Genomic DNA, 83,544 nt, shown 5'->3' on the forward strand with positions numbered 1-83,544 from the left:
GAGATTCCAGGCAAGCCCCGTGATCGTCGGCGCAGATGGCGACGAGCTTGCGCAGCTCCTACACGCGCTGGAATGCGGAGCTCGCGGCTATATCCCGACCAGTGTCGGGATACGCGTTGCCGCGGAGGCCGTTGCTCTTGCTCGCGCAGGCGGCGTCTTCGTACCGGCGAGCAGCCTTCTTGCCGCCAAAGAAGCGATTACGCCTGTGGCCAGCCGAAATGACTGCCTCGACAGCCTCTTCACGCCACGTGAAGTTGTCGTCGCTGAAGCGCTGAGGCGAGGAAAGGCGAACAAGATCATCGCCTACGAGATGGATCTTTGCGAGAGCACAGTCAAAGTTCACATTCGCAACATCATGAAGAAGCTAAACGCGACGAACCGAACGGAAGTCGCCTATAAGATCCGCGAACTCGTCCGCTAACGTCTGCGCTGTCGGTCACCGATTGCGGGAACGATGTTAATGAGCCCGCATGAGATTTCGCGGCTACCCGTCCCGACATCGGGGCAGGGCAGGGTTCGGGACTATCGGTGGGGCGAGCATCCGCTGGCCGATTGCTGGAGAGCGACGGCGCCCCGGTGGGGCGCCAAAAGTTTATGCCGCAAATCCCTAAATATTCGCCAGACTAAAACCATTCCGTCAGTATCCCGCGATCCGGCCAGCCGGCGTGCAAACTGGCCGTCTCGCGGTTAGTCCTAATTAGTCGTTGGCGAAAATGTGCGCCTATATCTTCTAAAGCGCCGGTACGTCTCAGGACCGCAAAGGTTCGGGGAAGGACATAGCCCGATGAATCCTGGCGTCGGTTGACGAGTGACCCTGAACTTTGAGAGCTCGATCAGCGCTGGGCTACGCGCAGGGAGGCGATTTCCGCCGGCTTGTCGTCGATTATCGCGCTTACCGTCAGCAGTCCCGGGCGGCGCAGTCTCAATGGTGAAAAGACAAGGCTGGCGCCGACCACGACGTGCATGGGGCCGTCGCTTGTTTCGAACCCATCCGTCAGGTCGCGCTGCTCGTCGAGCTGTGCTGACTCCAAGCGTTCCTCGAGAAGAGGCTGCTGGTCTCCTGGGGCAACGCAACGCAGCACGATCGAGCGGTAAGGTTCCGCCGCCAAGGTGACCAAATTCACATGCACGCAAAACTTGGCCAGCGAAATGGGAAATTCCGGCAGCATCAGCACGCCGCTATAGACGCCGATGAAACTCAGCTTCTCGCCAACTTCGGTGCGAATGTCATCGCAAAAGATGCAATATCCGTAGCGCATGTGTTTCAATCGTCCCTATCAGCAGTGGCGCGGGCAATAATGGTGCGGATTGCTCGCGAAGAGCTCCAGGAGAAGGCCTCGCCGAAGCTAATGAAATGAACGGCTGCCCGCGTCTCGATCCGCATATCGGCCGGTATCTCGGCGCGTGTTTCGGGTTGAGCAAGGCAACCGTTTTGCGTCAAACCCGCCGGATCGCGCAGTTCAACGTGAATCTCCTTGTCGAGCGCCCAGGCCAGGTCCGCGATCGAACGAAGCGGAAGCTCTCTCTGCCCGCAAAAGTAGCGGTTCAACTCCTGTCGGCTGACACCCACCTGCTCTGCGAGCTGCTGCTGCGTAAAGCCCGTTTGGGATCGCCTTTCGACGGCGGCGGCAATGAGATCGCTGCGAACGTTTGCGATGAAGCGGCTGGCCGCACGCGCACGCGCGCCTATCTCAAACCGAAATGACATCTTCCGGGTTTACTCCCTCAACGCACAACGCATCACCCACACCAAGCTCGCGGCGCAGTCGGCGCACCTCCAGCCGATAGCCACGGTAAAGATCATGATCTTTCACATGGTCGGCCCAGTCCCCGAAAACCGCCACAAAGCAATCACGCATGGCAAACCAGCCGAATATGCGCAGATCGACGGTCTTCAACTCCCAAACTGCATTTCGTTCGATCCGGATTGCCCGGAATTGTCTGCAATGAATAAGAGGCTTCCCGGAGACGAACGTATAAAAGAGAAAATCCAGCTGTTCGATCGGGGTGAGGACAGCGCCTAGCGACGATGGTTCGTTCTTGGCGACGCGCTCACTCAACCACTCCGCAAAGCTTGGGGTCGCGAAAAGCAGCCGCTTAGGCAGCTGCCCTCCACCAAGCTGAATCTCAACTTTAACGATTGCTTCGGATGCTACGAGACTGTCAAACGTAGTCATGCCTGTCAACTAATCCATTATAATGTGGCAAGCCTTTCGCCGGGCCTCCTTGAGGGTATCATGAATTGCCGCACATTTGGATTGTATTTATTTGCCTTTCCGATGGCGTAGTTCGTTATAGTCAAAGAAGAGTATAGCGGATACGTCATGTCGATACATGTTTCATCCGTTACTCATTTTGAGGTATGGCATTTATATTTGATGCGATCCGATGTTGTCGTCCTAATACGAACGGTTCTCTTGTTCGGCTCTCCGCTGGCGGCTTATTAACAAGCTTGAGGGCGGCGAATGACCGCTTGCCCCGTCTTGGATAACAGGGAGGATCATATGAGGACGATTGCAGCTCTCTCTATTTTGCTGGCAAGTACGTCTTTGACTCTTGCCGGCCCCGCTGGCCCGCATGGCGGAAGCCCACCGACACCGGCGGAAAATGAATCATTTATCGGCCAGGTGGGCGCCTTCAACGGCGCTTTCGTCAGCCAGAATAGCGGCAACAACCAAGCGCTGACATTGCAGAACGGCTTCGGCAATTTCGCGGTCACCAACCAGGATACGGCCAAGTCCAATACGTCCGCTATCCTGCAGTTTGGTTCCGGCAATTTCGCGGTTGCCGACCAGAAGGGCAAGACCAACGACCAGAGCACCCTCCAGGTCGGCACCCTGAATTTTGCCTCCACCCTGCAGCGTGATGGGGCGGAAAACAACTCGACGATCAGCCAGTTCGGCTTCGGCAATTCCGCCTTCGCGGATCAGTCCAAGGGGGACAACTCCCAGGATACGCTGCAGGTCGGCGGCCTGAATTTCGCCTCGACGACCCAGACCGACGGCAAGCCCGGCTCCAATAAGTCCGATATCATGCAGTTCGGCTGGGGCAACGGCGCGATCGTCGGGCAGGACGGCGGCAACAACGATCAGACAACGTTGCAGGTCGGTACGGGGAACTTCGCCGCAACTTCCCAGTGGGGCGTTATCGGAAGCAACGGCAACTCCTCTTCGACAACGCAGTTCGGTTGGGGCAACATATCCTTTGCCGATCAAGCGGGGGGCAATAACTCACAGGACACGTTCCAGGCCGGCGGGCGTAACTTCGCCGTCACGGGTCAGTCCTCGTTCTTCGGCGTGAACAAGTCGGCGACAGCGCAGTTCGGTGTCGGCAACACTGCCTTGACCTCTCAGATCGCCAACCCGCTGGGCTCCAACGATTCGCTGATCGTGCAGGCCGGCTATCGCAATACGGCGATGGCATCTCAGACCGGCGTGCAGACCGTGTTCCCCTACGGCGGTTCCAACCTTCAGGGAACTGTTCAGATCGGCACGGGTAACTATGCCGTTACCTCTCAGGCCAGCGCGAGTGCACTGACGAACACGTCGGTCACGGCGCAGTTCGGCTATCGAAACATGGCCGTTACGGTCCAGCACTGAGTGAGCCCACGGAGGAGGCGAGAGCAAATGTCCGCCTCCTCCTTCAAATCGCCTGAGCCAGTCCTATGCGCGGGGATAGATTGCGGGCGATCAGCGTTCAACTTGCCGCTGAAGCTTTTCTTCCTTTCGATCCTGCTGTTCTCATGCGCCGTCCCGGCCTCATCGCAGGCTGGTGTCAAGTGCTTGATAAAAACGGACAGGAAGGAGCAGTTTCTTGTGGTGCAGGCCATCGTTCGATCCGAGGAAGCGGTGTCCGGGGGGTACAGGCTGGTGCTCGTCAAGCATAGCGCCGCTGGCACGAGCCAGAGCATTCAAAAGGGCAGTTTTGCTTTGCGGCCCGGTTCGGATGGCCTTCTTGCCACGACGATGGTCGACGCGGCGGACCAGACGGAACTGACTGCAAGGCTATTGATCGAAACCGATCGAGGTACATCACAATGCGGATTACCAGAATGAAATGCCTGAACGGTTCAAAACTCGCGCTCGGCGCTGCGGTCGCGTTGACTGCTTTGACGGCCGCGGAATGCCGGGCCGAAACCGCATATGTGGTCCAGATTCCGACCAATGTGACGACGACCGTGCCGTTTAGCGGCGTGACGCCCCAGCAGCCGCCGCAGCAATATCATCACGCATCGAATTATGCTTCGGCCGGCGTCGTGGGTTTGCCCGAGGCTCCGGTTGCGGCGCACGGCAACAATCTGGCGCAGACGCTGGAAATGGGCACGCGCAACAGCGTGTATCATTTTCAGTCCGGAGCGAACAATACTTCGACTGCGGGAATTATCGGGAACTACGGCAATATAAATGTGCTCCAGGCCGGGAATAACCTCAAATCAAACGTCGTATTGCTGAATGGAGCAGGTTTGAGCGTCAGCGTTCTTCAGCCTGCCGGTTCTACGCCGGTCAATGTCCTGATCGCGCGTTTGCCGGGTGGTGGTTTGCTTATCAAGCGTTGAGCGGGCGCGGCGCCGTTCGGAAACAAGGGAGGGGAATGGTAATGATGGTACGTGTGATAATAGCCGCGGTCGGTTTGACTGCCCTTATGGCAGTGCCGGCTCTGGCGGGACAATTGGTCTACCAGCCGACCAACCCGACATTTGGCGGCAACCCGTTGAATGGCTCATTCCTGCTGTCGACGGCGCAGACACAAGGCGCCGGCGTCAAGTCCGGTCAGCAACAGACGCCGGATCTCTCTGGTCTCAACGATGCGCTGGGCAACCTCGGAAACGTAAATCAGGGTACGGGCTCGACCGGAACGTCTCCTATCATCGTGATTGGAAACGGCCAGGTGCCGGCCAATCCTTGAGCCAAATTGATTGCGTAAAAATTCCATTCTGTTGGGAGCGATTTATTCGAGCGGCGATGTCACGTATCGGTTTTCCGGTTGCAGCCATTTTGTGCGGATTAGGTTTGGGCGGTTGCGCTGCTGCAGGCAGCAGTCTTGATCCGATGAGTACTCCGGCGACCCTGATGCCCTCGACGAAGACGGGTGTGGCGCTGGAAAGCCTGCCGCGGCCCAGGCAAAAACTTGATGTAGCCGTTTACTCGTTTCCCGATCTTACCGGGCAAAACAAACCCAACGAGAACTTCGCCGAGTATTCCCGTGCTCTGACGCAGGGCGGCGCGCAATTGTTGACCGACGTTCTGACCAGGGCGGGCAACGGCAATTGGTTCAGCGTCGTCGAGCGCACCGACCTTCAGTCGCTTCTGCAGGAGAGGCAGATCATCCAGAATACGCGGGCCGCCGTCTATGGCGCAAAGGCCGGCGGCATACCGCCGCTCCGCTTTGCCGGCGTCCTGCTCGACGGCGGCGTCATAGGCTATGATTCCAATGAAACCACCGGCGGCGTGGGCGCCAACTACCTTGGGATCGGCGGCAACACGCAATATCGCAAGGATATCGTGACGGTATCGCTGCGGGCGGTGAGTGTCAGCACGGGTCGCGTTCTTGCATCCGTGAGCACGACCAAGACCATCTATTCGGTTCAGGTGCAGGGCTCGGCGTTCCGCTTTGTCGGCGTCGATCAGCTGCTCCAGATCGAAGGCGGCGTTACGCGAAATGCGCCGACGACCTTGGGGGTCCAGGAAGGGATACAGCTCGCAGTCTATTCGCTGATCTTCGAAGGCGTGAAGAACGGCCTTTGGGAATTCGAGGATGCCGCCGCTGGAGCCGCATTCATGCGGTATCTGGAGCAGCATCAAAGAGCCATGATATACAAGCTCGACGCGAACGGTCGCCCGATCGCGCCGGCTATCGGTCCTCCAGTGGTCGGCGCTGCACAACCGGCTGTCGAGGCGGAATCAAGACCGGTCATGATCAAGGACAAGCCGACGAATTCGTGATTGCCGCCGGCGCCGCGTCATTTTTTCCGGCAGAATTCGGATTGTGCGTTGTCGGGTCCGCAGGTGGCGGTTCCGCTTTGGCCTGGCTTGGCTGCGGCCTTGGCGGCGGTTCCTTTCTCAAGATTGCCGCTCTTCCTAATGGGAACACGCCCGTTGACCTGCGGAATACGGGTCTCTGAAAATCCGGGGCGCCGAATGATGGACTGGTCCTTGGCAAAGGCATGCGTCGGACCCAGCGCGCCCGCAACCAGCATGATAGTTGTGGCCGCAATGACTTTATTGGAGTTTATCATTTCGATGCTGCTCCTGGATCATGGCTGTGAACAGAGATCGAGCTGTCGGTCTCTGACACGCCGCACACGAAATTTCAACGGGATGCGCGCTTTTCGGTTCCGCGCTCACCGAGAGTTCCCTGGCCGGCATCGCTCTGGCCGCAGCCTTAGGGCTTCCGCCTGGCGCCTTTACGCCTGGCAGCCATCGCAATGCCGTCAATGCCCCACGGTGCCCGATCCCACCGTCGGCAGACGATTGTCTGCAGGCCCGGGCGCGGTGCGCTCCGTAACGCCGCTGCCGACGCTGGGAAAGATGCTGTTTGCCAAAAGAGCTGACGGCCGTGCGCGCGTTTGCTGTCTTGGCCTATGCGAAAGCTTACCGCTGTCGGCTGGCGTTCGAGGCGCGGGCACGACGGAAGTCTCCGGCAGCTGCTCAACGAAAGCAGGGTTCGTTTCCAGAGGAGGTGCCTGCTGCAGATAGCTCTCACCAAACACAGCGCTTTCACTCAGTGCCAGCAACACGACCAGAGCGTGGTTTGCAATGATCATTTGTGCCATCTGAATTAATCCCTTGGAGGTATATTGAAATACAAAAATTCAAATTTCCCGCACTTCGGCGGGGAAATTGAATTTATATAACAATTTTACTTTATTGAACTGCGATCTGCCCGCGATGTATTCGACATTATTGTTCATTTATTGTAGGATTGCAAATTAAATTATGGAGGAGTGCATGCGTCCATCTTGGCAGTCAGCTATGTGCTGTATCGCTTTTTTGCTTTTACAGGCCGTAGCGCCTTCGGCGTTCGGCGGCGACACCGCGACGACACCGCAATCCGATCCTCCCAAGGGGACGGCCGAACCCGACAAGAGCAGTCCGGCGCCTGTCATGCCAGCCCCGTCGACAGGCTCGCCGGCGGCCGCGCCCGCGGGCTCACAGGTCACCGAACAGAAGTTCGACGCATGGACGTTGCAATGCAGCACCGACAAAACGATGAAACCTCCTTGCCAAATCATGTACCGGTTGACATCGCCGGATCAAAAGCAAGTCTTCCTGGTGATCAGCATGGCGCGCTCCGCTGAAAACAAGGTCGGCATGCAGATGGCTCTTCCACTCGGTTTCTCCATCCAGGCCGGCGTCAAGATCGGCTTTGGCGGCAAATATTCGACGATGGCAAAGGTATCTCGCTGCACCAACCAGGGCTGCCTCGTGGAGGGCCTGTGCCCGCCTGGAATGCTCGATGCTCTGTTGAAGGAAAAATCGGGAAAAGTTTCAATCCGCATGATACAGGGAAATATGGCGGAGCTTCCCATATCTCTTAGCGGCTTCAGCGCGGCGTACCGGGCGATGGAAGCCAATAACGGGGGATGAGCGGGCATGGCTTCGTCCAATCCGTCTAACTGGTCTCTTCGACGGTGATGCGCTGCCCGGCCTCGTCAAACAGATGGACGGCGTCGTGGACCGGCGCAATCCGCAGCACGTCGCCGGGCGCGGCCCTGGTCCGCTCGCGGAAAACGCAAGTGATCGTTTGCGCGCCCAGCCGCGCAATGACCATGGTCTCGGATCCTGTCGGTTCGACGACGACGGTCTCTACCTCGATGCCATTGGGGTCGAGCCTGATGTCTTCCGGGCGAAGGCCGTAGGTGACGGCGCCGGATGGGCGCCGCTCGCTCGGCAGGACAAGCCCATCCGCAGTGCGGAAACCTTCGCCCGTCATGCCGCCCCTGATGAAATTCATCGAGGGAGAGCCGATGAAGCCCGCGACGAAGAGGTTGTTCGGCCGGTCATAGAGATCGAGCGGTGATCCCGACTGCTCGATCAGGCCATCCTTCATGACGACGATCTTGTCGGCCATCGTCATCGCTTCGATCTGATCGTGGGTGACATAGATGGTGGTGGTTTGCAGCCGCTGATGCATCTCCTTGATTTCGGATCGCATCTGGACGCGGAGCTTGGCATCGAGATTGGAGAGAGGTTCGTCGAAGAGGAAGACGGCCGGATCGCGAACGATCGCCCGGCCCATCGCAACGCGCTGCCTCTGCCCGCCCGAGAGCTGTTTCGGATACCGCTCGAGAAGATTTTCAAGCCCGAGGATCTTCGCGGCGTTGCCGACACGCTGGTCGATTTCCGCCTTCGGCATCCGCTTCAGCCGCAAGGAAAAGCCCATATTCCTCGCGACCGTCATATGGGGATAGAGGGCATAGTTCTGGAACACCATCGCAATGTCGCGATCCTTCGGCGCGAGATCGTTGACGATATGCTTGCCGATCTGGATATCGCCTGAGGTGATGCCTTCCAGGCCGGCGATCATTCTGAGCAGCGTGGATTTACCGCAGCCGGAGGGGCCGACGAGCACGACGAACTCACCGTCGCGAATATCGACCGACACACCCTTTATGGCTTTGAACGCGCCATAGTCCTTGCGCGCATTGTTCACTCTCACATGGGCCATTTCGTCCTCCCCGGCTGCTGTCAAAGCGTGTCCAAGACATTTTTGAGGTAGGCAAGGCCGAGGCGTTCGCCCTCCTTCCTTTGGGCGAGATCCTTGCCCGGCCATCCGTAGGCAGCATCCTCATGCTCGATCGAGAGAGTGCCGTCAAAACCGTTGGCACGGACCTGGCGCAGGAACCGGGGCCAATCAAGAAGGCCATGCCCCGGAAGCTTATACTGCCACCAGCCCTTGCCGTGATAGCCAATGGCCTGCTGAACAGCCGCATCGATTGCGGTATCCTTGGCATGAAGGATGGCGATACGATCCTTCACCGCGTCCATCGCGGCGTAGGGATCGACGCCGATGCGGAGGAGGTGGGAGGGATCGAATTCGAGACCGAACCGCCGGTCCGGGATTCGCCTGAAGAGCTCCTGCCAGCCATTCGGCGTCGTCCCGATGAAATTATCCTTAGGTCCCGGCCAGTTCTCGATTGCGAAAATGAGCCCGCTTGACGTCGTCTTGGCGATCAGCCGATTGGCGAAGTCGGCGAAATCATCATAGTTGGCCGTTTCGTCCGCCTCGTCATTGCGGCCGGGAAAAATCACGAAGATCGGTACGCCAGCGTCTCCGATCGCCTCGGCAAATTCCTCGGTGATAGCCCTGAGTTCGCCGCGTTTATCGCGATCGGCATCGAGCTGATTGCCGAAATAGGCAATGGAGGAAACGAAGAGATCGTGGCTGCGGGCAAGCGCGACGGCGGCCTGCACCTTGTCCGGGGTTTTGATATGGCCGCGGACATCGATCTCGATCGCATCGAAGCCGGCGGAAGCCGCAAACTCGACGACCTCCTCGAAAGGCCTGTCGTTGAACGTCGAGGTATAAAAGCCGATCCTCATCAAAACCTCCCTGTGGCCTTGGCGGCCGCGTCAGTTGTTCAGGCGATCCATGAATTTGAGCGGTGAACGCGTACGTTGAACCTGGTCGGCCGATGCGAGCATGAGGGCCGCCGACATGGGCATCGCCGCCGCGCCGATCGCGCAGGCGTCCTCGCCGAGCGAAGCGCGATGGAGCGTGGGAAGAGCAGTGTCCCCGGTATCGAGATGCTCGTGGACATAACGCAGCAGCTCATCGACCATGCGAATGGGCAAGCGGCCACCGAGGATGATGGCGTCGGGATCGACGATCATGCCGATGTGCTTCACCGCGACGGCGAGATGCGCGCTCATGGTCTTCAGCCATTGGGATACCAGCTTCCTGCCGCGGGTGTCTAACGTAAGGAGGTCCTGGGGCACGCTCGCCTCGATGCCGTGCTCTCCCAGAAACTTGTAAAGGAAGAAGAGCGAGAATATCTCGCCGAGGAGTTCGACCTTCTGCGCCTTCTTGTGCCTTGGGTCGGCGATCGGAAGCCAGCCGATTTCGCCGCTGAGACCCATGGCGCCGCGGTGTCCGTTGCCGTCGAGCACAAGCCCGCCGCCGGGGCAGGCATTGACCGCAATGTAGAAGAAGCTGCGGCTTTCGGCGCCGAGCCCATAATCGAGCTCGGCAAGCGCGGCGGCATTGGTTTCGTTTTCGATGAAGACCGGATGCGGCGTGAGGTTTTCCAGTGCTGTCCGCACGTCGAATTCCATCCACTCCCCGTAGTCGTCGGGCTTGCCCATGAAGGCGATCTCGCCGAGCCAGTCCGGCATGGCAAGGCCGATACCGGCCAGATGCGCGTCGTCGATCAGACGGCTTCGCTGGAAGTGCGATATCGCGTCGGCCGTCAGCTGCATGAATTCGGCTGGCAGGATGTAGCGTTTCTCATGATGCACGCGGGCGCGAACGTTGCCGACTGCATCGACGGCAAGGATTGTCAGATGGTCGCGATCGATGTTGATGCCGATGGCGAAGAATGCATCCGGATTGATCTCAAGCTCGATCGCCGGCTGTCCTCTGAGGCCGTGGCGCCGGCGAGCCTCGATGATCAGGCCCTCATCGAGCAGGCGGTCGACGATCCGGGCGATCGCCGGCTTGGTAAAGCCGGTCTGCCGAGCGATCTCGGCGCGCGAGATCGGCGCTTGCCGATGAATGCAGCGCAGAACGACGGCTCTGTTGTACTCGCCTGCGTCCTCGACATTGGCGCCCGTCAGGTCGGGAGAGAGTTTGACGCCGGTCGTTGGGTTCATGGTCGGGATCCTCTGTCAGCCATGGGCATGCAACCGCCTTAGCCCTTCACCGAGCCGCTGGTCATGGAACCAAGGATCAACCGCTGGAGAGACAGGAACGCCACGATCGCCGGTACGACGGAGATGAGGCAGGCGGCCGCCAGCAGCTGGATGGACGAGTCGGTTTGCATCCCCCGGAAGTTAAAGATTCCGACGCCGATCGGCATCAAATTGTTTTGCGTCAACAGCAGAAATGGCACGAGGAACTGCGACCAGCCGGCTATCACGGTGATGATGAAGACGGAAGCTATGCCGGGCGCCGATAAGGGAAGGACGATCCGCCAGAAGACGGAAAACCGGTTGCATCCGTCGATCATTGCCGCTTCGTCGAGGCTGCGCGGAATGCCGTCTACCGTGCTCTTTAAGAGCCATGTCGCAAGCGGCACGCCAAGAGCAATATAGACCATCGTCACGGCGAAATGCGTATCGAGCAGGCCAAGACGGTTCATGTAGCGATAGAGCGGCACCATGATCACCAGCGGTGAAATCATCTGGAACAGCAAAAGGCCCATCATGGACAGGCCCTTGCCCCTGAACTGAAAGCGCGAGAAGGCGTAGGCAGCCGGCAGTGCGACAATCAGAACGCCGAAGCCGCTCAGCGTTGCGAGCTTCAGGCCATTCCAGAGATAGAGCGGGAAGTAGCTGTTGTTGAGGACGGTAACGAAATTGTCGACTGTCGGATTGTGCGGGATATAGCGTGCCACGCCGCGATAGATCTCCCGCCGGTCACGCAGTGCCAGCGACAGGAGGTAGGTGAGGGGACCGGCGAAGAATGCGAACATCGCCAGCATGAAGAGGTAGCTCAGGAAATCGCCGAAACGTGTGCCGGTACGCCTGCTCATCTCTCTTCCTCCTTCGGCAGGAACGATGCATAAACAAGCGCCAGTCCGAGGCTTATGATCAGCATCAGCACGGACAGCACGCTTCCGCCTGACAAATCGTAGTTGCGGAAGACGATGTTGAAGACATAGAGCGATATGACTTCGGTCGCGCGCCCGGGTCCGCCGCCCGTCAGCGTTATGATCGCGTCGAAAGTATTCAAAGTCATGATCGTGATCAGGATCATGTTGACGAGCATAGCTGCGCGCAACTGCGGAATGGTGATGAAGAAGAATTGCTGCGAACCCGTCGCGCCATCGACTTCGGCCGCTTCGTAGAGCGAGGGGTCGATCGCCTTGAGAGCGGCGTACATGACGACCATGGAGAAGGCCGTCCCGCGCCAGATGTTCGAAATCAGGGCCGACCAGGGGGCGATCGCCGGATCCGAAAGCCAGGCGACGACGGGCAGGTGCATGAGCCGCAAAATACTGTTGAGCGCACCATAGGGGGCTTCCGAAAACAGCATCTGCCAGATGATGCCGCCGGCAATCCCGGGGACGACCCAGGCAACGAGCGCCGTGGTTCGCAAAATCGTCGTGCCGAACAGGCCGCGCTTTTCTCCGCGGACAACGACGACGGCAACAGCAAGGCCGAGAATCTGCTGGCCGATGACGCTGCCGCCGACGAAGACGAGGGTCGCCCACAGGATATCGGGAAGCTGCGGCGAGCTCAGCATGTTGGCAATCGAGCCGAGCGTATAGTCCTGAGTGTTGCCGATGAGCGTGGCATTGGTAAACGACAGGCGGAACACGTCGATCATCGGATAGAGATAGAAGATGCCGATGACGATGATCACGGGCAACATCCAGGGCAAGGGTGCCCCGGCGAAACGGCGCATGAACGATCTGCTTTGCGGCCGGTCGGCAGCCTCGATGGCGATAGGGGTCATTGAGCTTCTCTGTCCGGGTTGACGCTACCGGTGGCGCCCTTTGCAGGCGTCGCCGCGATCCCAATCGTTAGAGACGCTTGTAAGCCTCCATCGTCGCGCTGAACGCGGCGTCGAGAGCTTGTTCGGGCTGCTTGGTACCCGACAGGACGTCACCCATCATGATCTGGATTTGGTTGGAGATTTCCGGATAGATCGGGGCGCCCGGACGGGCCTGGCCGTTGGCAAGCGCCTCGGCAAAGGTCTTGTTGGCGTCGGTCGAGAAGACCTGATACTTGTCGAACAGCGATTTGCGCGTCGGCAATTGCTGCTGCAGCGCGTTGGCCGGCCCCATATAGACATCGCGGGCAAGGTTGGCGCACATCTCGATCTTGTCCTTGTCCTTGCTGAACGAAGCGACCGTCCAGCCGCCGGTGCCGGTGGAGCGCTGATCGGCCGTGGGGCCGGGAATCGGCGAGAAAGTCCAGTTGGCGAATTCATCCTCGTCCAGCGTGGCTTTCAGCTGAGCGAGCTGCCAGTTGCCGCCAATGAAGAGCGCCGTGGTTCCGGCGGCCGCGGCCGCGTTCAGGTCGTCATAGTTGGCAATCGTGGTAACCCGCTTGGGCGCCGCACCGGAATCGACGAGATCCCTGTAATAGGTCAGGGCCTTGAGGAACTTCTGCTTGTTTTCGCCCTCGCCGAAGACCGGCTTGCCGCTATCGTCGACGAGCTTGCCGCCGAGCGCCCAATAATTCGCGAGCCAGTCGAACGTTGAGCCCTCATAGCGGCCGGCATTGAAGAGGATGCCTTCCATACCCTCCTTGACGGATGCGATGCCGGCCTTCTTCAGGTCGTCCCAAGTCTGCGGCGCATCCGGGACGATGGACTTGTTGCGATAGAGCACGCGAAGATCCGTATCCCACCACCAGGCGCGGATCGTCTGGTCCTTGTCGCTGATGCCGCTGCGGATGAAGGGGAACAGGTCGGCGATCTCGTCCTTCGAGAAATAGGGGGTGAAGTCGGCCAGCACATGGTTGACCATGAACTGAGAGAGAACGAAAGAGTCGACCGCGGCGCAGTCCGGAGCGTTGCCGGCCTTTGCCTGCTCGAGCATCTTTGCCTGTTCGGTACCGATATCGGTCGACATGAACTGCATCTGCAGCTTCCAGTCGGGATGTTTCTTGATGAAATCGATGAAGAGCGCCTGATAGCCCTTGGCGATCGCCGGATCGGCATTGTTGGGACTATCGTTCGTAAGCCTGACGGTGAGGGTTTTCGGCGCATCGGCGAGGCCGATCCGATCCTTTGTCGCGATTTCCTGGGCAAATGCGGCAGGCATTGAAAACAACATTGTACTCAGCGCTAGCGCGCTGACGAACGCTCTCTTCATGATGGGTCTCCTCCCCATTTTGAACGGATACAGCCTGGTGGCCGGTTGACCTCTCCTCATTTCCATGCTGCATTAATTAGATTAAGTTACTTTGATTTGATGTCAAGCCGCAGCTTTGGAGGATCAAGATGCCGGCGACATTCAACAGCAGCTAGCGGCGTGCGGCCGCGTTTCCTGATGACGGAATGATCGAGCCACCGCGGGCATCCGTGGTGGGCGGTTTACTTTTGGCTGGCGAGAGCCGGCTGACCCTGACATCTATGGAGGATCGGATGCGCCTACTCATTCTCGGCACGGGCGGAATGGCCAATAAGCATGCTGCAAGTTTCAAGGCGATCGAGGGCGTCAGCGTCGTGGGCGGCGTCGACGTCGTTGCCGAGCGGCTTACCGCCTTTTGTTCGGAACATGGCATTCCCAATCATTTCAGCTCGCTTGAGGAAGCCCTTGCCTGGGGCGAGTTCGATGCCGTCGCCAATGTGACGCCTGACAGCGTCCACCACTCGACGACGCTTCAGGCGATCACGGCCGGCAAGCACGTCTTCTGTGAAAAGCCGCTTGCGACCGATGCGATCAAGGCGATGGAAATGACCGACGCGATCGAGAAAGCGGGCAAGGTCGGCATGGTGAATTTCACCTATCGCAACTCGCCTGCCCTGCAGAAAGGCCGGCAGATGGTGCTCGCCGGCGAGATAGGCGAGGTGAGGCATATTGAAGCGTCTCACCTGCAGAGCTGGCTCGTCGGACGGCATTGGGGAGACTGGAAGACCGAAAGCAAATGGCTGTGGCGCCTGAGCAAGAAACATGGTTCGAACGGCGCACTCGGCGACATCGGCATCCATATCGTCGATTTCGCCTCCTATGGTTCTGGCCTCGACGTTGCCCATGTCTTTGCGCGGCTGAAGACTTTCGACAAGGCGCCGGGTCATAGGATCGGCGACTATGACCTCGACGCGAATGACAGCTTTACCATGAACGTCGATTTCACGACGGGAGCAATCGGCACCATCCAGGCGACGCGCACCGCTGCCGGCCAGATGGATCAACTTCGTCTCAGGGTCTATGGCGAGACAGGTTCGATCGAGATGATCTATGATACCGGACCGTCGACGTTGCGCGCCTGCCTTGGCGAAGACGTTCATACCGCGACATGGCGCGACGTTCCGTTCAACGAAGTGGAGACGAACTATCAGCGCTTCGTCCAGGCGGTCAGGATGGGCAAGACGCAGGAACCTTCATTTCGTCGTGCCGCGAATATTCAGAAGGTTCTGGACAAGGCGATCGCCTCGGACATCAGCCATGCCGATGAGGCTCTTGCCTGAGCCGGCATCATTGAGTCAGGCGGAAACCGGCGGCAACAGGGTGTTGAGGAAAGGCAGAAGTGCTGCCCCCAGCGCCACGCCGCCGCCGCTGAAGCTTGCGGGCTTCATCGGCGAAATCCATGGCGTCAGGAAGGGCCGCTTCGACGTGTCGCGCCGCTCGACTGAAAGCTGATGGATCAGCGCCTCGATGACGCCTCTCGGCAGGTCGCCGCCGATCATGATGACGCTCGGCGCGATGAAGCCGGCAATTGCGATGATCGGATCGAGCAGGTGGCTTGCCGCCTCGCGGATCCATTGCGCCAGCAGCGGAGAAGACAGCTCCTGGCCCTCCAAAAGGCGGGCGAATTCGTCATCGCCGATGAGGGTGCGCAGGGCGCCGAAGCCGACAACGGTGCTCAACGGGACATTGTCGGGACCAGTGTGCATGTCGCCGATATTGCCGGCGCGTCCGTGGACGCCTGAATAGGGAATGCCGCGAACAAGGAAGCCGGCCTGGACATCCTCGTCGATGATGATCATGGCCAGCCCGCCTCCGGGCGCAGGTGTGCCGATCGTGCGCTCGGCAAGCAGGCCTGTCGTGCACTCGTTCTCGACACGGCTAGACGGAAGTTTTGACGCCGCATCAAGCTCGCCCGCCTCTTCCGCGGTCCAGTCATTCGAGCCGATTCCTACGCCGATGATCGGCAGGCCGGGATGGCGGCCGAGCATGGCTTCGATGGCCGAAAGGATGGAGTCCACCCTTCTTGTTCGAACGAGGGTGAAATAAACGCGGTCGTGAACCTGGCCGCTGAGATCGACGAGGACGGCTTCGCCCCGGCTTTGACGAACCCGGACGCCGATCGAGAAGGCTCCCTCGGGCCGCAGGGCAAATTCGGTCGCGGTCGCGCCACTGCCCACACCGTTGCGGCGGTGCGAGGTCACCAATCCTTCCTCGCCAAGGCGGCGGAGAATGTTGGTGATCCCCGGCCCGGTCAGCCCGGAGTGTCGGCCGAGTTCCATGCGGGTCAAAGGGCCATGACGGCGGATTGCCTCTAAAATGACGCGGATATTTCTGTCGGCGATTTCTCCTGACCGCAGACCAAGCGTTTTACCCCGCGTAACGTCCGCTTCTTCCGGCTGACGCCGCCGCGGCCCGGATCGAAGATACCGCATAACCGACTTCCCTGAGCACCCTCATGCGTGTGTATCACGGCAAATGTCGATGCCCCTAACTATTTTCCAACTGGCTCTTGCAAGTCATTGATTTCATTTCGGTCGCAATCGTACTGCGTCGGGTGCAAATGTAATGGCGGGAGCCATTTTCGGACGACTTATTGGCGATTGACATATTGGTTCTCCCCATTGTGGCTGTGGCATCGTCAAGTTGGCTTAGCCGCATACTGCTTATATGGGAATTTACTCAGTTTGAGGCTGGCGCCATTCTTCCTGCCGATAGCGACTTGAAGGAGGATGTCACTATGGCTGTTGATAGTGAGCTTTTCGAAACGTCGGCGGGAAAACATATGGTTTCCCCAGGCGTGATGCCTTTAAACCATCCGTCTGCCGCCACCACGAGACGCAAATCCGAAAACGTGCTGCGTTTAAAGGCTGATGGCAGATCAACCGATGATATCGCAAGAGAGGCCGGTGTCAGCCGGGCGACGGTAACCAGAATCTTGCGCTATGTTGAAAGAGCGGCCGCTAGCTAGCTGAGGTCTGACCCAGCGAAAGGTGGCTGAAGGTCTACAGGACGCCTGCAACCGTCGGCGCAGGGCTCGCCGGGTCTTTGCACAAAGGGATGTGGATACGCGTTAAGATCGAGGGAAGCGAACGGCATCGATATGACCAAGACTCGGTCCGCGGCTATAAAGCGCGCTCCATCATCTCCGGCCCGGCTCGTTTCGGGAAAAGAAAAGTTGCCGTCCGATGGAGATCATGAGCTCGACTTATTGCGATTGCCGCGTTCACGTGCCTCATTCAATTTTCTGGTTCGGCGGAGCCGCGCGATGCGCGTCTACTTTGCCAAAAGGCAGCCTCTTCCTCATCGGTCATGTAATCCTCCGTCTCTGGCGATGGAGGATCTTGTTCTTCGGGGTAGCCCGCTTCCAGAAATTCCTCCGCTTCTAGGTAGGCCAGGGCTTCCGGTCGAACCTGAACCTCCAGCACATGCACCGCGACCTTGCCGGAATATTCATTGATTGGTTCGGCGTAAGAATAGCTTGCCCAAGGGAAGAGTTGGACCATCAATTCGTGAAGATCATGTGCGCGAATGCGATAATCGACCTGTATCTCTGGCTCGTCTTTGTCCAGAAAGACGCGCAAATTGCGGAACATGGGGGAAGAATCGCCCCATTCGTCCCAAATGAATAGCGCGCCATGATCGCTAATCCTTTCCATCAAGGCACGATCGACCGCCAACGCGGAGCGCAGCAACATCTGCGGGTTCGCCTGGATGGCCTCCTCGAAACTCAATCTGGCGGACGCGTCCATGACGTTGGATGCTGGAACGGTCAGCAACCATCGCTCTTCATTTCTGTCGTTGCCGGATACAGCCGAAGCCCACTGCCACGCGATATCGCCGTTATCCGGATTGAAAAGGATCACGCAAATCGACAGGGAATGCGACGTCCAGTAATCCAAATCGCGCTTCTGAATTTGATGCATGTAATCGCCGCGATCGTCCCTTGCCGGCGGAGCCGGCCTGATCTGCATTGCTAGAAAACGACCGGTTGACCATCCGTTGTCGAGGATCTCGGCGCGAGCATCAATGCCGCTCTCTTGCGGGTATGATAGCCGGCGGAAAGGCCAGTTAAAGTCTCGGACAAACACCTTCTCGACAGCGTCGATAGCGGCGCAAACGGCAGGGTCTGCATGAGAAGCGCTGAGGCCTATGATATGCCGGCGGCTTCGCGACAGCTTTCCGCGACCGGCTGCTGCGAAGAAGCGGCACACCGCCATCACCGCAGCAACGATTATAAGAATTACTGCCTGCAGACGTCCAGTCATCGAACCTTGCCGTCATACTAGAGTATTTTCGTCTGTCTTCGGATCGCGAAAGCCCTCAATCGTCTTGTCTTTACACATTCCGGACGGAAAACCGCCGCGCACTTTTCCTGGAATATCTCTAGCCGGTGTCCTCGCTTACGTGATCAAGCAGTGCGAGCAATCCTTTGAGGATGTCCGTTGGCGAGGGAGGGCAACCGGAAATGTGCAAGTCGACGGGCACGATCTTCGAAACCCCGCCGGCCACGGCATAGCTTCCGGCAAAGCAACCGCCATCGCGCGCGCAGTCGCCCAGCGCAACGACCCATTTCGGTTCCGGCGTGGCATTATATGTCCGTTCGAGGGCTTCAGCCATGTTCTTTGTCACAGGACCGGTGACCATGAGCACATCAGCATGACGAGGCGAGGCCACGAAACGAATGCCAAACCGTTCGATATCATAGAAGGCATTGCTCAGAGCGTTCATTTCGAGTTCGCAACCATTGCAGGAGCCGGCGTCGACGGCGCGGATCGCCAGACTGCGACCGAGCCTGTGGCGCGCTTTCCTGTCGAGCGCGGCCGCGAGTTCTTGAGCCGCTGCATCGGCACGGACCGGTGCAGGTTCCGTCAAAGGCGGCCGGATCAGGCTTTCGAACAGGAGCTTGCGCATGGTCTCTTAGCCTTTACAGATCGTGCCCCGAGTATGAGCAGTTGAATGACTTGTTGCAGAGCGGAAAGTCAGCGACGATATTATCCTTGATCGCGGCCTCCAGCAGTGGCCATTGAAACCAGGAGGGATCGCGCAGATGGCAGCGTTCGATCCTGCCTTCCGGTGTAAGGCGTAGCCATGCCAGGATGTCACCGCGGAACCCTTCGACAAGAGCCACGCCCTCCCGAAAATCATTGGCAGGCGTCACATCCGAAAGAACCGGCCCGCCCGGGAGTTGATCGAGAATCTGTTCGATGAGCGACAGGCTCTGTTCGACTTCGCGAATGCGGATCCATATCCGGGCGTTTACGTCACCATCGCTAAGTGATGGTATATCGAAAGTCAGTTCGTCATAGGGCGGATAGGCAAGGTTGCGTCTGGTGTCGAACCTACGGCCGGCTGCTCGCCCGATATATCCGCCCGCGCCATATTGGCGTGCAAGCCCATCGTGCAATGTGCCCGCACCGACTGTCCGGTCTTGAAGCGAGGCTGTATTGTCGTAGAGTTCCACCAGAGCTGGGAATTTCCGGCTGAGTTCGGCATGCAGGGCCTGCAAACCAGCCTTTCCGTTGCCGTCCAGGTCGGCGGCAACGCCGCCTGGCAGGATGCGGTCGCGCATCAGCCGGTGACTGAAGGCAGCGTCGGCGGCACGCAGCACCTGCTCGCGCAACATGCCGCAATGAGCAAGCATCAGTGCAAAGGCGGCGTCATTGCAGATCGCGCCTATATCTCCGAGGTGGTTGGCGATCCGCTCAAGTTCGGCCATCAGCGCTCGTAGCCAAACGGCACGCAGCGGCACCTCGAGCCCGAGAGCTGCTTCGGCTGCTCGCGAAAAGGCATAGGCATAGGCGACGCTGCTGTCGCCGGATGTCCGCCCGGCAAGCTGTATCCCACGAGGCAGATCGGCCCCGGCCATCAGCGACTCGATCCCCTTGTGGGTATAGCCGAGCCGTTCCTCGAGGCGCACGACGGTTTCACCATTGGCCATGAAGCGGAAATGCCCGGGCTCGATGATGCCGGCATGCACCGGCCCCACCGGAATTTGGTGCAAGTTCTCTCCATCGGCATGCAGAAAGGCGTATGAGAATGCCGGGGCGGGCACGCCGCGTTTTCCCAATGGGAACTGCAGATCCCAGCGGCCATGGTCGATCCATGGCCTATTATCCGGAAGTCCTTCCGGTTCCAATCCCGTAAGGTCGCGGAGCGTTCGTTCCAGACGTAGTGCCGGTGGATGGTATTGCGCGATGGACGGATAGCCATTGCGCAGTTCCTGCAGGCTGAGGATAGCGCTCTTGCCGGCCTGCTCGTCGAGCAGCGACATATGCACGGCGTTGCGCTCGCCCCAAAGGCCAAGCATCGTCAACTGTCCTTCCGATAACCTCGATGCAGCCGATATCCACGTGGAAGAATCGGTAACGGTGCGCGGCCATGGCCCATGATGCGAAACCGGGCGGCCATTTCCTATGAGATCATCCAGCATCGACATATTCCTGCCCCCCGCATCATCGAAGAAGATTGGCGATATGCTGAAACCAAGCAACCATCGGCGATGGCAGGTAGATTCCGGCCCCAAGAACCAGCGCCAGGTGCAGAAACATCGGCAAGTAGGATGTCTCGGCAGGAGCAATGCTGCCGCGCGGTTGGCCGAAGATAGCTCCCGTCAAGCGCAGCAATAGTGCCCCGAAAGCGACCAACAGCCCAAAGACAAGCGGAATGGCGAGCAGCGGCTGCCTCGCGAAAGTCGAGCTGATGATGAGGAACTCGCTCATGAAGATACCGGCCGGTGGCAGACCGGCAATGGCGATGACCCCGGTCAACAAGCCCCAGCCGAGTCCCGGATGCGTCTCGGTAAGGCCCCGAATGGCCGAAAGCCTCTGTGTCCCCTTGATCTGGGCGATGTGGCCGACGGCAAAGAAAATCGCCGACTTGGTCAGCGAATGCATGACCATATGCAACAGGCCGGCGAAATTGGCGAGCGAGCCGCCGAGACCGAAGGCAAATACGATGATGCCCATATGTTCGATCGAGGAATAGGCGAACAGACGTTTGATGTCGCGACGGCGATAGAGCATGAAAGCGGCGAAGATCAGCGAGACGAGCCCCATCGTCATCATCAGCGGCCCAGGGCTAATTGCTTCCGGGCTGGCTGCGAGCAATATCTTGAAACGCAAAACGGCATAGAGCGCAACGTTAAGCAGAAGGCCCGAAAGCACCGCCGAGATCGGTGTCGGCCCCTCGGCATGCGCGTCCGGCAGCCAGGCATGGAGTGGCGCAAGTCCGACCTTCGTGCCGTAGCCGAGCAACAGGAAGATGAAGGCGAGGTTGAGAAGAGCCGGATCAAAGCCGGCGGCATGTTCTACCAGCGTCGTCCAGACCATCGCGTCGTAGCCGGTGCCAACAACGGCCTGAGCGGCCAGGTAAACGAGGATGGTACCGAACAGCGCGAAGGCGATGCCGACGCTTCCGAGGATGAAATACTTCCAGGCCGCTTCCAGTGCCTCATGGGTGCGGTAGATGCCGACCATCAGCACCGTGGTCAGCGTCGCAAGTTCCACCGCCACCCACATCAAACCGATATTGTTCGACACGAAGGCGAGATTCATGCCAAACATCATGATCTGATACATCGCGTGGTAGAATCGCAAGTTTGCGGGGGTCAGACGGCCGATCTCAAGCTCATGGGCGATGTAGCCGGCACTGAAGACGCTGGTGGTGAAGCCGACGAAGGCATTCAGGACGATAAAGATGATATTGAGATCGTCTACGAGCAGATAGCGGCCAGGTGGTGGTCGAGTGCTGAAAAAGAGCAAAAGCGCCGCAAGCAATGTCAAAAGGCTCGCGAAAATGTTTAGCCGCGCCGTCGTGCGGTAGCCGGGCAGCAGTGCCAGAAGGGCTGCAGCGGAGATTGGAACGACGAGGACGGCCGTTACCGCGTCGAAGCCGAGGAGGGTGGAAGGGGCGTTCATTTCCGCCGTCTCCCCTTGAAGTCGTCGAGCGCCCGGACGTCGACCGTGTCGAAGCGCTCGCGGATGCGGAACAGGAAGACGCCGATGACGATGAAGGCGATCAAGATCGAGAAGGCGACGCTGATCTCCACTACCAGCGGCATGCCCTTGGCGCCGGTCGCCGCCAGCACCAATCCGTTTTCGAGGGACATGAAGCCGACGACCTGGCTGACGGCATTGCGGCGCGTGACCATGATCAGCAGCCCCAGCAGCAGAACAGACAGGGCGAAGGCAAGATCTTCGCGTGCGATCGGATCGGCCGATGGCGTCACCCGCAGCATGACGACGGTGGCCAGAGCCACCAGTCCCAGGCCAACGAGCATGGTGGGGCCGACCCCGACGACAGTCTCTATCTCGCGATGGATGCCGAGCTGGCGGATCATGCGATGCAGCACCACAGGAATGATGATCGCCTTGAAAATGAGAGCGATCGCCGCCGTCACAAAGAGATGCGGCGCATCCTGGATGAGGGCTTGCCAAGCAACCGACAGCGTCAGCACCAGCGAATGCAGCGCAAAGACGTTCAGCAGAGCATAAAGACGGTCCTGATAGAGCATCATCATGCTGATGAGCACCAGGCCGCCGGCAAGCATGTGGGCGATGTCGAAGATCGACCCGCTCATCAGAGCCCCCTCGACACGAAACGCAACAGTGCGGCGAGCAGACCGAGCATCAGCGCTGCACCGAGGAATTCCGGCACGCGGAATACGCGCATCTTGGCGGTTGCGGTTTCAAACAGCGCAAGCAGGGCGCCACCCGCCGCCAGCTTGGCGAGATATGCAAACAGTCCGATCAGGTAGGCAAGCGGGCCGACCCCGAAGGCGACGAGCTTCCAAGGAGCGAAAAGGCACGCGATCAACGAAATATAGAGCAACAGCTTGAGCGATGCCGCGAGCTCGATCATGGCCAGGTGCCGCCCGGAATATTCGAGCACCATGGCTTCGTGCACCATGGTCAATTCCAGATGGGTCGCCGGGTTGTCGACGGGGATACGGGCGTTTTCGGCAATCGCGACCATGACGAGGGCAATGAGGGCAATCGCCAGCGAGACGCGCAATCCCACTTGCGGCGACGTCATGAAGGCAGCGATGGCGGAAAGTTGGGTCGAGCCGGCCACCAGGGCAAGCGTGAAGATGATGAGCAGCATAGACGGCTCGGCCAGCGTCGCAATCATCATCTCGCGACTCGAGCCGATGCCGCCGAAGCTCGTGCCCACATCCATGCCGGCAAGGGCCAGGAAGAAGCGTGCACTGCCAAGCAACGCTATGATGGCGATCAGGTCCGCGGTCCAGCTAAAGAGGAGGCCGGTGGCGAAGGTCGGAATGATGGCGGCAGCCACCCATGTCGCAGCGAAGATCAGGTAAGGTGCTGCTCTGAATAGCCAGGATGCGTTTTCCGCAACCACTGCCTCCTTGCGCAGAAGCCGGATAAGGTCGCGATAGGGCTGGATCAGGGAAGGCCCGCGACGGCGCAACAGCCGTGCCTTGAACATGCGCACAACACCCGTCAGCAGTGGCGCCAGCAGCACGACGAGGGACATCTGGAAGGCTTGGGCGAAAAGGGCTGAGACTATGACCATAGCGCCAGTACCAGAAGCAGCAGGACGAGCGTAAGGAAAACCAGGCTCAGATAGCGCCGAATTGTCAGAAACTGCAGATAGTTGAATTTTTCCGCGGCAAAGCCAATGGCGCCGACGATTGGTAGATACAGTCCTTCCCAGATATGATCATGCATTTCCAGGGAGAACCGCGCCGGCCGGAGATCGCCGGGCGGTGGTATGATGACCCGGTCGCGCGCGCTAAAGATCAGCGCGCCGAAGACGCGCCTGATGGGCTGGGCGAAACTGCTGGCGGTATATTGCGTGGCCGGGCTGCTCAGCGGAAAGCCGCAATCCCAGGCCGGCGCGCGGCGGATGCGTCGAGAGCCGAGGCGGTGGACGAGATAGACCGTGAACGACGCCGAAAAGAGGATGAAGAGGAAAACGAGCAAGCCGTTATAAGAGCTGCGGGCTTCGGCGATCGGCACGATCGACAGCCATGGAATATCCGTTTGCACCGGCATCCGCTCGTGGATCAAAGAGAGCGACAGCGGTGCGAGTGCATCGATGACGACTCCCGGCAGGACACCGGCAGCAAGGCAGAGGAAAGCCAGAACCGACATAGCGGCAAGCGAGGCACGATCGACCTCCGTTGCCCGTTCGACCAGCCCGCTACGCGGACGGCCAAGAAACGTCACACCGAAAACCTTGACGAAACAAGCCGCGGCAAGGGCGGCGGCAAATGCGAGCAGGCCGCCTACGGCCGGCACGAGGAGCTTCAATCCCCATTGCGGCAGGGCTGGGCTCTGCAAGACGGCCTGAAAAGTCAGCCATTCGGAAACGAAACCATTGAAGGGAGGAAGGGCCGAGATCGCAATACAGCCTACGAGAAAGAACGCGGCCGTTACCGGCATACGATGGATGAGCCCACCGAGTTTTTCCATGTCCCGTTCCCCGGTTGCCGTCAGTACTGCGCCGGCGCCAAAGAAAAGCAGGCTCTTGAAGAAAGAATGGTTCAGGACATGGAACAGGGCGGCGGTCAGCGCCAAGGCGGCCGGCAAACCCATGCCATTCGCCTTGAACGCAAGCGCCAGACCGAGGCTGACGAAGATGACGCCAATATTTTCAATGGTGCTATACGCGAGCAGGCGCTTGAGATCACTCTCCATCAGCGCGTGCAGGATGCCCAGAACCGCGGTGATGCCGCCGATCGCCAGGACGACCATGCCGAACCACCAGGCCGGCGCGCCGAGCAGATCGAAGATCACGCGGATGAAGCCGTACACCGCGACTTTGGTCATGACACCGCTCATCAGGGCCGACACATGACTGGGAGCGGCTGGATGCGCTCGCGGCAGCCAGACATGTAGAGGCACCAATCCGGCTTTGGATCCAGCACCGAGCAGCAGCAAAATGAGCACCAAGCCTGATGTCAGCGGCGCATGTTCGGCCGCCCTCATCGTGGCGAAACTGTAATTGCCATCCGGTCCTGCAAGCAAGCCGAAAGCGAGCAGAAGAGTGAGCGTGCCGAAGCTAGCCATGACGATATAAAGATAGCTGGCTTTCCGGTTGCTGATATCGCGGTGATGGGCGATCACAAGCGCCCAGGAGGCGAGCGACATGAACTCCCAGGACATTAGGAAGGTGAAGGCGTCGTCCGCGAGGATCACGAGGTTCATGCCTGCGACGAAAGCGGGGAAGAACGGCAGTACTCGCTGCGGCGCATGTTCGTGACGGCCGTAGCCGAGGGCATAGAGGCTCGAAACCATGCCGCCGAAATTAATGACTGTCAGAAAGAAGGCGGACAGTGCGTCCAGACGAAAGTGACTGCCGAGCCACGGCAGGCCGATGGGAAGCACGAGCGTGGATAGGGCGTCGGGAGAAGCCATCGTGGCGAGCGCGTCGATCGCTACGCCAAAGGCGATTGCCGATAGACCGAAGCTTAGACCATAGGTGACCTTCGTTGCTTGTTTCGACCGGACGATGAGGACCGCAAAGGGGGCGGTTGTAAGCAGAAACACCGAGCATAAAAGGAGCGTGGGCAGAGAGGTCATGAGCGAGGTCCCGCTCCTCGCCCGGGCAATCCAGGGGAACCGCTCTCCGACCGCTTGGCCTTCAGCCTGACGCCGCGCCCTCCATCCTGGCTGACGGCCCCTTCGTTGATCACCTCTATGCCGGCCTCGTTCAAGGCCGCCAGCAGTCGCATCAGGGAATCGACATTGCCGCGCACGACGTCGGAGCTTGCTTCCATTCGTTGGATTGTCGGAACGGATACCCCTGCCAATTCCGCGAGTTGGCGCTGGTCTATACCAAGAAGGGCTCTGGCGGCACGCATCTGTGCGGCGGTGATCATGGCGGAACCATCACTTTTGCTCTACAAGCTCCGATGTTAGCAGTTTAGCGCATGCTTACTGATGTATCAAATCACGTTTGTGATGCGGCATCGCCACACAAAGCCATAAGGTCACTTGTGACAGCCCATAAGAAAACCGTCCTCAATGAGAAGAAAAGCTCTAAGGCGAGGCTCGGTCGGGACGTCGCAGCCAAAAACTCTCGTAACTTATTTCTTGGCCGCTTGACGGAAAAACAAAGTTACTTAATCTAAAATTCGGCTATGCAATCCGCTTGGAGGAGACGGGGGCGTGGTGCTGCGACCTCTTCGCGCTGATATGTTCTCCCCCGCCGTCAATCGCCGATTTTCCGATAGGACCCGCCATGTCTCTCACCATTGCCCAACGTCTCGATCGTCTCAAAGTCCGGATAACCGAGCTCGCCCATTGGCGCGACAAACAGAGCCGCGACATCGATGGCTGGACTTTTGATGGCGAGCCGATCGCGCATGGCCAGGACTGGCCGCACCGCAAGGGAACCGTCCATTTCGCCGCGGCGGCAACGACCCCGCATGACTGGCCGCTTGAGCAGACCCGTCTGCAGCTCGATCTTGGCGGCGAGAGTCTGCTGACCTTGCGCTACGCCGACGGCCGGACCGAGATCTTCGGACTGGATCCCTATCACCAGGAGTTTCCGATCAAGGGTCGGGACTTCTCGATCGCGACCGAGAGCGTCGCGCGCTTTCCTTTCGGAGAGCCGAACCGGGCTCCGAAGTTGAATAAGGCGCGCCTGATCTGGTTGGACGAGCCGGTCCATCGGCTGCATATTCTGATGCGGCAGATCGGCGAAGCTGTCGATGTGCTTGACGGTCATGACGTCGTGCCGCATCTCATCGATGCGGCGGAACGAGCGCTGCGCAGCCTCGATTGGCCTTCGGACACGGCCACCTATGTCGCGCGCATATCAGGCGCGGAAATGCAGCAGAAGATCTGGCAACTGCCGGAACTTCAGGACAATCCCGCCGGTCTCAGCGAGACGCAGAGCGCTTCGGCCCTGGCCGCGCATGACCGCCTGCTTGAACGACTGAAGGAACTTCAGAAGCGCTTTCCGCAAAACGGCGAATTGCTGCTGAGCGGTCATGCCCATATCGATCTCGCCTGGCTTTGGCCCTATGGCGAGACGCGACGGAAGATGCGCCGCACCTTCAATACAGCGCTTTCGCTGATGGAGCGCTCCGACGACTTCCGCTTCAATCAATCGACCGCCCATTATTACGCGCAGATGGAAGAGGATGATCCGGAGCTTCTCGAACGGATCAAGAAGAAGGTGGCCGAGGGCAAGTGGGAAACCGTCGGCGGCATGTGGGTCGAGCCTGACACCAATATGCCGACGGGTGAAAGCCTCGCCCGTCAGGTACTCTATGGGCAGCGCTATTTCGAAAAGCATTTCGGTCTGCGCCATACCGTCTGCTGGCTGCCGGATTGCTTCGGCTTTTCGGGTGCCCTGCCGCAGATCCTGCGGCTCGGGGGCATGAGCAGCTTTTTTACGATCAAGGTGAACTGGAGCGAGACCAATCACATCCCGTCCGACCTCTTCTGGTGGAAGGGGCTCGACGGCAGCAAGGTGCTGACCCATACGTTCGACAATCCCATGCAAGGCTATAATGGTTTCGTGCAGCCGGATTGCTTCGTGCCGACATGGAAGAATTTCCGCGGCAAGACTGAGCACGACACGTCGCTGCTGGCCGTCGGCTATGGCGACGGCGGCGGCGGTGTCACGCCGGAAATGGTCGAGCGCGAAGTGCAGCTGCGCGACTTCCCGGCAATCCCTAGGGCACGTTGGGGCACTGTAAAAGGCTACTATGAGAAAGCCCATCGCACGGCGGCGGAAAAGGACCTGCCGGTCTGGGAGGGAGAAATCTATCTCGAACTGCACCGCGCGACCCTGACGACGCAAAGCGGCGTCAAGCGCAAGCATCGCCAGGCCGAACGCGCGCTGATCACGGCCGAAACACTGGCGTCACTCGCCCACGTGCTCGGCGCTGCAAAACCGCAAAGCCTCGAGGCGGATTGGCGCACCGTCCTGAAGAACGAATTTCATGACATCCTGCCGGGATCAAGCATTCGCGAGGTCTACGTCGATGCCGAAGGGGAACTTGACGGCGTGATCGGTAATGCGAAGGCGGAGCAGGCCAAGGCGCTCAAGGAACTATCGGCCCATCTTCCGACAGGCGGCGTTAGCGACGCACTGATTGTCGTCAATCCGTCTCTTTCACCGCGGCCGCTCACCGCCGCGCTGTCCGACGGAACGGTCCTGTCATCTGCCGATCTTGTCGCGCCCCTTTCCGTCGCGGTCTTCGATCGTAAGGGTGTTAGGCCCGCCGGCATGCTGAAGGCCGATGCCCATCATATCGAGAACGAGCATCTATCGGTCCTCATCGGCAAGGATGGTGCCGTGTCGAGCCTTGTCCACAAGGCGACGGGACGGGAGGCGATCGAAGAGGCTGCCAACCAGCTCTGGGTGTATCCCGCCGACAAGCCGCGCAACTGGGACGCCTGGGACGTCGACGCGGACTATGCCGAAAAAGGCATCCGCCTCGATCAGCCCGAAAGCGTCGCTCTGGTCGAGGAAGGGCCGCATCGCGCCACCATCCGTGTCGTCTATCGATATCGCAACTCGACCGTCACCCAGCTTTATGTTTTGACGGCCAATGCCCGCCGGCTCGATATCGAGACGACGATCGATTGGCATGACCGGCGCACCCTGCTCAGGACACTGAATCCGGTTGCCGTGCATTCGCGCACAGCGACGTTCGAATGTGCCTTCGGCATCGTCGAGCGGCAGACGCATACGAACACCCCCTGGGAGCAGGCGATGTTCGAGGCAGCGGCCCATCGCTTCGTCGATCTCAGCGAACCCGGCTTTGGCGTCGCCTTGCTCAACAACGCCAAATACGGACACAGCGCCCGCGGCAATGTCATCGGCATGAGCCTGGTGCGGTCACCGATCTATCCCGATCCGCTTGCCGACGAAGGCCAGCAGAGCTTCACCTATGCGCTGATGCCGCATGAAGGCGCCTGGCATGAAGGCGGCGTTCTATCGGAGGCGATCGATCTCAACCAGCCGCTCGTCACCATGGAGGCAAGCGGGCTTTCGCAGGGCACGCTCTCGCCTCTCGGTGTCGAGGGCATACCGGTCGCCTTCTCCGGATTGAAATCGGCCGAGGAGGGCGAGGGCCTTATCCTGCGGCTTTACGAGCCTGCCGGCCGTCGTGGCCGCCTGTCGCTGAACCTGGCGTCGGGATGGAAAGCGTCGGGGCCGCTGAATATCCTCGAGGAGCCGATCGAACGCGAGGGACCCGCCGACATCATGCCGTTCGAGATTCGGACGTGGAGGCTGCAGAGAAGCTGATAGCGGAAATCGGCCCCGATGGACGAGCCGACGTGAAAGCCGTTCTCCATTTTACTTTTACGTAAGTGTCGCTAAAGTCCCGGCAAATAGCTATTCGCTGGGAGGTCGAATGGGCAGTTACGCGGATGTCGTCGTCGTTGGGGGAGGCCTGTCGGGTCTTGTCGCCGCCTTGGAGCTGATTGAGCGCGGAAAGCGGGTGATCCTCGTCGACCAAGAGCCGCGGGCAAGCCTCGGCGGCCAAGCCTTCTGGTCTCTCGGCGGGCTATTCATGATCGATACGCCGGAACAACGGCGCATGCGAATTCGCGATAGTATCGACCTTGCCCGTCAGGATTGGCTGGGCTCAGCCGCCTTCGACCGTGCTGAGGATTTTTGGCCGCGCGCCTGGGCGGATGCCTATCTCGATTTTGCCGCCGGCGAGATGCGTGGCTGGCTATATGGGCTCGGCATGCGCTGGTTCCCCGTCGTCGGCTGGGCCGAGCGCGGCGGAAGCCTTGCTCACGGCCACGGCAACTCCGTGCCGCGCTTTCACGTCACCTGGGGCACGGGTCCGGGCGTGATCGATCCATTCTTGAAGCGGGTGCTAGCCGCCGAGAAGCAGGGGAGGATCGAGCTGATGTTCCGCCGACGCGTGACGCGGTTGATCGCCGACGGCAACGGCATCACCGGCGTGGAAGGCGAGATCCTGGCGGAGGACAATATTCCGCGCGGTCAGCAATCGAACCGCGATGTCGTCGGGGATTTTCGCATTCAGGGCGCCGTGATCGTGGCGAGCGGCGGCATTGGCGGCAATCCGGAACTGGTTCGCCGCGCCTGGCCCGCCGATCGCCTCGGTCCACCCCCTGAACGGATGCTGAGCGGGGTGCCTCACCATGTCGACGGCTTGATGATCGGCCATGCCGAAGCGGCAGGCGCACGGCTCATCAACGGCGATAGGATGTGGCATTACACCGAGGGTATCCGCAACTGGGACCCCATCTGGCCGAACCATGGCATTCGCATCCTGCCCGGGCCGTCCTCGCTTTGGTTCGACGCCAACGGCAACCGCATGCCTGCCCCCTGTCTGCCGGGTTTCGATAGCCTCGCGACGCTAGAGCATATCTGCAAACTCGGGCATAGTTACAGCTGGTTCGTAACCACGCAGAAGATCATCAAGAAAGAGTTCGCGCTCTCGGGGTCCGAACAGAATCCCGACCTCACGGGCCGCGACGTCGGCCTGCTCCTGCGCAGCCGGCTTGGCCGTTCGGCTCCTCCGCCGGTGGAAGCCTTCAAGGAGAAGGGTGAGGATTTCATCGTCGCCGAAACGCTGGAAGAGCTGGTCGCCGGCATGAACCGTATCGGGGATTATCCGGTCGATCTTGTCCATCTGCGCAGCCAGATCGAAGCCCGGGACCGCGAATTGGACAATCCCTTCGCCAAGGACGCGCAGATCGTCGCGCTGAGGCAGGCGCGTGGTTATCTCGGCGATCGGTTCATGCGCACGGCACCACCTCATCGGATACTGGATCCCAAGGCGGGTCCCCTGATCGCCGTGCGCCTCAACATCCTGACCCGCAAATCTCTGGGCGGGCTTGAAACCGATCTGAACAGTCAGGCGCTTGGGCTGAGCGGCGAGCTCATACCGGGATTGTTCGCCTGCGGCGAGGCGGCAGGCTTCGGCGGCGGCGGATATCACGGTTACAATGCGCTGGAGGGCACGTTCCTGGGAGGCTGCATTTTTTCCGGGCGCAATGCCGGGAGGGCAGCATGAGAACTGGTGTATTTGACGCCGTTGTTTCCGGTAAAGGCTGAGCCTGCCCGAGGCCATCGACATCGGCGGCAGCCTTTGTCACCGGCACGCATGTCGACGGGGTGTCCGACGACACTGCGAGGGCATGCAGTCTCGTCGGACGCTGTAGTGATCGGTTCGGGGGTGGCGTCCGAGCCGACAATGGAAACAATAGCGGCCACGACGATTTAGTGTACCTACCCGAATGGACGGCTGGCCAGCGCCTCAGCGAGACAGGTCTACACCGGGCGGTCTCCCGAATAGCTTCCGATATTCCCGATTGAACTGCGACTGATTTTCGTAGCCGACCGCAAATGCGATGGATCCGATCTTGTCGACGCCCAGCTGCAACCGTCGTCGTGCTTCGTGCAGCCGTAGCCGTGTCCGGAATTGCAAGGGGCTCATCGTAGTGGCGGCTTTGAAGGCACGATAATAGGAGGTCTGGCTCATGCCGGCGATATCCGCCAAAGTCGCGATATCGACCGGCTGATCGAAGTTGGCTTTAATCCAGGCGGTCGTACGGGCGATGCGCGACAGGCGAGAGCCGCCTATTCCGCTTTCGACGACCATGTCGCCGAGACTGCCCTGGACAAGCTTGTAGAAAAGCTCGCGTCGAACAAGTGGCGCAAGCGTCTCGATGTCCGTGGGCCGATCCAGCAGCCGCACCAGTCGCTCGAGGGGTTCCAGAATGTCCAGGGTAAGCCCGGCAATCGCAGCGCCCTTCGTTTTTGCGACCGATCTCAGTTCCTTTTTATCTGCAACCAGCTCGGCAATGATTGCCGGATCGAGATCAAGCGTTATCGCATAATGCGGCTGACCAGGGCTTGCCTCGACAATGCGCGCTGTCACCGGAAGATCGAGGACGACGACCAGGTAGTCGCTTAGGCCGATTTCGATGCGCTGCCGATCCAGGATGAGCTCCTTTCGACCCTGCAGGACGACGCAAAGGCGCGGATCGTAAAGGCTGCGGACCGGTTCGGTCGGTGCATCGCTGCGAAAGAGCGTCAAACCGGGAACGAGCGTTTTTTGCTTGGGCGCCGTGCAGTGAAAGTGCATCAGCTCGATCAAGCTTCGTCGTGTGGTTTTCATCGCCTTCCCCATCTTCTCGCTTTGTCGCGGTCAAGATAGGCCAGGATGGTAGGATTGTGCAAAACTTCGAAAGGATCGGCCTAAGCTGACGCCATTGGCGAGCGTATCTCTTCCGCATGCGAGATCATCATGATCGCAGCATTTGGAAGGATAAGAGAATGACGGATCATCGATCGATATGGCTCATCACTGGAGCCTCATCAGGACTTGGACGCGCGATTGCCGAGGTGGCGCTGGAGGCAGGCGATATCGCGATTGCCACGGCACGCGACCCGGAGACGATCCGCGAACTCGTTGAAAGATTTCCGGATCGCGTCGTCGCCGCGAGGCTTGACGTAACCGATCGTGCAACCATCGAGCAGGTGATCGGCGAGGCCGAGCGGCGTTTCGGCCGGATCGATGTGCTCGTCAACGCCGCCGGCTACGGCTATCTCGCGGCGATTGAGGAGGGAGAAGATGTCGCGATACGCGCCCAATTCGAAACCAACGTCTTCGGTCTGCTTGATGTCACCAAGGCCGTGCTTCCGGGCATGCGTGCAAGACGGCGCGGCTGCATCGTCAATCTTTCCTCGCTCGGAGGATTGGTCGCATTCGCGGCAACCGGATATTATCACGCAACGAAATTTGCCGTCGAAGCGCTTTCGGAATCGCTATCTTATGAAGTCGGGCCGCTCGGCATCAAGGTTTTGATCGTCGAACCGGGGGCCTTTCGTACCGATTGGGCTGGACGGTCCATGATCGAATCCCCCGTCATCATTGATGGCTATGCCGAGACGGCGGGGAAGAGGCGGAGCGCTACGCGTGCGGTTTCCGGTTTACAGCCGGGAGATCCGAGGAAGGCAGCACAAGCGATCCTGAACGCCGTCAAAACCGAGCAAACGCCGCTTCGGCTTCTGCTTGGGACATCCGCGCTGAAGGTCGCCAAGGCACGGTTAGAGACGTTGAAGGCTGAATTCGAAGCCTTGGCCGAGGTGACGACGAGCGTTGATTTCGAGAGCTGATAGTTTGCGCAACCGGCTATTTAAGGTAGTGGCGTGTTAACGCTCTATTCACCCTGCGATTACTAAGGTCCCCTGACGAATGAGAAGGAAGCCCAATGAAAAAGATCTTTATTATCGCCATGGCCACGGTAACGCTTGCAGCGCCTTTCGCCAACGCACAGGAATGGCCCCGTCATCATCGGGATCGTCCCGGCGAGGTTCATCGCAACATGCCGCCGCGCGGTCCGGGACGTCCCGGATGGGGACCATATCGCGGCAGGGACCGCGCAGGCTATTATCATGGCTATAGAGGCTACCGCGATCGCCGACCCGGCTATCGTCGTCACAATGATGGCCTCTGGTATCCGGCAGCAGCCTTTGCGCTCGGCGCCATTATCGGCGGCGCTCTGAACAACTAAGCCCACGCTCCCAATGAGAGCACTTTAAGGAACGAGCTTCGTCGTTCACGAATAGAGCCGGGCGGCAGACGTTCATGCTTGCAAGTCGGCCGCCCGCCAATCGGGACAGTGCTACGCTGGAAACGGCGTGAGCTTCGCCCGATGCAATCCTGCCACCACCTTTTGTGAGAAGGTTGGGATGGCAGGTTTATCATTTCCGTGACCAGGGCGCTCATTGATCGGCGTAGCGCGCTATGAGAGCAAAAGGCCGCGGGGACATACCCTGTCGCGGTCGAGCGCGCGCATCTCCAGCAAATTGTCAGATTTGACATGTCGTTTACGTATAGCCCGACTTCCTCTACGGGCGGGCGCGCGCCGGATTGCGATATGCGCTCAGCAATTATCATGGTCGGTATAGACCGCCGAATGCGTTGCGGGAGTTGCCGTTCGAAAGAGATTTGCCATTGCCTTCGAAAAGAACACGTATAATTGTAATGAAACAATATACAGATTGACATGATCCATTACCTCTTTCACGCTGATGTCATGAACATCCAGCGCGAGAGGAATGAAAATCGTAATGGTATCGGTCACATCGATAGCAAGGTGCGAGTGTGCGCCATGACGATGATGGTCACGCTGCGAGATATCGAGGCAGGGCAGCGCCGCATTGCCGGATATGTGCAGCGCACGGCGCTGCGGCCCTCACATGCGCTGTCTCAGCGTATGGGCGTGCCCGTCTATCTCAAGCTGGAAAACCATCAGCAGACCGGCAGTTTCAAGCTGCGTGGGGCCACGAACGCGCTTCTCTGCCTTGACGAGGAGGCCCGTTCGCGCGGACTGGTGACGGCGTCGACCGGTAATCACGGCCGAGCAGTCGCTCATGCCGCCAAAACGATGGGCGCACGCGCGACCATCTGCCTGTCTGCGCTTGTTCCCGTCAATAAGGTCGGCGCGATCCGAAGCCTCGGGGCAGATGTTCGCATCGTCGGGCATTCGCAGGATGATGCCATGCGGGAGGTCGAGCGCCTGGTCCGTGAAGAAGGCATGTGTTTCGTGCCTCCCTTCGATGACGCCGCCGTCATTGCCGGCCAGGGCACGCTCGGGCTGGAAGTCGCCGACGATCTGCCGGAGGCGACACTTGTTCTCGTGCCACTATCGGGTGGTGGTCTGGCTTCGGGCACTGCCGCGGCAATCAAGGGTCGTCTGCCGGCCGCCAAAGTCGTCGGCGTGTCGATGGAGCGCGGCGCGGCAATGGCGGCAAGTCTCACAGCCGGTCGGCCGATCGATGTGCGGGAGGTCGAGACCCTGGCGGATTCGCTTGGCGGCGGCATCGGCCTCGACAACCGCCTGACCTTCGCGATGTGCCGCGCGCTTCTGGATGATGTGATCCTGCTCAGCGAAGACGAAATTGCCGAGGGCATTCGCCATGCGGCCAGGATCGAAGGCGAGACCGTCGAGGGTGCCGGTGCAGTCGGGATAGCGGCCTTGCTTGCCGGCAAGATCAGGCCCGATGGCCCGACCGCGATTGTCGTTTCCGGGGGCAATATCGATCCGGTGGTCCATCGGGCGATCGTCGATGATCTCAAGGTGGAGGTGGCGCCATGACGCGTGTGCTGATCCTGACGGAAACCGACCTTCGCAAGATCGTCCAGCTCGACGGAGATGTCGTCGATTGCGTCGAGCAGGCCTTTGCCGCACTGGCGACAAGGGCCGTGGAAATGCCGCCCATCATGCGGCTGGATATCCCCGCCCATCGTGGCGAGGTCGATGTGAAGACCGCTTATGTTCCCGATCTCGACAGTTTCGCAATCAAGGTCAGTCCCGGTTTCTTCAACAATCCGTCGCTTGGACTGCCGAGTACCAATGGGTTGATGATGCTCTTGTCGGCGCGCACCGGCCTGGTCGAGGCGCTTCTGCTCGATAACGGTTATCTGACCGATGTGCGCACGGCCGCTGCGGGCGCCGTGGCCGCGCGGCATCTTTCCCGTCCGGATGCCCGGATAGCCGCAATTCTCGGCGCGGGCATGCAGGCTCGCCTGCAATTGCGCGCGCTTACACTCGTCCGGCCGATCGAGGCGGCCCGAATTTGGGCGCGCGATCCGGTAAAGGCCGAGAAGCTCGCAAGGGAGCTGACGGTGGAGCTCGGTTTCTCCGTTTCGGCGGAAGCGGATGCCGAAGAAGCCTGCCGTGGCGCCGACATCATCGTTACCACCACACCCTCGGATAAGCCGATCCTTGATGCCGCCTGGCTGCAGCCCGGCCAGCATATCACCGCCATGGGCTCGGATGCCGAACATAAGAACGAGATCGATCCGGCAGCTATTGCAAAGGCCATGCCCTACGTCGCCGACAGCTTAAAGCAGACGCGGCGGCTGGGCGAGCTCCATCATGCGATCGCCGCAGGGCTTGCAAGTGAGATGGCTGATTTTCCCGAACTTGGCGCCATCGTCTCAGGCCAGGTGGCCGGTCGACGGTCGCGCGAGGCGATCACCCTTTGCGATCTGACCGGGACGGGCGTGCAGGATACCGCCATTGCCACGCTTGCCCATCGCCGTGCTGTCTCAGCCGGTACGGGGCAGGCGATCGAAACGACAAAAGCATCAGGAGACCCCGCGTGAGCGAACCGACCCTCAATTTCACCCGCGCCGAATATGCCGAGCGGCTCGCCAAGACGCGCCGCGCCATGGAAAAGGCCGGTGTCGACCTCGTCATCGTGACGGATCCGTCCAACATGCACTGGCTCACCGGCTATGACGGCTGGTCCTTTTACGTCCATCAATGCGTGCTGGTACCCGGTTCCGGCGACCCGATCTGGTACGGGCGCGGCCAGGATGCCAATGGCGCCAAGCGCACGACCTATCTCGCCCACGACAATATCATCGGCTATCCCGATCACTATGTACAATCCAACGAGCGCCATCCGATGGATTTGCTCTCGAAGATTATTGAGGAGCGCGGCTGGGCCAATGCCTCGATCGCCGTCGAGATGGACAATTACTGGTTCACCGCCGCAGCCTACGCCTCGCTCGTCAAGCATCTGCCGAATGCCCGCTTCAAGGATGCCCAGGGGCTCGTGAATTGGCAGCGCGCCGTCAAAAGCCCGACCGAGCTTGATTATATGCGCAAGGCCGGCCGTATCGTCGAAGCCATGCACCAGCGGATCGTCGAGAAAGTCGAGCCGGGAATCCGCAAGTCCGATCTCGTTGCCGAAATCTACGATGCCGGCATTCGCGGCGTCGACGGCTTCGGTGGGGATTATGCGGCAATCGTGCCGCTGCTGCCGTCGGGAGCCGATGCCTCCGCCCCGCATCTGACCTGGGACGACAAGCCGATGAAAAGCGGCGAGGGCACCTTCTTCGAGATCGCCGGCTGCTATCGCCGCTATCATTGCCCGCTGTCGCGCACCGTGTTCCTCGGCAAGCCGACCCAGGCGTTTCTGGATGCGGAGAAGGCGACGCTCGAAGGCATGGAGGCCGGCCTTGCCGCCGCCAAGCCGGGTAACGCCTGCGAGGACATTGCCAACGCCTTTTTTGCCGTCCTGAAGAAATACGGGATCGTTAAGGACAACCGCACGGGCTATCCGATCGGCCTGTCCTATCCGCCGGATTGGGGTGAGCGCACCATGAGCCTGCGCCCTGGCGATCGCACCGAACTCCTGCCCGGCATGACCTTTCACTTCATGACCGGCCTCTGGCTCGAAGACATGGGTATGGAGATCACGGAAAGCATCGTCATCACCGAGAGCGGCGTCGAATGCCTCTCTAACGTGCCACGCCGGCTTGTCGTGAAGTGATTGCCTGAGATGAACAGCATGAGCATTTCCAAACGACCATCGCCGATCACCCCGACCGTCGACTTCGGCCGCGACGGTATCCAGCACGGCCACCTGCGTCTTCCCTGGTCGCGCGACGATTCCGCATGGGGTTCGATCATGATCCCGATCTGCGTCATCAGGAACGGTGAGGGGCCGACGGCGCTTTTGACCGGCGCCAATCATGGCGATGAATATGAGGGGCCTGTCGCGCTTTTCGATCTGGCTCGGACGCTGAAGGCCGAGGAGATCGAGGGGAGGATCATCATCGTTCCGGCGATGAATTATCCTGCCTTCCAGGCAGCCACCCGCACCTCTCCGATCGACAAGGGTAATCTCAATCGGAGTTTTCCCGGTCGGCCTGATGGCAGCGTGACGGAGAAGATCGCCGATTACTTTACCCGCCATCTACTGCCGCTGGCCGACATCGTGCTCGATTTCCATTCGGGCGGCCGTACCCTCGATTTCCTGCCCTATGCCGCAGCGCATGCTCTGCCCGATAAGGGCCAGGAGAAAGCCTGCTTCGATGACGTCGCCGCGTTTTCCGCACCCTATTCCATGCGGATGATCGAGATCGATGCCGTCGGCATGTACGACACCACGGCCGAGGAGATGGGCAAGGTCTTCGTGACCACCGAGCTTTCGGGCGGTGGAACCATATCGGCGCGTACGGCTTCCATTGCCAAGCGCGGTGTCCTGAATGTCCTGAAGCACGCGGGAATCGTTGCAGGCAAGCCGGAGATCGAAGCGACGCAATGGCTCGACATGCCGTCCTCCGACTGTTTCGTCTTCGCCGAGGCCGACGGGCTTTTCGAGCCGCTCAAGGATTTGGGCGACACGGTTTTGCGGGGAGAGATCATCGCCCGCATCCATCCAATCGGCCGTACTGGATCCGTACCATTAGACTATCGGGCGGCGCTGGACGGTGTTCTTGCCGCACGTCATTTCCCCGGCCTCATCAAGACCGGGGATTGCCTCGCCGTCGTTGCAACCTTGACGGAAGGCCCCTGAATTACCGTGCCGCGACAGCGCGGCGCGGATCACCACCCCGTTAACGGCAAAGATCCGGAAAACCGGACAGCCGATGACGGACTTCAACCACAGAGGAGTGAACGATGAGATCGAATTTTTACCGCAGCCTCGCCGCCATGGGCCTGACCATCGGCCTGGCCGCATCCGCCCATGCCGCCAGCCTCGAGCAGATCAAGAAGGATGGCTATATCCGCGGCGCCAGCGCCAATGAGGTTCCCTACAGCTATATGGACGAGAGCGGCGCCGCCAGGGGCATCGGTCCCGATGTCGCCGCCGCGGTCCTGAAGTCGATGGGTGTCAAGGAAGTCGACTGGACCGTGACGCCGTTCGGATCGCTGATCCCCGGCCTGAAAGCCAAGCGCTTCGACTTCGTTGCCGCCGAGCAGAACATTTTGCCGGAACGCTGCAAGCAGGTGCAGTTCACCACGCCGAACTCCAGCTATGGCGAGGGGCTGTTGGTGCCGAAGGGCAATCCGAAGAAGCTGCATTCCTATGAGGACATCAAGAAGGATCCGTCTCTGAAGGTCGCGATCGTATCGGGTGCCGATCAGCTCGATTTCTTCCATGGGCTGGGCATTCCGGAATCCCAGATCGTCATGATCCAGGCGAATGCGGATGCGCTTTCCACGATCCAGACCGGCCGTGCCGACGCCTATGCGGCAACCGAGCTGACCGTCGCCAAGCTCGTTCAGGGTGGCACGAATGTCGAGCATGCGGAGCCGTTCACCGATCCGGTCATCAGCGGAAAATCCGTCAGAAGCTATGGCGGCTTCGATTTCCGGCCCGAGGACAAGGATCTTTACAAGGCCTTCAATACCGCCCTCGAAGCCTTCAAGAAGACCGACGACTACAAGAAGATCTTGATGTCTTATGGTCTTAGCGCCGAAAGTGTCGAGGCCGCACGCACGAAGAGCACCGAAGATCTGTGCGCGGGCAAGTGAGCCTATTGATAATCGTGAGCGATCTGGCGGCGGTCTGCGGACAATCGCCAGGTCGCTCGGCCCCTCCCATCCTGAAACGGAGGTGACCCGGACATGAGTTGGACACATTATCTGCCCGCATTACTGAAGGGCGCCGAGGTGACGGCGCTCATCGCCATCGCCTCCATGTTTCTCGGCGCGATCTTCGCCTTTGCGGCCGGCCTTGCACGCTTTGCCGGAGGGCGGTTGCTCTCCGGAATCGCGATCGTTTATATCGAGATATTTCGCGGCACGTCGCTTCTGGTGCAGCTTTTCTGGCTCTATTATGCGCTGCCGCTGATCGGGATCTCCTTCGATCCCATCACCACGGGCATTGCCGGTCTGGCACTCAATATCGGCGCCTATGGCGCGGAAGTGGTGCGTGGCGCGCTGCAAGCGGTTCCCGATACGCAGCACGAGGCGGCGCGGGCGTTGAATTTCAAGCAGGGTCAGACGCTCTTCCATATCGTCCTGCCGCAGGCCGTGGTCGAAATGATGCCGGCTTTCGGCAATCTTGCCGTGCAGAACCTGAAGGATACGGCATTGGTGTCGCTGATCTCGATCAGCGATCTGACGTTCCAGGCACAGCAATTGCGCAACATCACGCTCGACAGCGTGACGATCTATTCGCTGACGCTGATTGGATATTTCATCATGGCGCTCATTCTGGTTGCCTTCATGCGCTGGCTGGAAACGATCCTTCGCCGCGGCGTCGCTTTCCCGGGGAGGGCGCCGGCATGATGTATGGTTTTACCTGGGACACGTCGACCACGCTGTCCTTCGCATTGTCGATCCTGCCGATCCTCGGCATCGGCTTGATCGTCACGCTGGAGGCGGCAGCCGCGGGTTTTGCGATCGCCCTTGTTCTCGGCCTGGTCTTCGCTTTGCTGCGGCGCAGCCGCTTCGCGGCGATCTCCTGGCCGACGGCTTTCGTCATCGAGTTCCTGCGCGATACGCCGCTGCTCGTCCAGCTCTTCTTCCTCTACTACGTCCTGCCGATCTACGGCATCGTACTGCCGGCCTTCCTGACCGGCGCGCTGGCGCTCGGGCTGCAATATTCGGCCTATACGTCGGAGGTCTATCGCGGCGGTCTGGATGCGGTGCCGCTTGGGCAATGGGAGGCTGCGACGGCACTCAATCTCGCGCGCGGCCGCACCTATTGGGATATCATCATCCCACAGGCCATTCCCCGTATCATTCCGGCCATGGGCAACTATCTCGTCTCCATGCTCAAGGAGACGCCGGTCCTGTCCGTCGTCACGGTGGTCGACATGCTCAACCTCGCCAATCTCATCGGAGATCGGACGTTCGAGTATCTGGTGCCGCTTTCCCTCGTCGGTCTGATCTTCCTCATCCTCACGCTCGTCTGCTCGGCAGCCATCCATTGGCTCGAAAAGGCGTTGCCGAAAAACGGAATTGCTCTGAGATGACGCAACCACTGATCCGCTTTCAAGATGTGACCAAACGCTACGGCCACCTGACCGTGCTCGACAATTTCTGCTTCGATGTCGCGCCCGGCGAGAAGGTGACATTGATCGGCCCTTCCGGTTCCGGAAAATCAACCGTCCTGCGCATCCTGATGACGCTTGAACCTTTCCAGGACGGAACCCTGCACCTGGCCGGCATGTCCTATCATCAGGAAAACGGCCGCGGGCGCTTCCTCGCCAGCGAGGCTCATCTGCGCCAGATCCGCACCCATGTCGGCATGGTCTTCCAGAGCTTCAATCTGTTTCCGCATATGACCGTGCTGCGCAATGTCGTCGAGGCGCCGATGCGCGTGCTCGGGCTTGGGCGGGCGGAAGCCGAGTGCCGCGCTGTCGACCTTTTGCGCATGGTCGGCCTTTCGGAGAAGAAGGATCAGTATCCGAGCCAGCTTTCCGGCGGCCAGCAGCAGCGCGTAGCAATCGCCCGCGCGCTCGCCATGCGTCCAAGGGTGTTGTTGTTCGATGAGCCGACATCGGCACTCGATCCGCAGCTCGTCGGCGAAGTCCTCGGCGTCATTCGCGATCTCGCCCATGAACACGATCTGACCATGCTGCTGGTCACGCATGAAATGCGCTTTGCCCGCGAAGTGTCCGACCGCGTCTGTTTCTTCGACAAGGGCCGCATCTGCGAACAGGGCAAGCCGGAAGAGATCTTCAGCGCGCCGAAGGAAGAGCGCACGAAGGAGTTTCTGCGCTCGATCCTTTGACGGGATTGAGCTGCGGCAAGGCTAAACGATCGAGCCGACGTCGAAGACAGGCGGCAACTGTTCGAAGGTGCCGCGAACGGTTTCGAGTGCCGAGCGAAGGGCGGAATGCGACAGGCGGCCGCCCAGGCAGATGCGAATGCCGCCAACCGGCCGCTCTCCACCGGCGACAAACGGATCGGACGGCGTGACCGCGACACCCTTGCGGGCAAGTGCGCGCACAAGGCCTTCCTCCGTCCAGCGCTCGGGAACCGACAGCCATGCACAAAGCGACAGGGGATGACTGCCGGCAACGAACGAGGCCATCACGTCGGAGACGATCGCCTGCCGGGCCTCCGCTTCGCTTCGCTGGACGGCAAGCAGGGCTTGCGCCGTCCCATCCAGAACCCAGCGCGACGCCATTTCGGCAACGACATTGGTGGCGCTCCAGCCGGTAACGCGCAGGATCGAGGCGGCGCGGATCGAATAGTGGGCCGGCACCACCAGATAGCCGATACGCAATCCCGTCATCACGGACTTCGTGAAGCTGGTCACGAAGAAGCCGAGTTCCGGGATGAGATCCGGCATGGAGGGAAGGGGTTCCCGCAGCATCGGTTTGTAAACCTCGTCCTCGATGACGAAGATGCCATGCCGGCGGGCTATATCGGCGATTGCGCGCCGGCGCTCGGCCCCCATGACGTGGCTGGTGGGATTGCCGAGCGAGGAAACGATGACAAGCGCCGTCACGTCGCCGATGGCGCAGGCCGCCTCGAAAGCGTCGGGCAGGATACCCTCGCGATCGGTCGGAAGACCACGCAGCGTGAAACCCAGAACATTGGCAAGGCCGATGATGCCGTGATCGGTCAGGCTTTCCGTCAGGACCACTTCGCCGGGCCGAACGACCGAGGCGACGGCAAGGAACAGTCCGTGCGCCGCGCCGTTCGTGATCAGGATCCGGTCCGGATCGGTCTTGACCGACAGGCCTGAGAGCCAGACCTGCGCTGCTGCGCGATGGGCATCGAGGCCAGCGATCGGCCTGCAGGGCCGCATGAAGCTGCTATTGTCGCTTTCGGCCAGCGCCTGCATGAGTTCACGAGCCGATCGTTCATGCGCCTCCGTATAGACGGCCCGGATGATGGAGAGATCGGCGCTGCCGCTCGGATCGCGATCGAGCATGAAGCTGTCGGCGCGTTCGGTGACGCGGCTGCGCACGAAGGTACCGCGTCCGACTTCCCCGCGCAGATAGCCGCGACGCTCCGCTTCCTTGTAGCTCAGGCTCACAGTCTGGACCGAAATGCCAAGCGCATGGGCGAGATCGCGATGCGTCGGCATCTGCGCGTGCACCGGCAGGATGCCGTCATCGATGTCGGCGATGATCTTGTCGGTAAGCAGCTTGTGCTTGGTCACGCCCTTGCGATGCTGGAGGACGGGTTTCCAGGCGCCATTGTCCTGGTCTTTTGAATCATGACGATACATGGATTGATCCGGTGCAATTCTCAGGATCCATGTATACCATCCATTGCCGGATGGCGATGACCGAATGAGATCTGGCGGCCCATTGTCAACAACGGGCCGCCAAATCGTCTCGCAAAACAGAGCCATTCTTCCGGCCGGCCGGATCAGCGGTTCGAAAGCACGCTTTCGATGGCGCCGGCGGCCGCCTTGACGACGGTATCGGCTTCCTCACGGGTCAGGCACAGCGGCGGGGCAAAGCCGAGGATGTCTCCCTGCGGCATGGCACGACCTATGACACCGCGCTCAAGCAGCGCTGCCGCCACCTGCGGGCCGATCTTCTTCGCCGGGTCAAAGAACTTGCGATCATCCTTGTCCTCGACGAATTCGACGGCCGCCATCAGCCCGTCGCCACGGACCTCGCCGACATGCCTGTGATCGCCGACTGCCTTCGTGAGCTCCGAGCGGAAGTAGGCACCGGTGGAGCCAGAATTTTCGACGATGCCGAGTTCATCGACCAGTTCGAGATTGGCGATGCCGGCAGCCGCGCAGATCGGGTGGGCAGAATAGGTCCAGCCGTGGCCGATGGCGCCAAGCTGGTCGGATCCCTGAACGAGAACCTGCCACATCTTGTCGGAAACGATGCTGCCGGAAAGCGGCGCGTAGGCAGACGTCAGACCCTTGGCGATGGTGATCAGGTCCGGCTTCATGCCGTAATGATCGGAGCCGAACATCGTGCCGAGACGGCCGAAGCCGGTGACGACTTCGTCAGCCACGAGCAGCACATCGTATTTGTCGAGAACGGCCTGGATCTTCTGCCAGTAGGTCTTCGGCGGCGGAACGATGCCGCCGGTGCCGAGGATCGGTTCGCCGATGAAGGCTGCGACCGTTTCCGGACCTTCGGCGAGGATCATGTCCTCCAGTCTGTCGGCACAATGCTGCGCGAACTGCTCCTCATTCATCGACCGGTCGGCGCGGCGGAAGAAATAAGGTGCTTCGGTATGAAGAATGGGCGCGCGCGGCAGGTCGAAGGCGTTGTGGAAGAGCTCCAGGCCGGTGAGGCTCCCCGTCATGACGCCGGAGCCATGATAGCCGCGCCAGCGGGAGATGATCTTCTTCTTTTCCGGGCGGCCAAGGATGTTGTTGTAGTACCAGATGAGCTTGATGTTGGTCTCGTTGGCGTCGGAGCCGGAAAGGCCGAAATAGACGCGGCTCATGCCGTCCGGCGCGCGGTCGATGATCATCTTGGATAGCGTGATCGAGGCTTCCGTGCCATGGCCGACATAGGCGTGGTAATAGGCGAGGTTGTTTGCCTGTTCGGCGATCGCATCGGCGATTTTCTGCCGGCCATAACCGACATTGACGCAGTAAAGACCGGCAAAGGCGTCGAGGCTTGTCTTGCCGTTGGTGTCGGTGATGTAAACGCCTTCGGCGCCGGCGATGACGCGGGTCGGAGTTTCGCCGCGCGCATGCATTCCCATATGGGTCGACGGATGGAAGAAATGGTCCCTGTCCCAGGCGTTCAGTTCGTTGCGCTTGTCCAGCATAGTGTGGTTCCTTCTTTTTCTATTCGGGGCGTCAGGCTGTCGTGTCGACGCAGAGATATTTGAGCTCGGTAAAGGCCTCGATGCCGTGGCGGGAGCCTTCGCGGCCGAGGCCCGACTGCTTCCAGCCGCCAAAGGGGATCGAGCTGCCGGTGATCTTCACGCGGTTGACGGCGATCATGCCGTATTCGAGAGCTCGACCAAGCCGCATATGCCGGGCGCCGCTCGTCGTCACGACATAGGCGACAAGGCCATACTCGGTATCGTTGGCGCGGGCGACGACCTCGTCTTCGGTATCGAAGGGCGTCACCGCCGCGACTGGTCCGAATGTTTCCTCATGCATGATCAGGGCATCCGGCGCGGGATCGACAAGCAAGGTCGGCTGGAAGAACAGCGGGCCGGCGGAGTGGCGTTTCCCGCCGGTGGCAAGTCTCGCGCCGCCATTCAGGGCATCGGCGACGTGTTCCTCGACTTTCGCAATGGCGCGCTCGTGCATGAGAGGTCCGATGTCGACGCCATCGGCCAATCCGTTCCCAACCTTCAGGGCAGCGATGCGCTTGCTGAAAGCCGCGACAAAAGCGTCCATGATCGGGCGTTGAACGAAGATGCGGTTGGCGGCGAGGCAATCCTGGCCGGAAGTTGCGAACTTCGCATTGATGGCGATATCGACGGCACGATTAAGATCGGCATCGTCGAAGATGATCAGGGGCGCATGACCGCCAAGCTCCATGACAAGCCGCTTCATGCTTGCGGCGCATTGACCGGCGATCAGCTTGCCGATGCCGGTCGACCCGGTGAAGCTCAACGCCCTGACCCGCGGATCGTCGCAGAAGGCGCCGACGACGGTTGCGGCATCGCCGGTCAGCACGTTGAAGACGCCGGCGGGAAGACCGGCGCGTTCGCCGAGTTCCGCGAGCGCAAGCGCCGACAATGGCGTTTCCGATGATGGGTGGGCAACGACGGTGCAGCCGGCCGAGAGCGCTGCGGCTGCTTTGCGCGTGATCATCGCGGCGGGGAAATTCCAGGGCGTGACGATGCCGACGACACCCAGGGCTTCCCTGCGGACAAACATTTCGGTGTCGGGCAGATGGCTGGTCACGCTTTCGACGTTGATGCGCTTTGCTTCCTCGGCATACCACTCGATAAAGCCTGCGGCATAATCGATCTCGCCGTGGGATTCGGCCAAGGGCTTGCCCTGTTCCAGCGTCATGATCAGCGCCAGATCCTCGCGCGCCTCGATCATCAATTCGTACCACCTGCGCAGGATCGATGATCGTTGCTGCGGCAGGAGTGAACGCCAGGCCGCAAAGGCATCCGTTGCCGCGTCGATGGCCTCGAAGGCTTCTCTCTGGTCGAGGCTGGTGACCCAGGCAAGTGTTGCGGCGGATGCGGGATCGGTGACCTGGAAGCTGCGACCGGCCTTGCCGGCGACCCAACGGCCCGCCACATAGGAGAGGTCTCGCAGCAGATGGCGGTCGTTCAGCCGCGAAAGGGCTTCATGATAGGTGGTGCGGGCGTGGAGCGCAGGCATGGTCGGGTCTCTCGTTCCAGATGCCATAATGCTCTCACGGAACGCCGCGAGAGATTGTCCATTGGTAGCGGGCGGAAGAGAGAAAGCAGCTAAAGAGGATGGCGTCGGTAGAGAGTCTCTCTATTCGTCGCCAGACGCATCCGGAGAGAGCAGGTCGGTGACGGGCAGTGCCGTCTCCTCCTTCACGGTCTTGGTCACGATGTAGGTGAAATAGCGCTCGATGCCGAGATCGCGATCGAGGAGATCGTCGATCAGACGCTGGTAGGCGTCGATATTGGCGGCCATGATTTTCAGAATGTAGTCGACGCCGCCGCCGACGGCCCAGCAGGCTACGATTTCCGGGATGGCTGCGATTGCTCGCTCGAAGCGCTCGAAGTCGGCCTGTCGATGGTTGGCAAGTGTCAGCTCAACCATGACATTGGCGATCGGCGCGAGCCGGCGCAGCGAAAGGCGTGCATGATAGCCTGTGATGATGCCTGCCTTTTCCAGCTTGCGAAGGCGCAGCCAGCATGGCGTCGGCGACAAGCCGACCTTCTCGGCGAGCGAAAGTTTGGTGATGCGGCCATCGCGTTGAATGGCGTCCAGTATCCGCAGGTCGATTGTGTCCAGTTTCATCTAAAGCTGCTTGTCTGTCATCCGAGGTTCCAAGAGCAATGGCATTCGAAACCGGGACTGACAAGCGCGCCCAGAGCCGGATGATTTTAGGTCTGTTCGACTTAAAATCTGAATCCGCTCTAAAATCAAAGAAGTAGAGCGTGATGTCGTCCGAAAACCGCCTACACTTTTCGGCATCGCGCTCTAAGCGGAATTGAGTGATCAGTCACGCCGGCGGCAGATCCGGCATGGGAGTATTTCTGGCGTGAAGCCGCTGTTGCTGGCGCCACAGCAGCGGCAGCTTCATCGCGGCATCATTCGGGCGCCACGATCAGCGTGTCGTCGATTTCGACAGCTTCTTTTGGAAGGGCGCGCTGACGAGCCAGGCGTAGAAGCGTGGCTAGCAGCAGAATGGCCATCAGCCCGAGCTCGACGGCGATGGCCGTCACCCCCGCAGCGAGATAGAAGCTCTTATATTGCAGGACCTGTGCGAAGACGGCACCCAGGATCGCCGGCCCGAGGCCCAGCGAAACCTGCTGCATGGTGGCGAGCATGGCGCTGCCTGCGCCGGCATGTTCATGTGGCACATCGGCGAGCCCGAGGCGGTAGAAGCAGTTGACGATCAGCGCCTGACCGAACCCGATCAGGATGGTCGACGGGATGAGGTTGATGACGCCTGGTCGCGGCCAGACCATTTCCAGCGTCACGATGAGCAGGACGAGCCCGGTCATCTGGATGAGGCAGCCCGTCACCAGCATGGCTTCGCGGCGCATGCCGGCAAGCCGGGGCGTGACGAAAGCGGCCGAGACGAAATAGGAGCCGCCGAGCGCGATCAGCGCATTGCCCGATTGCAGCGGCGTCAGACCGGCGCCCGCCTGCAGCGTCAGGGCGAAGACGAACATGAAGCCGCTCCAGCAGGTGAAGAAGATGATGGCGATCAGCCCGCCGAAGCGCATGCTGGAGATGCGGGTCAGCGATGGTGGCAGGATCGGGAAGGCGCCGCGTGCCTCCTTGGCCCGCTCGATGCGCCAGAGAAGCGCCGTCAGCGGCAGGATCGGCACGAAGCCCAGCAGGCAGAGCCAGTTCCAATGCAGGGACGGGCCAAGCGCCGTCGGCAGCAGCACGGATAGCGTCAGCAATGCCAGCGTGACCATGCCGGACCAGTCCACCGGGACTCTGTCTTGGCCGCGTGTCTCGGGAACATGGCGCCAGATGCTGCAAAGGATCAGGACGCAGATCGGCAGATTGATGAGGAAGATGCTGCGCCAGCCGGAGCCGGCGATATTGGCGGAGATGAGAAAGCCGCCGAGGACTTGGCCGACAATGAAGGCAATTCCGCCGATTGCGCTGTAGAGGGAAACCGCGCGGGCATGGTCGCGTCCGGTGAGCGTGACATGGATCGTCGCCAGCACCTGCGGCACCATCAGCGCTGCCGCAATTCCCTGCAGCGCACGGGCGACGATGAGGAAGGCGACGGATGTCGCGACGCCGCAGAGCAGCGAGGCAAGGCAGAACATCAGCACGGCCAGGCCGAACATGCGTCGGCGGCCGAAATTGTCGCCGAGGCGCGCGCCCATGGCCAGGCAGACGGCGAACGCCACGCCATAGGCGGCAACGAAGAGTTCAAGTTCGGTCTCGCCGGCGTGCAGCGAGGCAGAGATGGCGGCAAGGCCGACGTTGATGATGGAAAAATCGAGCTGCAGCAGCAATTGGCCGGCGAGCAGGATCATCAGGCCGACTTGGCCGAGCCGGATTGGTGCGGATGACATGAAGACCTCAAAGGATTTGGAAAACTGAGTCCACAGTCTTCTATACCTATGTTAAACCGGTACAAGACATCTGTTTAGACTGGTATAAAAAGTATCAGGCTGGAGAATGGACATGCACGGTACGCTCGACATAACCTCCAATCACATGCTGTCGCGTGCGCAGGAACTGGGCGAGATGCTGCGACGCCGGCGCGAAACGCTCGATCCCAAGCGATTGGGCATTGGCCGCGCAGGACGGGTTCGTACACCTGGATTGCGGCGCGAGGAAGTGGCGGCACGGGCCGATATCGGCATTACCTGGTACACGAAGCTTGAGCAGGGCCGGCCGATCCGCGTGTCGCCGCGCGTGCTCCTCTCTGTCGCACAGGCACTGGAATTCAATGAGATCGAGACGGAGCATCTGTTCAGGTTGGCGAACCTGCCCGTACCGCCCCGGCTCGAACCTCCCCGGGTCTGCGAGCCGCTGACCGCGGCAAGCCAGCACATTCTCGATCAACTCTGTCCTTATCCCGCGCTCATCCAGACGAAGCGCTACAATATCCGCGGCTTCAACGAAGCCTATCGCCGTCTCGTCGGGGTGGACCTGAATGCGCTCCCACCCGAAGATCGAAACTGCATCTACCTATCCCTCGTCAATCCTGCCTGGCGTGCAAGCCAGGCCGACCCCGACGAGATGCTGGCCAACATGGCCGCCCTGTTTCGTGCCTCTATGGCGGAACATCTCGACGATCCTGTCTGGGAGCGGCAGCTGGAGCGCTATATGAGCGCCTCGGATCAGTTCCGCATCGTCTGGGACCGCTACCAGCTCAAAGGCATCGAGAACGTTGTCAAGCGCTTCCGTCTTGCCGACGGTACGATCCTTGCGCTGCAATCCAACAATTGGTGGGCAAGCCCCAGCAATGACGACCGCATGATCGTCTACACGCCCGTCGATGAGATCGGAGCCGAAAGGCTGAAAACCATGATGAAACGCAAGCGTACCTGCTGAGGGATTTGGCGTTAATGCCCTACCGTCGAACGGGCCGCGATTGCCAGAACCTCGCGTCGTTCATGGTCCGATCACCATATAATCATTGGCCCTATAGCCGGATGATTTTAGGTCGAATCGACCTGAAATCTGAATCCGCTCTAGAATCAAAGAAGTAGAGCGTGATGCCGTCCAAAAACCGCCTACACTTTTCGGCATCACGCTCTAACTCGATGGCATTTCCGCCATAGCAACACCAGGCGTAACTGTGACGCGTCGACGTACGAAGACATGGCGCTCCGCTCGCTGGGAACCTTTTGCGGCCGGGTGCTGTTCATCTGACGATTTCAGGAACGATATGGTTATCCTTTGCCGCGCTCATCGCCTTTTGACCAGCAAGCTCGCGCACTCATCTCGCTCGCGCTCCTCAACTTCTTCATGGCCGATGTTCAGGCAGGCATCGGCCCCTTTCTTGGTGTCTTCCTGATCGCGCATGGCTGGCAAAGCGGATCGATCGGTTCGGTCATGACGATCGGCGGCTTTGCCGGCATGCTGATGATGGCGCCGGCCGGGGCCTTCATCGATGAGACGACGCACAAGCGCGCGTGCGTTATCGTGCTTGGCATCTGCACCGTGCTGGCCTCCATGATCATATTGTTGTCACAGGTCTTCTGGGTTGTGGCGCTGTCCCAGATTGCGACTGCCGTTGCGGGCGCCGCGATCGGCCCGGCTCTCAGCGGGATTACCCTCGGTATCGCGCGGCAAGCCGGCTTCAATCGGCAGACTGGTTACAATCAAGCTTTCAACCATGCCGGCAATTTGGTCGGCGCCGCTTTGTCAGGATGGCTCGGCTGGATGTTCGGACTAACGGCGGTATTCTGGCTTTCCGCCGTATTCGGCGTGCTCACCATCGGTTCCGTTCTGATGATTCCGCCCGCCGCGATCGACGATAACGAGGCGCGGGGCGCCGTTCTTCGCGTGATCGACCTGCAAGGGGAAACGGGAACTGTAGCGCAGCGCAAACCGAGCGGTTTCGAGGTGCTTGCGGGGTCAAAGCCGCTGCTGATTCTGGCCGGTGCTCTCGCATTATTCCATCTCGGTAACGGGGCGATGCTGCCGCTCTACGGGCTTGCCGTGGTCTCCGCCAAGCGGGGCGATCCGGCGGCTTTTGTTGCCCTGACCGTCGTAGTGGCACAGGGCACCATGATCATCACCTCGTTGATCGCGATGCATATGGCGGAAAAGAGGGGGCAGTGGCTCGTGCTGCTGGTCTCCTTCATGTCTTTGCCGGTCCGCGGTTTTGTCGCGGCCCACCTGATTACCGCCTGGGGCGTATATCCGGTCCAAATCCTCGATGGCGTCGGCGCGGGCCTGCAGAGTGTCGCCGTGCCGGCGCTGGTCGCACGCGTCCTGAACGGAACCGGCCGCATTAATGCCGGCCAGGGGATTGTGATGACCGTACAAGGTGTCGGCGCTTCCTTGAGTCCAGCCATAGGCGGTTGGCTCGCGCAGGAAATTGGTTATAGCGCGATGTTCGTGATTTTGGGAAGCTTCGCGCTGGGGTCGATTGCGCTCTGGGCCGGTTTTCATGGAATCCTGCGCGCCGCTGCCGCGGCGCCTAAACCCATCCAGGTCGCATCATCCAGATTACAAGAGGGAATGTCCTGAACCTATTACGGTTGCCTGCCAGTCAAGGGAGAGATCGCGGTTTACCGCGATCTCTCCCTTATACAAACCCTTTGTTTCCGCGCTACTGAGCCGCCGTCTTCGGCGCTCCCGCCTGCAGGATCGCCTCATCGGCGAGGATTGCGGCAGCCTCGTTCTGCAGCACGTCCTTTGCATTCTTGCGGGCTTTCTCGATGGCGATATCGGCGCTCAGGCTGCGTTCGTTGGCCTGCAGGCCGTCGTCCTCGCCGGTATCCACGCCATCGTTGATCTGGTCGCGCGACTTGAGGCGATTTGCCTGAGCGGCCATTTCGTTGCGACGTTCGGTTTCGTTGAGGGAAATGACCTGTTTGTCGCGCTGTGCTTTCAGCACGGCGATGTCTTCGACAAAGCGCTGGAAATCCTTATCGTTCTGCACGCGCGCTTCATGGCGGCTTTGCAGTTGCGGCAGCAATACCTTTACGTTGCCGGCCGGCGCATATTTGGCCGGCTTGACCTGCGTCCACGGCAGGGCATTGTCATAGCTCGATTCACCAAAGCTCTTTGGATCCGAAAGACCCGGCAGGCTGATGTCGGGCGTCACGCCGCGCAGCTGCGTCGTGCCGCCATCGACCCGGAAAAACTGGGCCACAGTCAATTTCAGTTCGCCGAATTTCGGCTTGGCGTTATGGGCAACCTGGTCGAGATTAACAACGGTCTGCACCGTGCCCTTGCCAAAGCTCGGTTCGCCGACGATCACGCCTCGGCCATAATCCTGTATCGCCGCGGCAAAAATCTCGGAAGCCGACGCCGAGCCGCGATTGATCAGCACACCGACCGGACCAGTCCAGGCGGGGGTGGAAAGATCGTCGTTTTCCACTTCCACCTGGCCGTCCGCATTGCGCTGCTGAACCACCGGACCTTTGCCGACAAACAGACCCGTCAAATCGATCGCTTCGGCGAGCGAGCCGCCGCCATTGTTTCTAAGGTCAATGAGAACGCCTTCGACCTTGTCCTGCTTCAGCTCATCGAGAAGCTTGGCGACGTCGCGGCTCGCGCTTCGGTAATCCTTGTCGCCCTTTCGCCGCGCTTCGAAGTCTTCATAGAATGCCGGCAGGGTGATGACACCGATCTTGCGGCTGGCATCGCCATCCTTGACCGACAGGATGGTCTTCTTGGCAGCCTGCTTGTCGAGGCTGATCTTGTCACGCAGCAGGCTGATGACGTGATGCTTGCCATCAGGGCCGGCATCCGCCGGCAGGATATCTAGGCGCACGACGGAACCCTTCGCGCCGCGTATCATCTGCACGATTTCGTCGAGGCGGGTCCCCACCACTTCCTTGATCGCGCCGTTCTCGCCTTGGCCGACACCGATAATACGATCGCCGACGGCGAGCTTGCCGGACAACTGCGCCGGGCCGCCCGCCACGAGCTCGCGGATCGTCGTGTAATCATCTCTTTCCTGTAGCACCGCGCCTATCCCGACCAGCGAGAGCTTCATGGAAATATCGAATTCAGCCGAAGCGGTCGCGCCGAAATAGTCGGTGTGCGGATCGACCGACGTCGTATAGGCATCCATGAACGACTGGAACACGTCGTCGCTCTTGTACTTGTAGGCACGCTCGAGCGAATTTTCGTAGCGTTTGTCGAGCGTGTCGCGAATGGCGGCATCATCCTTGCCGGCCAATTTCAGGCGCAGCCAGTCGTTCTTGACACGTTTGCGCCACAGGTCGTTGCTTTCCGCTTCGGATTGCGGCCAAGGCTGTTTGTCGCGCACCAGGGGATAATCTTCCTGCACGCTGAAATCAAACTTCTGCTTGAGCAGGCTGCGCGCATAGCTCATGCGGTCGACCACCCGCTGCTCATACACGTTGAAAATGGAAAACGGGATATTCAGGTCTTCCTGGTTGATGGCGTCGTCGATCTTGGTGCTGCCGGCCATGAACTTGTCGATATCTGCCTGCGAGAAGATGATCCGGTCCGGGTCCAAGGATTTGATGAACCGGTTCATGACCTTAGCCGACAGAGCATCATCCAGCGGAACCGGCCTGTAATGGAAACGGGTGAGGAATTCCGCGCTCAAATGAGCGGCCTGCGCCTGTTGCGGCAGTGGCGTCAAAATTGGCGGCGAACCTGCTTCCAGAGCATATGCCGACGGAGCAATTGCCAGGAAAAGGCAGAGTAAACCATATTTCATACGCATCAAATCTTGGCCCGATTCTGGATCGTTGAGTGTTCGGTATATGATCTAGGTGGAACAATTATGGTTTTTTGGCAACCAAACGATGCTCTCCTTGCGGAAAGATTTTTCCAAACACCGCCGGGAGACCCAGTCGCCGACATCTTCGGAAAGCAGTTTATGTGCGGTTCCAACCCGGTCTGCGTGAGCGTCGGCAAGCTCTGCGGAGCAGGTTCTGAACGAACCCAGACAGGGCGTGACGTCGTCAGACCTCCATGACGTCTTCGAAGGCCTCCGGAAAATTTTCGCGCGCCAGCTTTTCGTTGATGACAAGCATCGCCTCATAGGACATCGGATCGAAATCCTTGTCAGCCGCCACGACCTCACGTCCAAAGAGCAGGTTCAGACGGGCCGCGTCGAGGTTACCGCGCTCGAATGGTTCTGCTCCGAATTGGTGCCAGAGCGCGTGCAGGAAGGCCGCATCGACACGGTGTTCCTGCGATCCCGGCCGCGCGCGGCGAGGAAGCTGCTTGATCGGCGTCACGCCCCTGGGGTTCGCGCGGCGAATGGTGAATTGGATGCCTGTTCCTGGCATGCCGGATGGAAAGCCGCGGTGCTTTGTCATATCGGAAAGCTTGGCCATGGCTATCGTTCCTGCTCGCTACGAGGTTCTGTCTGGCCCCTTCCAACGCCGGGGCAATTCGATGGAGAGGGTTATGCGGGCGCACTTTGTCGTGATTTCCGCCGCTCCGTCAATCCCGAGACCGGGCTTTCAAAGGGTTTAGTCCGGTTGTCGTGCTGGGACTGATCCACCTCGCTCATGCGCCACATCGGGGTAGATGATTCCCGAGGCTGAATGATAAATGGCTTGAAAGCAGGCGCGCTTTCAAGCAAGTCGATTGATGGATATGGCGGTCAATGGGCTTCCGCGGCGATCAGCGGAACCTCTGCGCCGTTGGCATCATAGAGCCTGCCGTTCAGAAAGTAATCGCCGTCATGGAGAATGGCGATATCCTGAAAGCGGATCAGACGCTCCGTTCCCGCGACGAAAACCGACTGCTGGTCCGAGTTGCCGGCCTTCAGATGGTTGAACAGAAGGTTGAGCGTGATTGCCATCAATGCTGCTGAGCTTATGCCGGAGTGGAAAATGGTGATGACCCACGCGGGAAAATGCTCATAGAAGCCAGGAGATGCGATCGGGATCATCCCGAATCCGATCGAAGTCGCCATGATGATGAGGTTCATGTTGTTGTCGTAGTCGACCTTGGCGAGGGTCCGGATCCCGCTCGCGGCCACCGTTCCGAACAGAACGAGGCCTGCTCCTCCAAGCACGGAACTCGGGACGGCCGCCACGATGCGGCCGACGACCGGGAGCAGTCCGAGAGCGACGAGAAAGAGCCCACCGGTTGCCACGACATATCGGCTCTTGACCCCGGTCACCGCGACAAGGCCGACGTTCTGGGCAAAGGCGCTCTGCGTGAAGGAACCGACGACAGGGGCAAGGATGCTGGAGAGCATATCGGCACGCAGGCCGTTGCCGAGCCGGCGGGCATCGACCTTGGTGCCGACGATTTCGCCGACGGCAAGAATATCGGCGGAAGTCTCAACGAGCGTCACCATGACAACGATGAACATCGAGACGATCGCCGCCGTATCGAAGACCGGATAACCGAAGTGGAAGATCTGCGGCAGGGCGAGGAAGGGACCAGTCATGACCCGCGAGAAGTCGGCAATGCCCATGGCATAAGCGATGCCGGTGCCGATGACGATCGCGAGTAGGATGGAGAGCCTCGATATGGCCGCACTCCCCAGCTTGCTGAGCAGCAAGACGATCGCGAGTGTCACGGCCGCGAGCTGGATATTGGCCTGGCTGCCGAAATCCGGTGCATTCCTGTTGCCGCCCATGGCCCAGCCTGCCGCAACCGGCATGAGCGTGAGCCCGATGGTCGTAATGACAATGCCGGTGACCAGCGGTGGAAAGAAGCGCGTGATGCGCGAAAATACCGGCGTGATGGCGAGGCCGATGAATGAGGCCGCGATAACGGCGCCAAGAACAGACTGAATGCCGCCATGTCCGGTAATGGCAATCATCGTCGCGACGCCGGAAAAGGACACGCCTTGCACAAGAGGCAGGCGGCTGCCGAAGAACGGTATCCCGATCGTCTGCAGGATGGTGGCCAGGCCGCCCGCAAACAGAGAGGCCGTCACGAGCAGGCCGATGTCGGTTGGCGAGAGGCCGGATGCCTGACCGAGTATCAATGGAACGGCAACGATGCCGCCATACATCGTCAGAACATGCTGAAGGCCGTAGGCGAGGTTTGCGCCAAGGCTGAGTTTTTCGTCCTCGGGGGACAGGGATGCTGTATTTTCCTCTGCGGTTGCTGCCAAGGTAATCTCCTCCATACCTTTGCGTTTCTCATTTCCTCCAAATGAGAAGGGTAAGTTACGGTGACTGGCTCCGCGTGACTTTATAGAAAAATGCGAAACACCTTACCGGTGGGTGAGGGGCCGCGTGGCTCGGCGGGTTTCGGAGCCGTGTCGGTAGCGCATGCTGCGCCTATGCCGGATGCCACCGAATGTTCAGCTCCGGTGGCTTCCGTCGTCACAAGCCTTTATTGGGGATCGGACAATTCTTCGGTTTCGACGTAGCCATAGACTTCTGGCAATATAAACTTGGCCGCGAGAAATCCTATCAGCGACAGGATCGCCACCGAGAAGGTCGCGCCAGCCTTGCCGAACTGCTCGCTGAGGATGGGAAACACGAAGGCGCCGAAGAAAGAAGCTCCCTTGACGAAGACGTAGCCGAAACCCGACGCCGTCGCCTTGAAACGGCTTGGGGCGACCATGGACGATATGGTCATACCGTTGGACGCGTCCCAATAATGGCCCCACATAAGAATGCAGGCGCCGACGACGATGATGATCTTCCAGTCATACTGGATGCCGAGGCCGCCCAGGATGAGGCCGAAAAATGCAAGGCCGAAACCCCACATGGCAACGCCGCGATGGCCGATCTTGGGAAGCATGAGAGGCGCCACATAGCCGGAAATCGTCGCAAGGCAGAAGATCAGCGCCGTCACCATGTTCGTGCCGGTGATATTGCCGTCGCTCGATACGCCGACACCGCTCAGCACCAGGATAACAGGCAGGTAGAAGCCCCAGGCGGTAAATTCCGCGCCCTGGCATGCGTTGGAAATCCATGAGAAGATCGTCGCCCGCTTCTTGATCGGATCTGCCCAGATAACCTTGAGGAAATCGCCGAGCTTAGGCTTGGGGAGTTTCACATCCTCGTTCGGAAGCATGTCGAGCGGATCGTCGAACAGTCGCTTGGAAACCTCCTTGGCTTTTCTGAAATGGCCGCGCTGCAAGAGGGAAAGCGGCGTCTCCGGCAGATCGAGGCGCCAGAACAGCAGGATCGCCGCGGGAACGGCGCCGAGTGCGAGAGCGACGCGCCATAACAGCGAATGGTCCATGCCGATGACATACATCACCGTGATGATGATAATGGCGAATACCTCGCCGAGCCCGAACATGAACTGCCAGCGGCTGCCCATCTGTTCGCGCTTGCCCTTGGACATCGATTCCATGATGTAGGCATAGCCATTGGAGATGTCGCTGCCGAGCGGAATACCGATCAGGAAGCGTATGAGGATCAGCTCCCATATGTCGCGCACGAAAGCCTGCGCGATCGCCAGGATGATGAACAGGATCATCGTGCCGATGAAGACCTTTTTCCGTCCGAAATAGTCGGCAAAAATCCCCCCGAGCAGCGCACCGATCAAGGCGCCGCCTTGGACGGCGGCGGTGGCAAGACCGAGCTGTGCCGCCGTCGGATTGAAATCCGTCTTGATGAAGATCAGCACAAACGCGATGGCATAGAGGTCCCAGGCCTCGATGAGGATAGTTGCGATCATCATCCAGCCGCCATGCGTGCTGGATATCGTATTGGGCTTGTTTAACAGGACTCTCGTCGCTTCATCCGACAATTTCCGTATGGTTGCCGGATCATGAGTATCAATTGCTGCCATTCACTCCTCCTCCATATTGTCGATCATTGCGCCTTGATTGCTTATGTCGCGAAGCTGAGCTGCACCTTCATTTGCGTGGTCCGGTCGCGGACGATATCGAACGCCTCGCGGATGTGTTCCATCGGTATCGTCGAGGTGATGATCGGCCGCACATCGATGCGTCGCTCCGCTATCATCCGGGCGGCCAGGGCATATTCGCTATGGAAGCGATGCGTGCCGATCAGCCGGATCTCCTTTCCGACCAGGGCATTGAACGGAATATGCGAGCCGTTGCTGACACCGACCGCAACGATGGTGCCGCGCGGCTTCACGATAGGAAACAGATTGCCTAGCGCGACGCCGGATCCGGTGCATTCGAAACCGACATCGAAGTATCCCTTGTCTTCGGAATAGCTGGCGAGGCGATCGCCGTCGCCGCCATTGATGGTCAGGGCGGCTCCCATTTTCTCCGCCGCCTTCAACGGAGCCTCCGCCAGGTCGACCGCAACGACTTCGCGCGCGCCTGCCATGCGTGCCGCGCCGATCAGTAGGGCGCCGATCGGACCTGCTCCCATAACCACCACGCTCTTGCCAAGCAGGCTGCCGGCATTGTTGATGGCATGAAGACCGACCGAGAGTGGCTCCGCGCAGGCAGCCTCGTCCAGGCTTGCCTCACCGACGGGCTCGCATTGAAAATCCTCGATGACAATGAGATCACGAAAGCCGCCATCGCAATGCGGCTTGCGCATCGCGCTTCCGAAGAATTGCATTTCCAGGCAATGCTGCTGTTGTCCGATCTGACAGAAGTGGCAGTGGCCGCAGGGCCGGCTCGGGCAAAGTGCCACCCGATCCCCCGGTTTCACGTTCCCAACGCTTGCGCCGACGGCCTCAACGGTGCCGGCGACCTCGTGACCAAGAATGATCGGTTCGGTGACGCGGATGGTGCCTATCCCGCCATCCCAGAAATAATGGATATCCGATCCGCAGATCCCCCCGGCTCCAACACGCACCAGGACTTGTCTGTCGCCGACCGTACCGATCTCGCGCTCCTCGATGCGTATGTCGCCTTGAGCGTGAAGCACGCAAGCTCTCGTCTTCATGAGCTTCCTCCTGTGTGTCTTGGATGGCCATCACCGCTCGGACACGGCTCTGAGCAGCCAATCAGCGCCGCTGCCTTGGCTGCGCCGATTGCCAAACGGCTAGGTCGACGGCGTGAAAAAATCGGGATATTGCGCCTCGACCGACGGCAGATCCTCCAGGATGAGCTGCAGGTGCTGTCTCATTTCGCGCTCGGCCTCGTCCGGGGCGGAGCGTTCGATGCTGTCGACAATGGCGGTATGCTGTCGCACGAGTTTCTGCTGCGGAAAGCTTCTCAATGTAAGGTGACGCACGCGGTCCATCTGCAGCTTCACGTCTTCGATGACCTTCCAGCCATAGGACCGGCCTGCGGCGTCGGCCAGGGTCCAATGAAACTGCTCGTCCAATTTCATGAAGTCGTCCGGCCTGTCGATCGGGATTGCCGCCTGATCTTCCAGCTGCAGGCGAAGATGTCTGATCAGGCGAGCGTCGCCTTTGGTCGCAAGCTCGCGTACGATATGGGTTTCGATCGCTTCGCGCACGAAACGCGCGTCGATCACCTGAGCGATGCTGATCTTTCGAACAAAGGTACCGCGCTGCGGCCTGACTTCGAGCAGGCCGTCCTCGGCAAGCTTGATAAAGGCCTCGCGCACCGGCTGGCGGCTCGTGGCAAATCGCCCTGCAATATCCACTTCCGACATCGCGGTGCCGGGACTGAACTCGCCCCGCACGATCAGCCGGCGAAGCGCTTTGTATATTTGCGGCCCCACGGGGGCCGTCGCTTCCAACGACCATACGGTTGATCGGGTCTCGTCCGTGCGTTGCGCCGCTATTCGGGTTGGGGGTTCAATCGTCGCCATGGCTATTCATTTATAGTGGACTACCATACTAGTCAATCACAATCCCGCGTGCTAATGCAATCACACATGCAGATCATGCCGTCTCGGAAAGGAGTGATATCGTGAAGCAGACTTGGCGATGGTTCGGGCCGCGGGATCAGGTTTCGATCGACGATATGCTGCAGGCTGGCGTGCAGGGGGTTGTCAGCGCATTGCATCACGTCCCGACCGGAGCTGTGTGGTCCGCACCCGAGATTGCCAAGCGTAAGGCCGAAATTGGCCGGATGACGGATGGCAGCCCCTCCGATCTGGCCTGGGATGTGGTCGAAAGCCTGCCTGTTTCGGAAGATATCAAGAAGCAGAAGGGCGAGTGGCGCGAGCATATCGCAAGCTACAAGCTCAGCCTTGTCCATCTTCGCGACGCCGGCATCGAAACGATTTGCTACAATTTCATGCCGGTTCTGGATTGGACGAGAACCCATCTGAGATGGCGCCTGCCCAACGGCTCGACCTGCATGCGGTTCGATCTGGTCGATTTTGCCGCCTTCGATCTTTTTATTCTCGCCCGCGCCGCCGCCGCACAGGAGCTGCCCGACTGGCTCGTGGAGCAGGCGCGCGAGAGGCATGCTGGCATGAGTGAGGAGGAACGGCAGGGGCTGGCAAACAATATCGTCTGCGGCCTGCCGGGTGCTGCCGAAAACTTCACGCTGGCGGACGTGCGTGCCCATCTGGAGGACTATGATGATGTCTCGGCGGACCGGCTGCGGGCTCATCAGATAGATTTTCTGTCCGAAGTCGTTCCCGTGGCGGAACGGCTTGGCATGCGGCTCTGTTGCCATCCGGATGATCCACCGTTCGCGCTTCTCGGCCTGCCGCGCATCATGTCGACGGAGGCGGATTATGCGGCGCTGATGAAAGCTGTCGACAGTCCGGTAAACGGCATCACGCTGTGTACCGGATCTTTGGGCGCCCGGCCGGACAATGACCTGCCCGGCATGATGGAACGGCTCGGCGATCGCGTACATTTCCTGCACCTGCGCAACGTCAAGCGCGAATCCAGCGGTGTCTACGGCTCCTTCTACGAAGCCGAGCACCTTGGAGGCGGCACCGACATGGTGGCGATGATTGCCGCCATCCTGCGCGAGGAGCGTCGGCGCGCCACCAGTGGGCGCGCTGACTGGCAGATCCCGATGCGGCCGGATCACGGGCAGGATATTCTCGATGACCTCAAGCGCGAAGGTCAGCCCGGCTATCCCGCAATCGGTCGGCTCAAGGGGCTTGCCGAACTGCGCGGCATCGAGACAGCTTTATCCCATCCCTCGGCAGGACTGCGGGCATGACCGATCGAAAACGCCTGTCTTCGCTCGCCGATATAGCCGGCTCCGCGTCAAGGCCCGGCTATGAGCCAAGCCGTCATGGTTGCGGCATCGTGCATTTGGGCGTCGGTGCGTTCCATCGTGCGCATCAGGCCGATTATACGGATGCGGCGCTTGCCGCTCGCGGCGGTGATTGGCGTATCGTCGGCGTGAGCCTTCGCGGCCATGACGTTGCCGACGCCCTCAATCCGCAAAACGGCCTCTACACGCTGATCGAACGCGATGCTGCCAGGGCACGTGCAAGGGTCATCGGCAGCATCGAACGCGTCATCGCCGCGAGCCGTGAGCCTGCCGCGCTGATGCAGGCGCTTGTGGATCCGGCGACGCGTATCGTGTCGATGACCGTGACGGAGAAGGCCTACGGCATCGATCGCGCCAGGATGACGGCCGATCTCAACCATTCCGCCGTTGCGGCAGATCTGGCAAAACCTGCGCAGCCGACTGGCGTACTCGGCGTTCTGACGGAGGCGCTGAAGCGACGGCGCGCATCCGGCACGGCGCCTTTCACCGTGCTGTGCTGCGATAATCTGCCTGACAACGGAGCTTTCGTCCGGGCTGGTGTTATTGATTTTACCCGCAGATTCGACCCGGCGCTTGCCGACTGGATCGCAACGGATGTCGCCTTTCCGTCAAGCATGGTCGATCGCATCACACCTGCGGCAACCCAGCGGACGCTCGACGATGCCCAGCAAATAACCGGTTGTGTGGACCATGCCGCGATCGAAACCGAGCCTTTTCGGCAATGGGTGATCGAGGATCGCTTTCCAAGCGGACGCCCGGCCTGGGAGACAGGCGGCGCATTGTTTGTCGATGACGTGCGTCCCTATGAGACGATGAAGCTGCGCATGCTCAACGGATCGCATTCGATGCTGGCTTACGCGGGGTTCCTGACTGGCCGGCGCTATGTCCGCGATACGGTCGGCCCGGCCGGTTTCCGACCGTTGATCATGCGGCATCTGAGCGCTGCGGCTTCGACGCTTCGGCCGTTACCCGGCATAGAACTCGATGTTTATGCGGCGGATATTCTTGCCCGCTTCGCCAATCCGGCCATTGCCCACGAGACCCGCCAGATTGCAATGGATGGTACTGAGAAGTTGCCGCAGCGCCTGCTGACACCGGCCGCCGAACTCTTGGCCGAAGACGCGGATATAGGGCCCTTCGCTTTCGCCGTTGCAGCCTGGATGCGCTATTGTCTCGGGCGCCTGGACGACGGCACGGTCTATGCCCTCAACGACCCGCGCGAGACCGATATCGCCAAGGCTGTTTCGAGCAGCCGCTCGCCGTCGGACTTGGCCAAGGCGTTGCATGCCCTTCCAGGCCTATTTCCTGACCGCCTTCGCTCTGATCCCCAATGGCTGGATGCCGTGTCGTCCCGGCTTGGCAAGATGATGAGGGATGGGATGCAGGCGGCGGTTGCTTCCGAACTGGTGCATTAGCATGCGACTGATGCCGTCTTAGATGACGAGCACAGTCTCAAAAATATCCGCTGTGGACGAATCACACACCTCCCTTGTCGAGGGCCCGTTGAGCTCTAGTTTGCGAATCTCTAATGATTTGTGAGGGTTAGTGATTGTGAGTTACGACTGGAGCGGCGTCAGGACGCGGCGCATCAAGGCGATCAAGATGGCGGTTTCGGCGGTAATTGCCGCAGCAATTCTCGGCACGCCGACAATGCTTTGGCTGCATGGTTCGTTCTGACAATCAAGGCGCTTGAGCCGTCCACCGACGACGTCGAGTGGACTCACGTTTAGCGCCTTTTGGACAATGGCGTTGGGATGTATAGCCCCATTGCTGGCAAAGAGAGCGATCGCTTTGCATCGCAGAACGCCGATGCGTCAGGATTGCCGCTCGGCCTGCGCTCGGTCGAATTCAAGATTCTTCGATACATGATCCACAAAGCGGGCTGATAGTGGGCTCGTATGTCTGCGATGCCAGCAAATCCCAACCGGCCATCTTGATTCTGGTCCTGAAAGAGACTGCTTATGGCTTGACCCAGCCAATGCCTGCACGCCACGCCAGGGCAGAAATGCCGCGCCCAGGCCGGCAGAAACAATGGCATGCACGGTCAGTATATCATCCGCATATTGGACGATACGGGGCTCGAAGCCGACGAGCGAACACCAGCGCTTGATCTGGTCATCCAGTCCTGGCCCGCGCGATGGCGAAAGTGCCACAAAGCCGAGCTCATTCAGTTCCGTCAACCAACCCTGGGCCGGCATCGTCACTCCACTTGGAAGCACCAGTGCCAGATGCTCTTCGAGTACGGGCATGAACGCCAGGCCACTATCTTCCTCCGGCGCCCGGCAGAAACCGATATCAAGCCGGCCGTCGAGCAGGCGCTGATGCTGGTCCCGTGAAGACAGGTCGTTGAGTGTGATGCTGCAATCCGGTGTCACGGCACGAAAGCTGGCGATCAATTGCGGTGCGGCGACCAGCGTCGATATTCCAAATCCGATATCGAGGTATCCGGTAAGGCCGGTAATGGCGCGATGCATCTTCCGGTCGACATCGTCGTTCAAGCGAAGAAGCGGGCGTGCTTCGCGTTGCAACAGCTCTCCGAGTGGCGTCAGCTTCGCGCCATGACGACCACGTTCGAACAACGCTCCACCCATCGCCGCTTCGAGAGCCTGTATCTGCTTGGTCAGGGTCGATTGGGTGACGAACAGTTTTGCCGAAGCCTTGCCGTAATGGCCGGTGTCGATCAATTGAACGAAGGATCGGAGGAGTTTTATTTCCATTCTATCTAAGAATAATTTTAATCGATAAAGTCATTTTACGAAAGAGAAGGCGCGTGGTCAAATTGCTTCGAGACAAAAGGAGCAATCGACATGGCGCTCAAGATTTCATCCGTGCAGTTTCAGCATCGGGCCAATGACAAGGCCTACAATCTCTCGCGCATAGTGCATTTCACGGAAGAAGCCGTTCAGGCGGGCAACCAGCTCGTCGTATTTCCCGAAATGTGCATCTGCGGATATTGGCACGTTCCCAAGCTCGATGGTCCCGCGCTGCAGGCGCTGGCGGAGCCGCTCTCAGGCCCCTCGCTCAGTCGGGTGGCCGCTCTGGCACGGGAGAAGGGCATCGCGATCGGCGCGGGTTTCTTGGAAGCGGGCGAGAATGAGAAGCTCTACAACAGCTATGCGGTCTGCATGCCGGACGGAAAGATCCACTGCCATCGCAAACTGCATGCCTGGGAGCATCGCCTCATTTCCAGCGGCGATGCCTTCACGGTCTTCGATACGCCTTGGGGAATTCGCGCCGGCATCCTGATCTGCTGGGACAATAATCTGATCGAGAATGCTCGAGTAACGGCGTTGCTTGGCGCCGAATTGTTGATCGCGCCGCACCAGGCAGGCGGCGGCCAATCGGTAAGCCCGCACGGGCTGAAGCGAATACCCGTCGAAAAATGGATCAATCGTCACCAAGATCCAGAGGCGATGGAAGCCGAGTTTCGCGGTCCGAATGGCCGGGAGTGGTTCATGCGCTGGCTTCCCTCGCGCGCGCACGACAACGGGATGTTCATCGTCTTCAGCAACGGCGTCGGCCAGGATGAAGACGAAGTGCGAACCGGCAACGCCATGATCCTCGACCCCTATGGACGGATTCTGGTTGAAACCTGGGCGGCTGCCGATGCAAGGGTGAGCGCTGAAATCGATCTGGCTCTGCTCGACAAATGCACAGGCCAGCGCTGGATAAGGGGCCGCCGCCCGGAACTCTACGGCGTCTTGACCCAACCCAATGCCAATGGTCTTTCAGCCATGGACGCGCGTTACTCGGAAGCGTCTACCCGCGGCATCGAGCAGCCGGGGCCGAACAAATAGGGTCTAGTGCAAGATGTCAGGGCATTTCACCCGAGTCGTCATGGCATGGCCGTTTCTTCAAGATCGCCATAGACAAGATAGCGAAGCGGCCCTGAGGTCACGGCGTCGAAGGGAAAGCATGTCGCGAGCACGAGGTGAACGCCTCGCGCGTCGGGGTCGATCCCGGCCTCATCCCAGCGTGCGACGGCCATATGCGTCACGCGGAAGGTGAAAATCCGGCCGTCGCGGCGTGTGATCCTGATCTGGTCATTTTCCTTGATATTTCGCAGGAAGGTGAAGTGCGTGTCCCGATGGGCCGCGTAAACCGCCATTCCATTCTCGCCGGCCTCCCGCGTGTTGTCGAGATGACCGGGGCCGAAGGCCAGCGCCTGACCGCTTGCGCCATTAAGGGCGATGGCGGAAACGCCGAGACGTGGAACCTCGATGCGCGCCACGGGCCAGGTGTCGGCCCAGCGCCAGGGCTTGACCGGCAAGCCGGACGTCACGCTTTCGGCAAAGGCACGCTCCAGCAGAACCTGCGCCAAAGCTGCTTTCGCGTAGATCCATCCCCCCTGAGCGGCGAGGAAAAGGCCTGTGGCTATCAAAACGCCGGCGGCGAGGGACAGAAGGGAGCGCGCAGGCGCGCTCCCGATTGATTGGATCCGAGCGACGGCGATCATGCCTTGCTCCTTCTCGATACGAAGACCAGCAGCGACGTTCCGAACAGCAGGGCAAGCAATCCCTGCAGGATGAGGAGTGTTGCGGGTGTTGCCGTCTGCGGCAGGGGCGGGCTTGTGGAAGATGGTGCCGAAATTTCCTGAGCATCTGCGGCTGTTTCGACGCCTTGCGACTTGTTGCCCGTCTGATGGTGCTTGGTGTCTGCCTTTGCTTCCCGCGCCGCATCGACGCCGAGGAGCTTGTCGTAGTCCCAGCCGGCCGGCAGCTGCAGCGGAATGGCGGCTGCTGTCAGCGGTGCGTTTGCTGGGCGCAGGCGCTTGGTGTCGACCGCGACGAGGCTCGTCAGGCGCGTTACCAGATGATGCTCCAGCGCCAGCTGCAGGATGCGCTTGTCTGCTTCCGTCTGCGTGATCTTGCCGAGCGTGAGATTGACCTCGGCGTCATCGATCTGGCGGCGTGCCCAGATCTTGGAGATGCCCTTGGCATCGCTTGCCTGATCGAGCGGCAGGGAGATTGTCCAGGGCCGATCGCCGACCATGCCGCTGACGGTCAGGGTGCCGGCAGCTTTCCCCATGCGCTCCGCCAGGACCAGCGGCTCGCCATGATAGATGTCGGGCAGAAGGTTGGGTGAGATGTTGACGTTCTTTTCCGAGAAGGCCGCCGCGACGTCGGTAACGGCGGGATTCTCCAGCTTGTCGAAGAGGGTACGCATGCGTTCGTTCACCTCTGCCACCGACCCGATATGGGTGAAGCTGCCGCGGCCGAGTTCGGCGGCGCGGCTCATCAGATAAGTGTTCGGCGCGGAGCCGATACCGACCATGAAGATGCGCGAGCGTCCACGCGATTGGGCGATGGCATCGAGAAGCTGCTGCTCGTTGTTGACTTCGCCGTCGGTCAGGAACACGACCTGACGCAATCCATTGGCCTGATGGCTGTCATTAAGTGCTGCATGGAGCGGCGGCAGCATTTCGGTGCCTCCAGCAGCCTCCAGGCCGGTGACGAAGCGGCGGGCCGAGGCGATATTGTCGGATGTCGCTGTGAGTGAATCCGGGAAGAATTTGGTCATCGTGTCATCGAAGCGAATGACGTTGAAGCGGTCGTTCGGCTCGAGCCGGGACAGGGCATAATCGAGGCTTGCCCGTGCCTGCTCGATCGACGTGCCGCCCATGGAGCCGGAGTTGTCGATAACGAAGACTACTTCGCGGCCGGTCTTTTGCGGTGTCGACAATGCCGGCGGCGTCACATAGGCAAGCACATAATCATCCTTGCCGACATGCTCGCGGAACAGACCGACGCTCGGCACATTGCTTGCGACAGCGTTCCATTCCAGCACGAAGTCACGGTCAGCCGTCGCCTCGCCGTCGAGAACGATCCGCCGTGCACCGTCGCTTACCTTATCGATCTTGACCGTGTGATAGAGGCTTTTGACATCGTCGAGCGGAAAGCCGGCATTGAGATTGACCTTCAGCGTCACGGTATTGATGCGGTTGCTGTCGGGTGCCAACAGAGGTGCGGAGACGGGCTTGTCGCCGGTCTTGCGCGATGGGCTTTGCTTGGTCTGTCCCCAGCCGGCTTTCAGATCGGCTTGCTGTGTGATGGCTTCTGCATTTTGCGGCGTGTAGCGGGGAGCGACGACCAGCGGAACCCGTAGGGAAAAGCGGCCATCGGCTAGGTGTACGGCCTGCTGGTATTCGATCTGAACGACGATCTTTTCATGCGGGCCTATGTTGGCAACCGCATTGGTGAAGACATTCGGTCGCTGCTGCTCGACCAGGGTCGCCTTCTTCCCTTCTCTGCGCGCCTTCTCGTAGATGGCACGTGCGGCCTGCTTCTCCTTGATGTCGGCGACAATGACCCGGTTGCCGACGATCATCTTCAGCGAATAGACGGCGCTATCCTCCGGAAGAGGGAATACGTAGAGGGCTTCGACCCATTTGTCCGTCGAGTTTTCGAAGGCCTGGGTCAGGACCGCGCGCGCCGTCGGTCCGTTGACGTCGATATCGACATCGGTCGCAAGGCGCGGCGCCTCGATATATTTGCCTTCTTCCTTAGTCTGCAGAAGAAGGCTGCCCGCACCCATGTCGTTCGGCGTGACGAAGGCCGCCGGCTGCGCGTGCGATTCCAAGGGATGAAGCAGTGCGAAAATGACGGCAAGCACCGGCAGCAGGATGGCATTGCTGAACCACAATAGCAGGCCGATTCTCGTGAGGACTGCTTGCCGATTTCGGCTGCGGGAAAGGCTTGGCGAGGCTGACATGACAGGCTCCTTGTTCGCTGTGGAATGACTGAAGCCATTGTGAACAAAGGCTATTTTCTCGCCAGCGTAAGCTTTGCCCTGTTTCGTCCGCATCTTGCCGCAAACGGTCTTGCCGGTGGCGGTCATGTGTGGAATTGTGAAGAAAATTACGCAATCAGGAAACGAGTGAATGGTCCAGGGCGACCCGTATCTATCCGATCATCAGAACAGTGCCGTGGCGGAGCGAGTGAGGGAGGAAATCGCCCGGAGGCGAATTTCCAGGCAGCGACTTGCCAACGATGCGCGCATCAGTCTTTCGACATTGGAGAAGGCTCTTTCCGGACACCGCCCTTTCACGCTTGCGACCCTCATCCGCCTGGAGCAGGCGATGGGAGTCGTCCTGCGCGATGCGGGCGGTGCACAATCGCCTCCGATCAACGACAAGCCCGGTCATGCTCCCGAGGAACTCGGCGCCTATTCCCGCGCGTCGGTCTCATGGCTCGAGGGCACTTACCTGACGCTTCGCCCGTCCTTCGGCGATCCGAATGCGATTTTTGCCTATTGCACCGAGATCGCCTGGGATGGGGAGCGCGCCTGCCTGAGCTTCAGGGAGCGCGAGCGCAGCGACGCCTCGTTTTCGCAGCAGGGCTCGGTATCCGTTCCGCATCTGTCGGGGCATATCTACCTCGTGACGAATTCGTCCGGGCAATACCGCATGGCGATATTGTCCAGGCCGAGCATCACCGGCGAGATGTTCGGCCTACTAACGACCTTGCGCGCCGGCCAGGGCTCGCATCTGACGCCCGTCTCGACGCCATTGGCCCTGCTGCCAATCGCGGCCTTTGCAAAACCATCGTTGGGGCGCGTTTCGGCCGAAGATCAGAATCACGAGGCTTATTCCGCGGTAATGCGCCGAATTACCGGCGAGAGCTACGCCGGCTTCGTGGGCTGAGACACGCTGCCGGCATAGCCGTCATCGGGCATCGTGAAAGATGATGCCGACAGTGTGACGCATGCCCGAGCGGACCCGGCTGACCCCGTGGCGGAGATTGACACGGTAACTTCCCCTGGTTCCCTGTACGGGGCGATTATGAACCGCGAAGGCGACAGCATCGCCTTGGCGAAGGGGCACGACCTCCACGCGGCTTTGCATGCGCGGCCGCTGCTCGGTCAAAACGAACTCGCCTCCGGTAAAGTCTTGGCCCGGTTCGGAAAGCAGGATCGCCACCTGGATGGGAAAGGCAAGCTCACCGTAGAGATCCTGGTGCAGGCAATTGAAGTCTCCGGGAACATATTGCAGCAACAGCGGTGTCGGGCGTGTCTGGCCGGCCTCATGGCATTGCGTCAGGAAGGACGCATGCTCATCCGGATAGCGTTCATCCATGCCCATGCGTTCATTCCATCCGTTGGCGATGCCGGCCAGATGAGGATAGAGCGCGGTGCGCAACCCGCTCAGAAGTCCGGGTAGCGGATAGTTGAAGTAGCGGTATTCGCCTTTCCCGAAACCGTGACGGGCCATGATGACATGGCTGCGGAAGTGGCGCTCCTGCGGGTACAGCCTGGAGATCGCATGGCACTCCTCGGGCGTGAGCAGCTGTGGGAGGATGGCGCAGCCGAAGCTGTCGAGCTCCCCGGTGAGGGCTTTCCAATCATAGGCGTCGACGCGCGCCTCGACAGGGTTTTCCGTGGAGGCCTGGGCAGGAATGGATGTCGATGTGTTCATGTCGCGTCCTCGGTGTAGGCGGCTTGGGAGCTTTGATACTCCCGGCGCCGCGAGAACTCGAATCCTAGCGTCCAAACCTGAACGACGGCCACCCGATTTCCACTCAGCCGCTCACATGAATGAGACGCTAGCGTGCGATCGCTCGGCTCGTGGCGACGCGCTGGCGCTGGCCGGCAGACAGGTTGCGAGGATAGCGGTCGAGTAGGTCGGTTATCGCTCCAGTGCACCCTTTCCGGCGAGAATATGGTTGCGGAACTTCGCTATCCGCGCGGCTCGCGTTTCGGACTTCTTCACGGAGCCGAGGTTGATCACGTAGCTTTTCTTTCGCCCTGGCGTCAGATCGTGGAAAGCCTCCGCCAGCTCGGGATCGGAATCAAGCGCCTCGATCAGTTCGTCCGGCAGTTCGATTTCGCCCACCTCTTTCGCAGGCTTGATACCAGCTTCCGCATATCCCATCGCCTCCTCCAGATAGGCTCGGATGACGGGCTCCATCTTCGCCACGGCGGCATTGCTCACGAAGCGGATCATATCCGGATGCCGGGTATTCTGCCCTTGCTTTTCGAGCATCCCTTGAGGGTCTTTCATCAGTGCCGCGTTAAAGAAAGTGAGGCGAAAATCGCCGCGAAATGCGCCGATGATGACGATGTTTCGTCCCTCATGCATGTAACATGGATGAGCCCATTTCACCGTCTCGGCGAGCCCCGCCTCCAGACAGATCCGACGCAATTCGTTCAGACCGTCAATCCATTGCCTGGTCGAACAGTCCGGCGTCGCAAAGCGCTCGCAGCGTCCGCATCCCTTGCTGAAGAAGTCCTCGCTATTGGTAATCATGTCCTCATCCAATTCCTAATTCTGCTACTCGGCGCGTCGGCACATCGTTAAACAGGATACCATGTCCGACGAACGCAGGCGGTGGGGCGGTGTAAGCATGATGACATCCTCGGCTTGCCGACAATGGTCTCAACTCACGTTCGCCAGCACCTGTTCAAGCCTTTTAAGAAACTGCCGCCATCCCGCTTTGGCGCCTCCATAGGCCTGTTTCTGATACGGTCGGAAGCCGAGTTGTTCCACGCGCAGATGGGTTCCTCTCACCGTCGGCGCCAGCGTGAAGATCACGACACTCTCCAGATCGAAAGCCGGATCGTCATGTGCGAAATTCCATCTGTAGGACAGCCTGCTGTTCGGCTCGATAAGGAGCGCCATTTCCGTTCAAAACTGCGAACACCGGGCCAAAATTTTTTGCCGCCAGTCATAGCCTGGTGGATGGCTGCCTTGCTCCCGATGATTTTGACCTGCTTGTCTCCGACCTGGACCTGATCGACGACGGCCTGGATGTAGGCCTTGCGGAAGGGGATGTCGCCGGAGGTTATGTTCTCCCGCATCATCCTGCCGAACTCTTCGACGACGGCGGGCGGGATGTCTGAGGCAGGCACGGCATGCGTCCTTGCGCGATCGAGGGAGGCCTGAATACGCTCGCGGTCGATCTTCAGTCCGGCGATGCGTTCCCGCAGGATGTCATCCATCTCGGCGATCCCGTCCTCGATCATGGTGTAGATGCGCTTGAGGCGTGTTTCGACCTCCGTCAGTTCCGTCTGCAGACGAATGATCCGGCCATCGACCTCGGCAGCTTTGGCTGCGCGTCCGGCAGAGATGGCGGCAAGAATTTCGGTAAGACGGGTTGAGGTGAGCAGGCGATCCGACAGATGGCGTGACATCCCAGATGTAGATGCGCTCATCGGCACCGTCAGGGCCGGCGGCAGCGGTTTCGATCCACACGTGCGGATGCGGCACGGGGCAGGTCATCGCCTCTTCCCATTCCCATTCCTCCACCGTCGGATAATGGACGATGAAATCGTCGTCGATGCGGATTTGCGAATCCTGCCACACGAACTCGAAAATGTCCGGATCGGCGATGCCGCGCAGAATGCCGGGAAGCATCTGCTGAAGCCGCCGCTCGTCTTCCATCGGCAGAGGCACCGTCCAGTATTCCAGGCGGTTGGCCCGGTGCAGTTGAAGAATCCGGTTTCTGACGCGCAACGTTCCCTCCATCGGCCGGGCACATTGTTGGTGCCCCAGCATCCGGATAGGGCCCTCTCGTGGAAAGCCCGTTACGAAAGCGTCTAAAATTCGATGCATGTGCCGTTTCGTCACCGCTGACGCCAATGTCGGCAACGCGCCTGATAGGCAGCTACCTCGGTCGGCAGCATCGCCGCTGCTTCGATTCGTTTCCAAAAGATTCAAAATGTTGCAATCACACCTATGCACCTGCGATGCGGCCTTCAGTTTGCCGACTTTAGAACCAGCCGCGTGACGGGAAATCGTCTTGCTGTTGCAACGCATGCGGTGTTGTTGAATACATCTTGTTGATTTCGGTGATTGAGTCGGGGACTTGTTAAGCAGCTTCCCGATAACGAAAAAATACATGTGGGGCACCAGCGGAGTTTGCTGGAACCGAAGTAAGAATTGCGAGGATGACGTGGCTGATCAGGCACAGAAGGACAGGTTCGTGGCGGCGTTGACAGAGCTTGGCGGCGCCGCCGGCAACGGGCGTCTTCGCGAAGCTTTGCAGTGGGACGAAGCCGCGTACAACGCCGTGAAAGATGAACTCATCTCCGATAGGGTTGTAACCGCCGGGCGCGGGCGCGGCGGCTCGGTGTCGCTTGGTGGCGCTGCCGAAGCGCCGTCCGAAGAAGCGGCGCCGGTCATCGTGCGTGCCAAGCCTGCCCGTGCCAACGGCAATGGCGGCGATCTGGGCTTCGAGGCAGAACTCTTCAAGGCCGCCGACAAGCTGCGCGGCAACATGGAGCCTTCGGACTACAAGCATGTTGCACTCGGACTGATCTTCCTGAAACACATTTCCGACAGCTTCGAGGCCAAGCGTGCCGAGCTTCTGGCAGAGTATCCCGAGGGCGCGGAGGACCGCGACGAATACGCAGCCGACAACGTGTTCTGGGTGCCGCCTACAGCGCGCTGGTCCCATCTTCAGGCGAACGCGAAACAACCCTCGATCGGCAAGATGATCGACGAGGCGATGATCGCGATCGAGAAGGACAACGAAAACCTCAAGGGCGTGCTGCCGAAGGACTATGCGCGGCCTGCGCTCAACGCGGTGATGGTAGGCGAACTTATCGACCTCATCTCCGGTATCGCGCTTGGCCAGGAAAAGGGCGAGGCGCGTGACGTGCTCGGCCGCGTCTATGAATATTTCCTCGGACAGTTCGCCGGATCGGAAGGCAAGCGCGGAGGCGAGTTCTACACGCCGCGCTCGGTCGTGCGGGTGATGGTCGAGATGATCGAACCCTACAGGGGCCGCGTCTATGACCCATGCTGCGGCTCCGGTGGCATGTTCGTGCAGTCGGAGAGGTTCGTTGAACTCCACGGCGGGCGCATCGGTGATATTGCCGTCTATGGGCAGGAGTCGAACTACACGACGTGGCGGCTTTGCAAGATGAACCTCGCCGTGCGCGGGATCGACGCCGACATCAAATGGAACAGCGAAGGCAGCTTCCACAAGGACGAGCTGCGCGATCTGAAGTCCGATTTCATCCTTGCCAATCCGCCCTTCAACATTTCCGATTGGGGCGGCGACCGCCTGCGTGAAGATGTGCGTTGGAAATACGGCATTCCGCCGGCCGGTAACGCTAACTTCGCCTGGGTGCAGCATATCGTGCATCATCTCGCGCCCTCGGGTGTAGCGGGCGTGGTGCTGGCAAATGGCTCGATGTCGTCCACACAGAACAACGAGGGTGCGATTCGCCAAGCGCTGATTGAAGGCGTGAACGGTGCGCCCGGCGTGGTCGATTGCATGGTCGCGTTGCCCGGCCAGCTTTTCTATTCGACCCAGATTCCGGTCTGCCTCTGGTTCCTCGCCAGGGATCGATCGAATGGCTTGGTCAAGAGTGAAAAGTTGCGCGACAGGCGCAATGAAATTCTGTTCATCGACGCTCGCAAACTTGGCTACATGGTGGACCGCACGCGCAAGGAATTCTCCGACACCGACATTGAGAAGGTCACCAGCGCCTATCACGCATGGCGCGGCGAGGAAGAGGCCGGCACCTATCAGGACGTGCCGGGTTTCTGCAAATCCGCTACGCTGGAGGAAATCAAGGCCCACGGCTACGTGCTGACACCGGGGCGTTATGTCGGCGCTGCGGACGTTGAAGACGACGATGTCTCATTTGCAGAACGCTTCAGCGCTTTGCAGGCGAAGCTCGAAGAACAAAACATCACTTCTTCTGAGCTTTTTAAGACTATCCAGCTGTCCTTAAAAAGGATTTCCTGATGGCGGAGCCATGCGAGAAGAAAATTCCGCTTTCGAGGACCACAAAGTTTGTTGTAGATAATCGCGGCCGAACCGCTCCAACTTCCTCAAGTGGCATCGCTTTGATCGCAACTAATTGCATCTCAAACGACGACTTATATCCGACCTATAAGAATGTGCGTTACGTCTCCGGCGAAACATACCGCGAGTGGTTTCGATCTCATCCCGAGCCAGGCGATATTATCCTCACTTTAAAAGGAAGTCAGAACGGGGCAGTTTGCCTTGTTCCAGCTCAAGTCGACTTCGCGATCGCACAAGACATGGTCGCGCTACGTCCGGATGATAAGACAATTGACCCTCTATTCTTATTCGCGGCTCTGCGTTCTCGTGCTGTCCAAGAACAGATCAGAAATTTAGATGTCAGCGGGGTAATCCCTCACCTGAAGAAAGGGGACTTTGATAAGCTTTTTCTTCCCTATCCTGATCGGTATCTGCAGGAGTTTATTGGGCATATCTATTTCTCATTATGCAACAAGATCGAACTGAACCGGCGGATGAACGAGACGCTAGAAGCGATGGCGCGGGCGATTTTCAAGGACTGGTTCGTCGATTTCGGCCCGACCCGCGCCAAGATGGAATGCCGCGCGCCCTATCTTGAGCCGGATATCTGGTCTCTTTTCCCCGACCGCCTCGACGACGAAGGCAAGCCGGAGGGGTGGAACGCGAAGCCACTTGACCAGGTAGCTGACTTTCTCAACGGGCTTGCCCTTCAAAAATTCCCAGCGAATGGGAGTGAGTCCCTGCCGGTGATAAAGATCGCTCAGCTCCGCGCGAGCGGCGTGGCGTCAGCAGATCGTGCATCGACCGAGATTCCGCCAGATTATGTAGTCGAAGATGGCGATGTTCTCTTCTCTTGGTCTGGAAGTCTGCTCCATCGGGTTTGGACTGCCGGGCGCGGCGCACTGAACCAGCATCTTTTCAAGGTGACGTCTAAGAGTTTCCCGAAGTGGTTCTACTTCCACTGGATCGCCGAGCACATGCCATCCTTTCAAGCCATCGCGGCGTCAAAAGCAACGACGATGGGCCATATTCAGCGGCATCATCTCACTCAAGCCACGACGTTCGTTGCCACTCCGGACGCGATGGGAGCCGCAGATGAACTGATCTCGCCTCTTTTTGAGCGGCAGATCGCGAATGACTTGGAATCTCGCACCCTCGCCGCTATCCGCGACTTCCTCCTGCCAAAGCTCATGTCGGGCGAGATTCATGTCAGAGACGCCGAGAAGCTCGTCGGGGAGGCAACATGAGCGCCGACTGGTATCCCGGCATCAAAGCGTTCTGCGCGCATTGGCGACATGCACCGATGCTGCAACAGACCTTCGAGACTCTGGAACGAGAGTTTGCCGACGAAAACGATGCCTGCATCGACGCAGCCAAAGGTTTTGTTGAATCAGCATGCCGGGTTCTAATCGAGGAACTGGACGATCCGCTGAGCCCGCAGAAGCCGGAAGCTGCCGATACACCGCTAAGTCACCTCGTCGGTCTGGCAACGCGACTACTAGAGCTTGGAACCGTTAGGCATCGGGCCTTCGCCGACCTCATCAAACAGCACAATAAGCTCACTGATACACTAAGGGTGTTGCGTAACGAAGCAGGCACGGTCAGTCATGGCAAGGACGGCTTCATAGCGAAGCTCTCAGCTCATCACCGACGGTCCGCTATGCTAGCGGCTGATGCCATCGTCACTTTCCTGCACGAAGCCTACCTTGAGCGTGAACCAGATCCGATTAGGACGTTGGAGCCATACGAGCGCTTTCAGGTCTCAAACGACCTGATCGATGAGTACGCCGCTATCCGCAGTGAAAGCGAAGAGGACGGGCTGCTGAATGTGATGATCATTCTCCCCGGCGGTGACGAAGTGCCGCTCGCAATCGAAACCTCTCGACTGCTTTTCGGTGTAGACCGTGAAGCTTACAAACTCGTGCTCAATGCATGCCGCGAAGCCAAGGCCGCTGTGCCTCAAGACGCGGGGGGCGAATAATGGCATACCTGTCAGAAGCCGCCGTCGAGCGGGTTGTGCTCGATCAACTTGCAGTCCTTGGCTACGCGATTGCGACCGACGCCGAAATCGGCCCCGATGGAAAGGTGTCAGAGCGGGAAGCCTATGCCGACGTGGTGCTGGTCAAGCGCCTGATTGTCGCGATTGAGAAACTCAATCCGACGATCCCGGCGGAAGCGTGTGGCGATGCGCTACGAAAGGTGCTGGCTACCGAAAAGCCCTCGCTTGTCGAGGAGAATCGTCGCCTGCACAAACTGATCGTCGAGGGGGTCGATGTCGAATTCTATAGCGAAGATGGCACGATCCGGGGCGACAAGGTTCGCTTGATTGATTTCGACGATCTTGCCGCGAATGATTGGCTGGCGACGGGCCAGTTCACAGTGATTGAGGGCAGCATTAATCGCCGCCCGGACATCGTCGTCTTCGTCAACGGACTACCGCTCGGCGTCATCGAGCTTAAAGCGCCCGGCGGCGAGAACGCCACGCTCGCAGGCGCATACAACCAGCTTCAGACCTACAAGACGCAAATCCCGTCGCTCTTCCGGACGAATGCCATCCTTGTTACCTCGGATGGCATCACTGCGCGTGTCGGCTCGCTAACCGCTGATCAAGAGCGCTTCATGCCGTGGCGCACCACGGACGGTAAAGTCATTGCTGCAAAAGGCCAACCAGAACTCAATACTCTGATTGAAGGCGTTTTCGATCGCCGCCGCCTGCTTGACTTGCTGCACGATTTCACGGTGTTCGGCGAGACGGGATCGGGCCTTACTAAGATTATCGCCGGCTATCATCAATTCCATGCGGTTCGGCACGCCGTTGACAAGACCGTTGAGGCGTCGGCTCCGCAGGGGGACCGAAAGGTCGGGGTGATCTGGCACACGCAGGGCTCGGGTAAGAGCCTCTTGATGGCGTTCTATGCCGGGCAGCTTGTTCGGCGTCCTGAGCTTGAGAACCCGACAATAGTAGTCATCACCGACCGCAATGATCTGGACGACCAACTTTTCAGCACGTTTTCCATGTGCCGCGATCTGATCCGACAAACGCCTATTCAGGCCGACAGCCGGGATGATCTGCAATCGGCGCTCAACCGTGCCTCGGGCGGCGTGATCTTCACGACTATTCAGAAGTTCTCACCGGCAACAGGCGAAGCGACCTATCCGATGTTGTCAGATCGCCGGAATATCGTCGTGATCGCGGACGAAGCGCACCGAAGCCAATATGGCTTTCGCGCACGGATCGAACAGAAGACGGGCGAGATCGCCTATGGCTTCGCGAAGTATCTGCGCGATGCGCTTCCGAACGCGTCGTTCATCGGGTTCACCGGAACGCCGATCGAAAAGGACGACGTAAACACGCCTGCAGTGTTCGGCGAATACATCGACGTTTATGACATCAGCCGGGCGGTAGAAGATGGCGCCACGGTGCCAATTTACTATGAGAGCCGCCTGGCGCGCATCGAATTGCCCGATGACGAAAAGCCAAAGATCGACCTCGAAATCGAGGAACTGACCGAAGATGAAGCAGTAACAGAACAGGAAAAGATCAAACGCAAATGGGCGACAGTCGAGGCGCTCGTCGGTTCCGAGAAGCGGCTTGCCATGGTGGCTGCAGACCTAGTGCGGCACTTTGAGGATCGTGTTACCGCCATGGATGGCAAAGCGATGGTGGTTTGCATGAGCCGCCGCATCTGTGTTGCGCTGTATAACCAGATCATTGCACTTCGGCCGGATTGGCACAGCGACGACGACGCAGCGGGCGCGATCAAGGTTGTTATGACCGGTTCTGCTGCCGATCCCCAGGGCTGGCAACCACACATTGGCACCAAGGCCCGGCGTGATCTTTTGGCGAAGCGCGCGAAAGACCCGAAAGATGCGCTGAAGCTCGTGATCGTCCGCGACATGTGGCTGACCGGGTTCGATGCACCGTCGATGCACACGATGTATATTGACAAACCGATGAAGGGCCACGGGTTGATGCAGGCGATTGCCCGTGTGAACCGTGTTTTCCGCGACAAGCCGGCTGGCCTCGTTGTCGATTACATCGGCATCGCCCAGAACCTCAAGAACGCCCTTGGCCAGTATTCGGGGTCCGACCAGCGCCAGGCTGGGATCGACGAAGCCGAAGCAGTCGCCGTACTGCTTGAGAAATACGAGGTCGTAAAGGCGATGTATCACGGCTTCGACTATGCGCGGGGTCTGGCCGGTACGCCGCATGAGCGCCTAGTGGTGCTTGCAGAAGCGATCGAGTGGATACTGACACGCCAGCACGAGGCCGCAGCTAAGGAAAACACCGAGGAAGCCAAGCGGCGCGAAAACCGTCGCTATCAGGATGCCGTGCTTGCCCTTTCTAAGGCATTCGCTTTAGCTTCGGCAAGTGATGAGGCCCGAGAAATCCGTGATGAGGTCGGCTTCTTCCAGACCGTCCGCATCGCGCTCGTGAAATCTGCAGACGGCGGCGGAACGAGCGCGGCCGATCGAGATTTTGCCATTCAGCAAATTTTGGATCGCGCGGTCGTTTCAACGGAAATCGTCGACATACTCGGTGCCGCTGGCATTACGACCCCTGATATTTCCATCTTGTCCGGCGAGTTCCTTGCCGAAGTGCAGCAGCTAGAGAAAAAGAACCTTGCGCTTGAGGCTCTGCGTAAGCTGCTGAACGATGAAATCCGCTCTCGTAGCAAGACGAATGTCGTGGAGACCAAACGGTTTTCGGAACGCTTGGAAGCCGCGATTGCAAGATATCATACGAACGCGATCAGCACTGTCGAGGTGCTGCAGGAGCTTATCGACCTCGCCAAGGAAGTTCGAGCAGCCCGTCGGCGGGGCGAGGACCAAGGTCTGTCGCAAGATGAGATCGCCTTCTATGACGCGTTGGCCGAAAGCGAAAGTGCACTCCAACTGATGGGCAACGACTCGCTCAAGGTGATCGCGCACGAACTCCTCGTTAGCCTCAAAGGAAGCGTTACGGTGGACTGGTCTCACCGCGAAAGCGCGCGGGCTCGTATGCGGGTCCTGGTGAAGCGAATCTTGCGCAAGCACGGCTATCCGCCCGATCTTCAGGACGCGGCTGTGCAAACCGTTTTGAGACAAGCCGAAGCACTTTCTGCAGCGTGGTCAGTTTAGCCGCGATCATAGAGAACGAGGGCCGCCATCGGTGTGGTCGGTGCATTTTCATGATGGAGGACAGGAATGCCGGACCATGCTCGGATTAGAGCCCGGATCGCTACGTGCGACGATCCCGAAAAGTTGCGTCGTTGGATCATCAACGCCCGGAATAAAAACGAAACCGATATCAGTGAGGCAGCCTTCCGGCGGCTCATCGCCATCATGCCACAGGAACAGCCAGGCACTGTCGAGTACGACTTTTGGCAGACGATTCACGCCTTCGAGCAAATTCTAACTGAGGAGCGAGGGAAGACCACACGGCTGGCGCGGACCAGACAGAAGGTTGCCCGTGTAGGTGTCATCGAGACATTGAAAGACTGGGCGCTCAGTGACCACCGAACAGATGGGTTCGAGATGCTTCTTGAGCGATCCATGCCGGAGCTCACCGGCGAAGCGATTATCCTACGCCATAGGGAATCATTTGAGGAGATTGTAGTCGCGGCGGCTCGAACGCGACTTGAATCGGCCGGTATCGACGTCACTGCACTACCGAACAAACCGTGACACACGGCAAAAGCACACGCTACCTCAATAAAGTTAGGCCGCAAATACTTGAACTGTACTCGTCTGTATTGACAGTCGACCCGTCTCGGCTGTCTATATCACAGGTAGAAGTGGAGCACACTAATCGCGCCGGGGCGGCATGGCAAAGAGCAGGTCTTTTTCGATTTACCTTCTCAAGGAAGGGTATGATGCAACAAACGCGCTGCGAGGGGACCACGCGCTCGATGCCGGGATCGGCGCACATGGCCTGCCCGAGGGCGCGACGCTGTTCGTCCTGGACAGCGATCCGCGTCCGCCATGGTGGAGGTCATATTTCGGCGTCGAGAAAAACCTGACACAGGTGACGAAGGGTGCCCTAGTATTCCTGCCGGTCGCAGACCGCTGTTTCGCGCTTTCTTTCGGTCATGTCGCCCATAATTTGATCGATTCCGGCTACGAGTATGATTTCGGGCTCCGGGTCACGCTGAACAGCCTTGACCCACACAAGCTCAAAAGCACTGATACGCTCGATCCCGGCGCCGCCAGACGCCAGCGCACACAGCTCCCCATCGAATCCGAACTGACGCTTTTCGATTTCGACCGCGACAGCTCGATACTGCGTAGCTTGACCGGGAAAGTCCGCGACGAGCACAAGGAATTGTTCCGACATGCCACGGGCGGCAGCAATCTGCGCATCAGCACGGATATTGGGGCCGACGGCTTGGCCGCTCTGTGTGAGACGCTGCTCGGCCTGTACGAGAGCGATAACTACAAGGATGCATTTCCCGAAATACAAAACATCGTGCCGGTGCGCGATCCCGCCCAAATAGAGGCTTTGAACGGCCGGCTTCTTGAGGCGTTTTGGGCACGCAATCCCGATTTGAACATCACGGTCCCCGAGATAATCAATTACAGCGACAATATGTATGCCGCCTTCGCCGGCGCCGGACGTAGTCTCGTTTACGACGATGTCTATATCGGACGATATTACGAGTATCTGGATGAGCACGGGAGCGACATGAATACCATGGGTGTTGAGGATTTGCGCCGTCATGCGCTGGTCCTGACCGATGAGGACGGCAACGGCCGGGACCGTTATAGCATTTTCAAGAGTCTCGTCTTCGACACCACGCTGGAGGACGCACAAGGCGAAACGTTCCACCTTTGCGAAGGCAACTGGTATCGCATTGATAATGCCTATATCACTCGCCTTAGCGCTTACCTCGACCCGCTTTGCGAAGACAGCGACCTTCCGCCTTACGTTCAACTGAGCGAGGGCGCTTACAATGAAGCTGTTGCGGCGGCGGATGCGGCCATCGCCTGTCTCGACAAGAAGAATATAAGCCCGGACGGGCAAACCTCGGTTGAACCGTGCGACCTGCTGGCGATCCGCGACGGTGTTGCCAGCTTTTACCACGTGAAGGTCTCGACCCTTTCCGCCCAATTGAGCCATCTATTCAATCAAGGGGTGAACGCGATCGAGTTGATGCGCCTGGAGGCAGCGGCGGTCGATAAGTTGGAAGCGCTCATCCGGGACGCTCTCGCCGGCGGCGATGCGGACGGGATGGTCGCGCTCGTTCGCGATCGGAAGTACCGCATTGTGTTCGGGATCGTGACCCGGAAAGACCCCGCCGGGCGGTCGCTGAACCTGCCATTGTTTTCCCGCATCAGCCTCATGCGCGGAATGAAGGCGCTCCAGCTTATGGATGTGCCGGGGCACGTGATGTTCATCGCGGACCAGGTCGTGGCTGCGGAGGGCCGCAAGAAGAAAAGGAAGAAAATGGACGAGCCCGCCGAGGCCGAGCTACCCGCCGCGGAAGCTGCTGAATAGCATGGGCTCGCAGGCGCTGACCGATCAACAATTGCTCGATGCCCTGCGCGCCGGGGTGGAGCGCTCCAGCAACCTGATCGCGTGGATCACCGATTTTCACGGCGGGCCTGTTACGACCGAGTATATCCTCACGGCGGATATCGCCCGGGAACTGATCGACCGACACTACGAAGTCGCAGTCGAGTTCGCCAACCGGAAACTGGTCAACGGCCTGACGGCAAGGAAAGGCGTCAAGGCGCGCAAATTGCTGGGCTCGCGCCGTACGGATGTCGTCGTACTTAACAACGGACTGAGTCCCGCCGCCCTTATTGAAGTCAAAATCGGGGTCCGGTCCCTGGGGAAGATTAAGGGAGACCTGGCGAAACTGGCCGGCACGATTGCGCTCCTGAAATCACCCTATGCCGCCCGTGTCGTCGCTGCTGTCGTTTATCAGGTTCATGTAACGGGCACCGACAAGATGGAATGGCGCGACCAGCTCCTGCCGGCCATCCAGAAGATTGAGACGCGTATTGAGAGAGAGCTCGAAAGGTACCGCTTTACGGCTTCCGGCTACTCGTTTGCGATCCATCCGCTGCAATCGTCTACCGAGGGAATCACCGAGCGCGCGATCGAGGATGACGGTCATGAAAAGACGCTCGGCGCGCACGGCCATGCGACACGATTTTACGCCGTCATCATTCGCAGCACGAGGGTCCCGCCGCCACCGCCGCGCACTGTCGCTGAACTGAAGGCGCAGTTAGATGAATAAATGCCCACAGCATTACAGCGACTGCGAACCTGTTCCGAGTTCAGCGCACGTACTAGGCGCTCACGCATTCTCTCTTCCGCCCGACTGCTATTTGAGGTCAAAGTAAAAACATCTTTGATGCCGAACCGATTTTCGCGGTCACCTCCGCTAACCACCCTTCTTGGCCAGCAGCTACTCTTAGCAACCCGATGCAGCGGGCCTAGACGACTCGAAAAACTCTTGTGGAGTGCCTTTGTACGCCATAAAGCTAGACCGTCGCCCCCAAGCACGACAATATACACGACCCGAAGTTATCGTGTCAGTCGCCGGGCAAGATAGACTCGTAGGGATAAATAAGATTCAGATTGCCAGAGCGCAGGTCGCTGGGTTTCGGACGAAAACCTTCCAGCTTTCTTGCGTTTATTTTATATACTGAGTCAGCGGGGCGCACCAAACTATCTTGGATGACGATCGCCTCACAGGCTTCGTACAATAATGGCACAATGATCTTATCTCCAGGACGTATCGGCTTTCCTCGCAAGCCGTTGATATCCTCAACCCTCAAGTAAATGTGGGGATCAAGCCGGTATCCTTTCGCAATCCTCCAGATGCTTTCCCCGGATTTAACCTCATGAACCCGCGGCTTCGGTATCGCCAAGTCTTTGATATAGGCAATCTCTCCAACACGAATGGCATACGCCGTGGGGCCAAAGTAGGGAGCTAAGGTCGTTCGTTGCACGAGCACAAAAGTAGGTGCCGCCGGGTTTCCGGGCGAAAATCCAGACATAATAGGATCTGTGGTCAGCACCCATGATGGAGACCCAAGCAAGTCTAGTGACTTGCTATAGGCCGCTATTGAGCTGTTGCTTGCGTTGACGGCCTTAAACGCCGCTTGATTCCCAATCTCATAGAGATGTGTGGCAGCAGCTCCTAGATTGTCGACTAGAGCCGCGTGAACCATGCTACGCAGCAAGGCGGCTACAGGCGTACCCATCGGCGAGACCGCACCAATGAAGTCAAAGAATGGGTTTGTGTCGTAGTGTTCATTTGATATTGCAGGGTTTCCATCCATCTGCACTTGGAGGTCACTGTCTAGCACAAATGATAATCTGATATCTGCAGATCCAGAACCAATATAGTTCTTGTAGTGAACTCCCAAGAACCATCCGCAATCGTTCGCACTGACGTCCACATGGAAGGAAACCGTTATATGATGGCCGTCAGGAATCTCAACTTTGATATCGGATGTTTTTAGCTCGCTTTCACAACTGCTGTGGTCCAACGAATGAATCTTCGCACTTATTGGCGACGATCCAATTTCCGGCATCGAAAATGCGATGTTTCGGGTGATCGTTACTTCTGGTGACCCATCCTGCCCATCCCCGCCCCTTTCTGGCACAAAATCATAGAAGAACTTCTCTATCCGCGAAAGCTCCTCAGCGTTTTGTATGTTCGGATCGCATAACTTGACATTGTCGATCGCGGTGCTGGTGCTAAATGGCCGGTCTACATTGAGATCTGGATCACTCTGCACGTATGCCAATTCCGAAGCTGCACAGAGAAGTATTACCACGAGCGCTCTCATTGGAATCACCTCTTAAAAGCACCAGCGATGCAGCCGCGAGCTGTGGCCACGACAAGCTGCTTGTCCGAGACTGCGGAGAGGCCGTATACATCGCCCGCAAAATGCCTATTTATGTTGTCTGCCCCGGCTCCAACGAAATCCAGCTTTGGTGCAACGCCTGCGTCCGGAAATAATGTGATCGGCTTACCGACCACCAGAGCATCAAACGCCTTGTTCCATGCGGTCGGATAACCTTTGACCTCTGGGGTCATTGACAGCCGTGTTTTAAAGTCAACCGATGGATAAACGCTCTTTGTAAGCATAGCGCACCCAAGCCCGCGGTTCGTCAAACTGTCGCCTTCACGCTGGACATTACTTCTGACGCAGATGTCGTCTGTTTTCTTAGGGTCCCCACCGTATTTGGTGATGACATCGTCCTTCGAAATCAGCAGTAAGCGCTCATTTCGCTGCGCGTTGACGGGGTGGATTGTGACGACCGCCCTGGGTCAGGTGGCAGTGGATTTGGCAAAGTTAAACGGAAGTAGATCGTCTATATCCGCGCCGTCGGGACGCTGCGG

Annotated in this window: 76 protein-coding genes and 1 pseudogene (1 of these 77 running past the window's edge); 35 read left to right on the top strand and 42 right to left on the bottom strand. The window is 59.5% G+C overall.

Annotated elements, in window-relative coordinates; translation table 11 throughout:
- A protein-coding gene (locus HGP12_RS13410; RefSeq protein ID WP_168840570.1) for a response regulator transcription factor crosses the window boundary here: on the top strand, positions 1-421 show its 3' portion. The gene continues 347 nt to the left of window position 1, outside the view; the window shows 421 of its 768 coding nt (coding positions 348-768); its start codon lies off the left edge, out of view; it ends in the stop codon at positions 419-421.
- Between the two features lie 412 nt (positions 422-833).
- Here the strand turns inward: HGP12_RS13410 and HGP12_RS13415 are convergent, their stop codons facing one another.
- The 3 genes from HGP12_RS13415 to HGP12_RS13425 are packed head-to-tail and all read right to left on the bottom strand — an operon-like array spanning position 834 to position 2,177.
- Positions 834-1,259 carry a DUF6941 family protein gene (locus HGP12_RS13415; RefSeq protein WP_168840569.1) on the bottom strand — a complete coding sequence of 142 codons (426 nt, stop codon included), beginning with the start codon at positions 1,257-1,259 and terminating at the stop codon, positions 834-836.
- A gap of 5 nt (positions 1,260-1,264) precedes the next feature.
- On the bottom strand, positions 1,265-1,708 hold the full coding sequence (locus HGP12_RS34785; RefSeq protein WP_168840568.1) for a helix-turn-helix domain-containing protein: 444 nt from the start codon (positions 1,706-1,708) through the stop codon (positions 1,265-1,267).
- Positions 1,692-2,177 carry a hypothetical protein gene (locus HGP12_RS13425; protein WP_168840567.1) on the bottom strand — a complete coding sequence of 162 codons (486 nt, stop codon included), beginning with the start codon at positions 2,175-2,177 and terminating at the stop codon, positions 1,692-1,694. Before HGP12_RS13425 ends, HGP12_RS34785 begins: the two co-directional genes overlap by 17 nt.
- A 327-nt stretch (positions 2,178-2,504) precedes the next feature.
- Between HGP12_RS13425 and HGP12_RS13430 the strand changes: the two genes are divergently transcribed.
- The 5 genes from HGP12_RS13430 (at position 2,505) to HGP12_RS13450 (ending at position 5,942) form a co-directional block, all read left to right on the top strand.
- The gene (locus HGP12_RS13430; protein ID WP_168879061.1) at positions 2,505-3,599 is read left to right on the top strand and encodes a hypothetical protein; all 1,095 of its coding nucleotides are present in this window, start codon (positions 2,505-2,507) and stop codon (positions 3,597-3,599) included.
- 27 nt (positions 3,600-3,626) lie between these two features.
- Positions 3,627-4,055 carry a curli-like amyloid fiber formation chaperone CsgH gene (csgH, locus tag HGP12_RS13435; RefSeq protein WP_168879062.1) on the top strand — a complete coding sequence of 143 codons (429 nt, stop codon included), beginning with the start codon at positions 3,627-3,629 and terminating at the stop codon, positions 4,053-4,055.
- Complete coding sequence (locus tag HGP12_RS13440; protein ID WP_168879063.1) at positions 4,052-4,555, top strand: hypothetical protein; 504 nt, start codon at positions 4,052-4,054, stop codon at positions 4,553-4,555. Before csgH ends, HGP12_RS13440 begins: the two co-directional genes overlap by 4 nt.
- Before the next feature lie 41 nt (positions 4,556-4,596).
- Positions 4,597-4,905, top strand: coding sequence for a curli assembly protein CsgF (locus HGP12_RS13445; RefSeq protein WP_168879064.1), 309 nt, complete (start codon positions 4,597-4,599; stop codon positions 4,903-4,905).
- Positions 4,906-5,069: 164 nt separating this feature from the next.
- The gene (locus HGP12_RS13450) at positions 5,070-5,942 is read left to right on the top strand and encodes a CsgG/HfaB family protein (RefSeq protein WP_246703363.1); all 873 of its coding nucleotides are present in this window, start codon (positions 5,070-5,072) and stop codon (positions 5,940-5,942) included.
- A gap of 17 nt (positions 5,943-5,959) precedes the next feature.
- On the opposite strand, the gene HGP12_RS13455 is transcribed toward HGP12_RS13450, so the two are convergent.
- The gene (locus HGP12_RS13455) at positions 5,960-6,235 is read right to left on the bottom strand and encodes a hypothetical protein (RefSeq protein WP_168879066.1); all 276 of its coding nucleotides are present in this window, start codon (positions 6,233-6,235) and stop codon (positions 5,960-5,962) included.
- A 195-nt stretch (positions 6,236-6,430) separates the two neighbouring features.
- Entirely contained in the window at positions 6,431-6,772 is a 342-nt protein-coding gene (locus HGP12_RS13460; RefSeq protein WP_168879067.1) for a hypothetical protein, read from the bottom strand.
- A gap of 175 nt (positions 6,773-6,947) precedes the next feature.
- On the opposite strand from HGP12_RS13460, the gene HGP12_RS13465 reads away from it, so the two are divergent.
- Entirely contained in the window at positions 6,948-7,586 is a 639-nt protein-coding gene (locus HGP12_RS13465) for an invasion associated locus B family protein (RefSeq protein ID WP_168879068.1), read from the top strand.
- Positions 7,587-7,611: 25 nt separating this feature from the next.
- Here the strand turns inward: HGP12_RS13465 and HGP12_RS13470 are convergent, their stop codons facing one another.
- The 6 genes from HGP12_RS13470 to HGP12_RS13495 form a co-directional block, all read right to left on the bottom strand.
- Positions 7,612-8,667, bottom strand: coding sequence for an ABC transporter ATP-binding protein (locus tag HGP12_RS13470; protein WP_168879069.1), 1,056 nt, complete (start codon positions 8,665-8,667; stop codon positions 7,612-7,614).
- Positions 8,668-8,687: 20 nt separating this feature from the next.
- Positions 8,688-9,542 (bottom strand): sugar phosphate isomerase/epimerase family protein, encoded by an 855-nt coding sequence (locus HGP12_RS13475; protein WP_168879070.1) that lies wholly within the window; start codon positions 9,540-9,542, stop codon positions 8,688-8,690.
- Positions 9,543-9,572: 30 nt separating this feature from the next.
- Entirely contained in the window at positions 9,573-10,811 is a 1,239-nt protein-coding gene (locus HGP12_RS13480; protein ID WP_168879071.1) for an ROK family transcriptional regulator, read from the bottom strand.
- Between the two features lie 38 nt (positions 10,812-10,849).
- On the bottom strand, positions 10,850-11,692 hold the full coding sequence (locus HGP12_RS13485; protein WP_168879072.1) for a carbohydrate ABC transporter permease: 843 nt from the start codon (positions 11,690-11,692) through the stop codon (positions 10,850-10,852).
- Positions 11,689-12,618, bottom strand: a complete 930-nt coding sequence (locus HGP12_RS13490) for a carbohydrate ABC transporter permease (RefSeq protein WP_168879073.1) — start codon at positions 12,616-12,618, stop codon at positions 11,689-11,691. Before HGP12_RS13490 ends, HGP12_RS13485 begins: the two co-directional genes overlap by 4 nt.
- 67 nt (positions 12,619-12,685) lie before the next feature.
- Positions 12,686-13,984 carry an extracellular solute-binding protein gene (locus tag HGP12_RS13495; protein WP_168879074.1) on the bottom strand — a complete coding sequence of 433 codons (1,299 nt, stop codon included), beginning with the start codon at positions 13,982-13,984 and terminating at the stop codon, positions 12,686-12,688.
- 272 nt (positions 13,985-14,256) lie between these two features.
- Between HGP12_RS13495 and HGP12_RS13500 the strand changes: the two genes are divergently transcribed.
- Positions 14,257-15,303 carry a Gfo/Idh/MocA family protein gene (locus HGP12_RS13500; protein WP_168879075.1) on the top strand — a complete coding sequence of 349 codons (1,047 nt, stop codon included), beginning with the start codon at positions 14,257-14,259 and terminating at the stop codon, positions 15,301-15,303.
- 15 nt (positions 15,304-15,318) lie between these two features.
- Here the strand turns inward: HGP12_RS13500 and HGP12_RS13505 are convergent, their stop codons facing one another.
- The gene (locus HGP12_RS13505) at positions 15,319-16,455 is read right to left on the bottom strand and encodes an ROK family transcriptional regulator (protein ID WP_168840553.1); all 1,137 of its coding nucleotides are present in this window, start codon (positions 16,453-16,455) and stop codon (positions 15,319-15,321) included.
- 161 nt (positions 16,456-16,616) lie between these two features.
- Here HGP12_RS13505 and HGP12_RS13510 point away from each other — a divergent pair, with 161 nt between their 5' ends.
- Positions 16,617-16,991 (top strand): helix-turn-helix domain-containing protein, encoded by a 375-nt coding sequence (locus tag HGP12_RS13510; RefSeq protein WP_168879076.1) that lies wholly within the window; start codon positions 16,617-16,619, stop codon positions 16,989-16,991.
- 268 nt (positions 16,992-17,259) lie between these two features.
- On the opposite strand, the gene HGP12_RS13515 is transcribed toward HGP12_RS13510, so the two are convergent.
- The 8 genes from HGP12_RS13515 to HGP12_RS13550 all read right to left on the bottom strand — a co-directional run bounded on the left by HGP12_RS13515 (position 17,260) and on the right by HGP12_RS13550 (position 25,868).
- Positions 17,260-18,288, bottom strand: a complete 1,029-nt coding sequence (locus HGP12_RS13515; RefSeq protein ID WP_168879077.1) for a DUF4365 domain-containing protein — start codon at positions 18,286-18,288, stop codon at positions 17,260-17,262.
- Between the two features lie 118 nt (positions 18,289-18,406).
- Positions 18,407-18,934, bottom strand: coding sequence for an NADH-quinone oxidoreductase subunit B family protein (locus HGP12_RS13520; RefSeq protein ID WP_168840550.1), 528 nt, complete (start codon positions 18,932-18,934; stop codon positions 18,407-18,409).
- Positions 18,935-18,947: 13 nt separating this feature from the next.
- Complete coding sequence (locus tag HGP12_RS13525; protein WP_168879078.1) at positions 18,948-20,459, bottom strand: NADH-quinone oxidoreductase subunit C; 1,512 nt, start codon at positions 20,457-20,459, stop codon at positions 18,948-18,950.
- Positions 20,460-20,475: 16 nt separating this feature from the next.
- Positions 20,476-21,939, bottom strand: a complete 1,464-nt coding sequence (locus HGP12_RS13530) for a hydrogenase 4 subunit F (protein ID WP_168879079.1) — start codon at positions 21,937-21,939, stop codon at positions 20,476-20,478.
- On the bottom strand, positions 21,936-22,601 hold the full coding sequence (locus HGP12_RS13535) for a hydrogenase-4 component E (protein WP_168879080.1): 666 nt from the start codon (positions 22,599-22,601) through the stop codon (positions 21,936-21,938). The genes HGP12_RS13530 and HGP12_RS13535 overlap by 4 nt, the downstream gene beginning before the upstream one ends.
- A complete protein-coding gene (locus tag HGP12_RS13540) occupies positions 22,601-23,557 on the bottom strand; it encodes a respiratory chain complex I subunit 1 family protein (protein ID WP_168840546.1) in 957 nt (318 codons plus the stop codon). The genes HGP12_RS13535 and HGP12_RS13540 overlap by 1 nt, the downstream gene beginning before the upstream one ends.
- Complete coding sequence (hyfB, locus tag HGP12_RS13545; protein ID WP_168840545.1) at positions 23,548-25,569, bottom strand: hydrogenase 4 subunit B; 2,022 nt, start codon at positions 25,567-25,569, stop codon at positions 23,548-23,550. The genes HGP12_RS13540 and hyfB overlap by 10 nt, the downstream gene beginning before the upstream one ends.
- Complete coding sequence (locus HGP12_RS13550) at positions 25,566-25,868, bottom strand: DNA-binding transcriptional regulator (RefSeq protein ID WP_168840544.1); 303 nt, start codon at positions 25,866-25,868, stop codon at positions 25,566-25,568. The genes hyfB and HGP12_RS13550 overlap by 4 nt, the downstream gene beginning before the upstream one ends.
- 362 nt (positions 25,869-26,230) lie before the next feature.
- On the opposite strand from HGP12_RS13550, the gene HGP12_RS13555 reads away from it, so the two are divergent.
- Positions 26,231-29,257 (top strand): glycoside hydrolase family 38 C-terminal domain-containing protein, encoded by a 3,027-nt coding sequence (locus tag HGP12_RS13555; RefSeq protein WP_168879081.1) that lies wholly within the window; start codon positions 26,231-26,233, stop codon positions 29,255-29,257.
- A 109-nt stretch (positions 29,258-29,366) separates the two neighbouring features.
- The gene (locus tag HGP12_RS13560) at positions 29,367-31,007 is read left to right on the top strand and encodes an FAD-binding dehydrogenase (protein WP_168879082.1); all 1,641 of its coding nucleotides are present in this window, start codon (positions 29,367-29,369) and stop codon (positions 31,005-31,007) included.
- Positions 31,008-31,250: 243 nt separating this feature from the next.
- Here HGP12_RS13560 and HGP12_RS13565 read toward each other — a convergent pair whose 3' ends face one another.
- Positions 31,251-32,114 (bottom strand): AraC family transcriptional regulator, encoded by an 864-nt coding sequence (locus HGP12_RS13565; RefSeq protein WP_168840541.1) that lies wholly within the window; start codon positions 32,112-32,114, stop codon positions 31,251-31,253.
- Between the two features lie 158 nt (positions 32,115-32,272).
- Between HGP12_RS13565 and HGP12_RS13570 the strand changes: the two genes are divergently transcribed.
- From HGP12_RS13570 to ehuA, 10 genes are all read left to right on the top strand, one after another.
- Complete coding sequence (locus HGP12_RS13570) at positions 32,273-33,115, top strand: oxidoreductase (RefSeq protein WP_168840540.1); 843 nt, start codon at positions 32,273-32,275, stop codon at positions 33,113-33,115.
- Positions 33,116-33,210: 95 nt separating this feature from the next.
- Positions 33,211-33,513 (top strand): hypothetical protein, encoded by a 303-nt coding sequence (locus HGP12_RS34030; protein WP_409527208.1) that lies wholly within the window; start codon positions 33,211-33,213, stop codon positions 33,511-33,513.
- Between the two features lie 600 nt (positions 33,514-34,113).
- Entirely contained in the window at positions 34,114-35,100 is a 987-nt protein-coding gene (gene eutB / locus HGP12_RS13580; RefSeq protein WP_205926448.1) for a hydroxyectoine utilization dehydratase EutB, read from the top strand.
- Positions 35,097-36,113 carry an ectoine utilization protein EutC gene (eutC, locus tag HGP12_RS13585; RefSeq protein WP_168879083.1) on the top strand — a complete coding sequence of 339 codons (1,017 nt, stop codon included), beginning with the start codon at positions 35,097-35,099 and terminating at the stop codon, positions 36,111-36,113. The genes eutB and eutC overlap by 4 nt, the downstream gene beginning before the upstream one ends.
- Complete coding sequence (gene doeA / locus HGP12_RS13590; protein WP_168879084.1) at positions 36,110-37,288, top strand: ectoine hydrolase DoeA; 1,179 nt, start codon at positions 36,110-36,112, stop codon at positions 37,286-37,288. Before eutC ends, doeA begins: the two co-directional genes overlap by 4 nt.
- Before the next feature lie 9 nt (positions 37,289-37,297).
- Complete coding sequence (gene doeB, locus HGP12_RS13595) at positions 37,298-38,317, top strand: N(2)-acetyl-L-2,4-diaminobutanoate deacetylase DoeB (RefSeq protein ID WP_205926449.1); 1,020 nt, start codon at positions 37,298-37,300, stop codon at positions 38,315-38,317.
- A gap of 104 nt (positions 38,318-38,421) precedes the next feature.
- The gene (ehuB, locus tag HGP12_RS13600) at positions 38,422-39,279 is read left to right on the top strand and encodes an ectoine/hydroxyectoine ABC transporter substrate-binding protein EhuB (protein WP_168879086.1); all 858 of its coding nucleotides are present in this window, start codon (positions 38,422-38,424) and stop codon (positions 39,277-39,279) included.
- A 93-nt stretch (positions 39,280-39,372) separates the two neighbouring features.
- Positions 39,373-40,038, top strand: a complete 666-nt coding sequence (gene ehuC / locus HGP12_RS13605; protein ID WP_168840535.1) for an ectoine/hydroxyectoine ABC transporter permease subunit EhuC — start codon at positions 39,373-39,375, stop codon at positions 40,036-40,038.
- Complete coding sequence (gene ehuD, locus HGP12_RS13610; protein ID WP_168879087.1) at positions 40,035-40,727, top strand: ectoine/hydroxyectoine ABC transporter permease subunit EhuD; 693 nt, start codon at positions 40,035-40,037, stop codon at positions 40,725-40,727. Before ehuC ends, ehuD begins: the two co-directional genes overlap by 4 nt.
- Positions 40,724-41,488 (top strand): ectoine/hydroxyectoine ABC transporter ATP-binding protein EhuA, encoded by a 765-nt coding sequence (gene ehuA / locus HGP12_RS13615; protein WP_168879088.1) that lies wholly within the window; start codon positions 40,724-40,726, stop codon positions 41,486-41,488. The genes ehuD and ehuA overlap by 4 nt, the downstream gene beginning before the upstream one ends.
- A gap of 21 nt (positions 41,489-41,509) precedes the next feature.
- Here the strand turns inward: ehuA and HGP12_RS13620 are convergent, their stop codons facing one another.
- The 5 genes from HGP12_RS13620 to HGP12_RS13640 form a co-directional block, all read right to left on the bottom strand.
- Positions 41,510-42,940 (bottom strand): PLP-dependent aminotransferase family protein, encoded by a 1,431-nt coding sequence (locus HGP12_RS13620; protein WP_168879089.1) that lies wholly within the window; start codon positions 42,938-42,940, stop codon positions 41,510-41,512.
- 143 nt (positions 42,941-43,083) lie between these two features.
- Positions 43,084-44,463, bottom strand: coding sequence for an aspartate aminotransferase family protein (locus HGP12_RS13625; protein ID WP_168840531.1), 1,380 nt, complete (start codon positions 44,461-44,463; stop codon positions 43,084-43,086).
- A gap of 31 nt (positions 44,464-44,494) precedes the next feature.
- Positions 44,495-45,991: an NAD-dependent succinate-semialdehyde dehydrogenase gene (locus HGP12_RS13630; protein WP_168879090.1), complete on the bottom strand. Its 1,497-nt coding sequence runs from the start codon at positions 45,989-45,991 to the stop codon at positions 44,495-44,497.
- Between the two features lie 120 nt (positions 45,992-46,111).
- Positions 46,112-46,606 (bottom strand): Lrp/AsnC family transcriptional regulator, encoded by a 495-nt coding sequence (locus tag HGP12_RS13635; RefSeq protein ID WP_168840529.1) that lies wholly within the window; start codon positions 46,604-46,606, stop codon positions 46,112-46,114.
- A 293-nt stretch (positions 46,607-46,899) separates the two neighbouring features.
- Positions 46,900-48,354 carry an MFS transporter gene (locus HGP12_RS13640; protein WP_168840528.1) on the bottom strand — a complete coding sequence of 485 codons (1,455 nt, stop codon included), beginning with the start codon at positions 48,352-48,354 and terminating at the stop codon, positions 46,900-46,902.
- A gap of 112 nt (positions 48,355-48,466) precedes the next feature.
- On the opposite strand from HGP12_RS13640, the gene HGP12_RS13645 reads away from it, so the two are divergent.
- Entirely contained in the window at positions 48,467-49,342 is an 876-nt protein-coding gene (locus HGP12_RS13645; RefSeq protein WP_168840527.1) for a helix-turn-helix transcriptional regulator, read from the top strand.
- A gap of 348 nt (positions 49,343-49,690) precedes the next feature.
- Complete coding sequence (locus HGP12_RS13650; RefSeq protein WP_168879091.1) at positions 49,691-50,989, top strand: MFS transporter; 1,299 nt, start codon at positions 49,691-49,693, stop codon at positions 50,987-50,989.
- A gap of 82 nt (positions 50,990-51,071) precedes the next feature.
- Here HGP12_RS13650 and HGP12_RS13655 read toward each other — a convergent pair whose 3' ends face one another.
- The 6 genes from HGP12_RS13655 to HGP12_RS13680 all read right to left on the bottom strand — a co-directional run bounded on the left by HGP12_RS13655 (position 51,072) and on the right by HGP12_RS13680 (position 58,998).
- A complete protein-coding gene (locus tag HGP12_RS13655; protein ID WP_168879092.1) occupies positions 51,072-53,168 on the bottom strand; it encodes a carboxy terminal-processing peptidase in 2,097 nt (698 codons plus the stop codon).
- A 241-nt stretch (positions 53,169-53,409) separates the two neighbouring features.
- Positions 53,410-53,787 (bottom strand): hypothetical protein, encoded by a 378-nt coding sequence (locus HGP12_RS13660; protein ID WP_168840524.1) that lies wholly within the window; start codon positions 53,785-53,787, stop codon positions 53,410-53,412.
- Between the two features lie 272 nt (positions 53,788-54,059).
- Entirely contained in the window at positions 54,060-55,532 is a 1,473-nt protein-coding gene (locus HGP12_RS13665) for a nucleobase:cation symporter-2 family protein (RefSeq protein ID WP_168879093.1), read from the bottom strand.
- 224 nt (positions 55,533-55,756) lie between these two features.
- Positions 55,757-57,172 carry an MFS transporter gene (locus tag HGP12_RS13670; protein WP_168879094.1) on the bottom strand — a complete coding sequence of 472 codons (1,416 nt, stop codon included), beginning with the start codon at positions 57,170-57,172 and terminating at the stop codon, positions 55,757-55,759.
- A 41-nt stretch (positions 57,173-57,213) separates the two neighbouring features.
- Positions 57,214-58,251 (bottom strand): L-idonate 5-dehydrogenase, encoded by a 1,038-nt coding sequence (locus HGP12_RS13675; RefSeq protein WP_168879095.1) that lies wholly within the window; start codon positions 58,249-58,251, stop codon positions 57,214-57,216.
- Positions 58,252-58,350: 99 nt separating this feature from the next.
- Entirely contained in the window at positions 58,351-58,998 is a 648-nt protein-coding gene (locus HGP12_RS13680; RefSeq protein ID WP_312862882.1) for a GntR family transcriptional regulator, read from the bottom strand.
- A gap of 191 nt (positions 58,999-59,189) precedes the next feature.
- Between HGP12_RS13680 and uxuA the strand changes: the two genes are divergently transcribed.
- The 3 genes from uxuA to HGP12_RS34475 all read left to right on the top strand — a co-directional run bounded on the left by uxuA (position 59,190) and on the right by HGP12_RS34475 (position 62,141).
- Positions 59,190-60,407, top strand: a complete 1,218-nt coding sequence (uxuA, locus tag HGP12_RS13685; protein ID WP_168879097.1) for a mannonate dehydratase — start codon at positions 59,190-59,192, stop codon at positions 60,405-60,407.
- Positions 60,404-61,879, top strand: a complete 1,476-nt coding sequence (locus tag HGP12_RS13690; protein WP_168879098.1) for a mannitol dehydrogenase family protein — start codon at positions 60,404-60,406, stop codon at positions 61,877-61,879. The genes uxuA and HGP12_RS13690 overlap by 4 nt, the downstream gene beginning before the upstream one ends.
- A 136-nt stretch (positions 61,880-62,015) precedes the next feature.
- Positions 62,016-62,141, top strand: a complete 126-nt coding sequence (locus HGP12_RS34475) for a hypothetical protein (protein ID WP_281408225.1) — start codon at positions 62,016-62,018, stop codon at positions 62,139-62,141.
- A 137-nt stretch (positions 62,142-62,278) separates the two neighbouring features.
- On the opposite strand, the gene HGP12_RS13695 is transcribed toward HGP12_RS34475, so the two are convergent.
- A complete protein-coding gene (locus tag HGP12_RS13695) occupies positions 62,279-63,181 on the bottom strand; it encodes a LysR family transcriptional regulator (RefSeq protein ID WP_168879099.1) in 903 nt (300 codons plus the stop codon).
- A 90-nt stretch (positions 63,182-63,271) separates the two neighbouring features.
- On the opposite strand from HGP12_RS13695, the gene HGP12_RS13700 reads away from it, so the two are divergent.
- On the top strand, positions 63,272-64,261 hold the full coding sequence (locus HGP12_RS13700; RefSeq protein WP_168840516.1) for a nitrilase family protein: 990 nt from the start codon (positions 63,272-63,274) through the stop codon (positions 64,259-64,261).
- Positions 64,262-64,299: 38 nt separating this feature from the next.
- On the opposite strand, the gene HGP12_RS13705 is transcribed toward HGP12_RS13700, so the two are convergent.
- A complete protein-coding gene (locus HGP12_RS13705; RefSeq protein WP_168879100.1) occupies positions 64,300-64,920 on the bottom strand; it encodes a class GN sortase in 621 nt (206 codons plus the stop codon).
- Entirely contained in the window at positions 64,917-67,175 is a 2,259-nt protein-coding gene (locus tag HGP12_RS13710) for a marine proteobacterial sortase target protein (RefSeq protein ID WP_168879101.1), read from the bottom strand. The genes HGP12_RS13705 and HGP12_RS13710 overlap by 4 nt, the downstream gene beginning before the upstream one ends.
- A gap of 169 nt (positions 67,176-67,344) precedes the next feature.
- Here HGP12_RS13710 and HGP12_RS13715 point away from each other — a divergent pair, with 169 nt between their 5' ends.
- Positions 67,345-68,106 (top strand): multiprotein-bridging factor 1 family protein, encoded by a 762-nt coding sequence (locus tag HGP12_RS13715; RefSeq protein WP_168840513.1) that lies wholly within the window; start codon positions 67,345-67,347, stop codon positions 68,104-68,106.
- Positions 68,107-68,127: 21 nt separating this feature from the next.
- Here the strand turns inward: HGP12_RS13715 and HGP12_RS13720 are convergent, their stop codons facing one another.
- The 5 genes and pseudogenes from HGP12_RS13720 to HGP12_RS13740 form a co-directional block, all read right to left on the bottom strand.
- Entirely contained in the window at positions 68,128-68,877 is a 750-nt protein-coding gene (locus HGP12_RS13720; protein WP_168879102.1) for a 2OG-Fe(II) oxygenase, read from the bottom strand.
- Between the two features lie 210 nt (positions 68,878-69,087).
- Positions 69,088-69,708: a YdeI/OmpD-associated family protein gene (locus HGP12_RS13725; protein WP_168879103.1), complete on the bottom strand. Its 621-nt coding sequence runs from the start codon at positions 69,706-69,708 to the stop codon at positions 69,088-69,090.
- Between the two features lie 129 nt (positions 69,709-69,837).
- A pseudogene (locus HGP12_RS13730) lies at positions 69,838-70,074 on the bottom strand (SRPBCC family protein); the annotation flags it as partial.
- On the bottom strand, positions 69,990-70,400 hold the full coding sequence (locus HGP12_RS13735; protein ID WP_168878837.1) for a hypothetical protein: 411 nt from the start codon (positions 70,398-70,400) through the stop codon (positions 69,990-69,992). The pseudogene HGP12_RS13730 and the gene HGP12_RS13735, both read right to left, overlap by 85 nt.
- Positions 70,393-71,301 carry a hypothetical protein gene (locus tag HGP12_RS13740; RefSeq protein ID WP_168879105.1) on the bottom strand — a complete coding sequence of 303 codons (909 nt, stop codon included), beginning with the start codon at positions 71,299-71,301 and terminating at the stop codon, positions 70,393-70,395. The genes HGP12_RS13735 and HGP12_RS13740 overlap by 8 nt, the downstream gene beginning before the upstream one ends.
- 52 nt (positions 71,302-71,353) lie before the next feature.
- On the opposite strand from HGP12_RS13740, the gene HGP12_RS13745 reads away from it, so the two are divergent.
- The 7 genes from HGP12_RS13745 to HGP12_RS13775 all read left to right on the top strand — a co-directional run bounded on the left by HGP12_RS13745 (position 71,354) and on the right by HGP12_RS13775 (position 81,423).
- A complete protein-coding gene (locus HGP12_RS13745; protein WP_312862883.1) occupies positions 71,354-73,159 on the top strand; it encodes a class I SAM-dependent DNA methyltransferase in 1,806 nt (601 codons plus the stop codon).
- Positions 73,159-74,445, top strand: a complete 1,287-nt coding sequence (locus tag HGP12_RS13750; protein ID WP_168879107.1) for a restriction endonuclease subunit S — start codon at positions 73,159-73,161, stop codon at positions 74,443-74,445. Before HGP12_RS13745 ends, HGP12_RS13750 begins: the two co-directional genes overlap by 1 nt.
- Positions 74,442-75,179, top strand: a complete 738-nt coding sequence (locus HGP12_RS13755) for an abortive infection family protein (protein ID WP_168879108.1) — start codon at positions 74,442-74,444, stop codon at positions 75,177-75,179. The genes HGP12_RS13750 and HGP12_RS13755 overlap by 4 nt, the downstream gene beginning before the upstream one ends.
- The gene (locus HGP12_RS13760) at positions 75,179-78,319 is read left to right on the top strand and encodes a type I restriction endonuclease subunit R (RefSeq protein ID WP_168879109.1); all 3,141 of its coding nucleotides are present in this window, start codon (positions 75,179-75,181) and stop codon (positions 78,317-78,319) included. The genes HGP12_RS13755 and HGP12_RS13760 overlap by 1 nt, the downstream gene beginning before the upstream one ends.
- A gap of 66 nt (positions 78,320-78,385) precedes the next feature.
- The gene (locus HGP12_RS13765; RefSeq protein ID WP_168879110.1) at positions 78,386-78,865 is read left to right on the top strand and encodes a hypothetical protein; all 480 of its coding nucleotides are present in this window, start codon (positions 78,386-78,388) and stop codon (positions 78,863-78,865) included.
- A gap of 139 nt (positions 78,866-79,004) precedes the next feature.
- Positions 79,005-80,675, top strand: a complete 1,671-nt coding sequence (locus HGP12_RS13770) for a DUF6119 family protein (RefSeq protein WP_168879111.1) — start codon at positions 79,005-79,007, stop codon at positions 80,673-80,675.
- A gap of 1 nt (position 80,676) precedes the next feature.
- The gene (locus tag HGP12_RS13775) at positions 80,677-81,423 is read left to right on the top strand and encodes a hypothetical protein (RefSeq protein WP_168879112.1); all 747 of its coding nucleotides are present in this window, start codon (positions 80,677-80,679) and stop codon (positions 81,421-81,423) included.
- A 298-nt stretch (positions 81,424-81,721) separates the two neighbouring features.
- Here HGP12_RS13775 and HGP12_RS13780 read toward each other — a convergent pair whose 3' ends face one another.
- Both HGP12_RS13780 and HGP12_RS13785 read right to left on the bottom strand, forming a co-directional pair.
- Positions 81,722-82,987 carry a LysM peptidoglycan-binding domain-containing protein gene (locus tag HGP12_RS13780; protein WP_168879113.1) on the bottom strand — a complete coding sequence of 422 codons (1,266 nt, stop codon included), beginning with the start codon at positions 82,985-82,987 and terminating at the stop codon, positions 81,722-81,724.
- A 5-nt stretch (positions 82,988-82,992) separates the two neighbouring features.
- Positions 82,993-83,289 carry a hypothetical protein gene (locus HGP12_RS13785; RefSeq protein ID WP_168879114.1) on the bottom strand — a complete coding sequence of 99 codons (297 nt, stop codon included), beginning with the start codon at positions 83,287-83,289 and terminating at the stop codon, positions 82,993-82,995.
- Positions 83,290-83,544 lie beyond the last annotated feature (255 nt).

Source organism: Rhizobium sp. P28RR-XV (assembly GCF_012641385.1).
In the GTDB taxonomy this organism is placed as follows: domain Bacteria; phylum Pseudomonadota; class Alphaproteobacteria; order Rhizobiales; family Rhizobiaceae; genus Rhizobium.

Coding starts and splice junctions, on each gene's coding strand:
- HGP12_RS13415 (WP_168840569.1), bottom strand. CDS start 1,259: ATGCGCTACGGATATTGCATCTTTTGCGATGACATTCGCACCGAAGTT.
- HGP12_RS34785 (WP_168840568.1), bottom strand. CDS start 1,708: ATGTCATTTCGGTTTGAGATAGGCGCGCGTGCGCGTGCGGCCAGCCGC.
- HGP12_RS13425 (WP_168840567.1), bottom strand. CDS start 2,177: ATGACTACGTTTGACAGTCTCGTAGCATCCGAAGCAATCGTTAAAGTT.
- HGP12_RS13430 (WP_168879061.1), top strand. CDS start 2,505: ATGAGGACGATTGCAGCTCTCTCTATTTTGCTGGCAAGTACGTCTTTG.
- csgH (WP_168879062.1), top strand. CDS start 3,627: ATGTCCGCCTCCTCCTTCAAATCGCCTGAGCCAGTCCTATGCGCGGGG.
- HGP12_RS13440 (WP_168879063.1), top strand. CDS start 4,052: ATGAAATGCCTGAACGGTTCAAAACTCGCGCTCGGCGCTGCGGTCGCG.
- HGP12_RS13445 (WP_168879064.1), top strand. CDS start 4,597: ATGATGGTACGTGTGATAATAGCCGCGGTCGGTTTGACTGCCCTTATG.
- HGP12_RS13450 (WP_246703363.1), top strand. CDS start 5,070: ATGCCCTCGACGAAGACGGGTGTGGCGCTGGAAAGCCTGCCGCGGCCC.
- HGP12_RS13455 (WP_168879066.1), bottom strand. CDS start 6,235: ATGATAAACTCCAATAAAGTCATTGCGGCCACAACTATCATGCTGGTT.
- HGP12_RS13460 (WP_168879067.1), bottom strand. CDS start 6,772: ATGGCACAAATGATCATTGCAAACCACGCTCTGGTCGTGTTGCTGGCA.
- HGP12_RS13465 (WP_168879068.1), top strand. CDS start 6,948: ATGCGTCCATCTTGGCAGTCAGCTATGTGCTGTATCGCTTTTTTGCTT.
- HGP12_RS13470 (WP_168879069.1), bottom strand. CDS start 8,667: ATGGCCCATGTGAGAGTGAACAATGCGCGCAAGGACTATGGCGCGTTC.
- HGP12_RS13475 (WP_168879070.1), bottom strand. CDS start 9,542: ATGAGGATCGGCTTTTATACCTCGACGTTCAACGACAGGCCTTTCGAG.
- HGP12_RS13480 (WP_168879071.1), bottom strand. CDS start 10,811: ATGAACCCAACGACCGGCGTCAAACTCTCTCCCGACCTGACGGGCGCC.
- HGP12_RS13485 (WP_168879072.1), bottom strand. CDS start 11,692: ATGAGCAGGCGTACCGGCACACGTTTCGGCGATTTCCTGAGCTACCTC.
- HGP12_RS13490 (WP_168879073.1), bottom strand. CDS start 12,618: ATGACCCCTATCGCCATCGAGGCTGCCGACCGGCCGCAAAGCAGATCG.
- HGP12_RS13495 (WP_168879074.1), bottom strand. CDS start 13,984: ATGAAGAGAGCGTTCGTCAGCGCGCTAGCGCTGAGTACAATGTTGTTT.
- HGP12_RS13500 (WP_168879075.1), top strand. CDS start 14,257: ATGCGCCTACTCATTCTCGGCACGGGCGGAATGGCCAATAAGCATGCT.
- HGP12_RS13505 (WP_168840553.1), bottom strand. CDS start 16,455: ATGCGGTATCTTCGATCCGGGCCGCGGCGGCGTCAGCCGGAAGAAGCG.
- HGP12_RS13515 (WP_168879077.1), bottom strand. CDS start 18,288: ATGACTGGACGTCTGCAGGCAGTAATTCTTATAATCGTTGCTGCGGTG.
- HGP12_RS13520 (WP_168840550.1), bottom strand. CDS start 18,934: ATGCGCAAGCTCCTGTTCGAAAGCCTGATCCGGCCGCCTTTGACGGAA.
- HGP12_RS13525 (WP_168879078.1), bottom strand. CDS start 20,459: ATGTCGATGCTGGATGATCTCATAGGAAATGGCCGCCCGGTTTCGCAT.
- HGP12_RS13530 (WP_168879079.1), bottom strand. CDS start 21,939: ATGAACGCCCCTTCCACCCTCCTCGGCTTCGACGCGGTAACGGCCGTC.
- HGP12_RS13535 (WP_168879080.1), bottom strand. CDS start 22,601: ATGAGCGGGTCGATCTTCGACATCGCCCACATGCTTGCCGGCGGCCTG.
- HGP12_RS13540 (WP_168840546.1), bottom strand. CDS start 23,557: ATGGTCATAGTCTCAGCCCTTTTCGCCCAAGCCTTCCAGATGTCCCTC.
- hyfB (WP_168840545.1), bottom strand. CDS start 25,569: ATGACCTCTCTGCCCACGCTCCTTTTATGCTCGGTGTTTCTGCTTACA.
- HGP12_RS13550 (WP_168840544.1), bottom strand. CDS start 25,868: ATGATCACCGCCGCACAGATGCGTGCCGCCAGAGCCCTTCTTGGTATA.
- HGP12_RS13555 (WP_168879081.1), top strand. CDS start 26,231: ATGTCTCTCACCATTGCCCAACGTCTCGATCGTCTCAAAGTCCGGATA.
- HGP12_RS13560 (WP_168879082.1), top strand. CDS start 29,367: ATGGGCAGTTACGCGGATGTCGTCGTCGTTGGGGGAGGCCTGTCGGGT.
- HGP12_RS13565 (WP_168840541.1), bottom strand. CDS start 32,114: ATGAAAACCACACGACGAAGCTTGATCGAGCTGATGCACTTTCACTGC.
- HGP12_RS13570 (WP_168840540.1), top strand. CDS start 32,273: ATGACGGATCATCGATCGATATGGCTCATCACTGGAGCCTCATCAGGA.
- HGP12_RS34030 (WP_409527208.1), top strand. CDS start 33,211: ATGAAAAAGATCTTTATTATCGCCATGGCCACGGTAACGCTTGCAGCG.
- eutB (WP_205926448.1), top strand. CDS start 34,114: ATGACGATGATGGTCACGCTGCGAGATATCGAGGCAGGGCAGCGCCGC.
- eutC (WP_168879083.1), top strand. CDS start 35,097: ATGACGCGTGTGCTGATCCTGACGGAAACCGACCTTCGCAAGATCGTC.
- doeB (WP_205926449.1), top strand. CDS start 37,298: ATGAACAGCATGAGCATTTCCAAACGACCATCGCCGATCACCCCGACC.
- ehuB (WP_168879086.1), top strand. CDS start 38,422: ATGAGATCGAATTTTTACCGCAGCCTCGCCGCCATGGGCCTGACCATC.
- ehuC (WP_168840535.1), top strand. CDS start 39,373: ATGAGTTGGACACATTATCTGCCCGCATTACTGAAGGGCGCCGAGGTG.
- ehuD (WP_168879087.1), top strand. CDS start 40,035: ATGATGTATGGTTTTACCTGGGACACGTCGACCACGCTGTCCTTCGCA.
- ehuA (WP_168879088.1), top strand. CDS start 40,724: ATGACGCAACCACTGATCCGCTTTCAAGATGTGACCAAACGCTACGGC.
- HGP12_RS13620 (WP_168879089.1), bottom strand. CDS start 42,940: ATGTATCGTCATGATTCAAAAGACCAGGACAATGGCGCCTGGAAACCC.
- HGP12_RS13625 (WP_168840531.1), bottom strand. CDS start 44,463: ATGCTGGACAAGCGCAACGAACTGAACGCCTGGGACAGGGACCATTTC.
- HGP12_RS13630 (WP_168879090.1), bottom strand. CDS start 45,991: ATGCCTGCGCTCCACGCCCGCACCACCTATCATGAAGCCCTTTCGCGG.
- HGP12_RS13635 (WP_168840529.1), bottom strand. CDS start 46,606: ATGAAACTGGACACAATCGACCTGCGGATACTGGACGCCATTCAACGC.
- HGP12_RS13640 (WP_168840528.1), bottom strand. CDS start 48,354: ATGTCATCCGCACCAATCCGGCTCGGCCAAGTCGGCCTGATGATCCTG.
- HGP12_RS13645 (WP_168840527.1), top strand. CDS start 48,467: ATGCACGGTACGCTCGACATAACCTCCAATCACATGCTGTCGCGTGCG.
- HGP12_RS13655 (WP_168879092.1), bottom strand. CDS start 53,168: ATGCGTATGAAATATGGTTTACTCTGCCTTTTCCTGGCAATTGCTCCG.
- HGP12_RS13660 (WP_168840524.1), bottom strand. CDS start 53,787: ATGGCCAAGCTTTCCGATATGACAAAGCACCGCGGCTTTCCATCCGGC.
- HGP12_RS13670 (WP_168879094.1), bottom strand. CDS start 57,172: ATGGCAGCAATTGATACTCATGATCCGGCAACCATACGGAAATTGTCG.
- HGP12_RS13675 (WP_168879095.1), bottom strand. CDS start 58,251: ATGAAGACGAGAGCTTGCGTGCTTCACGCTCAAGGCGACATACGCATC.
- HGP12_RS13690 (WP_168879098.1), top strand. CDS start 60,404: ATGACCGATCGAAAACGCCTGTCTTCGCTCGCCGATATAGCCGGCTCC.
- HGP12_RS13695 (WP_168879099.1), bottom strand. CDS start 63,181: ATGGAAATAAAACTCCTCCGATCCTTCGTTCAATTGATCGACACCGGC.
- HGP12_RS13700 (WP_168840516.1), top strand. CDS start 63,272: ATGGCGCTCAAGATTTCATCCGTGCAGTTTCAGCATCGGGCCAATGAC.
- HGP12_RS13705 (WP_168879100.1), bottom strand. CDS start 64,920: ATGATCGCCGTCGCTCGGATCCAATCAATCGGGAGCGCGCCTGCGCGC.
- HGP12_RS13710 (WP_168879101.1), bottom strand. CDS start 67,175: ATGTCAGCCTCGCCAAGCCTTTCCCGCAGCCGAAATCGGCAAGCAGTC.
- HGP12_RS13715 (WP_168840513.1), top strand. CDS start 67,345: ATGGTCCAGGGCGACCCGTATCTATCCGATCATCAGAACAGTGCCGTG.
- HGP12_RS13720 (WP_168879102.1), bottom strand. CDS start 68,877: ATGAACACATCGACATCCATTCCTGCCCAGGCCTCCACGGAAAACCCT.
- HGP12_RS13725 (WP_168879103.1), bottom strand. CDS start 69,708: ATGATTACCAATAGCGAGGACTTCTTCAGCAAGGGATGCGGACGCTGC.
- HGP12_RS13735 (WP_168878837.1), bottom strand. CDS start 70,400: ATGGATGACATCCTGCGGGAACGCATCGCCGGACTGAAGATCGACCGC.
- HGP12_RS13740 (WP_168879105.1), bottom strand. CDS start 71,301: ATGTATTTTTTCGTTATCGGGAAGCTGCTTAACAAGTCCCCGACTCAA.
- HGP12_RS13750 (WP_168879107.1), top strand. CDS start 73,159: ATGGCGGAGCCATGCGAGAAGAAAATTCCGCTTTCGAGGACCACAAAG.
- HGP12_RS13755 (WP_168879108.1), top strand. CDS start 74,442: ATGAGCGCCGACTGGTATCCCGGCATCAAAGCGTTCTGCGCGCATTGG.
- HGP12_RS13760 (WP_168879109.1), top strand. CDS start 75,179: ATGGCATACCTGTCAGAAGCCGCCGTCGAGCGGGTTGTGCTCGATCAA.
- HGP12_RS13765 (WP_168879110.1), top strand. CDS start 78,386: ATGCCGGACCATGCTCGGATTAGAGCCCGGATCGCTACGTGCGACGAT.
- HGP12_RS13770 (WP_168879111.1), top strand. CDS start 79,005: ATGGCAAAGAGCAGGTCTTTTTCGATTTACCTTCTCAAGGAAGGGTAT.
- HGP12_RS13775 (WP_168879112.1), top strand. CDS start 80,677: ATGGGCTCGCAGGCGCTGACCGATCAACAATTGCTCGATGCCCTGCGC.
- HGP12_RS13780 (WP_168879113.1), bottom strand. CDS start 82,987: ATGAGAGCGCTCGTGGTAATACTTCTCTGTGCAGCTTCGGAATTGGCA.
- HGP12_RS13785 (WP_168879114.1), bottom strand. CDS start 83,289: ATGCTTACAAAGAGCGTTTATCCATCGGTTGACTTTAAAACACGGCTG.